Consider the following 114,099-nt stretch of genomic DNA (forward strand, 5'->3'; position numbering starts at 1 on the left):
AGCAGGCGCTGCAGCGAGCGCAGCATGGCGAGCTTGTTCTCGAGCAGGTGGTTGACGCCGGCGACGGCGGCGCAGGGGTCGGTGCGCGCCGAGTCCTCGAGCTGGTCGAGCAGGCCGTGGATGGCCTGCTCGATGGCCGGATCGACGACGGGCCCGCCGCCGGCGCGCAGATGGCCGGCGATCACCTGCAGCGCCTCGGCGATCTGCTCGACGACGCGGCCCGTCAGTTCGGCCTGGCGGCGCGTCGCGAACTGCGTGGGCGAGGGGCCGACCTCCAGCCGGCTCGCCAGCGCCAGGTCGCGCAGGTCGATCAGGTGCAGCAGGATCGCCGTCTCGCGCCGGGCCTGCGGGCCCTCGTCGTTGGCGAAGACGAGGTCGCGTGCGGCCTGCAGGCGATCGGCGAAGGCGGCCTCCGCGTCGAGGACGCCGGATTGCCAGGCCATGTCCTCGGGATGGCCGATCTGGCGCGCGATGGCCGTCAGCAGCGCGCCCAGGTCCTGCGCGCTGGCCGCGAGCGCGACGTGGCGCCAGGTCGGCTGCAGCAGGCGCGCCGTCGCGACCGCCCAGATCCAGTAGCCCACCGAGCCGGCCAGGCCCCAGGCAAAGCGCTCCCACGTCAGGGGCTGCGAGGCGGGCAACGACATCGCGAACACCAGCGCCAGCCCGGCCGCGAACGAGACGGTGCCGGCCTTGGCGCCCCACGACTGGATCAGCATCGCGCCGAAGACGACCAGCGCCACCGCGGGAATCAGCCAAGCCTCGTGCGGCCGCACCAGGAGGAACAGCGTGCCCGAGGCCGTGCTCGCGATGACGGCCGCCAGCACGCGGCGCGCGACGCGGTCGGTGGTCGCCACGACATCGGCCAGGCTGGCGCACACCGCCGTGGCGATCGCGGCCTGCGCGCCGGCCGCCAGGCCGATCGAGCACTGCACCAGCGCGAGCCCGAGCGTCACGGCGATGCCGTTGACGACCCAGCCCGGCAGATGGCGGACGGCGATGGACGATGTCACGGGGCGCGGGCCGGAAGCGGACGAGCAGGCAATGTACGGCGCCCGCGGCGACGCTGGCAAGCGCGGCGGGAATGGCCGTTGCCGCGTTTGCCGACGGGCGACGGGCGCCCGCGTTCGCCGACCGGCGAGCCCATTCAACCGAAGGAGCCATCATGAACACGAAGCAGCAAGGCCAGGGCGGCGACAAGTCGCCGTCCACCGGCAAGGATGCGGGACAGCAGAGCCAGTCCGGCAGGCAGGACCAGCACGGCGGCCGCGAGGCCGAGCAGCGCAAGGACTTCGACAAGCTGATGTCGGAATCCGACCAGAAACTGCGCGACTCGACGATGCAGCAGGGCGGCGGCGACGCGAAGGGCAGCGGCAAGCAGAGCCGCTGAACGTTCTCGCGGCGAGTGAAGGTGGCGGGCGGTCGGCCTGCCACCCACCCCGATCTCGTTCCTCGCCCGCGCGATGTCGTCAGTAGACGAAGGGCACGAGGCGCTTCGTCCGCCCCGCATAGTCGGCGTAGCGACTGCCCAGCGCCGCCGTGAGCGCCGCCTCCTCGACCGCGATGCGATGCAGGAAGGCCAGCGCGATCGGCGTGACGAGCACGACCAGCGAAAGCAGGTTGCCGCTGCACAGGCCCAGGCCCGCATACGCCATCAGCGCGCCCGTGTACGACGGATGCCGGATCCGCCGGTAAGGCCCGCTGTCGATGACGCGGTGGTCGTCGGCGACGGCGACGTCGAACGTGAACAGGCGCCCGAGATAGCGAATCGAGTACCAGCGCAGGCAGAGGCCGGCGACGAACAGCACCAGGCCTGCCCAATGGAGGGCGGCCACCGCCCCCGGGCCCACGCCCAGCAGCGCTTCGAAGCCGGCCTGCGGCACGCGGCGCTTCGCCGCCCAGGCCAGTCCGGCGCTGACGAGGATGATGGCGATGAGCAGCCGCAGCGAGCCGCGGTCGGCCTGGCGCGACACGTCGCCCGACAGCCGGCTGCGCATCAGCCAGATCTCGCCCGCCAGCATGAAGGCGAACAGCATCGGCGGGGTCGGAAGAGGCAGGGTCATGGGACAGGGAACTCCAGGTTCGGCTACAGGCGATAGAACCAGTCGGCCTCGTCGTGCCTGGCGTCCTGGGCGATGCGGGTGGGCGTGCGGCCGCTGATCTCCTTGCAGTCGCGCACGAGATGCGACTGGTCGGCATAGCCGGCCTCGACCGCGTGCGCGGCCCAGTCGATGGTTTCGCCGCGGGCCAGCGACTCGCGCGCCTGGCGCAGGCTGCGCTCGCTGCGCCACAGCCGCGACAGCGTCGGCACGCTCATGCCGCCTTCGCGTTGCGCCCGGCGCTGCACCTGCCTCGGGCCGACGCCCAGCAGGCGGCTCGCGACGCGCAGGCCGACGTTGACCCCCATGCGCCGCAGCCGCATCCACGGCGTCGTGCCCAGCGCCGTCGCATGCGTGGCCAGGAAGGCCTCGACGAGGCGGCAGCGCTCGTCGTGGTCGCCCGCCTCGGCCACGGCCTGCACCAGGCGCAGCGCGTGATCCGGCAGGACCCGCGAGGCGTCGACGAGCGCATCCTGGATCGTCGCGAGGTCGACCCCGAACAGCGCATGGAACGCGTCCGGATGGAACGCGGCGCAGAAGCTGTGGCGCTCGCCCAGGTTGCGCGACACGCAGGGCCGGCTCTGGCAGCCGTGCACGTAGTGCCGCGGCAGCAGTTGGCTGCGCGCGTCGTTGCCGTGCTCGATCAGCTCGACTTCGCCTTCCAGCATCCAGGTGATGCAGCAATAGGGGTTGGCCGGGAAGCGATTGAGCTGCTCGTGCGCGGCGAGCGCGCAGCCGCGCGTGTCGCGCACGATGAACATGCACAGGTGCTCGCTCCAGCGCGCCGCGGGCGGCCACATGCGGGAGATCGGTCGACGAGCCTGTTGAGTTGCCATGGGCCGATTCTGCCGAATCGCGCGCAGCGGCTCTTGAACGATCACGACATCGTCGCGGCGTGCCGACTCAAGAGCAGCCGCCGATCGACCGATATCCACCGGTCGCCCCGACCTTCGCCGAGGCGGCGGACCTCAACCATTCATCGCCCCGAACATGAGCCCGTCGTTCTTCCGCAACCTGCCCATCCAACGCAAGCTGATCGCCAGCATGGCGCTGTGCCTGGTGGCCTTCGTCGCCATCTCCAGCGTGCTGAGCACCTGGCTCATCGGCGCGTCCGTGCGCGAACGCACCGCCGGCGAGGAGCTGCCCGCCATCGTCGGCCAGGTCGCCGCCGACGTGCAGCGCCGCATCGAGGTGCCGCTGGACGCCGCGCGCTCGATCGCGCTCGACCCGTACGTGCAGGCCTGGGAGGACCAGGCACTGGCCGACACCGGCACCGACGCGTGGAAGACGCTGGCCCAGCACCAGAAGACGCTGCAGCACGCGGCCTCGGTGTTCTGGGTCTCCAAGGAAACCGGCCACTACTTCACCGACGCCGGCCTCGAGCGCGAGATCGGCCCCAACGACGGCTGGTTCAGGGACTTCCTCGCCAGCGGCAAGCCCGAGACGATGCAGATCGACCGCGACGGCGCGAGCGGACGCTACATGCTGTTCATCGACGTGCGCGCGCAGACGCCGGCCGGCAAGCTGGCCGTGGCCGGCATCGGCCTCGGCGTCGACGCGCTGGCGAAGTCGGTCGGCGCCTACCGCATCGGCCAGACGGGCCACGTGTTCCTGGTGCGCGGCAACGGCGCGATCATGATGCATGGCGACGCCTCTCTGGTCGACGGCCGCCACTTCTTCAAGGACATGCCCGGCATCGGCGACGCGCTGTCGCAGCAGCTGCTGGGCGGCAAGGACTTCGCGCAGGCGCGCGTGGAAGCCGGCGGCGATGCGCGCTTCGTCGCGTCGGCCTACATTCCCCAGCTCGACGCCTACGTCATCGCCGAGGTGCCCGAGTCCGAGCTGCTGGGCCCGGTCAACCGCGCGATCCGCATCGCGACGCTGATCGCGGTGGTCGTCGGCGGCCTGTTCGCGCTCGGGGTCATCGCCATCGTCAGCCGCGCCATCGCCAGCCCGGTGCGGCGCGCGGCGACGCTGCTGGGCGAGATCGCCGACGGCCAGGGCGACCTGACGCGGCGCATGACGGTGGAGTCGACCGACGAGATCGGCCAGCTCGCGCTCGCGTTCAATCGCTTCGTCGCCTCGCTGTCGGAGATCGTGCGCCAGGTTCGCGCCAGCGGCGAATCGATCGCGACCGGCTCGTCCGAGATCGCGCACGGCAACCACGACCTGAGCCAGCGCACCGAGGAACAGGCGAGCAACCTGCAGCAGACCGCGGCCTCGATGGAGGAGCTGACGCACACCGTGCGCCAGAACGCGGACAACGCGCGCTCGGCGGCGCAGATCGTCGCGGGCGCGTCCGACTCCGCGGCGCATGGCGGCGACGTCGTGCGCCAGGTCGTCGCCACGATGGCGCACATCACCGACAGCTCGCGCAAGATCGCCGACATCGTCGGCGTCGTCGACGGCATCGCGTTCCAGACCAACATCCTGGCGCTCAACGCCGCCGTCGAGGCCGCGCGTGCCAGCGAACAGGGGCGCGGCTTCGCGGTCGTCGCGGCCGAGGTGCGCTCGCTGGCCCAGCGCAGCGCGACCGCCGCGCGCGAGATCAAGGCCCTGATCGCGCGCAGCGTCGAGGACGTCGAGGGCGGCGCCGCGCAGGTCTCGCAGGCCGGCCAGGCGATGGACGACATCGTCGCGCAGGTCGGCCGCGTCAACACGCTGGTCGGCGAGATCGCGTCGGCGAGCCACGAGCAGTCGCAAGGCATCGGGCAGGTCGGCGACGCCGTCGCGCAGCTCGACCAGGTGACGCAGCAGAACGCGGCGCTGGTCGAGGAATCCGCCGCGGCGGCCGAGAGCCTGAAGGTGCAGGCCGCGCGGCTCGCCGAGCTGATGGGCGCGTTCACGATCGCCGACTGAGCGCCGTCAGGCGATCAGCACGGCGCGGAAGTCGTTGACGTTGGTGCGCGTCGGGCCGGTGACGATGGAGTCGCCCAGCGCCTCGAAGAAGGTGTGCGCGTCGTTGTCGTCCAGGCGCTCGCGCGCGCGCAGGCCCAGCGCGTGTGCGCGGGCCAGCGTGTCGGGCGTCACGATGGCGCCGGCGATGTCCTCCTGGCCGTCGACGCCGTCGGTGTCGCCGGCGAGCGCATAGACGCCGTCGCGGCGATCGAGCGCGAGCGCGAGCGACAGCAGGAACTCCACGTTGCGGCCGCCGCGGCCCTGGCCGCGCACGGTCACCGTGGTCTCGCCGCCCGAGACGAGCACGCAGGGCGCCGCGAACGGCTGGCCGCGCGCGGCCGCCTGCAGCGCGATGCCGCCCATCACCTTGGCGACGTCGCGCGCCTCGCCCTCGATGGCGTCGCCGAGGATGTGCGCGGCGACGCCGGCCTCGCGCGCGACGGCGGCGGCGGCCTCGAGCGCGGCCTGCGGCGTCGCGATCATGCGGACCTCCGCGCGCGCCAGCCGATGGTCGCCGGGCTTGACCGATTCGCCGCGGCCGCTCTCGAGCAAGGCCATCGCCGACGCGGGCAGCGCCATGCGATGGCGGCGCACGATGTCCAGCGCGTCCTGGCACGTCGTCGGATCGGCGACGGTCGGGCCCGAGGCGATGTCCAGCGGCTGGTCGCCGGGCACGTCGGACATCGCCAGCGCGATGACGCGCGCCGGATGGCACGCGGCCGCCAGCCGCCCGCCCTTGATCGCGGAGAGATGGCGCCGCACGCAGTTCATCTCGGAGATCGTCGCGCCGCTCGCGAGCATCGCGCGGTTGACGGCCTGCTTGTCCTCGAGCGTGAGGCCCGGCAGCGGCAACGGCAGCAGCGCGGAGCCGCCGCCCGAGATCAGGCACAGCACGATGTCCTCGGGACGCAGGTGCTGCACGGTCTCGAGCATGCGCTGCGCTGCATGCAGGCCGGCCTCGTCGGGCACGGGATGCGCGGCCTCGACGATCTCGATGCGCTCGCACGGCGCGCCGTAGCCGTAGCGCGTCACCACGAGGCCGGACAGCGGCCCGTCCCAGTTCTGTTCGACCGCCTGCGCCATCGCGGCCGAGGCCTTGCCGGCGCCGATCACGACGAGCCGGCCCGTGCCGAGCTCCTCGCGCGTGGGCAGGTGCGGCGGCACGCAGCGCGCGGGCTGCGCGCTGGCGACGGCGGCGTCGAACATGCGCCGCAGCAGCGCGGTCTCGCCCGTCATCACGCCGCCTGGCCGATCTCGAAGTTGGCGAGCTTCTCCAGCGCGCGCACCATGGCCGAGTGATCCCAAGACTCGCCGCCGTGCGCGACGCAGGCGTTGAACAGCTCCTGCGCCGTCGCGGTGTTGGGCAGCGACACGCCCAGCGCGCGCGCGCTCGCCAGCGCGAGGTTCAGGTCCTTCTGGTGCAGCCCGATGCGGAAGCCCGGATCGAACGTGCGCTTGATCATGCGCTCGCCATGCACCTCGAGGATGCGGCTGGCCGCGAAGCCGCCCATCAGCGCCTGCCGCACCTTGGCCGGGTCCGCGCCCGCGCGCGCCGCGAACAGCAGCGCTTCGCCGACGGCCTCGATGTTGAGCGCGACGATGATCTGGTTGGCGACCTTGGCGGTCTGGCCGTCGCCGTTGCCGCCGACCCGCGTGATGTTCCTGCCCATGCACTCGAACAGCGGCTTGACGCGTTCGAACGTCGCCTCGGGGCCGCCGACCATGATGGACAGCGTCGCGTTCCTTGCGCCCAACTCGCCGCCGGATACGGGCGCGTCGAGGTAGTCGCAGCCGATCTCGTTGATGCGTCTGGCGAACAGCTTGGTCGCGATCGGCGAGATCGAGCTCATGTCGACGACGACCTTGCCCTTGCTCAGTCCGGCCGCGACGCCGGTCTCGTCGAACAGCACCTTCTCGACGTCCGGCGTGTCCGGCACCATGACGAAGATGATGTCCGCGCGTTCGGCCACGCCGCGCGCGGTGACGCACTGCGTCGCGCGCGTCGAGGCGATGGCCTCGGGCACGTGGCGCAGCGTGTGCACGAACAGCTGGTAGCCGGCGTCGATGAGGTGCACGCACATGGGCGTGCCCATGATGCCGAGGCCGATGAAGCCGATCTTGGGAAGGGGTTGGGTCATGGGTGTTGTCTCTCGTTCGTGAAAGGGTGCCGGCTCACTTGGCCAGCTGTTCGATCCAGCCCAGGCCGAGCTCGGTCGAGACCGCGGGCTTGTACTCGCAGCCGATCCAGCCGGCATAGCCGCTGCGGGCGAGGTGTCCGAACAGGAAGGGGAAGTTGATCTCGCCGCTGCCCGGCTCGTTGCGGCCGGGGTTGTCGGCGATCTGCACGTGGGCGATGCGCTTGACGTGCCGGCGCAGCGTCTCGGCCAGCTCGCCCTCGGTGCGTTGGGCGTGGTAGATGTCGTACTGCAGGAACAGGTTGTCGCCGCCGACTTCCTCGATCAGCGCCAGCGCCTGGTCGGTGCGGCTCAGGTAGAAGCCGGGGATATCGTATTGATTGATCGGCTCGACCAGCAGGCGGATGTCCTCGGCCTTGAGGCGCTGCGCGGCGTGGTGCAGGTTCTCGACCAGCGTCGCCCGCAATACGTCGTCGGGTATGCCGGACGGCCGCTTGCCGACCAGGCAGTTGAGCTGCGGCACGCCCAGGGCCTTCGCGTATTCGACGGCAAGCTCGACGCCCTCGCGGAATTCGCTCGCGCGATCCGGGTGGCAGGCGATGCCGCGCTCGCCGGCGTCCCAGTCGCCCGCGGGCAGGTTGTGCAGCACGAGCTGCAGGTCGAACTGCTCCAGGCGTGCGCGGATGTCCCTGGCCTGGAACGCGTACGGGAACAGGAACTCGACGCCGCGAAAGCCCGCGCGGGCGGCGCGTTCGAAGCGGTCGAGGAACGGGAACTCCGTGAAGAGCATCGTGAGGTTGGCGGCGAAGCGGGGCATGGTGTGTCCGTGTGTCGTTGATGTTGTTGCGATCAATCCAGCAGTCCGGCGGCGACGAGCCCTTCCTTGCCTTGCGGGTGGCGGCAGTCGACCTCCTCGAATTCGTTGATCTTGTCGATCTCCGTGCCCATCGCGATGTTGGTGACCTTCTCGAGGATGACCTCCACCACCACCGGCACGCGGTACTCGCGCGCCATCTGCTGCGCCTGCGCGAGCGCGTCGCGGATCTGCTCGGGGTCGGTCACGCGCAGCGACTTGCAGCCCAGGCCCGAGATGACCTGCTGGTGGTCGACGCCGTAGCCGCGCAGCTCGCCGTCGGACTCGGGCATGTTCTGGTTCTCGAACGCGAGCTGCACGCAGAAGTCCATGTCGAAGTTGCGCTGCGCCTGGCGGATCAGGCCGAGGTAGCTGTTGTTCACGAGCACCTGCACGTAGGGCAGGCGGAACTGCGCGCCGACCGCGAGTTCCTCGACGAGGAACTGGAAGTCGTAGTCGCCGGACAGGCCGACCACCGTGCGCGTCGGATCCGCCGCGACCACGCCCAGCGCCGCGGGAATCGTCCAGCCCAGCGGCCCGGCTTGCCCGCAGTTGATCCATTGCCGCGGCCCGAACACGTTGATGAACTGGGCGCCGGCGATCTGGCTCAGGCCGATCGTCGAGACGTAGATCGTGTCGCGCGGAAAGACGGCGTTCATCTCCTCGTAGACGCGCATCGGCTTGATGGGCACCTGCGTGTAGTGGCTCTTGCGAAGCATCAGCCGTTTGCGCTCGGCGCAGCGGAAGGCCCAGTCGCTGCGATCCTTCAGCCGGCCGGCGGCCGCGCGCTCCTTCGCGACCTCCACGAACAGCTCGAGCGCGGCCTTGGCGTCGCTGACGATGCCGAAGTCCGGGTCGAACACGCGGCCGATCTGCGTCGGCTCGATGTCCACGTGCACGAACTTGCGGCCCTGGGTGTAGACGTCGACCGAACCCGTGTGGCGATTGGCCCAGCGGTTGCCGATGCCCAGCACGAAGTCGCTCGCGAGCATCGTGGCGTTGCCGTAGCGGTGGCTGGTCTGAAGGCCGCACATGCCGGCCATCAGCGGGTGGTCGTCGGGGATCGTGCCCCAGCCCATCAGCGTCGGGATCACGGGCACGCCGGTGATCTCCGCGAACTCCTGCAGCAGCGCGCTGGCGTCCGCGTTGATGATGCCGCCGCCGGCGACGATCAGCGGCTTGTCGGCGGCGTCCAGCATGTCCAGCGCCTTCTCGACCTGCCTGCGCGTGGCCGCGGGCTTGTAGACGGGCAGCGGCTCGTAGGTGTCGATGTCGAACTCGATCTCGGCCATCTGCACGTCGAAGGGCAGGTCGATCAGCACCGGTCCGGGGCGACCGGAACGCATCAGGTGGAAGGCCTGCTGGAACACGCGCGGCACCAGCGCAGGCTCGCGCACGGTGACGGCCCACTTGGTGACGGGCTTGGCGATGGACTCGATGTCGACGGCCTGGAAGTCCTCCTTGTAGAGCCGCGCGCGCGGCGCCTGGCCGGTGATGCACAGGATGGGGATCGAGTCCGCGCTGGCCGAATAGAGGCCGGTGATCATGTCGGTGCCGGCCGGGCCGCTGGTGCCGATGCACACGCCGATGTTGCCGGCGCGGGCGCGCGTGTAGCCCTCGGCCATGTGCGATGCGCCTTCCACGTGGCGCGCCAGGATGTGCGCGATCGACTGCCGTTCGCGCATCTGCGCATACAGCGGGTTGATCGCCGCGCCCGGCACGCCGAACGCCTGCGTCACGCCCTCGCGCTCCATCACGAGCACTGCCGCCATCGCGGCCTTCATCTTCGCCATCGTCGTCTCCGTCGCCATTGGTGTTGGACGAATGGTCGGCGACGACGCGCTTGCACTGAAGACCGTTGACAAGCATGACGCTTATTCCACAATGGAATGCATGGATCGTCTCCAGGCCGTCAGGCTCTTTGTCCGCGTCGTCGAGCTCGGCTCCTTCAGCAAGGCCGCGGCGGAGCTGGGCATCGGCCAGCCGGCCGTCACCAAGCAGGTGGCGCGCATGGAGGCGCAGCTCGGCGCGCGCCTGCTGCATCGGTCGACGCACGGCGTGACGGCCACCGAGATCGGCGCGCTGTATTACGAGAAGTGCCGCGTGATCGCGCACCACGTCGACGAGGCCGACTCCGTCGCCGCGCTGATGCAGTCGCAGATGCGCGGCGCGATGCGCATCAGCACCTCGGTCGCGTTCGGGCGCCGCGTGCTGGGGCCGCTGCTGATGCAGTTCATGCGCGCCAATCCCGACCTGCAGGTCGATCTCGGCGTCGACGACCGCTACGTCGACATGATCGAGCAGGGCGTGGACGTCGCGATCCGCATGGGCCGCCTCGCGGACTCGTCGCTGGGTGCGCGCTACCTCGGCCTCAACCCGTGGGTGCTGGTGGCCTCGCCGGCCTTCCTGCGCGGGCGCGCGATGCCTTTGCGGCCGCAGGATCTCGCGTCGCGCGACTGCCTGATCTACAGCACGGTGCAGGGCGACGCGCGCTGGCACTTCGCGGGCGCGAGCGGGCAGCCGGAGTCGGTGGCCGTGCGCGGGCCGTTGCGGTCGAACAGCCTGTCGATCCTGCTGGAGGCGGCGATCGATGGCATGGGCGTGACCGCGCTGCCGCGCTACGTGGCGCATGGCGCGCTCTCGCAAGGCAGCGTCGTGCCGCTGCTCGAGGCGTGGTCGCTGCCCGTCCAGGAGATCCACGCCGTCTATCCATCACCCCGCATGCTGCCGCTGAAGGTCTCCGGCCTCGTCGCGTGGCTGCAGGCGCGCTTCGAGGGCGAGTGGTGGACTCGCCTCGACGCGCCCGCTCAGTCCGGGGACTTGAGCAGGTCGTAGAGCGTGCGCGCGACGACCTTGGTCGCCTTGCGCAGGTCGTCCAGCACGATGTGCTCGTCGGCCCGCTTCGCGTTCGACTCCAGCACCGTGCGCGGCCCCGCGCCGTAGATCACCGCGGGGATGCCGCGTTCGCTGAACAGTCGCGCGTCGGTGTAGAGCGGCGTGCCGCAGGCCTCGACCGGTTCGCCGAACAACTCGGTCGCGTGCGTGCACAACGCGTCGACCAGCGGCGCGTTGCCCGGCAGCGGCTGCATCGCGTGCGCGAGCAGCAGGCGCTTGATGTCGACGCTGATGCCGGCTTGTCCGGATGCGGCGCGCTCGATCAGCGCGCGCAACGCGGCCTCGACGGCCACCGGATCCTCTTCGGGAATCATGCGCCGGTCGACCTTGAGCACCACCTTGCCCGGCACGACGTTGGTGTTGGTGCCACCCGCGATCTGGCCGACGTTGATGTAGCCGTGGTTGATGCCGCGCACCGCGCTGCGGCGCGTCCTCAGCACGGTGTTCTCCTCGTACAGCGCGGTGAGGATGCGGTTGGCGGCCTGCAGCGCGTCGACCGCGGTCTCGGGCACGGCGGCGTGGCCCATCTTGCCGTGCACGGTGATCTCCAGCTGCAGGCAGCCGTTGTGCGCGGTCACGACCTGGTAGCTGAAGCCGGCGGCGATCTCGAGGTCGGGCTTCGTGATGCCGCGTTCGAGCAGCCAGCCCGGGCCCAACTCGCCGCCGAATTCCTCGTCGTAGGTGAACAGCAGGTCGACGCCGCCGGCCAGCGGCAGGCCCAGCGACTCGAGCGCGCGTACGGCGAACGTGAAGGTCGTGAAGTCGCACTTGCTGACGGCGGCGGCACGTCCATAGAGGCGGCCGTCGACGATCTCGCCGCCGTACGGGTCATGCGTCCAGCCCTCGCCGGGCGGCACGACGTCGCCGTGCGCGTTCAACGCGACGACGCGGCCGGCGCCATATCGGCGCTGCACGACGAGGTTGATGATGGACTGCAGGCCGTGCTCCTGCGCGGCCGGCGTCGGGATCTCGTACGCATCGGCCTCGAAGCCGAAGGCCTGGAGCAATTCCTGAGTGCGCAAGGCGTGCGGCGCGTTGTTGCCGGGTGGGGTATCGGTCGGAACGCGGACGAGTTCCTGCAGCAGGCGCGTCTGTTCGTCGAAGTGGGCATCGACCCACTGGTCGAGGCGGTCGTAGGGGCGGGCGGTCATCGGATCTCCGAGGCGAGTTGTTCGAGGAGGGTCTGGAAGGCGCGCACGGCGAGGTCGATGTCGTGCGCGGTGCTGGATTCCAGCGGGTTGTGGCTGATGCCGGCGTTCTCGCCGCGCACGAAGAGCATGGCCTGCGGCAGCAGCGCATGCATCTTCATGGCGTCGTGGCCGGCGCCGCTGGGCATGCGATGGACGGGCAGGCCCAGCGATTCGACGGCGCGCTCCCAGCGCTGCTGCCACGCGGGCGCGCTCGGGGCGGCGGACGCCCGCATGGTCTCCTGCAGGCGATACGAGACGCCGCGGCGTTCGCACAGCGCCTTCAGTTGCGCGAGGACGTCCGACGAGCAGGCGTCGCGCACCGCATCGGTGGGCGCGCGCACGTCGAGGCTGAACTTGCAGCGTCCCGGCACGACGTTGATCGAGCCGTTGGGCACCTCCAGCATGCCGACGGTGCCGACCAGGTGAGGCTGCGACTGGGCGCGCTTCTCGACGAGCAGCGCGAGCTCGGCGACGGCGGTGGCCGCGTCGCGACGGCGATCCATCGGCGTGGTGCCCGCATGGCTCGCGAGTCCGACGACCTCGCCGACGTGGCGCACGCTGCCGTTGATGGATGTGACGACGCCCAGCGGCAGGTCGAGCTCGTTGAGCACCGGACCCTGCTCGATGTGCACCTCGATGAAGCCGAGATAGCGCGAGATCTCGCGCTTCAGCGACGGGATGTCCTCGGCGCGCAGGCCGGCCGCCACCATGGCGTCGCGCATGCGCACGCCGTTGGCGTCGGCCTGGTCGAGCCAGCGTTCGTCGAAGTGGCCGGTGAGCGCGCCCGAGCCGAGGAACACGGCCTCGTAGCGCTGGCCCTCCTCCTCGGCGAAGCCGATCACCTCGATGCCGAACGGCAGGCGCTCGCCGCGTCGCTTCAGCTCGCGCACGCAGGCCATCGGCACGAGGATGCCCAGGCGGCCGTCGTACTTGCCGCCGTTGCGCACGGTGTCGTAGTGGCTGCCGGTGATCAGGCGCTTCGCGGACGCGTCGCTGCCGCCGTAGACGCCGACGACGTTGCCGACCGCGTCGATCGTCACGTCGTCGAAGCCGCACTCGCCGCGCATCCAGTCCGCCAGTTGCGCGGCGGTCGCGCGGTGCGCGTCGGTGAGGTAGGTGACCGTGAGCTCGCCGCGTGCCGCGTACTCGGGCTCGCTGAAGCGCGCGAGCGATTCGGCCCAGTCCCACACGAGGTTGCCCTGCGTCGGCTCGACGCCGAACTTGTCGTCGAGGCGGATCTCGGCGATGCGGTGGATGTTGCGCAGCGCCTCGTCGAACTCGAAGTCGGGATGGTGGGACGCGCGTCGCTCGAAGGCCGCGATGATCTGCTGCTTCGAGAGCCCGACGCCGCGCGGACCGCGCACCGCCAGGATGAACGGGAAGCCGAACTTCCTGTTGTAGGCGGCGTTGAGTTCGTTGATGCGCGCGAACTCCTCGGGCGTGCAGGCGGTGAGGCCGGCCTTGCCCTGCTCGTTCGTGCTCTCGGCGGTGAGCGTCTTTGCCACCATCGCCTTGCCCGCGAGTTCCGGGTGGGCGCGGATCAGCCCGAGCTGCGCCTCGCGCCCGCCCGCGCGTGTCGCGCGCACGAGCGCGTGCTTCAGCGTCGCGAGGCTGGCGAAGGGACGCGCGTCCCACGCCGCCTCGGCGATCCAGGGCGAGTGCTCGTAGGTGCCGTCGAGCAGCGTGGTGAATCCGGCGCGCGTGGCGGCGTTCAGTCGTTCGAGCGTGAGGGGGAAATTCGAGGACACGGTCACTCCCAGACGAAGGCGGTGTTGGCATCGAAGGGATGCACCTGCTTCCAGTGCCGCGCGATGTCGATGCGGCGCGCGATCCACACGCGCTCGTGGCGCTGCACGTGATCGAGGAAGCGCTGCAGCGCGCGCATGCGGCCGGGTCGGCCGAGCAGGCGGCAGTGCATGCCGATGCTCATCATCGACGGGCGCTCGTCGCCCTCGGCGTAGTGCACGTCGAAGGCGTCGCGCAGGTATTCGAAGAATTCGTTGCCGTGGCTGAAGCCCTGCGGCAGCGCGAAGCGCATGTCGTTGGCGTCCAGCGTGTAGGGCACGACCAGGTGCGGCGCGAGCGCGCCGTCGGTACGCCGCACCTGCAGCCAGAAGGGCAGGTCGTCGCCGTAGTAGTCGCTGTCGTACTCGAAGCCGCCGGCGTCGGCCACCAGGCGGCGCGTGTTGGGGCTGTCGCGGCCGGTGTACCAACCGAGCGGCGGCTGGCCGGTCAGCTGGCGGATCGCCTCGATGCCCGCGGCCATGTGCGCGCGCTCGGTCTCCTCGTCGACCTGCTGGTAGTTGATCCAGCGCCAGCCGTGGCAGGCGATCTCGTGGCCCAGCTCGACGAACGCGGCGGCGACCTCCGGGCTGCGTTGCAGCGCCATGCCCACGCCGAAGATCGTCAGCGGCAGGCCGCGCTTCTCGAACTCGCGCAGGAGGCGCCAGACGCCCGCGCGCGAGCCGTATTCGTAGATGGACTCCATGCTGAGATGGCGCGCGGCGAACGCCGGCGGATTGGCCATCTCGGACAGGAACTGCTCGCTGCCCGCGTCCCCGTGCAGCACGCTGTTCTCGCCGCCCTCCTCGTAGTTGAGGACGAACTGCACCGCGACGCGCGCGTTGCCGGGCCACCGCGCAGGCGGCGGATTGCGGCCGTGGCCGCGCAGGTCGCGCGGATACGGGGTGGGGGATGTCGTGTTCGTCATGGCTCAGTGTTTCGGTCGAAGCACGCTGGCGAGGTCGGGCGTGCGCGGGTCGAGTCGAAGGTTGCGTTCGACGGCCTCGATGTGCTGCTCCATCAGGCGCGCGGCGGTGCGGGCGTCGCGCTTGGCGAGCGCGTCGACGATGCCGACGTGTTCGTCCTGCGAATGCTCCGCCGAGTGGCTGGACTGGTACATCAGCGCGATCAGCTGCGAGCGCGAGAGCAGGTCGGCGATCAGCTCGGCCAGCACCTCGTTGCCCAGCTGGCGCGCGAGCACCACGTGGAAGTCGGCCAGCAGGCGCGTGCGGCCCGAGACGTCGCTGCGCACCACCGCCTGGCGCTCGTCGCGCAGGTGCAGGCGCAGCTGGTCGACCTGCTTGTCGGTGATCTGCGCGGCGAGCTGGCGGATCATGCCGGCCTCGACCAGCCGGCGCACCTGGAACACCTGGCGCGCCTCGTCGATGCTGGGCGTGGCGACGAACGCGCCGCGCGCCGGCTCCAGCGTGACGAGGCGATCGCGGCTCAACTGGTTCAGCGCCTGGCGCACGACGGTGCGAGAGACCTCGAAGATGTCGGCGATCTGCTGCTCCACGAGCTTGGTGCCCGGCATCAGCCTGCGCTCGACGATCGCGGTGGTGATGGCGTCGACGATGTCGTCGGTGACGCCGGCCGCGCCACGCTGGGTGTGGGCGGCGGCGACCAGCTGCAACTGCGCCGCGGGCTTCTTGGCCATGGATGCGATCGATTCGGTGGTTGGATTCAAAAAGTGTATACAGTCTGCGCAGCCACTGCAAGACCTCGTCGAGCCGGTATACGGTTGAAAAGATCAGGACAAGCGCGCAACAGCTGGATGAAAAGGGTTATCCCGCGTTTGCATTGGTGCCGATAACTGTATACAGTTGATCCAGGTCGCAGCGGGTGCGGCCGCATCCTGCGGGGGCGGTCGTCGAACACGTGACCTCCCAGCCTCACAGAACCCGCCGTGGTGAGGGGATCCTGCAGCGCCCGCCTTGGTCGGACGCTCGCACCCCTCACTGGATACTCGGATGGGTACGTACCTCCTGGACTGGGCCAACCTGCTGCTGCGTTGCGCCCACGTCGTCACCGCGATCGCCTGGATCGGCGCCTCGTTCTACTTCGTCCTGCTGGACAACAGCCTGGCCAAGCCCGACAGCGACGAACTGCAAGGCAAGGGCGTCGACGGCGAGATGTGGGCCGTGCACGGCGGCGGCTTCTATCACTCCAACAAGTACATGGTGGCGCCGCGCTGGCGTCCGCTGCCCGAGAACCTGCACTGGTCGTACTGGGAGAGCTATTCGACCTGGCTGACCGGCTTCGGGCTGTTGACGGTGCTCTACCTGTTCAACGCCGGCAGCTTCCTGATCGACCGCAACGTGCACGCGTGGGAGCCGAGCGCGGCCATCGCGGCGGTGCTCACGTTCCTGTTCGTGTTCTGGGTGCTCTACGACACGATCTGCCGCACGCTGGGCCGCGGCAAGCACGGTGACCTGCAGGTCGGCGTGCTCGTCTTCTCGCTGGTGGTGTTCGCGGCGTGGGCCGCCTGCCACCTGTTCGCGGGCCGCGCGGCCTTCCTGCTGGTGGGCGCGATGATGGCCACGGCCATGACGGCCAACGTGTTCTTCTGGATCATCCCCGGACAGCGCAAGGTGGTCGCGCAGCTGCGCGCCGGCCAGGAGCCCGACCGCATCCACGGCATCCGCGGCAAGCAGCGCAGCGTCCACAACACCTACTTCACGCTGCCGGTGATCTTCGCGATGCTGTCCAACCATTACGGCTGGCTGTATCAAGGCGCGAACAACTGGCTGGTGCTGGTGTCGGTGATGCTCGCCGCCGCGCTGATCCGCCACAGCTTCGTGTCGCGCCACAAGGCACACGTGCTGGGGCAGCGCACGCCGTGGGAGCACGCGATCGTCGGCGTCGCGCTGGTGCTGAGCGTGGTGGCGTGGCGCATGCCGGGCCCGCCGTCCGTCGCGCCCATCGTCGCGACGGCGAGCGCGCCGGCGCCCGCCGCGTCGTCGGCCTCGGCCGCGGTGGACTCCGGCCCGAAGCCGGGCACGTTTGCGAGCGTCAAGTCCGTGCTCGACCAGCGCTGCGTGCTGTGCCACAACGCGCAGGTGCAGAACAAGGGCATCGAGCTCGATCGCCCCGAACTGATCAAGCAGCACTCGCAGGAGGTCTTCCAGCAGGCCGTGCTGCTCAAGCAGATGCCGCTGAACAACGCGACCAGCATCACCGATCCCGAGCGCGAGCTGATCCGCCGCTGGTACGACGCGGGCGCGCCCGTGCAGTGACGCGCGCGCCACCCTTTTCCTCAACGACGCCTGGAATCCACGATGACCACTCTTCACCGCCTGTGTGCGCTCGCGACCGCCTGCGCCTGCCTGCCCGCCGCCGCGCAATGGAGCGACACCTCCATCGGCGTTCGTTACGGCGCGAAGTTCCGCGAGCCCTATGAAGCCAGCGACATCAAGAAGACGATCGTCGACCTGCAGCACGCGAGCGGCTACGCGTACGGCGCGAACTTCTTCAACGTCGACATGTTGATGTCCGACCGCAACGACCCCGCGAGCCCGGGATCGAACACGGGCGCGCAGGAGGCCTACGTCGTCTACCGCAACTTCCTCGACGCCGGCAAGGTGCTGCACAAGGATTTTGCCGCCGGCCCGATCCGCGGCTGGGGACTGACCGGCGGCTTCGACTGGAACACCAAGAACGACGCGGGCTACAACTCGCGCAAGCGCATGTGGGTGCTGGGCCCGACGCTGTCGTTCGACGTGCCGGGCTTCCTCGATGTGGGCATCCACGAGCTGTGGGAGAGCAACGCGCCGTACAGCGACTACACGCAGACGGGCGTGGCGCGCTACCACTACAAGGCGCACCCGATGCTGGCGACGTCGTGGAGCATTCCGATCGCCTCGCTGCCCCTCGCGTTCGAAGGCTACGCGAACTTCATCGCCTCCAAGGGCAAGGACGAATTCGGCGCACAGACCGCGCCCGAGACGCACTTCGACGCGCAGCTGATGTGGAGCGCCGGCGCGCTCGTCGGCGCCAAGCCGCAGACCTGGCGCTTCGGCGTCGAGTACGAATACTGGAAGAACAAGTTCGGCAACAGCTGGCACGGCCCCGCGGGCCATGGCGCATTCGCCGAGACGCCGATGGTGCGCGCCGAGTACCACTTCTGAGGAGCACGCGATGGGACATCTCAGCACGCACGTCCTCGACACCGCGCATGGCCGCCCCGCCGCCGGCATGCAGGTGACCCTGCAGCGCGTGGACGTCGACGGTCGCGCGCAGACCGTCAAGTCGGTCACGCTCAACGCCGACGGCCGCAACGACGGCGGCCCGCTGCTCGATGCGGCCGCGATGGCTGTGGGCCGTTGGCGTCTCCTGTTCGAGGTCGCGCCGTATTTCCGCGCGCTCGGCGTCCTGTTGCCCGAGCCGGCTTTCGTCGATACGGTGCAGCTGGACTTCGGCATCGCCGACGCCGCCGGCCACTACCACGTGCCGCTGCTGGTGAGCCCGTTCAGCTACAGCACGTACCGCGGCTCTTGAGCCGGGATTCGCGATGCATCGGCGCCAGCATCGCTGCCGCCGGCTCGACCGGCGGCCGCTGCAATTGCAGCAGCTGCGCCACCACCGCGATCGCGATGACCTCGGGCTCCTTGCCTTCGATGCCGGGAACGCCGATCGGGCAAGTCATGCGCGCCAGGGTTTCGGTGCGAATGCCGCGCTCCTCGTAGCGATGGAAGAAGCGCGCGCGCTTGGTCTTCGAGCCGATCATGCCGAGGTAGCCGAAGTCGCCGCGCCGCAGGATCGCCTCGGCGATGCGCATGTCGAGGTCGTGGCGGTGCGTCAGCACGAGGTAGCAGGCGCCGGCCGGCGCGACATCCACCTCGCCCTCCACCTGGTCGACGCAGACGCGCTCGATGTGCGCCGGCAGCGGCTCGTCGACGGGGAACTCGCTCTCGCGCTCGTCGATCCACTGCACCTCGCACGGAATGCCGGCGAGCAGCCGCACGATGGCGCGGCCGACGTGGCCCGCGCCGTACAACTGCAGGAAGAAGCGGGGCGTCGGCCGCGGCCAGGCTTGCGCGGTGCGTGCGTCCAGCCGCAGGAAACGCAGCGTGACCGCGCCGCCGCAGCACTGGCCCAGCGCGGGCCCGAGCGGGTAGTGGCGGTCGACGGGTTCGAAGCCCGGCACGTTGGCGAGCAGCGTGCGCGCATTCTCGATGGCCATCAACTCGAGGTGTCCTCCGCCGATGGTGCCCACCGCCTGCTTGGCCGACACCAGCATGCGCGTGCCCGCCTCGCGCGGCACCGAGCCCGCGGTCTTCAGTACCTCGATGACGACGCCCGGGTCACCGGCGCCGAGCCAGCGTGCCGCGGTGTCGTGCAGATCGGCGCTCATGACGCGTCCTTCTCCGCGACGCCACTCAGCACCGCGTCGACGGCGTCGAGGATGGCCTCGCTGGTGGCCGGCGCACGCAGCGGAGGATCGACGCGATGATCGCCCGCCGCCGATACAGCATCCCGTATCGCCAGGAACACGGAGAACGGCAGCAGCAGCGGCGGCTCGCCGACCGCCTTGCTGCGGTGGATCGAGTCCTCGGCGTTCTCGTTGTCGAACAGGTTGACGTTGAACACCGGCGGGCAGTCGTTGGCCGTCGGGATCTTGTACGTGCTCGGCGCGTGCGTCATCAGCAGGCCCGTCTTCGGGTGCCAGACCAGTTCCTCCATCGTCAGCCAGCCCATGCCCTGGATGAACGCGCCCTCGACCTGGCCGATGTCGACCGCCGGGTTCAGCGAGCGGCCGGCGTCGTGCAGCACGTCGGCGCGCAGCAGCTTCCATTCGCCGGTCAGCGTGTCGATCACGACCTCGCTCAGCGCGGCGCCGTACGCGTAGTAGAAGAACGGCCGGCCCTGCAGCTTGACGCGATCCCAGTGCAGGCCGGGCGTCGCGTAGAAGCCGTCCGACCACAGCTGCACGCGGTCCTCGTAGGCCGCGCGCGTCAGCTCGGGAAACGGGATCTGCTGCCCGTTGACGTGCACCAGGTCGTTGGCGAAGCGCACGTCCGCGGCCTCCCCGCCGTGGCGTTGCGCGGCGAACGCGGCGAGGCGCTCCTTGATCTGGCGCGCTGCGTCCTGCGCGGCCTTGCCGTTCAGGTCGGCACCGGTCGAGGCGGCAGTGGCGGACGTGTTGGCGACCTTGGTCGTGTCGGTGGCGGTGGCGCGCACGGTCTCGAAACTCACGCCGAGTTCGTGCGCGACCACCTGCGCCACCTTGGTGTTGAGGCCCTGGCCCATCTCGGTGCCGCCGTGGTTGGCCAGCATCGTGCCGTCCGCGTACACGTGCACCAGCGCGCCGGCCTGGTTGAAGTGCTTGACGTTGAACGAGATGCCGAACTTGACCGGCGTCAGCGCCATGCCTTTCTTCAGCACCGGGCTGGTCGCGTTGAAGGCGTCGATCGCGACGCGGCGCGCCTCGTAGTCGCCGCGCGTGGCCAGTTCGTCGGTCAGCTTGCGGATGACGTTGTCGGTCACGCGCTGCAGGTAGGGCGTGACGTCGCGCTCGCCGATGCCGTAGAAGTTGGCGCGCCGCACCTCGAGCGCATCCTTGCCGAGCGCGCGGGCGATCGAGTCCATCAGGACCTCGCTGGCGAACGCGCCCTGTGGGCCGCCGAAGCCGCGGAACGCGGTGTTGCTCTGCGTGTTGGTCTTGGCCGAGTAGCCGTGGATGGCCACGTCCGGCATCCAGTAGGCGTTGTCGAAGTGGCACAGCGCACGCGTCATCACCGGGCCCGACAGGTCCGTGGAGAAGCCGGCGTTGGAGACCATGTCGATGTCGCAGCCCAGCACGCGGCCCTCGTCGTCGAAGCCGACCTCGTAGCGGTAGTCGAAGCCGTGCCGGCGGCCGGTGATCATGAAGTCGTCGTCGCGATCGGGCCGCAGCTTGACCGGGCGATCGAGCTTGCGCGCGGCTACCGCGGCGATGCACGCGAAGATGCCGGATTGCGACTCCTTGCCGCCGAAGCCGCCGCCCATGCGCCGGCATTCGACGTGCACGTGGTGCGAATGCACATGCAGCGCATGCGCGACGAGATGCTGCATTTCGCTGGGATGCTGCGTCGAGCAGTAGACGTGCATGCCGTCGTTCTCGGTGGGGATCGCGTACGAGATCTGGCCCTCGAGATAGAACTGTTCCTGCCCGCCGAGCTGGATCGTGCCCTCGAGCCGATGCGGCGCGCGCGCGATGCCGGCCTGCGCATCGCCGCGCACCAGGTGCATCGGCGGCAGCACGTAGCTCTGCGCGGCATGCGCCTCGGCCGCCGTGACGTGCGCGGGCAGCGGTTCGATCTCCAGCACGTGCCTCGCCTGCGCGGCCGCGCGGCGCGCGAGGTCGCGATCGGTCGCGATCACCGCGAACACCGGCTGGCCGAGGAACTGCACCTTGCCGTCGGCCAGGATCGGGTCGTCGTGCACGATGGCGCCGCAGTCGTTGGTGCCGGGGATGTCCGCGGCGACGATGACGTCGACCACGCCGGGCAGCGCGCGGATCTTCTCGATCGCGAAGGACTTGATGAGCCCGTGCGCCGCCGGCGACAGGCCGAGTGCCGCATGCAGCGTGCCCGCGAGTTCGGGCATGTCGTCGATGTAGGTGGCCTGTCCGGCCACGTGCAGGTGCGCCGACTCGTGCTTGCGGCTGATGCCCACGCGCGCGCCGTCGCGCAGGCGCTCGGCCTCGGCGATCTCGTCGACGCGGGCGCGCGCGTTGCGCCGGTAGTCGGCCCATGCGAGGCCGGGTTCGAGCAGGAAGGCTTCCGCTTGCTTGTTCATGCGCGCTCCTCAGGCCGCCGGCGCCGCGTGCGGCAGGATGTTGAAGACGCTCAGGTGGCGCGCGGGCAGCGGCTCGTCGGGTCGCGTTTCCAGCCAGAAGCGGCGCAGCAGGTTGCGCGAGACGCGTTGGCGATAGGACGTCGTCGCGCGCAGGTCGGTCAGCGGCGCGAAGTCCTTCTCGATCGCGCGCATCGCGACGTCGAGCGTGGCCTCGTTCCAGGGCTGGCCGATGACCGCGGCTTCCGCGTTGGCAGCGCGCTTGACGATCGCCGCCATGCCGCCGAACGCGAAGCGCGCGGCGCGCACGATGCCGTCCTCCAGCTCGACGGCCAGGCCCGTGGCGACGGCCGAGATGTCGCAGTCGAAGCGCTTGGACAGCTTGTACGCACGCACGCGCGTCGCCGCGCCCGGCAGCGTCACGTCCAGCGCCTCGATGAATTCGCCGGGCTGCATCGCGTTCTTCATGTAGTCGAGGTAGAAGTCCTCGAGCCGCAGCGTGCGCTGCGTCGCGCCGCGTCGCAGGACGACGTCGGTGCCGAGGGCCATCAGCACCGGCGCGCTGTCGCCGATGGGCGAGCCGTTGGCGATGCTGCCGCCGAGCGTGCCGGCGTTGCGCACCGGCAGCGACGAGAAGCGCAGCCACATGTCGTGCAGCGCGGGCACGTGCGCGGTGAGCGTGGCCCAGGCGTCTTCCAGGGTGGCCGCGGCGCCGATGCGCAGCACGTCTCCGCGGCGTTCGATGCGGCGCAGCGCGTCGACGTTGCCGATGTAGAGGATGTCGCCGAGGTCGCGGAACTGCTTGTTGACCCACAGGCCGATGTCGGTGGAGCCGGCGAGCAGGCGCGCCTTCGGGTGCTGCTCGCGCAGCGCGGCGAACTCGTCGAGGCCGCGCGGGCCCCAGAAGCGGTCGCGGCGCTCGACACCGTCGACGCGCACGGCCGGGTTCGCGCCCTCGTAGGCCAGGCCGTGGCCGTCGTCGAGCGAACGCAGCGCGGCGACGACGGGCTGCGTGTCCAGGCGCGCAGGGGGCAGGTCGAACATGCGCTGGCCGGCGTCGAGGATGGGTCTGTAGCCGGTGCAGCGGCACAGGTTGCCGGACAGGTCGTCGGCAAGCTGCTGGCGCGTCGGCCGCGTGCCGGCCTCGCAGTGGCGCTCGTAGGTCGTGGCCAGCGACATCGCGAAGCCCGGCGTGCAGAAGCCGCATTGCGAACCGTGGCAGTCGACCAGCGCCTGCTGCACCGGATGCAGTTCGCCGCCGCCGATTCGACGCAGGTCTTCCACCGTCAGCAGCGCCTTGCCGTCGAGCGTGGGCAGGAACTGGATGCAGGCGTTGACGGTGCGCAGCGACAGCCCGCCGACGATCGTCGCGTCCGCCGACGCCGTGCCGACCTCCTGCGCGCGTTCGGCCAGCTCGGCCACGATGACGGTGCAGGCGCCGCAGTCGCCCTCGTTGCAGCCTTCCTTCGTGCCGCTGCAGTGCGCGTCCTCGCGCAGCCAGTTGAGCACCGTGCGCGTGGGCGCCGCATCGGTGACCTCGACGACCGCGCCGACGCGGTGGTGATAGAAGCGGATGGGCCGGGTCTGCATGGCGGTCGAGCGTTTGTGCTGATGGGAACGGCCCAGAAGTTAACCCCGCGCGGGCCAGGGTCGTATGCCTGCGCAGACATTCCATCCATTGGAGGCCAGATATGACCGAACGCGCCGCTTTCGACAAGATCGAGCTCTACCTGGTGAGGGTGTTCCATACCGTGATCACGGAAAGAAGTATTTCCCGGGCCGCCATGCGGCTGCAGACGACGCAACCGACGGTGAGCGTGCAGCTGAAGCGTCTGCGCGCGCTGACGGGCGATGCGCTGCTCGTGCGGGCGGGCCACGAGATGGTGCCCACGCCGGCCGCGCTCGCGCTGATGGCGCCGGCCGCCGACATCCTGCGCAGCGCTCAGTTGATGTTCGGTGCGCAGTCCCGCGGCCTCGATTTCGACCCCGCGACCTCGAAGCTCACCTTCCGCGTCGCCGCCAGCGACTGGCTCGACCCGCTGGTGCTGCCCGAGCTCGTCGGCCGCATCAAGTCGCAGGCGCCCGGCGTCAGCCTGGAGATCCTGCCGCTGACGGGCGACTACGACTACCGCGCCCGCCTGGCGCACGCCGATGTCGACCTGGTGCTGGGCAACTGGCTCAAGCCGCCGGAGGAGCTGCACATCGGCCAGCTGTTCTCGGACGAGGCCGTCTGCCTCGTCGCCGCCGATCATTCCGCCGTGCGCAACCCGCGCTGGTGGACGGCCGAGCGCTACCTCGAGAGCGAGCACGTCGCGCCGATGCCGCTGCACGCCGGCGCCCGCGGCATCATCGACGACCACCTCGCCGCCGAGGGCCTCGCGCGCAACGTCTCGGTGCGCACGCCGCACTTCGCGCTCGCGCCGATGATGGTGGCGCGCTCGCGGCTGGTGCTGACGACGGGCCGCCAGTTCTGCAGCCGCTGGGTCGACACGCTGCCCGTGCGCATCGTGCGCAGCCCGATCCGATTCCCGACGCTCAACTACTACCAGCTGTGGCACGAGCTGAGCCACCACTCCAGCGCCGGACGCTGGTTGCGCGAGCAGGTGCGCGACGTCGCGCGCACGCTTGCCCGAACCCGATGACCTCGACCCCCATGACGACCGATACCCCCTCCCGCATCGCCCTGCGCGGCGACCTGCTCGACTTCACCGCCGACCCCGGCTTCGCCGCGCCCGCCGGCGCGCCGGGCGTGCGCTTCCGCCCCGGCCACTGGCTGCTCGTCGCCGACGGCCGCATCGCCGGCGTGCAGGCGGACGCGCCCGACGCCAGCTGGCAGCGCGTCGACCACGCCGGCAAGCTGCTGCTGCCCGGCTTCATCGACACGCACGTGCACAGCCCGCAGCTGGACGTGATCGCCTCCTACGGCACCGAGCTGCTGGAATGGCTCAACACGTACACGTTCCCCGCCGAGCGCCGCTTCGCCGATCCCGAGGTCGCCGTCGCCGGCGCCGAGCGCTTCCTCGACGGGCTGCTGGCCCACGGCACGACGTCGGCCGTCGTCTTCCCGACCGTGCACAAGCACTCGGCCGATGCCTTGTTCGCAGGCGCCGAGCGCCGCGGCATGCGAATCATCGCCGGCAAGATCCTGATGGACCGCCACGCGCCCGACGGCCTGCGCGACGACGTGCGCCAGGCCGAGCGCGACTGCGTCGACCTGATCCAGCGCTGGCACGGCCGCGCGCGTCTCGCGTACGCGCTGACGGTGCGCTTCGCCCCGACGAGCACGTCCGCGCAGATGCAGATGGCCGCGGCGCTGATCGAGGCGCATCCCGGCACCTACATGCAGACGCACGTCGCCGAGAACAAGGACGAAGTGCGCTGGGTCGCCGAGCTGTTTCCCGAGGCGCGCAGCTACCTCGACGTCTACCATCGCCACCGACTGCTCAACGAGCGCTCGGTGCTGGCGCACGGCGTGTGGCTGGACGACACCGACCGCGTGCTGCTGCGCGAGACCGGCGCGCAGATCGCGCACAGCCCCAGCTCCAACCTGTTCCTGGGCAGCGGCCTGTTCGACTGGCTCGGCGCCGAAGGGCAGGGCGCGCACGTGTCGATGGCCAGCGACGTCGGCGGCGGCACCAGCCTGTCGATGATCCGAACGCTGGCCGACGCCTACAAGATCCAGGCCCTGCGCGGCGTCAAGCTGACGGCCTGGAAGGCGCTCTACAGCGCCACGCGGGGAGCGGCGCGCGCGCTGCACCTCGACGACGAGATCGGCAGCTTCGACGTCGGCCGGCACGCCGACGTCGCGGTCTGGGATTGGGCGCACACGCCCGTGATGCAGCATCGCGTCGACCTGGCGCAGGACCTGCACGAGAAACTGTTCGCCTGGATGACCCTGGGCGACGAACGATTGCTGGAGGCGGCCTACGTGGCCGGTGTGCCGAGGTACCACCGCCGGCCCTGACGCACGCCCGGCAAGACGCGACTTTTCGAACCCGCAGGCCAGCGCGCGCCAGACGCGCCCCCGCGCATCCAACCACAGCGATGCAGGAGACAACATGCACACCGCAACCCAGAACGCGGCCGCCGCGCGCGAGCCCGCGCTCACGGCAGCCAATACACCCTCGAACGCAAGGTCGTCCTTGCTGGATCGCATCTTCCAGCTGCGAAGGCACGGCACCACCGTCAACACCGAGCTGCTGGCCGGCCTCACGACCTTCCTGACGATGGCCTACATCATCTTCGTCAACCCGACCATCCTCGGGGACGCGGGGATGCCCAAGGGCGCGGTCTTCGTCGCCACCTGCCTGATCGCGGCGCTCGGCACGCTGATCATGGCGCTCTACGCGAACTACCCGATCGCGCTGGCGCCCGGCATGGGCCTGAACGCGTACTTCGCGTATGTCGTCGTGCTGGGCATGGGGCTGAAGTGGCAGGTCGCGCTCGGCGCGGTCTTCATCTCGGGCTGCCTGTTCCTGCTGGTGACGCTGTTCAAGCTGCGCAAGCTGATCATCCACGGCATCCCGCAGTCGCTGCGCATCGGCATCACGGTGGGCATCGGCATGTTCCTGGCGATCATCGCGCTCAAGAGCGCGGGCATCGTCGCGCCGTCCAAGGCCACGTACGTCACGTTGGGCGACCTGCACCAGCCGTCGGTGCTGCTGTCGGTGCTGGGCTTCTTCACGATCGTCGTGCTGGACCGGCTGGGCGTGCGCGGCGCGATCCTGATCGGCATCCTCGCGGTCACGGTGCTGTCGTTCTTCTTCGCGGGCAACCGCTTCGAAGGCGTCGTCGCCATGCCGCCGTCGATCCTGCCGACCTTCCTGCAGCTCGACATCAAGGGCGCGCTGGGCGTGGGCGTGTTCAACGTGATCCTCGTGTTCTTCCTGGTGGAACTGTTCGACGCCACCGGCACGCTGCTGGCGGTGGTGCGGCGCGCGGGACTGCTCAGCGACGACCGCATGGATCGCATGAACAAGGCGCTGCTGGCCGACAGCTGCGCCATCTTCGCGGGCTCGCTGCTCGGGACGTCCAGCACCACGGCCTACGTCGAGAGCGCGTCGGGCGTGCAGGCCGGCGGCCGCACCGGGCTGACCGCGGTCGCGGTGGCGTTGCTGTTCCTCGCCTGCCTGTTCATCTCGCCGCTGGCCGGCGCGGTGCCGGCCTACGCGACCGCCCCGGCGCTGCTCTACGTCGCCAGCCTGATGCTGCGCGACCTCGTGGAACTGGACTGGGACGAGACCACCGACGCCGTCCCCGCCGTCGTGACCGCGCTCGCGATGCCGCTGACGTACTCGATCGCCAACGGCCTGGCCTTCGGCTTCATCACCTACGCGGTGCTGAAGCTGTTCACGGGGCAGTGGCGCGCGGTGCACCCGATGTCGTGGCTCATCGGGGCCGTGTTCCTGTTCAAGTTCGTCTACGTCGGCGGGCACTAGTCAGTGCGCGGCGACCTGGGGCAGCACGGCCCCGCCGTCGCCGCTCTCGGGCTCGACCCAGTGCTTGACCAGCAGCGCCGCGGCCGCGACCAGCCCGGGAATCGCGACGATGCTGAAGATGCCGACGAAGCCGACGTCGCGGCGCGAGAGTTCGGCGACGAGGAACGAGCCCGCGATGCCGCCGAAGCGGCCGAAGCCCAGCATCCACGACACGCCGGTGGCGCGGCCGGCGGTCGGATAGAACGCGGCGGCCAGCGCCGGCAACGACGACTGCGCCGTGTTCATGAAGGCGCCCGCGAGAAACACCAGCACCACGAGCGCGCCCACGTTGCCGGCAGCCTGCCCGACGGCGTAGACGAGCGCCGCCGTCGCCGCGAAGCCCAGCGCGATGATCTTGTTGGCGTTGAAGCGATCCATCAGCCAGCCGAACAGGATCGCGCCGCAGCCGCCCAGCGGGAACAGCGCGGAGATCAGCGTGGCCGAGCGCGGCTCGACGCCCGCGTCCTTGAACAGGATGGGCATCCAGTTGATCAACGCGTAGAAGATGACCAGGCCCATGAAGTACGCGATCCACAGCATCACCGAGCCGACGAGGTAGCGCGACGACAGCACGATCCCGATGCCGCCCTGGCCCGCGGCCGACGGCCGCGACTCGCTGAGGACGAAGCCCGTGGCGCGCATGGCGGTCTCAGAGATGCGCGCGAGCGCCGCGCGGATCCGCTCGACCGGCTGCGCGCGCGCGACCATGTAGCGAACCGACTCCGGCAGCAGCGCCAGCATCGCGACGCCCAGCACCAGCGGCGCGACGCCGCCCAGCAGCAGCACGCTGCGCCAGCCGAACTGCGGGATCATCCACGCCGCGAGGAAGCCACCGAACGCGGCGCCGAGCGGGAAGCCGCAGAACATCGCGTTGGTGAGCGTGGCGCGCATCCGGTCGGGGCAATACTCGCTCATCAGCGTGACGGCGTTGGGCATCGCCGCGCCGAGCCCGAGGCCGGTGACGAAGCGCAGCACGACCAGTTGCGACAGCGAACCGGCGAACGACGATGCCGCGCAGGCCAGGCCGAACAGCAGCACCGCCGCCACCAGCACGCGCTTGCGGCCGACGCGGTCGGCCAGCGGGCCCGACGACAGCGCGCCGGCCGCGAGCCCGAACAGCGCCGCGCTCAACACCGGCCCCAGCGCGGGCCGCGCCAGTCCCCACTCCTTCAGCAGCGACGGCGCGATGAAGCCGATCGCGGCGGTGTCGAAGCCGTCGAGCAGCACGATCAGGAAGCACAGCCAGAAGATCGCCCACTGGAAGCCCGAGAAGCGGTGCTCGTTGAGGAAGGTCTGGACGTTGACGGTCTGCGTGTCGGGCATGGTTGTCTCCTCGCCTCGTTTCGGAAACGCGGGGTCGTTCGTGCGACCTCTCGCGCCGCGGTCGTTCAGGACTGCTTCTGCAGGAAGGCCGCGACGACGCGGCGGAACTCGTCGGGCGTCTCGAGCACGCTCAGGTGCGACGCGTCCTCGATGACGTGCAGCGTCGCGCCGGGAATGCGGGCGGCGATCGCCTCGCCCATCGCGGGCGGGGCGCCGGCGTCGCGGGCGCCGGCGATCACCAGCGTCGGGCAGCGCACCTGCGCGAGGCGATCGAGCCAGTCGACGCCGGCCACCGCGTGGCAGCTCGCCGCGTAGCCGGCGGCGTCGTCGCGCAGCAGCCGCTGGCGGATGGCGTCGGTGGCGGCGGGCTCGGCCGCGCGGAAGTCGGCGTGCAGGTAGCGCTCGACGACCATCTCGGCGACCGCCGCCATGCCGCGCTCGTTCACCGTGGCGATGCGCTGCGCCCAGTTCGCCGCGGCGGCCTCGGGATATTGCGACGTCGTGTTCGCCAGCACCAGCCGGCCCACCAGCTCCGGATGGTGGATCGCCAGGCCCTGGCCCACCATCGCGCCCATCGACAGCCCGACCCACGTGACCGGCCCGCGGCCCCATTCGCGGATGACGCGCGCGGCGTCGTCGACGAGGTCGTCCATCGCGTACGGTCCGGCCGGACTCCCGGAGCCGCCGTGGCCGCGGTGGTCGTAGCGCAGTACCTGGTGGGGTACGCCGGCGCCGCCGGCCGCGAGGTGCGCGGCGTAGTCGTCCCACATCGCCGAGTCCAGGCCCAGCGCGTGGCTCAGCACGATGGGCGCGCCGTCGCCCTGCAGCGTGACGCGCAGCTGCGGCGCGCTGAACGTGTGGTGCGTGGCGACGCGCACGCCGGCGGACAGCCGCTCGGGCGGCGGCAGCAGGCCTTCGTGGCGCAGGATGTCCTGCGTCAGCTTGAACGCCGTGTTGGCCGCGGGCACGCCGCAGTAGATCGCGCCCTGCATCAGCGTCTCCTGGATCTTGGCGAGCGGCACGCCCGCGCGGATCGCCGCGCCGCAGTGCAGCTCGAACTCCTCCCAGCGCGCGAGGCCCATCGTCATGCCCAGCACCAGCAGCCGGCGCGTGGTGTGGTCGAGGCCGGGGCGGCCCCAGATGTCGTTCCAGGCATAGCGCGTGATCAGCGCCTGGAAGTCGGCGTTGAACGCGTTGGCGTTGTCCAGCGACTTGTCGACCCAGGCGTCGCCGAGCACGGCGCGCCGGTTCTTCACGCCGCGGTCGAAGTCGTCTTCGCGATCCATGGGGTCGTCCTCAAAGATGGGTTTGCCACGGCGGATCGCGGCGGAGTTCTTCGGCATGCGCGGCGAGCGCGGCCAGTTGTGGCGCCGCGAGCGCGCTCGCGTGGCGCGCGGGCGCGTCGGCGTCGAACAGCGCGGCCAGCTCCGCGGCGGGGAGGCGGGCGCGCAGCCGCTCGTCGCGGGCGAGCGCCATCAGCGCGGTGTCGCGCAGGTGTCCGCCGGAGGACACCGCCTCCTTCGACAGGCCCTCGACCCAGTGATGTGCGTCGGACTTGCCGATCTCGCGCGCCGCCCGCATCGCCAGCGCCTCGGCGAAGACCAGCCCCTGCAGCGCGTCGATGTTGCGGCGCATGCGATCGGGAAAGACCTGCAGGCCGTCGGCGGCCAGCGTCAGCGCGGCGAGCGCGCCATGCACGCTGGCCAGCAGGCCGCCGAACTCGGCGAGCTCCGCCTGCCAGTTGCCCAGCCCGCGCTCGTGTTCCTGCGGCATCGCGGCGAGCAGCGCGGCCACGCGCTGCGGCGTGCGCACCGCGGCGGCCAGCGCCGTCATCGCGGCGACGGGATTGCGCTTGTGCGGCATCGCCGACGAGCCGCCGCGCCCGCCGCCCGAGGGCTCCGCCAGCTCGCCGACCTCGCCCTGCGCCATCAGCGAGATGTCCCTGGCGATCTTGCCCAGCGACCCCGCGAGCACGCCCAGCTCGCAGCCGAGCGAGACGAGCTCGTCGCGCTGCGTGTGCCAGGCCGCGGGCGGCAGGCGCAGATCGAGCGACGCGGCCATCGTGGCCGCGACCGCATCGCCGTGCTCGCCCATCGCCGCGCGCGTGCCGACGGCGCCGCCCAGTTGCAACTGCAGCGCCGCGGCGCCGGCTTGGCGGATGCGTGACTGTGCACGCACCAGCGGCGCGATCCAGCCGGCCAGCTTGAAGCCGAGGCTGATGACCTGCGCCGGCTGCATCAGCGTGCGGCCCAGCATCGGCGCGTCGCCGTGCGCGTCGGCGAGCTTCAACAGCGCTGGAATCAGCACGGACAGGTCGCGATCGACGAGCGCCAGCGCGCGGCGCGCCACCAGCACCTGCGCGGTGTCCAGCACGTCCTGCGTCGTGCCGCCCCAGTGCACGACCAGCGCCGCCTCCGCATCGATCTTCGCGACCGCCGCCGTCAAGGCCTTGACCAGCGGGATCGCGATCGTGCCGACACGCCCGCCCTCGACGACGATCGCGTCGACGTCGAAGCGGCTCGCGTCGCACGCGGCGGCGATGGCCTCGGCCGCGCCGGCGGGGATCGCGCCCGCGCCCGCCTGCGCCCGCGCGAGGGCCGCCTCGAAGTCCAGCATCGCCTGCACGAACGCGCGTTCGTCCAGCACCCGCACGACCTCGGGCGAGGCCAGGAAGCGATCGAAGATCATCGGTCGATTGTGCCGCGCATCAGACGTCGAAGAACACGGTCTCGGCATCGCCCTGCAGGTGGATGTCGAACTTGTAGACCGTGGCGCCGCCGCGCTGCTCGCGCTTGCCGACCAGCGTCTTGCGGCGCACCTCCCACTCCACCAGGTTCAGCACCGGATCGGCCGCGTTGGCCTTGGCCTCGTCGTCGAAATACATGCGCGTGTGCAGGCCGATGTTGATGCCGCGCGCGACGATCCACAGGTTGACGTGCGGCGCCATGAGCACGCCATGGCGCCCGACGACGGGGCCGGGCTTGATCGTCTCGAACGACCAGGTGCCGGTGTCGAAGTCGCTGCACGCGCGTCCCCAGCCACGGAACGCCGGATCGACGGACTTGCCGGCCTGCCTGTCGCCGGGATGCGCGTAGCGGCCCTGCGCGTTGGCCTGCCAGAGTTCGAGCAGCACGTCGCGCACCGGCGTGCCGGAACCGTCGAACACGCGGCCCTCGATCGTGATGCGCTCGCCCTGGGTCTCGGGCGTGGTCAGCACGGGGCCGAAGTTGTTCTCGAAGATGTCGAAGCCGGCGGCCTTGGGCGCGAGGCCGATGTGCACGTACGGGCCGGCGGTCTGCGAGGCGGTCTCGCGCAGCAGCGGGGTCATCACTGTTCTCCTTGCAGGACGTTCTCGAACCAGGTGGCGCGCTGGCCGCGCAGCACGATGTCGAAGCGGAAGGCGCGGCTGTCCAGCGGCACCGTGGCGCCCATGTCCAGCTGCGCGATCAGGCCGCGGATCTGCTCCTCGTCGGGAATCGTGCGGATGATGGGGCAGGTCGCGATCAGCGGGTCGCCCTCGAAGTACATCTGCGTGATCAGCCGCTGCGCCCAGCCGTTGCCGGACAGGCCGAAGTGGATGTGCGCCGGCCGCCAGTCGTTGATGCGGTTGCGCCACGGATACGGCCCCGGCTTGATGGTGCGGAAGACGTAGTGGCCGTGCTCGTCGGTCAGCACGCGGCCGCAGCCGCCGAAGTTCGGGTCGAGCGCGCCGAGGTACTGGTCCTTCTTGTGGCGATAGCGTCCGCTGGCGTTGGCCTGCCAGACCTCGACCAGCGCGTTCTTCACCGGACGCCCCAGCTGGTCGCGCACGTAGCCGTGCACGATGGTGCGCTCGCCGACGGGCAGGCCGGACTTGGCGTAGTTGCGGATCAGGTCGCCGTCCAGCGGGCCCAGCTCGTCGGCCGAGAAGCTGGGCGCGGTGACCTCGGACAGCGTCTGCCCCAGCGAGATCAGCGAATTGCGCGGGCTGCGCAGCGCGCTCGTCTTGTAGCCTGGCGCGTAGGCCGGCGGATGCGCGGTCGGGTCGCGCATCAGGTATTCGTCGTCCGGGCGCGCGGGCGGGACCTGCAGCGGGGTCGTGTCGGTCATCGCGTGTCCTTCAGGCGTGGGCGGCGAATTCCGCCTGCAGTTGCGTGGCGGTGCGGCTCTCGGGCTGCGGCGCGAGGTGCAGCAGCGCGCGCGCTTCCTGCGGCGTGGCGACACGGCGGCCGTGCTCCTCGCACATCTGGGCGATGCGCGCGACCAGCGCCGCGTTCGACGGCGCGAGCGTGTCGCGGTCGAGGCGCACGTTGTCCTCGAGGCCCGTGCGGCAATTCCCGCCCAGCTCGAGCGACCACTTCGCCAGCGTGAACTGGTCGCGGCCGATGCCGGCGCCGGTCCAGGTCGCGTCGGGCGCGAGGCGGTTGAGCGTCTTCACGTAGAACTCGAACACCTCGCGGTCGACCGGCATCGCATTCTTGATGCCCATCACGAACTGGATGTGCAGCGGCCCGGCGATCTTGCCGGCCTTCTGCATCGCGACCGCCTGGAAGATCATCGACAGGTCGAAGGCCTCGATCTCGGGCTTGATGTCGTAGGCCAGCATCTCGCTGGCCAGCCAGTCGACCAGGTCGGGCGAATTGTCGTAGACGCGGGTCGGGAAGTTGACCGAGCCCGACGCCAGCGAGGCCATGTCGGGCCGCAGGTGCAGCATGCCGCCGCGCTCGCGCCCGGCGCCGGAGCGGCCGCCGGTCGACACCTGCGTGATGATCAGCGGGCAGTGCTTGCGGATGCCGTCCAGCACCGTCGCGAAGCGCTCGGGCGCCGAGGTCGGCGTCTCGTCGTCGTTGCGCACGTGCAGGTGCACCAGCGTCGCGCCGGCCTCGTAGGCGGCGTGCGTCGACTCGACCTGTTCGGAGACGGTCACGGGTACCGCAGGGTTGTCCTTCTTGCGCGGCAGGGAGCCGGTGATCGCGACGGAGATGATGCAGGGGGTCGTCATGTCGAAAGTCTCCTTCAGTGAATCAGTGCGGCCGCCGTGGCGCGCGTGGGCAGGTCCATGGGCAGCCCGACGTAGTTCTCGGCGAGCGCGGTGGATGCGGCGGGCGAGCCCACCAGGTAGTCGAGCTCGGCGTGCTGCATGCGGTGGTCGAACTCGCCCGTGCCCGGGAACTGGTGCATCAGCGAGGTGAACCACCACGAGAAGCGCTCGGCCTTCCAGATGCGGCGCAGGCAGCGTTCCGAATAGGCGTCGATGCCGTCGTCGCTGCGTTCGAGGTAGTGGTCGCGCATCGCGTCCGCGAGGAAGCCGACGTCCGAGGCCGCGAGGTTGAGCCCCTTCGCGCCGGTGGGCGGCACGATGTGGGCCGCGTCGCCGGCGAGGAACAGGCGGCCGAAGCGCATCGGCTCGGCGACGAAGCTGCGCAGCGGCGCGATGCTCTTCTCGATCGAGGCGCCCGTCGTCACGCGGTCGGCGACGTCGGCCGGCAGGCGGCGCCGCAGCTCGTTCCAGAATGCCGTGTCCGACCAGCGCTCGATGCGGTCGTCAGCCGGAACCTGCAGGTAGTAACGGCTCAGCGTGCGGCTGCGCTGGCTGCACAGGGCGAAGCCGCGCGCGTGGTTGGCGTAGACGAGCTCGTGGCGCGCCGGCGGCACCTGGGCCAGCAGGCCGAGCCAGCCGAACGGGTAGACCTTTTCGTGCGTGGCGATCGCCCCCGCGGGCACGCTCGCGCGCGAGACGCCGTGGAAGCCGTCGCAGCCGGCGATGAAGTCGCAGCGCAGTTCGTGCTGGACGCCGCCGTGGCGCCAGCGCACCAGCGGCGCGTCGCTGTCGAAGCCGTGCAGCGACACGTCCTGCGCCTCGTAGACCGTCGTGCGGCCGACCGCGGCGCGCCGTTCCATCAGGTCGCGCGTGACCTCGGTCTGGCCGTAGACGGTGACGCTGCGGCCCGTCAGGCGGGCGAAGTCGATGCGATGCAGGCGGCCGTCGAACGCGAGCTCGGTGCCGTCGTGGCGCAGACCCTCGCGGCGCAGCCGCTCGCCGACGCCGGCCTGTTCCAGCAGCTGGACGGTGGTCTGCTCGAGCACGCCGGCGCGGATGCGCGACAGCACGTAGTCGGCGCTGCGCTGCTCGAGGATCACGTTGTCGATGCCGGCTTCGTGCAGCAGCTGGCCGAGCAGCAGGCCGGCCGGGCCGGCGCCGATGATCGCGACCTGCGTCCGGCTCGATGGCGGCGATGTCGAAGGCGAGCTTCCCATCGTTGTCTCCGTTCTTGAATTCCTGCTTCGCAGCGTAGGGGCGGCGGGCGATCTCCTCAATGGACAGAACGGGCGAACGATTGAACAATCGGAACATTGCCCGGCGGCTCGCATGCGGCCTGCCGAGGCGAAGGCGCCCTCGATTTACAAATCCGAACTCTACTCCCGTGGCCCAGAACCTGCCAACCTACCTGCTCTACGCCGAGGACGCCGGGCTGCCGCCGTCCGACGTGATGCACGCGGAGTCGATCGCCGAGCGCAGCAGCCTGCACTCGTGGGAGATCCGGCCGCATCGCCACGAGGCGCTGTTCCAGGTCTTCCACGTCCAGAGCGGCACCGCCGAGATCGTGCTCGACGGCCGCCAGCACCGGTTGCGCGGCCCCGGCGTCATCACGATCACCGCGCTGGCCGTCCACGGCTTTCGCTGGACCAGCGACGTGCGCGGCACCGTGTTCACGATCCTCGAGTCGCACATCCGCCAGCTGCTCGCGCACGAGGACGGCCTGCGCGACGCCGTCCTGCAGACGCGCTGCGAGCCGATCCCGGCGGCGCACCGGCGCGGCGTGCTGCAGGCGGTCGCCTCGCTGGCCACCGAACATGCGCAGCATGCGCCCTGGCGCACGAGCGCCGTCGATGCCGCGATGACGCAGCTGTTCGTGACGCTGGGCCGAGCGCTGCCGTCGGCGCTGGCCAGGGAGGCGGGCGTCGGCGACCGCGCCGTCGGCCATGTGCAGCGGCTGCGCACGCTGGTCGACGAGCGGTTCCGCGAGCAGCCCACGCTGGGCCAGTTCGCGGCCGAGCTCGGCATCACGACGACGCAGCTCAATCGCGCCTGCCGCGCGGTGCTGGGCCATCCCGCGCTGGCCGTGCTGCACGCGCGCATCTGCCTCGAGGCCCAGCGCGAACTGGCCTACACGACGCTGAGCGTCAAGCACATCGCCTACAAGCTGGGCTTCACCGACGCCGGCTACTTCACGCGCTTCTTCGAGCGCGAGACGGGCGCGACGCCGTCGGCCTGGCGCGCCCAGGCGGTGGCGCGCCAGTAGCGCCTAGTGCTCCATCGACGCGTCTTCGAGCGCGGCGAGGCCGCGCGCCTGCTCGCGCTCGCGTGCCGACAGCCAGGTGCAGGCCGCCCCCGCGAGCGTGATGACGGCGATGCCCGCCAGCGCGAGCGCGTCCGGCACGTGCGCGAAGACGAGCCATCCCAGCAGCGTGCTGAACGCGACCTGCGCGTACAGCAGCGGCGTCAGCGTGGCGATGCCCGCCTTCGCGTAGCCGACGATCAGCATCCAGTGGCCGGCGGTGCTGAACACGCACACCAGCGCGAGCAGCGCCCAGGTCGTCCACGAGCCCAGCGACGTCCAGAAGAACGGCAGCACCAGCGTGGCCGCCAGCGCGCCGGTGCAGCCGGTCAGGAACTGCATGGTGCCGACGTCCTCTGTGCGCGACAGCCGGCTCGTCACGAGGTGGAAGCCGGTGTTGAGCGCCAGTGCGAGCAGCGCCATCAGCAGGCCCCACGACAGCATCGTCGCGCCCGGCCTGGCCACCAGCAGCGCGCCGCAGAAAGCCGCGGCGATCAGGCCCCAGCGCGCGGGCGACACGCGCTCGTGCAGGAACGTCGCGCCGACCAGCGTCATCAGCAGTGGCGTCAGCATGACGATGGCGGTGAGCTCGCCCACGGGCATCGCGCGCAGCGCGAGGTTGGTGCACACGCTGGTCGACAGGATCAGCAGCCCGCGCAGCGCGTGCAGCCAGGGGTGGCGCGTGCGCAGCAGCGCGCGGCCGCGGCTGGGCCATTGGGTCAGCGCGGTGGCCGAGGCCTGCGTCGCGTAGCGGAACCACACCAGCATCATCACCGGCATCGCGCCGATCGCCTTGGAGGCGGTGTCCAGGCCGGAAAAGCAGGCGACCGCGCCGAGCACAAACAGCACGCCCAGCCAGCGGGCGTCGACGGCGGGGCGGGCAGGGGGCTTGGGCGGCAGGCGCAGGGCGTGGGTCGGAGTCATGCGGGATGGAGGAGCGCAGTCCGCAAGATAGGCGAATCGATCCATGTCGTCTACGATGCAAGGCCAATGGTCGACATGTCGAAACGCAATGGAGGTCGGATGGCCGTCGAAGACGATGCCCGCGTCGGCGAGCTCGACGTCAAGTGGCTGCGCCTGTTCGAGCAGATCCTCGAGACCCGCAGCGTCACCCGCTCGGCCGAGGCGCTGGGCCAGAGCCAGCCGACGGTCAGCATCTGGCTGGGCAAGCTGCGCCAGCGGCTGGGCGATCCGCTGTTCGTGCGCACCGCCGGCGGCATGCTGCCCACGCCGCGCGCCCAGGCGCTCGCCGCGCCGGTGCGCGAGGCCCTGCGCGCGCTGCGCGAGATCGCCGAGCCGCCCGCCGCGTTCGACCCGGGGACCAGCACGCGGCCCTGGCGCATCTGCATGACCGACGCGAGCCACGCGACGCTGTTGCCGCGCCTGCTCGCGACGCTGCGCGCGCACGCGCCGCGCGCGCCCGTGACCGCGGTGCGCATCGACGACGAGACCGCGGCGGCGCTCCAGTCCGGCGCGGCCGACATCGCCGTCGGCAATGTTCCCGGGCTGGACACCGGCTTCTACCAGCAGGCGTTGTTCAAGCAGGACTGGATCTGCCTGGCCCGTCCGGGCAACGCGCGCATCGGCGCGACGCTGACGCTGCGCACGTACCGCGAGGCCGAGCACGTGGTCACGGCGGCCGGCGCCGGCATCGCCGATCTCGAGGGCGCGCTGGCACGCGCGCGCGTCGAGCGCCGCGTGATGCTGACGCTGCCGGGCTTCCTCGGGCTGGCCGCGATCGTGTCCGCGTCCGATCTCGTCGCGACGCTGCCGCGCCAGATCGGCGAGCTGCTGGCGCGCAACGCCGGATTGCGCGTGCTCGCCTGCCCGGCGCCCTTGCCGTCGTTCACCGTCAAGCAGCATTGGCACGCGCGCTTCCACCAGGATCCGGCCAACCGCTGGCTGCGCGAGCAGGTGGCGGCGCTGCTGACGAGCGACGCGAAGCCGCGCGTCAGATCACCTCGCGCAACACCTTGACGACGTCCTGCAGCGCGGGCAGCAGCTGCGTCAGCGCGGCCTCCTCGGGATAGCGCTGCAGCTGGAAGGTCATGCTGACCGCGCCCACGCAATGGCCATGGCGGTCGAACAGCGCCGCGGCGATGCCGCCCAGGCCGACGTCGATGTACTGGTTGACGTACGAGTAGCCGAGCTGCCTGGCCGCGGAGACCTTGTCGCGGAACGCGGCCAGCTCGGTGATGGTGTCGGCGGTGAAGCGGCTGAAGTCGTGCGCGGCAATCCAGGCGTCGAGCTTCGGGCGATCGAGCGTCGCCAGGATCGCGAAGCCGGGCGAGACCACGTGCGCCGGGGTGCGCGCGCCCGGGTGGAAGCCGATCGACACGACGCGCGGCGAGTTGCTGCGCTCGAGGTAGACGATCTCGTGGCCGTCGAGCACGCTCAGGTTGGCCGTCTCGCCCGTCTGCATCGACAGCCGCTGCAGGAACGGACGCACCAGCCGCGGCAGGCGCGCGGCCTCCAGGTAGCTCTGGCCGAGACGCAGGATGGACGGCAGCAGCCAGTAGTGCTTGCCGTCGGTGTCGGCGTAGCCGTAGTGCACCAGGCTCACGAGGTAGCGGCGCGCGGCGGTGCGCGTCAGGCCGGACAGCACGCCGGCCTCGGTGGCCGTCAGGCGCGGGTGGTCGTCCGAGAACAGCTCGATGATGCGCAGGCCCTTGCCCAGGCCCTCGATCAACAGCGAGCGGTCGATGTCCTTGCTGGCCGGCATGCTCAGGTGAAACCCTAGGAATGAACCATCATCGATCAACTGCGATCGATGATCGATCGTCTGGCCGCGACTGCCTATGGGAAAAAACCCGCGCGCTGCCTACATTCGGATCCAGAGACGGAGAGCACGCTCATCCGCCCGAGGCCCACACGAATGGAGACAAGCATGACGACCCAGGATCAGCACAGCCGGGAACAGACGCGCAAGGCGACCGCCAGCGGATGGATCGGCTCGGCACTCGAGTACTACGACTTCTTCATCTACGCGACCGCGGCGTCGCTGATCTTCCCGCAGATATTCTTTCCCAAGGGCAACGCCACCGCGGCGATCGTCGCGTCGCTGGCGACGTACGGGGTGGGGTATGTGGCGCGGCCGATCGGCGCGTTCTTCCTGGGCCACCTGGGCGACACCCACGGCCGCAAGCGCGTGCTGCTGATCTGCATGTTCGTGATGGGCTTCTCGACGATCGCCGTCGGCCTGCTGCCCACCTACGAGCAGGTCGGCCTGCTGGCCCCGCTGCTGCTGGTGGTGCTGCGGCTGATCCAGGGCTTCGCGGTGGCGGGCGAGATCTCGGGCGCCAGCTCGATGATCCTGGAGCACGCGCCCTTCGGACGGCGCGGCTTCTTCGCGAGCTTCACGCTGCAGGGCGTGCAGGCCGGCCAGATCCTGGCGGCCGCGGTCTTCCTGCCGCTGGCGCACTACATGCCGGAGGAGCAGTTCAATGCCTGGGGCTGGCGCGTGCCGTTCATCCTCAGCTTCGCGGTGATCGCGGTGGCGTTCGTCATCCGTCGCGAGGTCGAGGAGACGCCCGCGTTCGCGGCCGAGGCCCAGCGCGGCGACGTGCCGCGCGCGCCGGTCATCGAGGCCGTCAAGTACCACTGGGCCGACATGCTGCGCGTGATCTGCTGCTCGCTGATGAACGTGATCGCCGTCGTGGCCACGGTGTTCGGCGCGGCGTATGCGGTGCAGCCGGCCTACGGCATCGGCTTCAGCAAGTCGGTCTACCTCTGGATCCCGGTGCTGGGCAACATCATCGCGGTGCTGGTGATCCCGTTCGTCGGCAACCTCTCGGACAGGATCGGCCGCCGTCCGCCCATCATCTTCGGCGCGCTCGGCGCGGGGCTGCTGTCGTTCGGCTACCTGTACGCGATCAGCATCCACAGCGTGCCGCTGGCCATCGGGATGTCGCTGCTGATGTGGGGCGTCGTCTACCAGGGCTACAACGCGGTGTTCCCGAGCTTCTACCCGGAGCTGTTCCCGACCCGGGCGCGCGTGTCCGCGATGGCGATCTCGCAGAACATCGGCACGATGATCACCGCGATGCTGCCGGCCCTGTTCGCCGCCGTGGCGCCTCCGGGATCGAGCAACATCCCGCTGACGATCGGCGGCTTGACGCTGGTCACCACGCTGATCGCCGCGATCTCCGCCTGGAGCGCCCGCGAGACCTACCGCATGCCGCTGAAGGCGCTCGGCGAGCGCGGCGCGTCGCCCACGCCGAAGAGCGAATACGACCAGCAGCGCGAGGTCGTGATCTCGCAGTCGCGCTGGCGCAAGGCGGCCTGAACGCGTCCGTCCACTTCCGGAGCCATCCATGATCAGCGGCAAGACCACCCTCATCGCCCACATCGGCTTTCCCACCGAGAGCTTCAAGGCGCCGATGATCTACAACCCGTGGTTCGACAAGCACGGCATCGATGCGGCCGTCATCCCGATGGGCGTGCGCCCCGAGGACTTCGCGACGAGCCTGAAGGCGATCTTCCGCATGTCCAACGTGCGCGGCGCGCTCGTGACGATGCCGCACAAGGTGGTGGCCAACTCGCTGGTCGACGAGATCACGCCGACCGCGCGCATCGCCGGCGCCTCCAACGCGATCCTGCTGCGCCCGGACGGCACGCTGCTGGGCGACCAGTTCGACGGCGCCGGCTTCGTGCGCGGCATCGAGCGCAAGGGCCTGCGGCTCGCGGGCAAGCGGGTGCTGGTGTCGGGCAACGGCGGCGTGGGCTCGGCCATCGCGGCGTCGCTCGCGGCGGCGGGCGTCGCGCAGATGGCGCTCTACGACGGCCACGTGGCCTCGTCGCAGGCGCTCGCCGCGCGCCTGCGCGAGCACTACCCGCAGCTCGAGATCGGCACCGGTTCCAACGATCCGGCCGGCTTCGACCTGATCGTCAACGCCACGCCGCTGGGCATGAAGGAGGGCGACCCGCTGCCCTTCGACATGTCCCGCGTCGCGCCCACGACCTTCGTCGGCGAGGTCGTGATGAAGCAGGAGATGACGCCGCTGCTGCTGGCCGCGCAGGCCCGCGGCTGCCCGTTCCAGCTCGGCACCGACATGCTGTTCGAGATGATCCCGGCCTACCTCGAGTTCTTCGGCTTCGGCACCGCCACGCCGGAGGAACTGCGCGAGGTCGCGCAACTGCGCTACTGAACACAAGACAAGACCATCGGCCTTCGAGGTGCGAGGAGACAAGCCATGACGAGAATCCTGGTGCTGCATGGCATCAACCTGGACATGTTCGGCAAGCGCGACCCGGCGACGTACGGCAGCGCCACGCTGGCCGAGATCGACGAGCGCCTGCGCGCGCTCGGCCGCGAGCTGGACGTGGACGTGACCTGCTTCCACAGCAACATCGAAGGCGTGCTGTGCGAGCGCATCCACCAGGCGTTCAGGGACGCGGTCGACGCCGTCGTCATCAACGCCGGCGCGTGGACCCACTACAGCATCGGCATCCGCGACGCGCTGGCGATCCTGAAGGCGCCGGTCGTCGAGGTGCACATGTCCAACGTGCATGCGCGCGAGGAATTCCGCCACAGGTCGGTGTTCGCCGAGATCGTGCGCGGACAGATCTGCGGCTTCGGCATCGACAGCTATTTGTTGGGACTGCGCGCGGCGGCCTCCGCGGCGCGCCAGGCCTAGGTTTCCGGATTCAAGCAACACGCGCCGGGCGCGAAAGTGCCCCGGACAAGCCGCTGCATGGCGGCCTCGATTTCCCGTCCCACTAAAACCACCACCAGGAGACATTCGATGACCCCCAGCACCACGTCGTTCCGCTTGAACCAGGTCGCGGCCGCGCTCGTCGCGGCGGGCCTGTTCGCCGCCGCAGGCAGCGCGCGCGCCGACCAGCTCGCCGACCTGCAGGCCGCGCTCGCGAAGCTGCAGGCGCAGGTCGCCGAACTCCAGGCGCAGCGCGACGCCGACCAGCAGAAGGCCGCGGCGGCCGCGGCGGCGGCGCCCCCGCCGGCGCCGGCCGTGGTCGTCAACCCGCCGCCGGCCATCCCCTCGGCCACCGACATCGGCAACGCCTCGGCGCTGGTGCCCGTGCCGCGCCTGCTGCAGATCAAGACCAACGGCGGCAGCTTCATGGTCTACGGCGACGTCGACGAGTACGTCAACCACATGCACAGCAGCAGCGGCGCCAAGATCAACGCGCTGCAGGACGGCGCGCTGCTGCGCAGCCGGCTGGGCTTCACCGGCTCGAAGGACTTCGGCTCCGGCTACGGCGCCGCCTTCACGCTGGAGACGGGCCTGAACGCCACCAACGGCACCCAGGCCGACCAGCCCAACGCCGGCACGACCGGCCTGACCACCAGCGGCCGCCTGTTCGACCGCCAGGCCTGGGCCGGCCTGACCAACACGTCCTTGGGCGAGTTCCGCGTGGGCCGCCAGAACACCGACATCCAGGCCACCGGCAACTACATCGACTACACCGAGCGCAACCTGGGCTCGGTGGTCAACTCGTTCGGCGTGCCCTCGCGCTACGACGGCGACTTCGCGTATCTCTCGCCGCGCATCGCCGGGGTGCAGGTGGTGGCGCACTACGCCATCGGCGGCGGCGGCCAGCAGAACACGAGCACGTTCAACCAAGGCGTGATGCAGCTGCGCGCCGACTACGTCAACGGCCCGATCCGCGTCGCCTACTCGGGGCTGCTGGCCAAGGAGCCCAAGGGCACGGTCAACGGCGCCGAGGTCTACTACCACAGCGCGTATGCGAACTACGACTACGGCATGGGCACGATCTACGCGGTGTTCATCCGCTCGAACAACGGCGGCGGCGCGCTCAACAACACCGGCGGCAACGAGGTGGGCAACATCCCCAGCGTGGTCAACGGCAGCAATGCCACGGTGCACACGCCCTACGACATCTACCAGGTCTCGGCCGACTACCGGGTGAGCTCGACGCTGCGCGTGGGCGGCCTGTACGGCAAGATCCGCGACACGGTCAACTCCAGCGGCAGCGCCACGGGCTGGTCGGTGGGTGCGTACTGGCAGGCGTTCTCCAACTTCACGCTCTACGGCCTGATCGACGAGATGGACAACGACACGACCGGCTCGTTCGGGCTGGCGGGATCGGCCGGCCTGACCAAGAACTTCTCGGGCGCCAACCTCACCGGCCAGCGCATCACGGGCGTGCAGCTGGGCGGCCTGCTGCGCTTCTGATCGGTGGCCATGGCTGAAACTGTCCTACCATCGACCTCATCCCGACCCGAGGAGCTATCGATGACGTCTCCCGCACTCGACCGCGAACTCGCCACCGAGGCCAGCGACCCGATCGGACTCGATGGCATCGAGTTCATCGAATACACCACCCCGCGCCCGCAGGCGCTGGGCCAGGTGCTGGAGATGATGGGCTTCCGGCCGATCGCGCGCCACCGCTCGCGCGAGGTGACGCTGTATCGCCAGGGCGAGATGAACATCGTCGTCAACGCGAGCTCGCCGGCGCCGGTGGACAGCGAGGGCGAACTCGACGAGGCGCCGAAGATCGCCGCCATCGCGCTGCGCGTGCGCGACGCCGCGGCGGCCTATCGCCACGTGCTCGATCTCGGCGCGTGGGGCGTGCCGACGAAGGTGGAGGTGATGGAGCTCAACATCCCGGCGATCCACGGCGTCGGCGGCTCGCGCATCTACTTCGTCGACCGCTACCGCGAGTTCTCGATCTACGACGTCGACTTCACCGCCATCCCGACCGTCGACCAGAAGCCGCCGGCGCTCGCCGACATGCACTGGTTCGGCATCGTCCAGTACATCGGCAACGACCGCATGCAGGACTGGACGGCGTTCTACTCGATGCTGTTCGGCTTCGCCGTGCTGCCCGACGACCAGCGCTTCGGCGTGATGCCCAAGGGCCGCGTGCTCGTCGGACCGGGCAGCGCGCGCAGCCGCTTCTACGTGCAGCTGATCGAGCCCGAGCCGGGCATCCTCGACGCCAAGGGCACCGAGTGGATCGCGCGCATCGGGCTCGGCACGCCCGACCCGCGCGCCTGCGTGGCGGCGCTGCGCGAGCGCGGCATGGCCTTCGCGGAGACGCCGCACGTGCACTCGGACGAGCGCGGCGCGCTGACGCGCACGCAGCTGGGCAGCGTCGTCTTCGAGCTGGTGCGCGACGCGGCGCGCTGATCTTCACGGAGCCCTCTCATGACGCAAACCACCGGCCGCATCGACGACTTCGGCATGGACACGATCTCGCTGGCCGGCCCGCTGCCGCAGAAGCTGCAGGCCATCCGCGAGGCCGGCTTCACGCAGGTGATGCTGTCGGCGCGCGATCTCGTCGGCCACGAGGGCGGGCTGGACGCGGCGATCGCCGCCGTGCGCGCGAGCGGCCTGCGCGTCACCGGCTTCCAGGTGCTGCGCGACTTCGAAGGGCTCAGCGGCCAGATGCACGACTACAAGGTCGACATCGCCAAGTCCATGCTCGATCTGTGCGCGGCGGTCGGGGCCAAGGTGCTGCTCGTTTGTTCGTCGACGTCGGCGCACGCGAGCGGCGACCGCGACCTCATCGCGCGCGACCTGCGCAAGCTCGCGATGCTGGCGCTGCCGTACGGCATCCGCATCGCGTTCGAGGCCTTGTCGTGGGGCCGCTCGATCGAGCAGTTCCCGGACGCGTGGGACGTCATCTGCCGCGCCGACATGCCCAACCTCGGCCTGGGCCTGGACTCGTTCCACCTGCTCGCGACGCGCACGCCGCTGACCGAGCTGCAGTGGCTGGATCCGCAGCGCATCTTCCTCGTGCAGCTGGCGGACTTCATGTGGCAGGAGATCCGCTCCGTCGAGGAACGCATCTCGACCGCGCGCCACTTCCGCGTGTTCCCGGGCGAGGGCGCGCACAGCGCGGATGTCGCCACGCTGGTGGCGACGCTGCATGCGCAGGGCTACCGGGGCGACTTCAGCTTCGAGGTCTTCAACGACGATTACCAGCAGATCGCGCCGGCCGTCGTCGCGCGGCGCGCGCGCCAGGCGGCGAACTGGCTGGGCGAGGACATCCTGCGCCGCTCGGTGCCGCTGCCGGGCCTGATGCGGCTGCGCGAGGCGTCCGCGCGAGGCTGATCGCGCGCACGCCCCTGTCGTCGATCAGGCGACGTTGAGGCTGTCGAAGCCCAGCGTCGACGAGTTGGACGCGGTCTCGTCGAACGTGCCGTGGATGGACGCCATCATCGCGCTGTCCAGCGACAGCTCCATGTAGCGGTAGCTCGTCCTGATCGCCTGGCGGACATGGGCGATCTCGCGCGCGCTCGGGGCGTGGCCCAGCAGCGTCGCGACGATGTCGAGCGCCTCCCACGGATGCGTGTCGTCGTACTCGGCGTGCACCTTCAGCCAGCGCATCGCCGGCACGCGCACGTCGTCGGGCAGCGACCTGGCGTAGGTGTCCTGCGAGCACACGACGCACGACCATTCGCCGGTGGCGCCTTCGACGGCGTAGTTGGTGGCCGCGACGGCGACCGCGAGGTCGGCGCGGTCGCACACGTACCAGCACCAGTGCGCGAGGGCCTCGAGCTCCTCGATGTCCGAGCCCGTGCGCAGGTCGTTCAGCGTCAGGCCGGCCGCGCTGGACCAGGTCGCCCAGTGCTCCGCGTGCTTCTGCTCGACGCGGATGTTCTGGATCAGGTAGCGGCGCGCCATGTCCACGCCGGGGCCGTCGCCGTAGCCGGCCTTCTTGAGGTTCATGGCCATGAAGCGCGGGAACTGCTCGATCGTGGGCCAGATGCCTACCAGGAAGCGCTGCAGCGTCGGCAGCGGCAGCTTGGCGTCGCGCATCAGCGCGAACAATTCGTGATCGACCACGCGGCGCTTGTGCGGCGTCGTCTCGTGGACGACGCGTTGCAGCCAGACCGGATAGCTGCCGATGCTCTTGAGGTCACCGGTGCGGCGAAATGCGTTTGACATGGATCTCCTAGCGTGCACGTTGATGGACAGGCTCGCTCGAGTCCGCCGTCCCTGTCGGCGGCGCGAGCCTCGGGCCGGGTCGTCGCGTCCCCTGTGATCGCGACGGTCCGGATTTCAGGCGAAGGCGTCCTGGCAGTGCGCGTCCAGCACCGCCAGCACCTCCTCGAAATTGATCGGCTTGGTCAGGTAGCTCTCGAAGCCGCTGGCCATGGCCGCGCGGATCTGCTCGGGCAACGCGTCGGCCGACAGCGCGACGAGCCGCACTTCCCGCGTCGCGCGATCGCGGCGCAGCTCGCGCGCGAGCTCGATGCCGGTCATGTCGCCGAGGTTCATGTCGACCAGCATCAGGTCCGGCGGATCCAGGCGGGCGCTCGCCAGCGCGCTCGCGCCGCTGCTCGCCACGCGCAGAGATACCCCCTGGCGCATGCCAACGAGCTGGCGCACCAGCTCCGCGTTGACCTCGTCGTCTTCCGCATACAGCACGGAGAGCGCCGCAGTCTGCCGCGCCGTCGACCGCCCCGCGCACGCCGTGTCGCAGGGTGCGGCGGGCGCATTCGCGATGCCCAGCTTCAGGCTCGCGCACGTCCCGACGCCGAAGGTGCTGCTGACGCTCAGCGTGCCGCCCATCATCTCCGCGAGCTGGCGCGACAGCACGAGGCCGATGCCGGTGCCCTCGACCGCCGACGTCTCGGCGCCGAGCCGGTTGAACGGCTGGAACAGGCTGGCCAGGCGATCCGAGGGGATACCAATGCCGGTATCGGTGATCAGGATCTCGCACTCGAAGCGGCTGCGCTTCCACGTCAGTGCGACGCGGCCGCCCGGCCGGTTGTATTTCACGGCATTGCTCAGCAGGTTGACCAGCACCTGCCGCAGCCGCACCGGATCCGCCTTGACCCAGACCTCGCCCGGCGGCATGGCGCGGACATCGCCGCGCGGGCCCGGTTCGGACTCGGGCAGTTCGGTCGCCAGGAAGACCTCGATGCCCGCCTTCGTGACCAGCGGCGACACCATCGTCGCGGCCTCCTCGATGGCACGCGGCAGGTGCACCGCCTCCGACGAGACGGACATCTCGCCGGACTCGATGCGCGACAGGTCGAGCACGTCGTTGACGAGCGCGAGCAGGTGGCCGCCGGCGTTCTCGATGTGCTGGACGCGCTCGAGCTGCTGCGTCGACAGCGGCTTGACGGTGTCCAGCCGCAGCAGCGTCGAGAAGCCGATGACGGCGTTGAGCGGCGTGCGCAGCTCGTGGCTCATGCGCGAGAGGAAATCCGTCTTCGCCTTGTCCGAGGCCTCGAGCGCCTCGTGGGCACGCCGCTCGGCGTCGGCCACGATGCGCACGGTGATGTCGCGCAGCACGATGGTCGTCAATACCCCCTGGGCCATCTGCAGCCGCGACAACGAGGCCTCGATCGGGAAGGCGCGGCCGTCGCGCTTGCGGCCCGTCAGGGCGTGGAGCGACCCCGTCCCCGGCGCGGCCTTGGGCGCGTCGCCCGCCAGAGGCAGTTGCTCGATGAAGCGATCGATGGAGCTGCCCATCGCCTCGCCCGCCGCGACGCCGAACATCGCCTCGGCGGCCTCGTTGAACAGGATGATCCGGCGATGCTCGTCGACGCTGACCACGCCCTCGGTGACCGCGTGCATCAGGCGCTCCATCCGCAGCTCGGACGCGGCCTGCAGGCGGATGCTCCGGCGCACGAAGACGAGTCCCGAGATCATCAGCAGCACGGCGATGCAGGTGTTGAGCGCGAGCAGCAGCTCCTGCGTGGTGCGCGACGCCTCGCCGAGCTGGGCCGAGAACGCGCTGGTGAGGAGGGTCAGGCGATCGTTCAGGACGGGCGACTGCGCCAGCATGGCCTCGACCGCCGGCGCCTGCGAATCGCCGGCCTGTATGCGCTCATGGGCCTTGCCGACGAGCGTGCGCAACTGCGCGATCGTGCGGTCGCCTTCCGTCCAGGTCGCGATCGTCCTCGACATGAACGGGACGTGCTGGAACCAGCGGAACATCCGGATCAGGCCGTCGATGTCGTCGGGGTGGTTGCCGCCGGCCAGGAATCCTTGCCGGGCGGCCGCGATGTCGGGCTCGTCGCGTTGAAGGGCCTCGCGCGCGGCGCGGTCGCCCAGCGGAATGGCCAGCGCCGACATGAAGCGCTGGTAGTCGAGCTCCTGGCGCTTGCCGGCGTATTCCAGCAGGAAGATCTGCGCGTCCTTCTGCGACTTCGAGTACAGGCTCTCGCCGGCCACGTAGGCCCGCACGGTCGACAGCAACTGGATGCTGATCGCGGCCACCGAGGCCTGCAGCACCGTCATCGCGACGAACACGGCGACGATCGGCCAGTACCGGGGCAGGCTGGGTATCGAACGGATCTTGTTGACGCTCATCAGGAGGAGGACACACACCGTCGACGCGTCACTTGACAGCTCGTTCAGGAGACGCGTCGTATCGGCTCACGACTGGGGGATTGCCGCCTCTTGGACGACCGAATCGAGCTGTCGGAATCGTGACGGAGTCCACGTGACTTGGGAAGTCGTGAACGGCCTCGCAGACTGTGGGGAAATCTGGACGTGTGCTCGACGGGCCGCGTCGGCATGGTCGCGCTCGCATCGTCGTGTGCGATCAGCGCGCGCACGAGGGGCCGCAGCAGGGGATGCTTTCCCGCTGCCGATCGGACATGGACAGAACAATGGATTACTTGTCCGTCATCGTACAACGAACGTCGGTCTGCTCTCGGCCATCCGCCCCGCTGGGCGCTCAGCGAGGCTCGGTCTGCGAGCGGCGGCGGCGTTCGCGGCTGTTGGCCAGGTGGGTGCGCATGGCCGCGCGCGCGCCCTCGGCGTCCTGGCTGGCGATCGCGTCGAAGATGCTCTCGTGCTCGCCGTTGACGCGGCGCAGGTATTCGCGGCGCTCGTCGGTCATCGCCTGCGCCGGCTCGAGGCGGGCGCGGGGGATGATGCGGCTGCCGAGCGTGGTCATCAGGTCGGCGAAGTGGTCGTTCTGCGTGGCACGCGCCACTTCCTGGTGGAACAGGAAGTCGGCGGCGACCGCATCGCTGCCATGCTCCAACGCAAGAGCGAGCGCGTCGAGCGCCTTGCGCATGGCCGCCAGGTTGGCCTCCGTGCGGCGTTGCGCGGCCAGCGCGGCCGCCTCGGTCTCGAGGCCGATGCGCAACTCGAGCACGGCCACGACGTCCTGCAGCGTCGCGTACTGTTCGCGGCTGATCTTGAAGCCGGCGTCGTCGCCGAGCCCGAGCACGAAGGTGCCGATGCCGTGGCGGGTCTCGACCAGGCCCGAGGCCTGGAGCTTGGACAGGGCTTCGCGCACCACGGTGCGGCTGACCTCGAACTCCGCCATGATCGCGGCCTCGGTCGGCATCTTGATGCCGACGGGCAGGCGGCCATCCCGGATACGTTCGCTGAGCGAGGACACGAGCTCGAGCGCCAGCGAGCGGGGTCGGCGGCGTGCTTCTGCTGTACTCATGACTTGGGATTTACACCGATCATCCGCCGCGCGGAAAGCAGAGAGTTCATAATCTCGTTGTACGACAACCGACGACAGACTGCAAGCAAATTACGTGGGAACTGTACCAACATTGCGCCCGCCGAGCCGCGGACGCGAGAGGTGCGCCGGCCCGCGAACGGTTCCGACAGGACAGCGATGACAGACACCCCCGGCCGACCGCCGCTCACCATCCGCATGCACGCCGCCGACAACGTGGCCATCGTCGCCAACGACGGCGGACTGTCCCCGGGCACCGTGTTGCCCGCGGGCGTGCCCGGCGCCGGCGTCACGCTGCGCGACAAGGTGCCGCAAGGCCACAAGGTCGCGCTGGTCGACCTCGCCGAGGGCGCGGCCATCCTGCGCTACAACGTGCCCATCGGCTACGCGTTGAAGCCGATCCCTGCCGGAAGCTGGGTGCACGAGCGGCTGATCCGGATGCCCGCCGCGCGCGAGCTCGAAGGCCTGCCGATGGCCTCCGTCGAGGCGGCGCCCGTCGAAGCGCTGGCGGGCTACACGTTCGAGGGCTATCGCAACGCCGATGGTTCGGTCGGCACGCGCAACATCCTGGCGATCACGACGACCGTGCAGTGCGTGGCCGGCGTCGTCGCGGTGGCCGTCGCGCGCATCAAGGCGGAGCTGCTGCCGCTGTATCCGCACGTCGACGACGTCGTCGGCCTCGAGCACACGTACGGCTGCGGCGTGGCCATTGACGCGCCCGGTGCCGAGATCCCGATCCGCACGCTGCGCAACATCTCGCTGAACCCGAACTTCGGCGGCGAGGTGATGGTGGTGAGCCTGGGTTGCGAGAAGCTGCAGCCGGATCGCCTGCTGCCGCCCGGCAGCTTCCCGATCGCCGACGAGCGCGATGCCGCGCTGGGGCCCGAGACGGTATGCCTGCAGGCCGACAGCCATGTGGGCTTCATGTCCATGATCGAGGACATCGTCGCCAGCGCCGGGCCGCACCTCGCGCGCCTGGACGCGCGCCGGCGCGAGACCGTGCCGGCCAGCGAGCTGGTCGTCGGCGTCCAGTGCGGCGGCAGCGATGCGTTCTCGGGCGTCACCGCGAATCCGGCCGTCGGCTTCTGCGCGGACCTGCTGGTGCGCGCGGGCGCGACCATCATGTTCAGCGAGAACACGGAGGTGCGCGACGCCGTCGACCAGCTCACCAGCCGCGCGGCGACGCCGGCCGTCGCCGAGGCGATCGTGCGCGAGCTCGGTTGGTACGACCGCTACCTGGATCGCGGCCGCGTCGACCGCGCCGCCAACACGACGCCCGGCAACAAGGCCGGCGGGCTGTCCAACATCGCGGAAAAGGCGATGGGCTCCATCGTCAAGAGCGGCTCGTCGGCGATCTCGCACGTGCTGTCGCCGGGCGAGAAGCTGCGCCGCGACCAGCGCGGGCTCGTCTATGCGGCCACGCCGGCCAGCGACTTCATCTGCGGCACGCTGCAGCTGGCCGCGGGCATGAACCTGCATGTGTTCACGACGGGGCGCGGCACGCCCTACGGCCTCGCGCAATGCCCGGTGGTCAAGGTGGCGACGCGCAGCGACCTGGCGCGGCGCTGGAACGACCTGATGGACGTCAACGCGGGCCGCATCGCCGACGGCGAGGCGACGATCGCCGACATGGGCTGGGAGCTGTTCCACCTGCTGCTGTCGGTGGCCAGCGGAAAGAAGACCTGGGCCGAGCACTGGAAGCTGCACAACGCGCTGGTGCTGTTCAATCCGGCGCCGGTGACCTGAACCGGGCCGGCTCAGAACACCGGATGGCCCGTGATGGCGGCCGGCAGCCAGGTGGAGAACGACGGCACGTAGGTCACGAGGTTGATCGCCACCCAGATCGCCAGGTAGTACGGCCAGGCGGTGCGCGTGGCCTGGCCCATCGAGATCTCGCCGATCGCGCAGCCGACGAACTGCACGGTGCCCACCGGCGGGTGCACGAGGCCCAGTGCGCAGTTGAGCAGCAGCATCATCCCGAACTGCACCGGGCCGACGCCCATCTGGATGGCCAGCGGCAGGAACAGCGGCGTCGTGATCAGGATGTGCGCGGCCATGTCGAGGAACATGCCGAGGATGATCTGGATGATGTTGATGTACAGCAGCATCAGCCACGGATGGTGCGTGGCGCCCAGCAACAGGTCGTTGATGCTCTCGGGGATCTCGAGGTAGGCCATCTGCCAGCGCAGCATGTTGGACACGCCGATCAGCAGCAGGATCACGCCGGTCGTGCGCGCCGCCTTGCCGAGCGCGTGCCACAGCTTCTGGCGCGTCAGCGAGCGGTAGACGACGGTGGTGAGCAGCAGCGACCACGTCACCGCGATCGCCGCGGCCTCGGTGGCGGTGGTGACGCCGCCCATCACGCAGGCCAGGATGATGACGATGATGGCCAGGCCCGGCAGCGACGCGATGCCGGTGCGCGCGACCGTGCCCCAGCCCGGGAACATGCGGATCATCGAGCTGCCGTCCTCGCGCTTCGGATAGCCGCAGCGCACCGCCTGCCAGTACGCGGCCACCAGCATGCACACCATGATCCAGAACACCGGCACCAGGCCGGCGAACATCAGGTCGCCGATCGACACGCCCTTGATCGTGTTGCCCGCGATCTCGCCCGCGGCGGCCTGCGCCGCGAACGCGTAGATGATCATGTTGTGCGAGGTGGGCATCAGCGCGCCGGCCAGCGACGCGTGCGTGGTGACGTTGACGGCGTAGTCGGCGCCGTAGCCCTCGCGCTTCATCAGCGGGATCATCACGCCGCCCATCGCGGAGGTGTCGGCCACCGGCGAGCCCGAGACGCCGCCGAACAGCGTCGACGCGAGCACGTTGGCGAGGCCGAGCCCGCCGCGCACGTGGCCCGTGAGGCTGCGCGCGAAGTTCATGATGCGGTCGGCCACGCCGCCATGCAGCATCAGCTCGCCCGAGAAGATGAAGAACGGGATCGCGAGGAACGAGAACACGTTCATGCCCGAGACCATCATCTGCACGGCCGTGGCGATGGGCAGGCCTTCGGAGAAGAACGCGGCGAGGCAGGCGAGGCCGATGGCGAAGGCCACCGGCACGCCCAGCAGCAGCAGGACGACGAACGTGGAGCAGAGCAGGGTCAGGGCCATGGCGTTCGGGTCACTCTTCGTCTTCGGGCTCGGGCATGCGCCGCAGCATGCGATCGATCGAGAACAGCGCGATGAGCGCGCCGGCGACGATCAGCGGCAGGTAGCGCCACGCCTCGGAGATCCCCAGCGTGGGGATCTGGTTGTCGTGCGTGGACTTCGCCATCTCCCAGGCGCCGTACAGGATCACCAGCGAGAACGTCAGCGTCGACAGCGCCACCAGCCGCGCGATCCAGTGCCGAACGACCGGCGGGAAGCGGTTGACGACGGAGTCCAGGCCGATGTGGCCGGCGTCGTGCGCCACCGCGGCGGCGCCGAACATCGACACCGAGATCACCAGCAGCAGCGCCAGCTGCTCGACGTAGGGCGGCGCGTCGTTGAACACGTAGCGCATCACCACGCCGTACAGCACGACCATGCCCAGGCCCGCCAGGCACAGGCGCGCGATCACGAGCACGACGGCGGTGAGGCGGGCGTTGAGGTGGGCGAGCCAGGTCATGTCGGTTCCGGTGCGGCGCGGGCCCTGCGGCCTACTTGGCGTTGACGATCTCGGTGACCACGCTGCGGATCTCCGGCGTGGACATGTACTTGTCCCACACCGGCTTCTCGGCGTCCATGAAACCCTTGCGGTCGATCTCCGAGGCCGGGATGATCTTCGCGCCGGCCTTGAGCACCGAGGCGCGGGCCGCGGTCTCCTTGGCCACCCACAGCGTCTGGTAGTAGGGCACCGATTCCTTGGCCGACTTGCGGATCGCGGCCTGCTCGTCGGGGCTCAGCGTGTCCCACACCTTCTTGGAGAAAACCAGCACCTCGGGCGACATCACGTGCTGCGTCTCGGAGAACACCGGCGCCGACTCGTAGTGCTTCATCTCGTCGTAGGACGGGATGTTGTTCTCGGCGGCGTCGAGCAGGCCCGTCTTCAAGCCCGTGTAGACCTCCGCGAACGGCATCGGCGTGGGCGACGCGCCGACCGCGGTGATCAGGTTGACCCACAGGTCGGACGGCTGCACGCGCACCTTCAGGCCCTTCATGTCGGCCACGCTGCGAATCGGCTTCTTGGCGTACATCGAGCGCGCGCCGCTCTCGTACAGCGCCAGGCCGATGAAGCCGGCCTTCTCGAACGCGGCCAGCACCTTGTCGCCCTGTGGGCCATACATGGTCTTGCGGAAGTGGTCCATGTCGCGGAACAGGAAGGGCAGCGACGGGATCATCGACTCGGGCACGATGCCGTGGAAGGCCGCGCTGTTGACGCGCACCATGTCGAGCGCGCCGATCTTGACCTGTTCGACCGTGTCCTTCTCGGAGCCGAGCGCGCCGTCGGCGAAGACCTTGATCTTGTCCTTGCCGCCGGTGTTCTTCGACAGCTGGTCGCCCATGTACTTCACGGCCAGCGTGGTGGGGTAGTCCTTGACGTGGATGTCGGCGGAGCGGAACTCGCGCGCGTGCGCGGCCGTGCCCGCGAGCGCGACGGCGGCGGCCAGCGCCAGCGAGCGGAACGAGAAGATCTTGCGTGAGGTCATCGTGGTCTCCGGTTGTCGTCTTGTGTGCTTGTCGTGGTCAGCGCGGTGGCTGGAAGGGCGTCTCGGCCAGGCCCTGCGTGCCGGGGCGCAGCGCGAACACCTCGCCGGCCAGCGCGATGTCGTCGCCCTGCGGATTCGCCGGCTGGATGGAGGTGACGTAGAGCGTGTCGAGTGCGTCGCCGCCGAAGCTGCACATCGAGGGCTTGCTGACCGGCACCTCGAGGACGCGGTCGACGCGGCCGTCTGGCGTGAAGCGCAGCACGCGGCCGCCGTCGTTGGCGCAGATCCAGTAGCCGCCGTCGACGTCGATCGCCGCGCCGTCGGGGCGGCCGGGCTGGTCGTGCAGGTCGGCGACGAGGCGATGCGGGCCCACCGTGCCGTCCTCGGCCAGCGGCGCGTGCCAGATGCATTGCGACAGCGGATGGCTGTCGCTCCACCAGACGCCGCGGCCGTCGGGGTCGAACGCGAGGCCGTTGGGCGTGTACATGCGGGCGATCGGCAGCTCGTGCAGCACCTCGGCGTCGAGCCTGTGCATGCGGCCGGCCGCGACGTTGGCCGCCATGTCGCGCACCATCGTGCCGACCCAGAAGCGGCCGGTGCGGTCGCAGCGGCCGTCGTTGAAGCGCATGTCGGGGCGCTCGTGGCGCGCGGTCGCGAGCGTGGCCAGCGTGAACGCGCCATCGAGGCCGAGCGCGGCATGCACGATGCGCGTCTCGAGCGCGGCGACGAGGCCGCCGTCGGCGTGCAGCGCGAGGCAGGCCACGCGTTCCGGCAGCGTCCACGACTGCAGCTCGCCGCCGATCAGGCGCCGGATGGCGCGAGCCTCGATGTCGACCCAGTAAAGCGCACGTTCCGCCGCGTGCCACAGCGGGCTCTCGCCGACGCGGTCGCGGTGGCCCGGGCGCACGCGTTCCGCGCGCGAGGAGGTCATCGCGCGGGCCCCTGCTTCACGAAGGCGCCGCCCTGGTAGATGACGGCGGGGTCGGCCGGATCGCCCGGCGGCGTGTCGCGCTCGATCTGCGCGGCGAACGGCGCGGAGCTGTCGCGCGGCACGTAGCCGATGTGGGCGGCGCTCGCGTTGTCCCACCAGACCTGCGGATTGGCGCTGACGCCGCAGATCGTGGTGTGGCCCACGTCCTTCGCAGTCAGCGCGGCCAGCACCAGGCGCTCCAGGTCGTCGAAGCTCATCCAGGTGTGCAGCATGCGGCGATCGCGCGGCGTGGCGAACGACGAGCCGATGCGCAGGCTCACCGTCTCGATGCCGTGGCGGTCGAAGTACAGCTGCGCGACGTCCTCGCCGAAGGCCTTGGACAGTCCGTAGAAGCCGTCAGGCTTCGGTGGCGCGTTGGCGGGGATCACCTCGTCCTGGCGGTAGAAGCCGGTGACGTGGTTGGAGCTGGCGAACACCACGCGCTTCACGCCTTGCTTGCGCGCGGCCTCGTACAGGTTGTAGGTGCCGACGATGTTGGCCGGCAGGATCGCCGCCCACGGTTGTTCGGTGGACACGCCGCCCAGGTGGACGACCGCGTCGACGCCGTGCAGCAGCGCCAGCATCGCATCCGCGTCGGCCAGGTCGGCGGGCCGCGTTTCCTCCCGCGGCGCGGCATCGCCGAGCGGCGCGACGTCCGACAGCCGCAGGATCTCGCAATGGGCCGGCAGGCGACGACGCAGCTCGCGCCCGAGCCCGCCGGCGGCGCCGGTCAGCAGCAGGCGGTGGAACTTGGCGGCGGGGGCGGTCGAGGCCATGGCAGTCGTCTTGTCTCGGTTGCAAGCTCTTTGGCCTGTCATATGTTGTCGTACAACTTGGATAACTGTAGGGGCGGATGTTCGGCCACGATACAGGGATTACACCGAGGCTCTGCGCTCGCGGGCGCGGCGCCCGGCGGCCTGGCGCGGGTGTGCGGGCTTTCCCGAGGTTTCCTGTCGCGTCATTGTTATACGATGACTGACAACAAAGGATCGCATATTGATCCGACAGCGGAGGCCTCGCGACGGCCCTCGACACCGCGGAGACAAACACGAATGACCCCAGAAGAGCTCAAGTCCGTGCTGCAGGCCGGCTTGCTGTCGTTCCCCCTGACCGACTTCGACGCCGACCTGCGCTTCGCACCGGGCTCCTATGCGGCGCGCCTGGAATGGCTGCAGCCCTATGGCGCCTCGGTGCTGTTCGCCGCCGGCGGCACCGGCGAATTCTTCTCGCTGGAGCCGCGCGAGTTCTCCGACGTGGTCCGCGTGGCGCTGGACACCTGCCGCGGCCGCACGCCCATCGTGGCGGGCGCCGGCGGCGGCACGACCCTGGCGATCCAGTACGCGCAGGAGGCCGAGCGCCTGGGCGCGCAAGGCGTCCTGCTGCTGCCGCACTACCTCACCGAGGCCAGCCAGGCCGGGCTCGTGGCGCATGTGGAGGCGGTCTGCCGCAGCGTGAGGATCGGCGTGATCGTCTACAACCGCGGCGCCTGCCGCCTCGCTCCGGCGTCGCTGCAGGTGCTCGCGCAGCGCTGCCCCAACCTCGTGGGCTTCAAGGACGGCGTGGGCGACATCGAGAAGTTCGTGGCCGTGCGCCAGACGCTGGGCGACCGCTTCGCCTACCTCGGCGGCCTGCCCACGGCGGAGGTGTTCGCCGGTGCGTACAAGGCGATGGGCTGCCCGGTCTACTCGTCGGCCGTCTTCAACTTCGCGCCGCGCATGGCCATGGATTTCTACCAGGCGCACGCGGCCGGCGACGTCGCCGCCTGCGACGCGCTGATCCGCAGCTTCTTCCTGCCCTACGTCGCGCTGCGCAATCGCGGCGAGGGCTACGCGGTGTCCATCGTGAAGGCGGGCGCGACGATCGTCGGGCATTCGGCCGGACCCGTGCGACCGCCGCTTTCCGACCTGCAGCCCGACGAGTTCGAACAGTTGCGCGCGTTGATCTCGACGCTCGGCCCCCAGTAGACGAACGACTTGCCAGAGTGCGCGGCCGAGGCGTCGCGCGGGGCGACCACGCCCGTTCCAACCGTGTTCGACAACCACCCACAGACCGCACCAGGTCACGAGGAGACATTCGATGAGTCACCAGAAACTTGCGTTCCGCATGAACCCGGTCGTTGCCTTGCTCATGTCGGCCGGCCTGCTGGTCGCGACGACGGGCGCGCGCGCCGACCAGCTCGCCGACCTGCAGGCCGCGCTCGCGAAGCTGCAGGCCCAGGTCGCCGAACTCCAGGCGCAGCGCGACGCTGACCAGCAGAAGGCCGCGGCGGCCGCGGCGGCGGCGCCCCCGCCGGCGCCGGCCGTGGTCGTCAACCCGCCGCCGGCCATCCCCGCGGCCACCGACATCGGCAACGCCTCCGCGCTCGTGCCCGTGCCGCGCCTGCTGCAGATCAAGACCAACGGCGGCAGTTTCATGGTCTACGGCGACGTCGACGAGTACGTCAACCACATGCACAGCAGCAGCGGCGCCAAGATCAACGCGCTGCAGGACGGCGCGCTGCTGCGCAGCCGGCTGGGCTTCACCGGCTCGAAGGACTTCGGCTCCGGCTACGGCGCCGCCTTCACGCTGGAGACGGGCCTGAACGCCACCAACGGCACCCAGGCCGACCAGCCCAACGCCGGCACGACCGGCCTGACCACCAGCGGCCGCCTGTTCGACCGCCAGGCCTGGGCCGGCCTGACCAACACGTCCTTGGGCGAGTTCCGCGTGGGCCGCCAGAACACCGACATCCAGGCCACCGGCAACTACATCGACTACACCGAGCGCAACCTGGGCTCGGTGGTCAACTCGTTCGGCGTGCCCTCGCGCTACGACGGCGACTTCGCGTATCTCTCGCCGCGCATCGCCGGGGTGCAGGTGGTGGCGCACTACGCCATCGGCGGCGGCGGCCAGCAGAACACGAGCACGTTCAACCAAGGCGTGATGCAGCTGCGCGCCGACTACGTCAACGGCCCGATCCGCGTCGCCTACTCGGGGCTGCTGGCCAAGGAGCCCAAGGGCACGGTCAACGGCGCCGAGGTCTACTACCACAGCGCGTATGCGAACTACGACTACGGCATGGGCACGATCTACGCGGTGTTCATCCGCTCGAACAACGGCGGCGGCGCGCTCAACAACACCGGCGGCAACGAGGTGGGCAACATCCCCAGCGTGGTCAACGGCAGCAATGCCACGGTGCACACGCCCTACGACATCTACCAGGTCTCGGCCGACTACCGGGTGAGCTCGACGCTGCGCGTGGGCGGCCTGTACGGCAAGATCCGCGACACGGTCAACTCCAGCGGCAGCGCCACGGGCTGGTCGGTGGGTGCGTACTGGCAGGCGTTCTCCAACTTCACGCTCTACGGCCTGATCGACGAGATGGACAACGACACGACCGGCTCGTTCGGGCTGGCGGGATCGGCCGGCCTGACCAAGAACTTCTCGGGCGCCAACCTCACCGGCCAGCGCATCACGGGCGTGCAGCTGGGCGGCCTGCTGCGCTTCTGATCGTCCCGGCGCCGCCCGCGCAAACGCCGACCCGGCCGGGTCGGCGTTTTTCATTGTGGGCGGCCCACAAGAAACACGGGCGCTGCCACGATGAGTGGGAGCGCCCGCGGGTCTGGTCGAGACCTGGCTACATCACGTAGGGAGGTCCCTCTCGGACCAAGAGAATGAAGACATATCACCTCCTTTCGCAGCTACCTGGGATGCCCAGCGTAACGCAAGATGTCGATCGGGGTGCGAACGCGGGTCTTGTGGGTCAACGGCCGCCGTCCGAAGGCGCCGCCTTCGCGCAGCCTCGGATGTTCATCGCCGCCAGGCAGACCTGCAGCACGACCAGCGCCCACGCGGCCGCGTGACACCCCCAGGCGATCCACAACGCATTGCTGGCGAGAAAGATCCAGAAGCCCAGCTTGCGTCGCCGTGCGTTCGTCGAGCCGACGAGCCACGACGCGGCGACGGTCACGACCATGGCCGGCCATTGCAGGGCGTCGAGGAGGGCGGGGTTGTCGACCATGGATGCGGTGGAGGGATGACGCGGCAAGGCAAGCCCCGTTCCCCGGCGCCCGGCTCGCGGGCGACAAGACGCTCGTTCGGGATTGCGCCTTGCCAGCGATGTCTCGTGCACAAGCGCCGCGTCCGCGCCCGCCTTGGCTCGCGCCTCCCTCCACTCTTCACTGGCCACCATGGACACCGACATCAACACCAACTCGCCGACCGCCGCCCAGCCGACGGCCGCACCCGTCACCCCGTTTCCGTCCGCGAAGCAGGACAGCCCCGAGCCGGCCACGGATGCCGCCAAGGAGGCGGCTGACACGCTGCTGGGCCGCGTGACCCAGAGCGCCCACGACGTGATCGACGGACTCTCGGCCAGGGTGTCGGGCGTCACCTCCGGTGCGCAGGACAAGGTCGACCAGGCCCTGCAGGCGCGCGACGAATGGACGACCGCCGCGCGCGACGCGGTCCGCGATCACCCGCTGCTCTTCATCGGTGGCGCGCTGCTCGTCGGCGCCGCGCTGAACGCGCTGATGTCGTCGCGACGCGACCGCTGACCCTTCCCGCCCATGCCCAGGCTGCAGATGCACGCGAGTGCAGGCGCAGCCTTTGACTCATCTGGAGGCCTCATGGCCAATTCGAAGAACACTTCGGCGCCCGTCTCGTCCGGCCTGGGCTCCGCCGCCAGCACGATCGGCGGCCCGGCGTCCGGCATCAGCGCCGACCCGGCCATGGCCGGCAACGGGCCGTCGATCGGCGCCCTGGCAGGCAAGGCCGCGGGCACGCAGGCGATCGCCGCCGCGATGCCGGCGAACGCGCTCAAGCAGCATGACCACGGGCTGGACGCCGGCCATGCGCCCGTCGAGGGCGAGTCCGTCAAGCCGCCCGTGGCCGCGCTCGGCGCGAGCACGCTCAGCGAGGTCGCCGACTCCGCCAAGGTCGGCGCGGGGGGTGCGGCTCCCGGCCTGAACGCGACCACCGATTCGCTCGACAGCGCGCGCGTCGACTCCACAGGCCAGGCGATGACGACCAACCAGGGCGTGCTGGTCGCCGACAACCAGAACTCGCTCAAGGCCGGGCTGCGCGGGCCCACGCTGCTGGAAGACTTCGTCCTGCGCGAGAAGATCAGCCACTTCGACCACGAGCGCATCCCGGAGCGCGTCGTGCACGCACGCGGATCGGCGGCCCACGGCTACTTCGAGTGCGACGTCGCGCTCGGCGACATCACCAAGGCGACGCCGTTCGCGCAGGCGGGCAAGCGCACGCCGGTGTTCGTGCGCTTCTCGACGGTGGCGGGCGAGCGCGGCTCGACCGACACCGCGCGCGACGTGCGCGGCTTCGCCGTCAAGTTCTACACCGACGAAGGCAACTGGGACCTTGTCGGCAACAACATCCCCGTCTTCTTCATCCAGGACGCGATGAAGTTCCCCGACCTCATCCACGCGGCCAAGCCCGAGCCGCACCACGGCATGCCGCAGGCGGGCACGGCGCACGACACCTTCTGGGACTTCGTCTCGCTGTCGCCCGAGACCGCGCACATGCTGATGTGGGCGATGTCGGATCGCGCGATCCCGCGCAGCTACCGCATGATGCAGGGATTCGGCGTGCACACCTTCCGCCTGGTCGACGCGAAGGGCGAGTCGCGCTTCTGCAAGTTCCACTGGACGCCGTCGGCCGGCACGCACTCGCTCGTGTGGGACGAGGCCGTCAAGATCTCCGGCTGCGATCCGGACTTCCACCGGCGCGACCTGTGGGAGGCCATCGAGTCCGGCAACTATCCGGAGTGGACGCTGGGCCTGCAGGTCTTCACCGAGGCGCAGGCCGCGGCGTTCAATTTCGACGTGCTCGACCCGACGAAGCTGGTTCCGGAGGAACTGGTGCCGGTGCGTCCCGTCGGCCGCATGGTGCTCGACCGCAACCCCGACAACTTCTTCGCCGAGACCGAGCAGGTCGCCTTCTGCACCGCGCACGTGGTGCCCGGCATCGACTTCACGAACGACCCGCTGCTGCAGGGCCGCATCCATTCCTACGTCGACACCCAGATCACCCGATTGGGCGGCATGAACTTCCACGAATTGCCGATCAACGCACCGCTGGTCGAGGTGCACAACAACCAGCGCGACGGCATCCACCGGCGCGCGATCCCGCGCGGGCGCGTCGCGTACGAGCCCAACTCGCTGGGCGGCGGCTGCCCGTTCCAGGCCGGCGCGCGCGGCTTCGTCCCGTTCCCCGAGCCCGTCGCCGAGGACAAGGTGCGCGGCAAGCCCGAGAAGTTCGCCGACCACTTCTCGCAGGCGACGCTGTTCTTCGACAGCCAGTCGGACGTCGAGAAGAACCACATCGTCGCGGCCTTCCGCTTCGAGCTCACCCGCGTGCAGACGCCGGCGATCCGCCAGCGCGTCGTGTCCCTGCTGCGCAATGTCGACGAGACGCTGGCCGCGCGCGTGGCCGACGGCCTCGGCATGCAGCTGCCGCCCGCGCAGGCGCGCGCGCTCGAGCCGCCGGTCAAGTCGGAGGTCGACGCCTCCGCGCCGCTGTCGCTGTTCAACTTCCCGGGGCTGGGCGACGTCACCGGCCGGCGCATCGCAATGCTCGTTGCGGACGGTGCCCGAGCCGACGCGATGCAGCAGGTCTACGACCGCCTCATCGACGCCGGCGCCGCGCCGCGCTACCTCGGAACGAAGCTGGGCCGCGTCGCGTCGTCGACGGGCGCGCCCATCGAGATCGAGGCGACGCTGGAGACGATGCCGTCGCCGCTGTGGGATGCGGTCGTGGTCGATGCCTCGGCGGACGCGCTGGTCAAGGTCGGGCCGGCCGTCGAGTTCATCAAGGAACAGTTCCGCCACTGCAAGACGATCTTCGTGCTGGGCGGGTCCATCGCGCTGCTGGCGGCTGCAGCGATCGAGCCGACGCCCGACGATGCCGGCTTCATCGACCTGGCGGCCGGCGAGGCCGTCACCGGCGCGGCCATCGATCGCTTCATCAAGGCCGTGGGGCGCCACAAGCACTACGAGCGCGAGCGCGACCCGTCGCCGGTCTGACGCGGGCCGGCGGCAGGGCGCGCGGGTCCTTCCAGCGCCCTGCCGCCAATGGTGCGCGTCAGATGAGGTCGTCGCCGTAGTACTCGCGGATCCCGCGCGTGTACTGGTCGTCGTAGGCGGGACGGGCGTCGCTCGAATAGCGCGGGGCCTCGCTCAGCTGCTCCTTCTCGAGCGGCACGACGTAGCCTTCCTTGTCGGCGTCGTACTTCAACATCGACCAGGGCAGCGGATAACGGTCGGCGCCCATGCCCAGGATGCCGCCGAACTCGAGCACGGCATAGCGGACCGCACCGGAGCGCTTGTCGATGACGAGGTGGTCGATCGATCCCAGGGAGTCGCCGGCGGGATTGAAGACGTCGGTGCCGGCGACGCGGTCGGACGTGATGACGGCGCTGGGGAGAGTCGTGGCTTGCTGCATGGCGGATCCTTGGGAGATGCGAGCGCGGCGGAGTGCCGCGCCCATCGACCGCCGTCCAGCATCCCGCGTTCCCAGCTCGAACGCTCACCCGCCGTCAGTCGAGGCTCGACGGCCCGGCCTCGCCCGGACGCTCCGCGGTCTTCCCGCGCAGCCTGAAGGTGCGGCTGCCGCTCAGCGTCTCGAATTCCCCATCGACGCCGGTGGGCCGCAGGCGCTCGCCGGTGGCCAGGCTGTACGCCGGCGCGGTCTGCCCGTTGGGCAGCGTGACGTTCCTGAGAACGATGATGCATGCCTCGCCGCGCTGGCCGATGGCTTCGTATTTCTCGATCTCCATGCCGCGCATTGTGCTGCGTCGATATTGTCGAGCACGGCATCGGAGCCTCGCCGCGGTATGTCGATTGCCGACCGCTGGCCTCCACCCCGTCCACCTCAAGGCCCGCCGTGACCAACCGCGCCCACCAGATCTTCAAGCCCAGGTTCCGGTTCGGCCTGGGCGGCGTGCCGCTCGGCAACGAGTTCGGCAAGCACACCGACGACGACGCCCAGGCGACGCTGGAGACCGCGTGGGCCGTGGGCGTGCGCTACTTCGACGTCGCCCCCTGGTACGGCCTCGGGCTGGCGGAGCGGCGCTTCGGCCACTTCCTCCACAACCAGCCGCGCGACGAGTACGTGCTCTCGTCCAAGGTCGGCAAGCTGTTCAAGGCCTCGAAGGACAACGGGCACGCGAAGATGTTCCCGTTCTCCGATTCGCCCAACGACCTGGTGATCGACTACACGGCCGACGGCGTGCGCCGTTCGATCGAGGACAGCCTGCAGCGCCTGGGCGTGTCGCACCTCGACGTCGCCTTCGTGCACGACCTGTCGCCCGACTTCGCCTGGTTTCCGGACGGCTGGGAGGCGCAGTACGCGATCGCGCGCAAGGGCGCGTTCCCGGCGCTGTCGAAGATGCGCGACGAGGGCATCATCCGCGCCTGGGGCGTGGGCGTGAATACGCCGATGGCCATCCTCCAGGTGATCGAGGATGCCGATCCCGATGTCTGCCTGTGCGCGCGCCAGTACTCGCTGGTCGACCACGCCAACGCGCTGCATGAGGTGTTTCCCGCGGTGCACGCGAAGAACGTGTCGCTGGTGATCGGCTCGTCGCTGAATGCGGGCTTCATCTCGGGCAGTCCGCGCTACAACTACGGCAAGGACAACTTCAGGATCCCGCCGGACGTGCTCCTGAAGCGCGAGCAGCTGCGCGCCGTCGCGGCGCACCACGGCGTCGACCTGCGCACCGCGGCGCTGCAATTCTCGGCCGCCGCGCCGGGAGCGGTGGCGCTCGTGGTCGGCGCCGGCAGCAGCCGGCAGATCCAGGAGAACTGGAATTCGATGCACGCGACGATTCCGGCCGGGTTCTGGGCCGAGCTCAAGCACGAGGAGCTCATCGACCGACAGGCGCCCACCCCGGCGGCCTGAGGGACCGGCTCGCCTGCCCGCCGCCGCGGGGGGCCCCCCGGATCGTCACTCGGGCGCGCCCACAAGCCGACCGGCGCTGAAAAGCCGCTGTTCGTCGCAATGGCAGCGCATACGGCACCCCGTGTTGCTAGATTTGCAATCATCAGGCCGCAAGGGCCGATGAGGCAGGCCGCTATCGCGCCGGTCGTCCCCATCGCCTGCGCGAATCATGACGGCGTGGGATCCCGCGCCGTGGAGCACCTTGGAGCCAACCACCCGCTGCCAGCGTCCAGTTCCGACCATCGAACCCTCGCTGCCAGGCAAATCGCGCGACCCTCGCTGTCTACATCGTCGACCAGATGCATCTGCAACTAGACAACCATGGCCCCAAGCACGAACAGCTTGCGCGATCCCTGCGGCAGGCGATTCGCAGCGGCCAGTTCCAGTCGGGCAGCAAGCTTCCGTCGACCCGAATGCTGTCCGAGAACCTCGGGCTGTCGCGCAACACGGTGCTGCGCGCGTACGAGCAGCTGCGCATCGAACGGCTGGGCGTGATGCGCGAGGGCTCGGGCACCTACGTCAGCGACGTCCCGTTGCCGCATGGCCCCGTCATGCAGCCCAGGCGCGTCGAGGCGCAGTCCGCGTACGCAGCGCGACTGCGCGACCTTCCGCCGTTGACTCTCGGGGGGGCCGGGCCGGCGCTGCGCTACGACCTCCAGTACGGCGCGCCGCTGGTCAACACGAAGCTCGTCAGCGCGTGGAGCTCGGCCCTGGCGACGGCGGCTGCGCGGACGAACACGGGCTATCCGCATCCTCAGGGGTTGCCGGAGCTGCGCGAATCCATCTCCCGATTCCTCGCGACCTGGCGAGGGGTCGCCGCGGATCCTCGCGACATCGTCATCGTCAGCGGAACGCAGCAGGCCCTCTCCCTGGTGTCGCGGATTCTGCTCGACCCGGGTGCGACGGCGGCCATGGAGGATCCGTACTACGAGCTGGCCTCGCATTGCCTGCGCGCCCACGGTGCCGACGTGGTGGGCGTGCGCACGGACGAGGACGGCCTGGTCGTCGACGAGCTGCCGTCCTGCGCCCGTTTGGTGCACGTGACGCCATCCCATCAGTTCCCATCCGGAAGAACGATGTCGCTGAGCCGCCGGCAGCAACTGCTGAGGTTCGCCGAGGAGCACTCGAGCTGGATCTTCGAGGACGACTACGACGGCGAACTGAGCTACAGCGCCCGGCCGATCCCGGCGCTTCGATCGCTGGACACCGGCGACCGGGTCGTCTATGTCGGCAGCTTCTCCAAGATGATGTTCCCCTCGCTGCGCCTGGCCTACGTCGTCTGCCCGGCCGGCCTGCGCAAGGATCTCGTCCGCGCAAAGATGCTGGAAGACATGGGCTGTCCGGCGATCGAGCAGGCCGCGATGCACCTGCTGTTCAGCCGCGGCTCCTTCGACCGGCATCTCCGCGCCACGGTCCTCGAGCTCAGGCGGCGGCGCTCCGCGCTGTTTGCCGGGCTGGAGCGCCACGCCGCGGGGCGGATCCAGGCGGACGACTCGCGGCTGGGCATGCATGTCATCGGCTGGCTCCCGGATTTCGACACGCCGCGGCTGGATCGCCTCATGGAGTCGGCACGACAGCAAGGCCTGGGGCTGCATCCCATCCATCCGTACTACCGGGAGCCGCCGCCCCGGCTCGGCCTGCTGCTCGGCTTCGCCGGCCTGTTTCCGAGGCAGATCGACGCGGCCACGAAGATCCTCGGCGACTGCCTGCAAGCTCTTCCGTGACTAGACATCCCTCGCACTGCCTAGACAAGCCTAGGGGAGACAGCAAGTGATACCTTCGACTTGGAAAAATGCGGTTCCTTTTGGTACCGGATCGCGCTCTAAAGTGACTGCAATGGCGCCACTCGGGACTGCGAGCGACGATTGCCGCGGCGGTGGGCCTGGAGCAAGCTTCGATGTTCGCCAACGTCATTCAGCGTGAGCCCCTTTCCGCGCGTCTCGCCGACGCTCGCGAGGCGCGCGAGGGCGTGCTGATACGCGTGCTCTCGGTGGGAGACGATCCCCTGGTCCATGAAGGCATTCGCGCGCTGCTCGGCGCCGAACGCGACATGGAGCTGGTGGGCGAAGTCGGCAGCGAGGAGTTCGACTCCATCCACTTCATGGGCCTGCTGCCCGCGGTGGTGCTGATGGGCACGGACGTCTCTTGCCATGGGGCAATCGCGCGGTTGCACGCCTTCGATCCGTCCGCACGCGTCATCGTCATCGCCTCGAGATGCGGGGACGTCCGTACCCGCCGCGCGATCGACGCCGGCGCGCATGGCTGCCTCCTGTCGTCCAACGTGCGGGGGGCACTGGCCCAGGCCATCCGCGCGGTGGCGTCGGGCCGACGCTTCATCGACGGCGACTCCGCCGTCCAGCTGATGCAGAGCCGGGCCGAGGAAGACCTGAAGGCGCGCGAGATCCAGGTGCTCGAACTGGTCGCCGCGGGCAAGGCGAACAAGGAGATCGCGTTCGAGCTCTCCACGACCGAGGGCACCGTGAAGAACTACGTCAAGAGGATCCTCGGCAAGCTGCACGCGTCCGATCGGACCCACGCCGTGGTCATCGGCATCGCGCGCGGGATCATCGAGATCCGCGCAACGTCGGCCTGACTCCGATCAGGGCGTGCAGGCCAGCGTGACGGCCTGCACCGGCGGGCCGTACGCGCCGTTCGTGGCGACGGCCACCCAGTGACGCGTCGCACCCGGCTCGGGCGTCGTGCGGGACGCGAACCGCAGCGTCGCCGGCTCCGCGCCGGCCAGGTTCCACGGCAGCAGCTCGCGAACGACGCTGTCCTGGCGCAAGGTCGCGCCGCGGTTCTCGCCGCCGTCCACGTGCGTCTGCATGCCGTCGTCGACCACGGCCACGTAGCCCTCGAGCTCCGCCGGCGCGCCCGCGCGGGGCGCCAGCGTCAGCGCGAGGCCGGTGGGGTCCTGGGCCAGCGTCATGTCGACCGTGGCGGGCGTCCTCGCCTGCAGCGTCGAGGCGGGGATCCGGCTCCAGCCGGGCTCGTCGCGGCCGTCCACCACGACTTGCGGCGTGTACGCGAAACGTGCGCCGCTGCTGCGCAGCGCCGCGTTCTGGCGGCGCGTGAACTTCGGTTGGGCGAAGCGGTCCTTCCAATCGCGGCTGTCCCAATAGTCCACGTGGAAGGCGAGGGGGACGACGTCGGTGCGCCCCTTCAGCGTGCCCAGCCAACGGTCGGCGGGCGGGCACGAGTCGCAGCCTTCGGAGGTGTAGAGCTCGACCACCACCGGCACGGTGGGGCCCGATCGCGCGCTGCAGGAAGGGGCCGCGGCGACGCCTGCTGGGGAGGGCAGCAAGGCGAGGGCGAACAGCGTCGAGGCGACGCCGCGGCGGGAGGATCGCGTCAGGACTCGCATGGTTTCACGGACGCTGGATCGAGAAAAAAAAGAGGCGGCTCACAGATGCCGCCTCTATCAAGATCAAGATTCCTCTCGATCAACCTTTGGGGTCAGAACTTGTAGGTCGCAGAGCCGTAGACGAAGCGGCCGTGCGGGTCGTAGTAGGTCGGGTCGTAGCCCGTCTGGAAGTAGGTGCCGTTGGTGGTGACGCGGGGCGGCTGGCGGTCGAACATGTTCTTCAGGCCGAGGCGGAAGCTCAGGTTCTTCAGGCCGCTGTACTCGCCTTGCAGGTCGTACGTCGCGAAGGCGCCGACGCGGCGGCCCGTGCTGCAGACCGAGGGCGGGGCATCGGGCGCCGTGTAGTCGCGCGGATCGCAATCGTCGATCGCGGGCGGCGCGTCCTTGTAGCTCGACTGGTAGTTCTGCGTCAGCGCCAGGCCGTAGCCGCCGTACTTCCAGTTCGCCGTCAGCGCGTGCTTCCAGCGGAAGATCATCCCGCCGTTGGTGACCGCGTTGATGGCGGAGTCCGCCGTGTCGGTCGTCCGCCCGACGCTGTGCTGCACCGTGCCGTCGATGGTCGTCAGGTCGTATTTCTGGATCCACGTGCCGGCCAGTTCGGCGCCGAACTGACCCACCGGCGTGCGGAAGCCGTTCCACTTCACGTCGATGTCGACCCCCGCCGTGACGACACCGCCGCTGTTGACGTTCTTGGTGACGATGTTGGTGATGTTGCCGGAGCTGTCGCGCGACACCAGCGGCACGTAGACCGGGTTGCCCGCGGCCGCCAGGTTCACGACCGTCTGGGCATCGAGGGCGATGATCGCGTGGTCGACGCGCACATGGTAGTAGTCGGCGCTGGCCGACAGGCCCTTGACCGGCTCCACGATCGTGCCCAGCGAGAACTGCTTCGACTTCTCCGGAACCAGCTGCGGGTTGCCGCCGACTTCCTGGTTGAACTGGCCCGGCACGCCGGTGACCGGATCGGTGAAGATGGACGTCGTGGCGGGCGCGAGCGGCGTGAACAGCTCGGGCAGCGAGGGCTCGCGGAAGCCCGTGCCGACGGAGCCGCGGAACGCGACCTGGTCGATCGGCAGGAACTTGAGGCTGAACTTCGGGTTGGTGGACGAGGCGTTCGGGTAGTGGTCGTTGCGAACCGACAGGTCGGCTTCCAGCATCTTCAGGAACGGCGCATCGAGTTCGCCATAGATCGAATGCGAGTTGCGCGACGCGGAGAACGGCAGCACCGCGGCGCCGTAGCCGGAGACGTCGCCGCTCTGGTAGGCCGCGCTTGGCCGCAGGTCGAGGGCTTCCTTGCGGAACGACACGCCGGCGGCGAACGCCAGCGCGCCGCCCGGCAGCTTCATCAGGTCGTGCGTGACCTTGAGGTCGATCGCGTCGGTCGTCAGCGACGACTTGATGATGTTGCCGTTGTAGTTGGTCGCCATGATCTGCGCGGCCAGCGCCGGCGACTGCTGCGCCGCGAACGGATCGAAGGCGTTGTTGCCGCTCAGCAGTTCGACCAGCTGCGTCTGGTTCTGGTAGCCGCGCTGGGTCGATTCCGACACCACGCTCTCGTTGCGGCTGTAAGAAGCGTCGTAGTCCCAGTCCTTGAGCGTGCCGTTCAGCCCGGTGGCGAAGTGGTACAGCGTCGAATTGTCCGTATGGATGCGGCCGCCGCCGTCCACCGCGCGGTAGCTGACCGCGACCGGATCACCCGGGGCAACAATGGGCTTTTGGGGCGACGTGGGATTCGCTGCGTTGTACGCGGCGTTCTGCGCATTGACCGCATTGATATAGGCCGTCGGATAGTACGGACTGTTGGCGTTGATCAGGATGTCCGGATTGATTCCGAGCTTGTGGAACAGCGGATCGGTCGCCAGGAAGGAGGCGCTGTACGGCGACGACTGCTCGCTGATGGTGGTCTTCGCATTCGATGCGAACACTTCCGCGAACCACTCGTTGTCGTCGTTGATGCGGCCACGCAAGGTGCCCGAGACGTTGACGCGCGTGACGTCCGGCGTCAGCGGCACCAGCGGCGACGGGTTGTAGCGGCAGGTGTTGAGGTTGACGTCGAACGACATGCCGTTCGCCGTGCAGTTGTTGGCCGTGCTGCTGGGACTGGTCGGGCCCAGGATGTTGCCGATGCCGCTGCCGTCCGCATAGAGCGCCTTGCCCTGGTTCAGGGTGGTCAGCATGTTCGGATCGAAGGTGCGGATCGCCCCCGTGGCCGTCGCGCTGATGTCGAACAGGCCGTCGTCGCTCCACGAACGCTTCGCGTAGTTGCGCTGGTAGCCCTGGATGGCCGAGTCGTGCGCGACGTCGAGCGAGAACAGCGCCGCGACATGATCCTTGTCGATGTCGCCGAAGCCCGCGACCATGCCGACCTTGCCGCTCTTGCCGCCGCCGGCGGTCGTCGGCTTGCCGTAGTAGGCGGTCATCTCGACGCCGTGGAAGTCCTTGCGCAGGATGAAGTTGATGACGCCGGCGACGGCATCGGAGCCGTACACGCCCGACGCGCCGTCCTTCAGCACTTCGACGCGATCGATGGCGGACAGCGGGATCGAGTTGATGTCGACGGCCGTCCCGTCCGTCGCGTAGTTCGCGATGCGCCGGCCGTTCACCAGCACCAGCGTGCGCTGCGAGCCGAGGCCGCGCAGGCTCGCGGTGGCTTCGCCGTAGGTCGACTGGCCGGCGTTCTGCTGGGAGGTCATGCCGCCGGCGGTGGAGTTCGCGGAGATGTTCTGCAGCAGTTGTTCGGTGTTCGTGACGCCAAGCGTCTCGATCTGTTCACGGGTCACGGTCTGCACCGGCAGGGCGGTCTCGGCGTCGACTCTCTTGATCGACGAGCCGGTGATTTCGACGCGCTGCACTGAGGTCGCCGTGTCCTGCGCCTGCGCCAGGGAAGGAGTCACCGAAGCAAGCGCACCGAACGCAGAGAGGATGCAATAGCAGAGAGTGGTTCTCTGAAAGGTAGTTGTCTTCATTGGATGATGGTGTGTGAGTGAGCTGGTTTCGGTGACTCGTGACGACCGTCTGCCAGCGAATGGCCTGGATCGGGCCGCTACCCGCGTCGATGTCGCCCGCCCAGCGAACGACGACCCTGTGACATGCACCTCGCGGTGCTGGCTCGTCCTTCGCTGCCGGCAAGCCGCGCAGCCCAGCATCCCGCCAGGAACGAGGCGCTGTGTTGCTTGGCGCTATCAGCGCAGCGAAACAAATTTATCGAGCCGACACGGCCGCGCAAAGTCTCGGAGGAGAGGGGCGTCGAGTCTCTTTAGGCATCGACGGCCGAACGCTCAGGGGCTTCGCGAAGGCCTGCTCGACAGCAACGGACAGCGAGTCGCGTGGTTTGAACCTGGCCATTCAGGTAAGGCACAGAAATGTCTTCCGTTGTCTCCCTAGCTTCGCTCTGTTACGCACTGTTGCGGCTCGTCACAATCCCGCCAGGGTTCGACGCGGGCAAACGATCCGGCGCCGGATAACAAAACGGAGCACGCACATGCCGATGACTCGCAACCCGTTCGCGCGGACGTCCCTGGCGCTGGCCGCCTTCCTGGTGATGTCGGCTGCGCCGACCCACTCGGCGTTCGCGGGCGCCAGTTGTACCTGGGTGCCGGCCTCCGGAGACTGGTCCAACGCCGGCAACTGGTCCTGCGGCCTGGTGCCGACCGGCCCCGCGCAGGACAACGCCTCCATCTCCGTGGGCAAGACCGTGACGGTGTCGAGCGCCCAGTCGATCTTCGGGCTGACGAATGCGGGTGGCATCGACGTCGACGCGTTCACGCTGACCTTGCAGAGCGGCGGCAGCACCACCAATTCGGGCACGATCAACGTGGGGACGGTGTCGGTGACCGCCTCGCTGCAGGCGTTCAACGACATCGCCAACACGGGCGGCGTCATCAAGCTCGCCAACGGCAGCTTCCTCAACCAGTTCTCGAGCGCGATCACCGGCGGCACCATCAACACGACGGGCACCGGCGCGCTCATGGTGTTCAGCAGCAACAACAACGCGCTCAGCGGCGTCACGGTCAACGGCCTGGTCGACATGAGCGCGAATGTGAATTCGCGCGAGCGGGTCTCGAACGGATTGACGCTCAACGGCACGATCAACATCGCCAATGGCGGCCTCCTGAGCCTGGACAGCACCGGCACGCCCAACCAGACCATCGCCGGCACCGGCACCGTCAACCTGAACGATGCTGGCGCGCATCTGTCCGTCGAGGGCAACGGCACGACGACGCTCGGCGCCGGCATCACGGTGCAGGGGCAGGGCAACATCGGCACCGCGACGTTCGTCGGCGGCACGAACACGCTCGTCAACAACGGCCACATCGTCGCCAACGTCAACGCCGGCACGCTGACGATCGCGCCGCCGGGCAACAGCGGCAGCGTCATCAACAACGGCACGCTGTCGGCAACCAGTGGCGGCACGCTGGCGCTGCAGGCGACCGTCGCCAACGGCGGCACGATCTCGGCGCTGAACGGCAGCGTCGTCGAGCAGGACGGCATCCGGGTCACGGGAGGCGCCATCACGACTTCGGGCTCGGGCGTGTTCCGCGCGGCCAGCAACGGCAACAACTACCTCGACGGCGTCGGCGTGACCGGCACGCTGGACATGGCCACGCTGGCCAACTCGCGCGAGCACATCGTCAACGGCCTGACCCTCAACGGCAACGTCAACATCGCCAACGGCGGCATCCTGAGCCTGGACAGCGTCGGCACCACCGGCGGCGCGCAGACGATCTCGGGCACCGCCAGCATCAACCTCAACGACGCGGCCGCGATACTGTCCGTCGAAGGCAACGGCAGCACGACGCTCGGCTCGGGCATCACGGTGCACGGCCAGGGCAACATCGGCCGCGCGGTGTTCGTCGGCGGCAACAACACCTTCACCAGCAACGGGCTGATCTCGTCGGACGTGAACGGCGGCACGCTGGAGATCACCGCGCCGGGCAACAGCGGCAGCTTCGTCAACAACGGCACGCTGCAGGCGATCAACGGCGGCACGCTCACGCTGTCGACCAACATCGTGGCCAATCCCGGCAGCCAGATCATCTCCGGCACGGGCAGCACCGTGCTGCAGAACGGCGTGACGATCAACGGCACGTTCACGTCGAGTGGCGGCGGCCTGTTCACGGCGTCGAGCAGCAACAACAACATCCTCAACGCCGTCACGTTCAGCGGCAACCTGGACGCGTCGTCGCTCACCAACGCGCGCGAGCGCATCGGCAACAACCTCACGCTCAACGGCGCGGTCAACATCGCCAACGGCGGCCTCGTCAGCCTCGACAGCACGATCGCCACCGACAACGCGATCAGCGGACATGCGACGTTCAACCTCAACGACCCCAGCGCCCTGCTGTCGGTCGAAGGCACCGGCACGACCACGCTGGGCGCCAACGTGATCGTTCGCGGCCAGGGCACGTTCGCCCAGGCCGTGTTCGTCGGCGGCAACAACACGCTGACCAACAACGGCCTGGTCTCGGCCGACGTGGCGGGCGGAACGCTCACCATCCGGCCGCCGGGCAACTCGGGCACCTTCATCAACAACGGGACGCTGCAGGCGGTCGGCGGCGGCATCCTGAACTTGTCGACCAGCGTCGATGCCAACGCCGGCAGCCAGATCCTGGCCGCCAACGGCAGCCAGGTCGTGCAGACCGGCGTGACGCTCAACGGCGCCATCAACACGATGGGCACGGGCGTGCTGACGGTCACCAGCAACGGCAACAACGTCCTCGACGCGGTGACCCTCAACGGGACGCTGGACGCCGCGTCGATGGTCAACTCACGCGAGCGCATCGTCAACGGCCTGACGATCAACGGCGTCGTCAACATCGCCAACGGCGGCATCGTGTCGCTGGACAGCGTCAACACCACCGGTGGCGCGCAGACCATCTCGGGCACGGCCTCCTTCAACCTGAACAGTCCCGACGCGCGCCTGTCCATCGAAGGCACCGGCAGCACGACGCTCGGCTCCGGCATCGTCGTCCACGGGCAGGGCAACGTCGGCACGGCCGTGTTCGTCGGCGGCGCCAATACCCTGATCAACCACGGGCGCATCTCGGCCGACGCGTCCGGCGGCACGCTGACCTTCGGGACGCCCGGCAACTCGGGCATCCTGCAGAACGAGGCGCTCGTCGACGCGCGCAACGGCGGCACGCTGATGCTGTCGACGAACGTCGCCAACGCGGGCGGCACCCTTGCCGCGCAGACGGGCAGCACCGTCGTCCAGAACGGCGTCACGATCACCGGCGGCACGCTGTCGACGGCCGGCACCGGCGCGATCGTCGTCACCAGCAGCAACGCCAACATCCTGGACGGCGTGACGATCGCCGGCCTGGTCGACATGTCGACCTCGGTCAACTCGCGCGAGCGCGTGATCGACGGCGCCACGCTCAACGGCGCGATCAACATCGCCAACGGCGGCATCCTGAGCCTGGACAGCACCAGCGTGCCCAACCAGACGATCAATGGCACGGGCAGCATCAACCTGAACGACCCCGGCGCCCGCCTCACGATCGAAGGCACCGGGACGACGACGATCGCCAGCGGCGTCACGCTGCGCGGCCAGGGCAACCTCGGGGCCGCTGTATCCGTCGGCGGCAACAACACGCTGACCAACAACGGCCTCATCCTCGCCGACGTCGCCGGCGGCACGCTGACCATCGCGCAGCCCGCCAACAGCGGCGCGCTCGTGGGCAGCGGCACGCTGCAGGCCAACGGCGGCACGCTGGCGCTGGCCACCAACGGCGACATCACGCAGGGCAAGCTGGTGATCGGCGCGGCGGGCTCGGCGGTGACGCTGGACGGCCACAACGTCATCATCACCAGCGACTACACCAACGCGCAGTCCGGCTCGGGCAACGCGTTCGACCGCCACGCGGCCGTGACGGGCGCCGGTTCGATCGTCGCGGGCGGCAACGCGGCGCAGGCGATCACGGGCGCCGGCATCACCAACGGCAGCACGACGAACGCCACGCTCACCCTCGGCAACGTGCGTGTCGGCGCCAACACCGTCGACTACCGGATCGCCAACACCGGCACGAGCGGCCCGACGCTGCGCGGCGCGATCCAGACCAGCGTCAACGGCGCCAACATCACCGATTCCCGCCTCAGCGGCGCGGGCGTGACGGCGGCCAACTACAACACCGGCGGCCCCGGCGCCAACACGGGCGACCTGGGCGTGACCTTCACGGTGACCAGCGCCGGCACGCTGGCGCCGCTCACCGGCCAGGCCATCAACCTGCGCAGCAACTTCGACAACATCGCCGACCAGAAGCTCAACATCGTGCTGGCCAGCGGCGCCGCCGCCTACCAGGCCGCGGCCGGCCAGATCCAGACGCCGTCGCTGAACTTCGGCACGGTCCAGGTCGGGCAGACGGTGAGCCAGGGCCTGGTCATCCGCAACACCGCCAGCGGCGCGGCCGGCTTCGTCGAGGACCTGAACGCCGCCTTCGGCGCCAGCAACGGCACCGGCGCGTCGCTGATCACGGGCACCGGCAGCCTCAACGGCATCCTCGCCGGCACCAGCAGCACCTCGGCCAACGGCGCGATGACCGTGACCGTCAACACCGCGGCGGCGGGCACCGTCAACGGCAGCATCACGGTCGACTACACGACGGCCGGCAAGGTCAACGGCGTCAGCAACGGGCTGGGAACGGCCTCCGTCGGCAGCGAGAACTACGGCGTCGCTGGCACGATCCAGGCGATCGCCACGGTCGTCAACGCGGCCAGCCCGGTCGTCAACACGCCCGCGATCGCGCTCGGCGCGCATCGCGTCGGCGACGCCGCACCGTCGGCCTTCGTCAGCATCACGAACCAGGCGACGACCGCGCCGCAGGCGGCGCTCGACGCCACCCTCACCAGCGGCGGCGCGCCCGTCACCGCCTCGGGCAGCGTCAACCTGCTGGCGCCCGGCGCGACGAGTGCCAGCCAGCTCGTGGTCGGCCTGAGCACGGCGAACGCGGGCGACTTCACGGGCGCGAACGCGAAGTCGGCGACGCTCAACCTGGTCTCGGACGCCGCCAACATCGGCGGCTGCGGCAACAGCTGCCAGATGACGCTGGCGAGCCAGCAGGTCGCGGTGACCGGCAAGGTCTATTCGCCGGCCGCGGCGCAGGTCAACACCACGACGGTCGACTTCGGCGTCGTGCACACGGGCGACGTCATCGCCGCACGCGGCATCTCCGTCACCAACTCGGGCCCGACCAGCGCGCTGAGCGACGTGCTGCGCGGCTCGCTGGGCAACGCAGGCGGGGCCTTCACGACGGGCGGGTCGTTCGCCTCGCTGGCCGCGCAATCCACCGACGCGACGAGCCTCACGGCCAGCCTGGATACGACGAGCTCGGGCGTGTTCCTCGGCAGCGCCACCGCGACGTTCGCCAGCCACGACGCCGACCTGGCCGACCTCCCGCTGGGATCGAGCGTGATCGCGCTGAAGGGCACGGTCGACAACTACGCGAAGGTGGCGCTCGAGCAGGCCGGCGGGCCCGTCACGCTGACGCAGGCGGGCAACGTCTACACGCTGGACTTCGGCACGCTCGCCCAGGGCAGCGCCGGCCTCGACGACACGCTGGCCGTCCTCAACAGCGCGACCGGTCTGGCCGATCTGCTGAGCGGCTCGTTCACGCCGTCCGGCAGCGCGCCGGGCTTCGACCTGAGCGGGTTCGGCGCGTTCTCGGGCCTGGGCGCGGGCGAAGCCAAGGGCGGTCTGACCGTGGACTTCGACACCGGCACGGTCGGCAGCTTCGAGGACACGATCACGCTGCACGCGACCGGCAGCAACGCCAGCGGCTACAGCGCGGCGCTCGACGACGTGACGCTGGTGCTCGAGGGCCAGGTCACCGGCCCGACGACGACCCCCGTGCCCGAGCCCGGCATGACGGCCTTGCTGCTCGCGGGCCTGGGCGTCCTGTTCGGCCTGCGCCGCCGGCGCGGCGCCGAGGCGGAGCGCTGAATGATCGACGACCTCGCGAACGCACCCGCAGCCACTAGAATCGCGCGAGCCGTGATGCCGGCTCCTCCCTCGACTTCCCACAGGACGGCGATGCTATCGAAGTGGCAACACAACTTGCTGGTCGGACTGGGGGCGCTGGCGCTGCTGCTGGTGATCGCGAATGGCGTGCTCTTCACGCAGAACCGCGCCGCGCAGGCCTCGCTGAATCGCCGCCAGGCGTTCGTGCAACAGACGGTGCCGCTCGAGGGCCTGTATAACGAGATCGTCAAGACGCTCGCGCAGATGGGCGTCAAGGACAACGACCGCCAGGTGCTCAACATGCTGGCCGCGCAGGGCCTGACCATCACCGTCAACGCGCCTGCCGCGGCGCCTGCGGCCGTGGCGCCGAGCGCACCCGCCGGAAAGGGCACGAAGTGATGGAACGCGACCAGCCGCGCGCGACCGCCCAACCTGCGCCGCGCCAGTACAGCTCGTTCTTGCCCCAATTGCTGACGGGGCTGACGCTGGTCGTCTGGCTGGGCCTGCAGGCCTTCCAGCAGGTCGGCGAACGCCAGCAACTCGCATCGCTCGACGCCGCGATCGCACCGCAGGAGCAGGGCGCGCAGAAGGTGCGCAACTCGCTCGAGGCCATCGCCACCGCGACGGCCAAGCTCGCGAGCGAGGGCAACGCGAACGCGCAGATCGTCGTCGACCAGCTGAAGAAGCGTGGCGTGACGATCAACACGCCGGCGCAATAGGCCGGCGCGGCCGGCATCGCAACGCGGCCGCCTGATCGGCGCCGCAATCGTCAGCGGTGATGGCAGCGCAGGGAAACCTGCATCCGACCTTCCCGCTCGTGGCGAGGCGGGCGTCCGTGATGCGTCTGCGGATGTCGGCGATCCGGCTGGCGTCCCGCTCCGCTGAGTCAGCGGCGGCGATCGTCGAACGGCGCGAACACGTCGGCCACCCAGTCGACGAAGAGCCGGATCTTGGCGCTGAGGTGTCGGTTGCTCGCGTAGACAACGTGAAAGGGCTGGCGCGGCCGACTCCAGTCGTCGAGCACGGTACGCAGATTCCCGCGCTCCACGTGAGGCGCGGCCATGAACTTGAACACCTGCCCGACGCCCACGCCGGCCAGGAGCGCGCTCAGGTGGCCGGTGCTCTCGTTGACCGCCACTTCCATCCGGCCGCGCACCTGCAGGCGCTCGTCGCCCTTCTGGAACTCGAGTGGGAACGCACGGCCGGTGAGCGACGAGAAGTATCCGACGATCGCATGCCCGGGTACGCGCTCGCCGGCCTTGCTCTCGGGAGCCGGCGTCTCGAGATCGGAGGGATGACGCGGGACGCCACGCGCCCGCAGGTAGCGCGGACTCGCGCACGTCACCCAGTCCATGTCCGCGATGCGCCGCGCCACGAGCGAGGATTCGGAGAGTTCGCCGCCACGGATCGCGCAGTCGACGCCTTCGCCGACCAGGTCGATGGGACGGTCGCTGACCCCGAGATCGACGTGCAGTTCGGGATGGCGGGCCCGGAATGCCGGGAGCGCGGGAATCAGGATCATGTTCGCCAGGACCGATCCGACGTCGACGCGGATGCGCCCGCGAGGCTGGGCCCGGGCGCGTGCCGCGCCTTCGTCCATCTCGTCGAGCTCGCCGATCAGGCGGGCCGCCTGCTCGTAGTAGGCCGCGCCTTCCGGAGTCACGTTGACGCGACGGGTCGTGCGGTGAAGCAACTTCGTGCCCAGGTGCTGCTCCAGGTCCTGCACGAGCTTGGTGACGGTCGGACGCGGGATGTTCATCGAATCGGCCGCTCTCGAGAAGGCGCCTGACTCGGCGATCCGAACGAAGACGCGCAAGGCGAGAAGTTGATCCATGGGCGCAGGCGAAAGAAGGTTCAGGACGACTGATTATTCATGTCCATGAAATAAGAAGTCAATGATTGCCGCTTTATTCACCATCGTGAATTCAATAAGCTTCGCTCACCCTTTCAACAACTGGAGCACGTCATGGGCAACAAACTCACCGGCAGGATCGCCGTCGTGACCGGCGGTACCACGGGCATCGGCCTCGCGGCCGCCAAGGCCTTCGCGCACGAAGGCGCGACGGTCTACATCACGGGCCGCCGCCAGGCCGAACTCGATGCGGCCGTCGCGGCCATCGGACCGAACGCCACCGGCGTGCAGGCCGACTCGACCCGACTCGCAGACCTGGATCGCCTGTACGAGCTCGTTCGCGCGCGGCACGGCCGCATCGACGTGCTCTACGCGAACGCCGGCGGGGGCGAGATGCTGCCCCTCGGCCAGATCACCGAGAAGCATGTCGACGAGACCTTCGCCCGCAACGTCAAGGGCGTCGTGTTCACGGTGCAGAAGGCCCTTCCGCTGCTCGAGGGCTCGCCGCGCGGCGCATCCGTGATCCTCGCCGGATCGACGGCCGGCGTGTCCGGCACGGCGAACTTCAGCATCTACAGCGCCAGCAAGGCCGCGGTTCGCAACCTCGCGCGCAGCTGGATGCTGGACCTGAAGGGGCGCGCGATCCGGGTCAACACGCTGTCCCCGGGGCCGATCCACACGCCGGGGCTGGTCGAGCTGGCCGGCTCCGACCCGGTGCAGCAACAGGGCCTCCTCGACGGCCTGACCTCGATGGTCCCGATCGGCCGCATCGGCCAGCCGGACGACGTCGCCAAGGCGGCCGTCTTCCTCGCCTCCGACGACTCGGCGTTCGTGACCGGCATCGAGCTGTTCGTCGACGGCGGCATGGCACAGGTCTGAATCACCGGCATCGCCGACATCATCCAACCAGGAACCTCATCATGAAGACCGCTCTTGAATTGCTGCAGTCCTATCAGGACAACATCCAGTCGCCGGGCGTTGCCGCGGCGCTCTTCGCCGAAGATGGCGATACGTCTCTCGCTGGCGTCGGTTCCATGTGTGCTCAGTCCCACGGATCAACAGGCCACGCTTCTCGATCTTGATCCGGCACGTGTGCAGCTGCACGATTGGTTCGGTTCGGCCATCGAGTGGCATCAGCAGGCAGACCATCGACGATTTGCCGTGTGGCTGGTCTTCGTACCGCAGCTCGCCGATCATTGGCACAGCTTCGCGCAGGACATCGCGGGGCAGCTTGTGGCCCATGTAGCGGAGACGGAGAGCTTTGACCAACATGGCGCGACCTGTATGGGCATACAGTGTAGCTCGTCCGGAACGCTAGAATGCGTTCATGACCGCTGACATCACCAGCTCCGACTGCATGTTTGATGACTTACAGCTCTTTCGACAGATCGCGAGGCAGTCGCGACCTGTTCAGTTCACCGTCTCAGACAACATCGTAAAGCTTGCAGTTCAGATGTTGCGAGGGATGCCGCCGATGCCGGTGGAGCCCCACATTCTGTTTGCGTGGAAGGGATTTGCGAAGGCCTTGCAGGCGTTTAAAGCATGCGTGCTGCTGTGTGAGGCGGGCGCAATCGGTGAGGCTTCGGCGATGGCTCGAATTACAGCTGAGTGCACGATCGTCGGTACTGCGCTGGCACGTGAAAAGCTGACGCTCGCAGCGTTTCTCGAGGCTAACGACAAGCATTGGAAGCCGCTGGCGGAGCAAGTCTCCGAATTGATCACTTCGCCACTGCTCTCCGAGAAGGGCAAGAAAGGCTTCAATCAAGCTCAGCTTGACGTGGACAAGTTCAAGCAAGCCTACCCGGACAAGGGCCCCAATTCTTTCAGGGTGGAACAGTTAGCTCGCGAGGTGGATTTATCTGACCTCTATCTCGTGGGGATTCGGTTTCCGTCTGGTGACGGGGCTCATGCGACGAAGGACTCGTTCAACGCCCACACTGATCCGCTAGGCATTGCTCAGCTCACACTCGGACCGACAACGGTTGGTCTGAAGCGAACCATGATGATCGCAAACCTAGTCGGTTCCTTCATGCTCCGCTTCGCGGCAGAAGACTTGGGAATGACAAATTTCAAAGAAGTTGCCGAACGGGCGATGGAGGCATCAACGGTTTCCGAACCGTGACCACTGACGCTCGTAAATGTCATCACGACATCGAGCGTTTCCCGACTGTCATCAAAAATGACATCAACGAAAAAACCGGCACTTGGCCGGTTTTCAAGAATCAACTAACTCGTTGACTTACTGCGTCTTTTTGGTGGAGACGAGGAGGATCGAACTCCTGACCTTCGCATTGCGAACGCGACGCTCTCCCAGCTGAGCTACGCCCCCATCAGCCCACAACTATAGCAGAGGTTTTCAGCTTCGAAACGTGTCGGAATTTGGGGCGCCCGTCAGGCGGTGGCCGGCGTCGGCCGGGCGGGCTCGCCGGGGCGGGCGCAATAGCGGGCGACGTAGTCGGCGTGCGGCGGCAACTGCGCCACGGTGCGTTCGACGCGGCCGCGGATTTCCTCGAGGAAGCGGTTGAGCTCCACGTCGTCCATCAGGTCGGCGATGTGGTGGTGCTGCTGCGGCGTGATGCCCTGGCCGAGCATCACCTGGATCCACGAGTTCTCCGCGAACAGCTCGTTGGGCATGCGGAAGACGCGGCCGCTCTCGCGGAACATGTCGATGCGATGCTGCAGCGACGCGGGCACGTCCATCGTGCGGCAATCGTCCCAGAAGGGGCTGTCGGCGCGGTTGGTGACCTTGTAGTGCAGGATGATGAAGTCGCGGATGTGCTGCATCTCGTTGCGCGTCTGCTGGTTGTATTCGTCGATGTCGACCTGGCGCACGCCCTCGTTCGGGAAGCACTGCAGCAGGCGGATGACGCCGCGCTGGATCAGGTGGATGCTGGTCGACTCGAGCGGCTCGAGGAAGCCGCTGGACAGCCCGATCGCCACGCAGTTGCGCTCCCACACGGTCTCGCGCTGGCAGGGCTTGAACGGGATCACGCGCGGCCTGGTCAGCACCTCGCCCTGGATGTTGCCCATCAACGCGGCCAGCGCCTCGTCGTCGCCGACGTGCCGGCTGCTGTAGACGATGCCGTTGCCCACGCGGTGCTGCAGCGGGATCTGCCACTGCCAGCCGAACGGATGCGCGATCGAGCGCACGTACGGGATCGGGGGCTGGACGGACTGCGTCTGCAGCGCCACGGCGCGGTCGCAGGGCAGCCAGTGGCTCCAGTCCTGCAGCTCGATGCCCAGCGTGTCGCCGATGAGCAGGCCGCGCATGCCCGTGCAGTCGATGAAGAGGTCGCCTTCCAGCAGCGAGCCGTCGGCGAGCCGGAGCGCGGCGATGTCGCCGTCGGCGTGGCGCAGCACCTCGGCGATCTTGCCTTCGATGCGCTGCACGCCGTGGCGCTCGCTGTGCTTGCGCAGGAACTTCGCGTACAGCGAGGCGTCGAGGTGGAACGCGTAGTTGAGGCCGTTGCGCGGCAGGTGCGCGAAGCGGTTCTCCTCCGCGGCGCGCAGCTCCAGGCAGTACTCGCCGTAGCGGCGCGCGAGCTTGCGCTCGCGGCCCTTGAGCCAGAAGTGCTGGAAGCCGGCCGTCCAGTGATCGGTGCCCGTCATGCCGAAGCTGTGGATGTAGTCCTGGCCGACGTCGCGCCAGCCCTCGAACCTGATCCCGAGCTTGAACACCGCCTGCGTCTCGGCCATGAACTCCTGCTCGTTGATGCCGGCGAGTTCGTGGAAGGTCAGCAGCGTCGGGATCGTGGCCTCGCCCACGCCCACGGTGCCGATCTCGTCGGACTCCACCAGCCGGATGTCGAGGCCCTTGCCCAGCGTCTTGCCCAGGCAGGCGGCCGTCATCCAGCCTGCGGTCCCGCCGCCGGCGATGATGACGCGGCGCACGGGTTGGCGAGTACGGTCAGGGGTATCTGCGGTCATGGCGGCCTCAGCGTTTGAATCGGTTGATCAGCGCCTGGCGCAGGTGGCGCGCGCCGCTCTCGGTCAGCGGCGCCAGCGCGCTGCGCGCGTGCGGCGGGATGTGGGCGGCGGTGGATTCGTCGGCCCGGAACACGTAGTGGTCGAACACGCCGCGCCAGATCTCGCGCTGCACGGGCGGCAGGTCGCGCATCGTCAGCAGCGCGGCCATCAGCGCGCCGATGGGCGAGTCCATGTACTCGGGCGACTGGCGCCACCAGTAGTTGATCAGCACGTTGAACGGCGTCAGCGACTCGACGTGGTGCCACCACATGCTCGGAATGAAGACGGCGTCGCCCGGCTCGAGCTCGACGACCTGCGCGTGCGCCAGCGCCTGCGCGAAGCGCGGGAAGCGCTCGAGGTCGGGGTTGGCGAAATCCACGAGGCTGACTGCCTGCCCGGCGGGGGTGACGTCCAGCGGGCCGACATACAGGTTGGCGAGTTGCTCGGGCGGGAACAGCGTGAAGCGGCGCCGGCCCGCGACGACGCAGGCGAGGTTGTCGGGCAGGTCGAAGTGCGCGGCGATGCGGCTGCGGTTGCCGAACCAGATGCTGGCGAGCGGATCGCGATCGCCGAACGGCAGGTCGTTGGCCGCGCGGAACGTGGGCAGGCAGGTGTCGACGGTGGTCGAGCCCACGTAGACGGCCGGCGCCTTCGGGTCGTCGGCCATCTTCAGCAGGGCGTCCAGCACGACATCCAGCGGCGCCAGCTCGCGGCCGAAGTTCATGCCGGTGAGCGAATCGTTGTAGAAGAAGCGGCCCTGCGTCTCGGGCGGCGCGAGCAGCATGCCCACGCGTTCGCCGCGCCAGGTGCTCTTGAGGTAGGCCATCGCGTCGGCGGTCGAGCGACGCGCGGCCTGCACCATCGGCCAGCCGGCGACGAGGCCGCGCTGCACCCAGGGCTGCGTGTCGCGCAGGCGCGCGTCGGACATCGCGTCCGCCACGGGCCCGGTGAGTTCGCGGATCGGTGTCATGCCAGGGTCCGCTTCAGTCGCCTGTCATGGCGCTCGACCAGGTCGCGCAGGTGCGCGGTCGACGCGAGCACCATGTAGATCGCCTCGAGATGGCCCGCGGCGTGCAGCTCGGCCAGCGCCGGCGCGCCGAGCGCGGCCAGGCGCTCCTCGTGGATCGCGTGGAAGCCGGCGAGGCGGTTGTGCGAGCCGTCGGCGGCCTCGACGTCCATCACGAAGGATTCGAGCAGCTCGTGGCGCAGCAGGGCAGCGACGAAGGCCGGCATGGTCTCGACGCCGTGGTGGATCGCCGCGAGCACCGAGTTGACGCGCTCGAGGTAGTCGGTGGTGGCGCCGTGCGGCAGGTACGCCGCTTCGCCTTCGCCGTGGCCGATGCGCGGGCTGTCCATGTCGACGTGGATCATCAGCTGCTCGCCGGCGCGGCCGATCATGAACGGGCCGCGCTGGAACGCGAGCGGGATGTAGGCGGCGTCCCAGCCATGGGCCTCGAGGAACAGGTTCTCGCCCGAGCGCAGGCCCAGCAGCGCGACGGGTTGCATGCCGGGGCCGTTGTCGGCCGGCTGGAACACGATCGGGTAGTACGCCTGCGCGCTGCGGAACTCGGACACGAAGACCGGCGAGGTCATCTGGTCGTCGCCCCACGCCGCGCCGCGTGTGGTGACGATGCGCAGGTCACGATGGGTGATGTTGTCGAGCTGGACGGGGTTCATGAGGACTCTCTGGATCAAGCGCGCGGCATGCCGTGCGCGCGGATGTGGGCTATCAGCGAACGCTGCAGCGGCAGCGCGCCGAGCATGCGCCGCGCGAGGTGGGCGGTCTCGCGGAAGTAGGGTTCGGCGGCGTCGCCCACGCTCGCGTGGCGCGCGCGCGTGGAGGGCTCGGGCACGAAGCCCATGCCCAGCAACACGTACTGGTAGCTCGCGGCGGGAAAGACCTCCTCCACGCGGGCGAAGTCGTTTCGATAGGGCGCGCGATGGCGCCACAGCGCAAGCAGCTCGGCGAGGCGATCGGGCAACGATGCGCGGTCGCGGTGGTCGCGCCAGTAGCCGGTGTCGTCGCGCCGGCTCAGCACGTAGTGCAGCTTGAGGAAGTCGACGACGCGTTCCCATCGATAGGTGAATGCATCGTTGAAGCGGCGCTCGACCAACGCCATCTCGTCGCGCGTGGCCGGCATCTCGTTGCTGATCATCGCGGCCGACATCTCGACCAACGCCAGCGCCGACGCCTCCAGCGGTTCGACGAAGCCCGCCGACAGGCCGACCGCGACGCAGTTGCGATGCCAGAAGCGCTCACGCCAGCCCGGCTCGAACGCGATCCGGCGCGGCGCCGCCAGCTCGCCCTGGGCGCCCGTGCGCGACGCGTGCGCGCGCAGCTGGCGCTCGGCCTCGTCGTGCGACACGTGCGCGCTCGAATAGACCAGCCCGACGCCGCGCCGCGTCGGCAGGCCGATGTCCCAGGTCCAGCCGGCCGGCTGCGCGGTGGCGATCGTCTCGCACGCAATGGGCGCATCGGGCGTCGCGTAGGGCACCTGCAGCGCAAGCGCCGTGTCGTTGAACAGCAGGTGCCTGCACGAACGCATGCTGATGCCGAAGTGTTGGCCGATCAGCACCGACGCCATGCCCGAGCAGTCGATGAACAGGTCGCCCTCGATGTCGCCGTGGGCGCGCGTGCGCAGCGCGGCGATGTCGCCGTCGTCGTGCGACAGCACCTGCGTGACGTCGTCGGCAATGTGGCGCACGTGCAGGTTCGCGACCGCGTGCGAGCGCAGCTGCAGGCCGAACTTGACGGCGTCGAAGTGGTAGCCGTAGTTGGCGACTGCCGCGTACTCGGGCGTCGCGGCCTGCTTCGGCGCATGTCCCGCCGCGCACACGTGCGGCTGCGCGCTGACGACCTCGGCGAACGGCCGGTCGCCGTGGCGCTGCAGCCAGCCGGCCACGAGGTCGACGTCGCCGAAGCCCAGCGGCAGCGTGAACGGGTGGCGGTAGTGGTCGCCGTCGGACGCGCTCGCGCCGCGCATCCAGCCCTGGAAGTGCGAGCCCTGCTTGAAGGACGCATCGCATTCGCGGAACAGCACGGTCTCGCTGAGGCCGATACGGCGCAGCGTATCGCGCATCGACGGCCACGTGCCTTCGCCGACGCCGATGGCCGGCACGTTCGGGGACTCGATCAGCGTGACGGCCAGCCCGCCCGGCTCGCCCGCATGGTGCTCGCGCGCGAGCAGGGCGGCGGTCAGCCAGCCGGCGGAGCCGCCTCCGAGGATCACGACGTGTCGCACGTCATCATGGCTACGCATCATCATCTGCCGGTCATCATGCCGGTCTGAAGGAAAAACGCCACCCGGCGATTCCCAGGGGAAACGGCGGATGGCGCGGCAGCGCGCGGCGCTGGCCGCGCTCGCAGGGTCAGAACTTGTAGCGTGCGCCGAGCATGTAGCGGCGCCCCGTCTGCAGAACGGAGACGAGCTCCTCCTTCGTGCGCTCGTGCTGGCGGAGGACGCCGTCGGTGAGGTTGATGCCGTCCAGCGTGAGCGAGAAGTGGTCGTTGATGTTCCAGCCCAGCGTGGCGTCGATCTGGTGGTAGGCCTCGGTGTAGATCGGGTTGTTGAAGCCGCCGCCGTCGATCACGCCCGCGAGGAACTGGCCGCGCCAGTTGTAGGCGACCCGCGCGTTGTAGTGCGCGTCCTCGTAGTAGGCGACGACGTTGGCCGTGTTGCTCAGGCCCTGCAGGCCGTATTGCTGCGCGGTGCTGTTGTTGTCGTAGCGCAGGCCCGAGATGACGACCGTGTAGTTCGCCGCCACGCCGAAGCCGTAGGCGAGTTCGGACTGGACGTTGAACTCGAAGCCGTGCAGGCTGTCGAACGACGCGTTGACCGGCGTGTTGATCTTGAAGTTCGTGATCGGATCGCCGCTGACGCCCGCGATGGTGCCGTTGGGATTGCCCGGGCCCGGCACGGTGACGCCCGGCTTGCCCGCGTAGTTCGCGAAGATGTAGTTGCGGATGCAGGTCGTGTCGGTGGACGCGCAGCCGTTGGCGAGCGCCGCGTTCCAGTAAGCGCCGCCGACCGGCGTGTTCAGGTTGAACGGCGTCGTCGTGACCGTGGACTGGCCGACGAAGTTGCTGACGTTCTTGTGGAAGAAGCCGATCGAGGCGTAGCTCGCCTTGCTGTAATACCACTCGAGCGAGGCGTCCAGGTTGTGCGAGCGCATCGGCTTCAGGTTCGGGTTGCCCTGCGAACCGGTGCCGCCGTCCACGCGCACGAGCTGATCGATCGACTGCCCGCCCTGGATGTCGGTCCAGCTCGGACGCGCGAGGGTGTCGCCGTAGCTCAGGCGCAGCTTGACGTCCTTGCGCAGGTCGGCGTCGAAGTCGACGCTGGGCAGCAGGTAGTGGTAACTGCCCTTGAGCGACGTGAAGCCCTGGCCGCCGTAGGTGACGTCGAACTCGTTCTGCGACACCCAGTTGATGCCGGTGCCCGTCGGCACCGATGCCGTCGAGAGGACGTCGGTCTTCTCGTAGCGCAGGCCGGCCGACAGGTTCATCGGCATCCTCCAGAGCTCCCAGTCGCGGTTGTATTGACCGTAGAGGCTGGTCGTCGTTTCCTTCGTGCGGCGGTCGATGCTGCCCGGGCCGTCGAAGTTCGACGAGGCCAGGTAGTTCGCCGGGTTGCCGACGCTGGCGGCGATGTTGCGCACCTGGTCGAAGTTGAACGTGTACCAGTTGTTGAACAGCGCCGGGTCGTTGCTGCCGCTTATCTGGCTGAAGTAGTTGCGCAGCGTGTTGAGGTGCCAGACGCTGTCGGGGTAGTCGGCCGCGCTGGTCGCGCCGCCCCAGGTGTCCTGCTGCACGTTGGCGTAGGCGCTGCGGTTGGACACGCGCTGCAGGTTCAGGCCGAAGTCCACCGAGGACTGGTCGGTCGCCTCCCACGAGCTCTTGAGCTGCAGCTGGTTGACGGTCGACTTCATGTAGCCGTTGCGGAACGACGAGCCCGTCACGAGCTGCTTCGAGGCGTCGACGGAGGTGTCGGCCAGGCTCATCACCGGGAAGTCGTGCGAGAAGTCCACCGTCGTCGAGCCGCGGTTGAAGCTGGCGGTGCCGAGGTCGGAGTTCGTGCCGTAGGGGCTGTCGTTGCCGGAGACCGAGTTCGACGTGTGCGCGTCGGCCTCGAGCTTGAACTTCGGCGTGACCTTCCACAGCGCGTTCAGGCCGACCGAGCGCAGCGTCGTCTTGACGCCATACTTGCCGCCGCCCATCGCGACGTCCTGCAGGCCGGGGCTGGGCTTGCCGTCCGTGCCGAGGAAGCGGGGATCGTTGTAGAACTCGGTGTAGGTCAGCGGCGCGGAGATCGGGCCGCTGGTCCAGCTGCTGGCCGACGGGCCGAAGCTGAACCACGACGAGATGTCGCTGCGCTTGGTGTCGAGCGTGTTCTGGGCGAACGTGGTGTCCAGCGTGCCGGTGAACGTCGACACCGGTTGCCACTGCAGCGTCAACTGGCCGTTGACGCGCTCGCGGCGGATGCCGTTGACCGCGTAGTCGATGTTCTGCGGGGTCGAATAGATGCCGTTGCCGGTCGGACGGTTGGTGATCAGCGAACTCGATTGCGGAATGCCGCCCCAGCAGTTGGAGCCGTCCTGGCTGTCCTGGCAGGTGTGCCAGCCGCTGGTCACGCCGGCGGTGTTGTAGCCGCCGTCGCGCAGCTGGTAGCTGCCGGTGATCGCCACGCCGACGGTGTGGCCGGCGAAGGTGTCGCTGTAGATGCCGGAGACTTCCGGCGTCACGGGCGCGCGGCGATCGTCGTTGGGCAGGCGCTTGTCGGCCTCGTCGACATCCGCCTTGACGCCGATGCTGGCGATGCGCTGGTAGCTGTCCAGGGGGCGCGCCGTGCGGATGTTGATCGTGGCACCGATGCCGCCCGCGGGCTTGCTGGCCTGGCTGGTCTTCCACACTTCCAGCGACGAGATCGATTCCGAGGCCAGGTTGGCGAAGTCGAACGCGCGCGAGCCGGACGCCGCCGTGTCCAGGATCGTCGTCGCCGGCATCTGGCGCCCGTTCAACAGGATCATGTTGTAGTCGGGCCCGAAGCCGCGCACCGTGATCTTGGAACCTTCGCCGGCGACGCGGTCGATCGCGACGCCGCTGATGCGCTGCATCGCCTCGGCCAGGTTGGTGTCGGGGAACTTGCCCACGTCCTCCGCGGTGATGCCGTCGACGATGCCGTGCGCGTCGCGCTTCAGGGCGAGCGAGGTCTCGAGGCTGGCTCGGATGCCGGTGACGGTGACGCTCTGCACGTCGGAGCGATCGGCGGCGCTGGCGGCCGAGGCCGGCGCCGCGGCCGACGCGGCCCCCTGGGCGTGTGCCACCGTGACCCCGGCGAGCAACAGGCCGCAGGCCGAGGCGAGGCGGGTTCGCCGGAACGACGGCGCGTGGTTGATCTTCATTGACTTGTCTCCGATTGTTTTGGTGAGCCGAGTCGCCGTTGGGGAACGTGCGCCCAATTCCTGCCCGTCATTGACCGTGGGTATTGAAAGCGCTTTCAGAGGTTGGCATGCATCCCCCTGAAAGCGGTTTCAAATGTAAGGCGTTTGTCCCCGGCGTGATCTAGGGAACTCCCGCATATGGTCGCGCTTCGACTTGTCCGGGCAACGTTTCTTCAAGAATGCCGGGTTTGTCCCAGGGCAGCGACGTTGCGCGAAGGCGATTCGAGCGGAGCGCGCGCGGGATTCGTGGCATCGCGGTTGACACAAGCGTGCGGGAACGACGGCCTTGCCGATGCGGCCGATCTGCAAAAGGAAGAGTCGGTTCGGCGGTTGAGCGCGGCTAAAACAGAAAGCGCTTTCATAGTGAACTGGACATGACAGCGCTTGCCTCGGCAGCGAGCGCGCACTTGGTCTAGGATGAGCCCCCTTCGTCGCCAACCGCCGAGTGCAGGAGCCCGCCGTGACCCTCGCCACCCCGCCGCGCACCTCGCGCCTCGACCCGACCTGGCTGGACGCCGAGTACAACCAGCGCGCGCGCCACCCGGAGCACGTCGAGATCGGCGCGCGCTGGCAGACGGCGTCGGCGCTGGTGCAGCGCCTCGAGTCGTGGCGTGGCGACGTGCGCTACGGGCCCGGCGACAACGACACGCTGGACATCTACCCGACCCCGCGCGCCAACGCGCCGGTGCTCGTCTTCATCCACGGCGGCTTCTGGCGCACGTCCGACAAGTCGCTGCACGGTTTTCTCGCGCCCTCGTTCACGGTCGACGGGGCGATGGTGGTGGTGCCCAACTATGCGCTGTGTCCTGCGGTCAGCATCGAGCACATCGCGCTGCAGCTGGCCCGCTGCCTGGCCTGGGTGCACCGCCATGCGGCGCTGTACGGCGGCGACGCGTCGCGCATCGTCGTCGCGGGCCATTCGGCCGGCGGCCACCTCGCCTCGATGATGCTGAGCTGCCGCTGGAAGGACGTCGACGCGTCGCTGCCGGCGCAACTCGTGAGCGGCGCGCTGGCGATCTCGGGCCTGTTCGACCTCGAGCCGCTGCGCCACGCGCCGTTCCTGAAGGACGACATCCAGTTGACCGCCGCGAGCGTCAAGCGACTCAGCCCGGCGTTCTTCCCGCGTCCGCGCAAGCCGCTGGTGACGGCCGTGGGCGGCGACGAGACGGCGGAGCTCAAGCGCCAGACCGCGCTGATCCGCGACCAGTGGGGCCCGACGAGCGTGCCGGTGTGCGAGACGATCCCGAACACCAACCACTTCACGATCCTGCACAACCTGGCCGACCCGAACGGGCGGCTGCATCGCCACGCGCTGGCGCTGCTCGGGATCAGGAAGTAGGCGTCAGGCCTGCGCGGCCTCGTCGTCCTTGGCCTGCCCCGTCGCGCAGCCCTTGCACGGCCCGCAGCTGCCGCAGCCACCGGCGTTGGCGGCGGCGTCCAGCGCCTTGATCTCGATGCGCCGGGCCGTCTCCGGGGACGCGCCCGTCGCGCGCGCGAGCGTGCCCGACTGCGCGGCCAGCTTGTGGCGCAACGCGGCCGGCGCGAGCTTCCACACGCTGTAGCCGGCGGCGCCGAGCACGATCAGGAGGGCGATGAGCGTCTGGATCACGTTTCAGGCTCCGAAGAAGTAGCGCACGCCGTAAAACGTGAGTCCGGCCGCGACGTACGCAAGCGCGAACAGGTAGCTCGCCATGATGATGGGCTGGCGCCAGCCGCCGGTCTCGCGCTTCGTGACCGACAGCGTGGCCACGCACTGCGGCGCGAACACGTACCAGGCCAGCAGCGCGCAGGCGGTGGGCAGCGACCAGGTGTGCTGGATCAGCGGCGACAGCTGCTCGGCGACGGCGTCGCCCGACGCCGACAACGCATAGACGGTGCCGAGCGCGCCCACCGCGACCTCGCGCGCGGCCAGGCCCGGCACCAGCGCGATCGCGATCTGCCAGTTGAAGCCGATCGGCGCGAAGACGTACTCCAGCAGGTGGCCGAGGCGTCCGGCCAGGCTGTATTCGATCGCCGGCCCCGTGGCGCCCGCCGGTGGGCCCGGGAACGTGGACAGGAACCACAGCACGATCATCAGCGACAGGATGATGGTGCCCACGCGCGTGATGAAGATGCGCGCGCGCTCCCACAGGCCGATCGCCAGGTTGCGCGCGTTGGGCCAGCGGTAGGCCGGCAGCTCCATCATCAGCGTGTGGTGCGCCGGGCCCGAACGGCGGCCGAGGCGCTGCAGTACCCACGCCACGCCCATCGCGCTGACGATGCCGGCCAAGTAGAGCACGAACAGCACCAGGCCCTGCAGGTTGACACCCAGGGCGAGCGTGCGCGCCGGGATGAACGCGCCGATCAGCAGCGCGTAGACGGGCAGCCGCGCCGAGCACGTCATCAGCGGCGCGATGAGGATGGTCGACAGCCGGTCGCGCGGATCGGCGATGGTGCGCGTGGCCATGATGCCGGGGATCGCGCACGCGAAGCTCGAGAGCAGCGGGATGAAGCTGCGGCCGGTCAGGCCCACGCCGGCCATCACGCGATCGAGCAGGAAGGCCGCGCGCGGCAGGTAGCCGGAGTCTTCGAGCGCCAGGATGAACAGGAACAGGATCAGGATCTGCGGCAGGAACACGATCACGCTGCCGGCGCCGGCGATCACGCCGTCGACGATGAGGCTGCGCAACATGCCCTCCGGCATGAACCGGGCGACGAGCTGGCCGGTCTGGTCCATCAGCGCCTGGATGTGGTCCATCGGCCACTTGGCCCAGCTGAACACCGCCTGGAACATCAGGAACAGCACGACGGCGAGGATGGCCATGCCCCACACCGGGTGCAGCAGCACGCGGTCGAGGCGGTCGTCGACGTGCGTGCTGACGGCGGGCTCCGTGAGCGTTGCGTCCAGCAGGCGGTGCACCTCGTGGTGGTCGCGCATGACGGCGTCGATCGCGGCCTGGCCCACGTGGCCGTGCGGCGGCTCGGCGTCGCGGTGTACGCCCGGGCCCGACGCGGGCGCGTTCGCGGGCTCGTGCGCGCGCGCGAGCCACGCATCGATCGTGGCCATCAGCGATGCCGCGCCGCCGGTCCGGACGGCGACGGTCTCGACCACCGGCACGCCGAGTTCGGCCTCGAGCTTCTTCACGTCGACGTGGATGCCGCGCTTGCGGGCGACGTCGGCCAGGTTCAGCGCGACCAGCATCGGGCGGCCCAGGCGGCGCGCCTCGATCACGATGCGCAGCGTCAGGCGCAGGTTGGTGGCGTCGGTCACGCACACGAGCAGGTCGGGCGGCGCCTCGCCGGCGCGCTTGCCGTTGACGACGTCGCGCGTGACGGTCTCGTCGGCGCTGGTGGCGTTGAGGCTGTAGGCGCCGGGCAGGTCGAGCACGTGCACCTGCTTGCCCGAGGGCAGCGTCAACAGGCCTTCCTTGCGTTCGACGGTGACGCCCGCGTAGTTCGCGACCTTCTGGCGGCTGCCGGTCAGCAGGTTGAACAGCGCGGTCTTGCCGCAGTTCGGATTGCCCAGCAGCGCGATGCGCCGGTTGTCGAGGGCGGCCGCGGTCATGACAACCCCCGGATCGATAGGTACATCGATCCGCCCCCCGAGGGGGCCCGGGCTTGCTCCGGAGCGGCCGAGCGCAGCGCCCGGGGAAGAATGGCTGTCGCATTCATGATTGCTTGTCCACCCACACCCAGACGCACGACGCTTCGTTGCGCCGCAGTGCGAAGGTGCTGACGCCGCCGCGTCCGCCCACGCGCACGCCGATCGGGTCGTCGCCCGGCTGGCCGAAGGCGATGACGCGCAGCGTCGCGCCCTGAACGAAGCCGATCTCGATCAGGCGCAGCGCCATGCGCTCGTCCGCCGGATCGAGCGCGCCGTCCGCGCCCGGCGCGTGCACGCGCACGCCGGCGACGGTGCCCGTGGCGTTGCGCGACAGGGTGGTCAGCCGCACCATCGTCCGCGTCTCGGCGTCCGGCGTGACGATGCCGCGCTCGCGCGCCGGGGGCGCGACCTGAGCGGCGTCCAGCGACACCGGGTCGCCGAAGCGGGCTAGCACTTGACCGGGCATGGAGGCTGTTTCTCGGATCGAGGTCTAAAGGAGAACTATTCTCATTCATTGTAGGCGCCCCGACGACCCCTGTCATTCGGAGAGATGAATCCGCCCTGAATCGTTTGCGGCTATCGGCCCGATAGCTTCTATCGAAAACATGGGAAACATAGATTTGCCATAGTGCCTGCCCGGGTCGGGAGGCCGGTCACCCAGGGCCGGCCTCTCTATCGCGACGATAGCTATTGACGATGCATGTTTGATAGTCAATGACTTATCATTGATCCCATCGCAGCACTCACCAACCAACGAGGAAACAAGATGTTCCTGATCAATACCCAGATCCAGCCGTTCAAGACCGAAGCCTTCCACAACGGCAAGTTCGTCCCCGTCAGCGACGAGACGCTGAAGGGCAAGTGGTCCGTCCTGATCTTCATGCCGGCCGCCTTCACCTTCAACTGCCCGACGGAAGTGGAAGACGCCGCCGACAACTACGCCGAGTTCCAGAAGCTCGGCGCCGAGGTCTACATCGTCACGACCGACACGCACTTCTCGCACAAGGTGTGGCACGAGACCTCGCCGGCCGTCGGCAAGGCGAAGTTCCCGCTGGTCGGCGACCCGACGCACACGCTGACCAACGCCTTCGGCGTGCACATCCCGGAAGAAGGCCTGGCGCTGCGCGGCACCTTCATCATCAATCCGGAAGGCGTCATCAAGACGGCCGAGATCCACAGCAACGAGATCGCGCGCGACGTGAAGGAGACGCTGCGCAAGCTCAAGGCCGCGCAATACACCGCCGCGCACCCGGGCGAAGTCTGCCCGGCCAAGTGGAACGACGGCGCGTCGACGATCACCCCGTCGCTCGACCTCGTGGGCAAGATCTAACTTTTCATTGAGTCGGAAGGAGTTTCACATGCTCGACACCAACCTGAAGGCGCAGCTCAAGGCCTACCTCGAGCGCGTGAAGCTGCCTTTCGTGATCACCGCCTCGCTGGGCGACGGCAAGTCCTCGCAGGAGATGCACGAGTTCCTGCAGGACATCGTCGGCCTGACCGACAAGATCACGCTGAAGACCGACGGCACGGACGCGCGCCGGCCGTCGTTCACGCTGGCACGGCCCGGCGAGGAGGAGCGGATCCGCTTCGCCGCCATCCCGATGGGCCACGAATTCACGTCGCTGGTGCTCGCGCTGCTGCAGGTCGGCGGCCACCCGCCCAAGATCGAGCAGGAGCTGATCGACCAGATCAAGGGCCTCGAAGGCGAGCTGCGCTTCGAGACCTACATGAGCCTCACGTGCCACAACTGCCCGGACGTCGTCCAGGCGTTGAACCTGCTGGCCGTGCTCAACCCGCGCATCCAGAGCGTCGTCATCGACGGCGGCCTGTTCCAGCAGGAGGTCGAGGAGCGCCAGGTGCTGGCGGTGCCGATGGTCTATCTCAACGGCCAGCATTTCGGCCAGGGCCGGATGGAAGTCGACGAGATCGTCAAGAAGCTCGACTCCGGCTCGGCCGCGCGCGACGCCGCCAAGCTGGGCACGAAGGACGCGTTCGACGTGCTGATCGTCGGCGGCGGCCCCGCGGGCGCGGCCGCGGCCGTGTACGCGGCGCGCAAGGGCATCCGCACCGGCCTGCTGGCCGAGCGCATGGGCGGCCAGACCATGGACACCATGAGCATCGAGAACTTCATCTCGGTGCTCGAGACCGACGGCCCGAAGTTCGCGGCGGCGCTGGAGCAGCACGCCAAGCGCTACGAGGTCGACATCATGAACCTGCAGCGCGCCACGGCCCTGCAACCCGCGGGCGCCGACGGCCTCGTGGGCGTGACGCTGGACAACGGCGCGACGCTCCGGAGCAAGACCGTGATCGTGTCGACCGGTGCGCGCTGGCGCGAGGTCGACGTGCCGGGCGAGCAGGAATACAAGAACAAGGGCGTGGCCTATTGCCCGCACTGCGACGGCCCGCTGTTCAAGGGCAAGCGCGTCGCAGTGATCGGCGGCGGCAACTCCGGCGTCGAGGCCGCGATCGACCTGGCCGGCATCGTCGGCCACGTCACGCTGCTGGAATTCGGCGCGGAACTGCGTGCCGACGCGGTGCTGGTCAACAAGCTCAGGAGCCTGAAGAACGTCGTGATCCACACGCAGGCGCAGACCACCGAGATCACCGGCGCCGACGGCAAGGTCAACGGCCTGACCTACACCGACCGCTCGAACGGCGAGAGCCGGCATGTGGAGCTCGAGGGCGTGTTCGTGCAGATCGGCCTGGTGCCGAACTCCGAGTGGCTCAAGGGCACGATGGAGCTGACGAAGCACGGCGAGATCGTCGTCGACGCGAAGGGCCAGACGTCGGTGCCCGGCGTGTTCGCGGCCGGCGACGTGACGACGGTGCCGTTCAAGCAGATCATCATCGCCACCGGCGACGGCGCGAAGGCGGCCCTCGGCGCGTTCGACCACCTGATCCGCCAGGCCGTGCCGGCCTGAGATCGCCGCGACGGCGCCTCAGTGCGCCCGCGGGTGGCCGGTGTCCTCGTCGGGCAGGCCGGCGAGGTCGAAGGCGCGGCGGCCGACGATGCGGTCATGGGCCACTTCCATGAACCAGACGCCGTCGTCCTGCAGTCGCGCCCCCATGTCGGCCGTGGCTTCGTCTCCGATTCCTTCGGGGATGCCGGACTCGAACCACGCGCCGGTGTGGGTCGCATCGCGCACGCACAGCCGCTGCGGCCGATGCACCTGCGTCCACTCGTTGGCGACGATGAAGCGCTCGTTGGCGAACATGATGTCGATCGGGCGGTCGGCCTCGCGCTCGCCGAAGCGCTCGCGAATCCAATGGCGACCGCCGTCGTCGCTGCGGGAAACGCCGACGTCGAGGCCCGTGCCTTGGACCTCCTCGCGCCGCGGGATGTGTTCCTCGCCCTGGACGTAGACCTTGCCGCCGGGGCCTGCGCGCAGCAGCCCGTCCTTCATCGGCAGTGTGAACGCCGTCCAGTGGCGACCGCCGTCTTCGCTGCGGAAGAAGCGCTTGTCACGCAAGGCGACGTAGAGGGCCGATGGCGAGGCGACGACCAGGTAGTCCGCGTCGCCAGGCATCTTGCCGGGGGATTGCCAGGTCGATCCGCGGTCGGTGCTGACCAGCAGTTGGGCGTGCGCGCCATAGGCGTAGAGATGGGCGTGGCTGTTCGCCACCGGGATCTGCGCCTGTACGGCGTCCCAGTGCCGGCCGCCGTCCGTCGATCGCATCATGCGCCGGGATCGCCAGTCGCCGATCAGGATGAACCAGCCCTGATCGCCGCCATTGAAGGCCTGCACCTGCGTGTGTTGCGGCAGGTCGAGCGCCTTGGTCCAACGCCTGTCGCCGGGTCCGCGCCGATACAGGCCGTCGAACGCGCTGCTCACCAGTGCATCGCCGACGCGATCGCGCGCCAGCAAGGCGAACGGGAATGCCTTGGGCGGCGGCGGAGGCGGTGTCAAGGCCTGCACCGCCTGAGCGCCGGCGAGCAGGGCGGCCGCGATCAGGGCGGCAAGACGAGGTTGCAAGCGGAGTCGCATGGGACGGTCGGGCCGGGTGAGCATGGCCGTTGAACGGCCCTGCACGCGAAACGGGGTGAATGCGACTCGACGTCCGCGCGCGGTCAGGCGATGTAGTCGTTGACCAGGTTCTCCCACGCCTCCTGCCGCCCCGACACCGGCCGCTCGTCGACGTTGCGCTGCAGCGCGTGCGCCGCGACGTCGTCCAGCGACATCTGCGGCGACAGCAGCTTCTTGCCGACCTCGCCGTCCCAGCCCGCGTAGCGCGAGGCCAGCTCGCGCGCGGGGCGGCCGTCCGTGATCATGCGTTCGGCTACGAGCAGCGCGCGGGCGCACAGGTCCATCGCGCCGACGTGGCCGTGGAACAGGTCCTCGGCGTCGATGGACTGACGCCGCACCTTCGCGTCGAAGTTGAGGCCGCCGTGCGTCAGCCCGCCGCCCTGCAGCACGTGGAACAGCGCGAGCGCGGTGTCAGGCAGGCTGTTGGGGAACTGGTCGGTATCCCAGCCGCATTGCATGTCGCCGCGGTTCATGTCCAGCGAGCCGAAGAGGCCGAGTGCGACCGCGGTGGCGATCTCGTGCTCGAAGCTGTGGCCGGACAACGTCGCGTGGTTGGCCTCGATGTTGACCTTGACCTCGTTCTCCAGCCCGTACTGGCGCAGGAAGCCGTGCACGGTGGCGACGTCGTAGTCGTACTGGTGCTTGGTCGGCTCGCGCGGCTTGGGCTCGATGAGCACGTAGCCGGGCAGGCCGATCTTGTGCTTGTGCTCCACGGCCATCTGCAGGAAGCGGCCGTATTGCCTCGACTCGCGCGCGAGGTCGGTGTTGAGCAGCGTCTCGTAGCCTTCGCGGCCGCCCCACAGCACGTAGTTCTCGCCGCCCAGGCGCTTCGTCGCGTCCATCGCCTCCTTGACCTGCAGCGCCGCGAGCGCGTAGATCTCGGGGTTCGGATTCGTCGCCGCGCCGCTCATGAAGCGGCGATGGCTGAACAGGTTGGCCGTGCCCCACAGCAGCTTGATGCCCGTGGACGACTGCTTCTCGCCCATGAGGTCGACGATGCGGCGGAAGTTCTCCACGCTCTCGCGCGGCGTCGCGCCCTCGGGGGCGACGTCGCGGTCGTGGAAGCAGTAGAACGGCGCGCCGAGCTTGGCGAAGAACTCGAAGGCGGCGTCGAGCTTGGCCTTGGCCGCTTCCATCGGATCGGCGATGCGATGCCACGGCCGCTCGAAGGTGCCGTCGTAGCCGAACGGGTCGAACCCGTTCCAGCAGAAGCTGTGCCAGTAGCAGACGGCGAAGCGCAGGTGCTCCTCCATGCGCTTGCCCAGCACGAGGCGATCCTTGTCGTACCACTTGAAGGCGAGGGCCTCGGTCGCTTGCGGGCCGGCGTAGCGGATCTTGTCGATCCCGGCGAAGTAGTCGGTCATGTCGGTGTCTCCTGGAGGGAAGGAAATCAGGCGCGCGGCGCGAGCTCGCGGGTGGCGCGATAGAGCGCGCGGAAGCCTTCGAGGCGGGGCCTCAGCGCGGCGTGGCGGTCGGCGCGCGGCTGGAAGAGGGCGCGCGGCGTCGGCGCGCGGCAGACGTCGCGCTCGTCGCGACCGAGCGCGAGCCACGCGAGACGCGCCGCGCCCATCGCGCCGCCGGCCTCGGCGCCGGCGACGGTCTGCAACTCGATGCCGAGCGTGTTGGCCAGCAGCTGCGCCCAGTGCGCGCTGCGCGCGCCGCCGCCCACCAGCGTCAGGCGATGCACTTCGGTGCCCGCGTCGCGCAGGGCCTGCAGGCCGTCGGCCAGGCCGAAGCCGACGCCTTCGATGACGGCGTGGCCGAGGCGCGCGGCGTCGGTCTCGTTGTCCATGCCGAAGAACACGCCCGTCGCGTGCGGATCGTTGTGCGGCGTGCGTTCGCCGGACAGGTAGGGCAGGAACAGCGGCGCGCGATCGCGCTCGGCGTCGCTCAAGGCCTCGACGCGTTCGAGCAGCGCGGCCTCGCTGGAAAAGCCGGTGAGCCGCGTGACCCACTGCAGGCCGTTGGCGGCCGACAGCATCACGCTCATCTGGTGCCAGCGCCCGGGCAGCGCGTGGCAGAACGCGTGCACGGCCGAGTCCGGGTTGGGCCGATAGCGGTCGGTGACGACGAACAGCACGCCGCTCGTTCCCAGCGACAGGAAGCCCTCGCCCGGCTGCACCGCGCCGATGCCCACCGCGCTGGCCGCGTTGTCGCCGCCGCCGCCGGCCACCGGCAGGCCTTCGGGAAGGCCGAGCGCGAGCGCGGCGTCGCGCTGCAGCGTGCCCGAGACGGCCGAGCCCTCGATCACCGCCGGCATCTGCGCCAGCGTCATGCCGCTCGCCTGCAGCAGCTGCGGCGACCACGCGCGGCGGCCGACGTCCAGCCACAGCGTGCCGGCGGCGTCGGACATGTCGCTGACCGCCGTGGCCGTCAGGCGCCAGCGCAGCCAGTCCTTGGGCAGCAGCACCTGGCCGATGCGGCGGAAGAGTTCGGGCTCGTGCTCGGCGACCCACAGCAGCTTGGGCGCCGTGAAGCCCGGCATCGCGAGATTGCCGGCGATCTGCGGCAGCGACGGCAGCCGCCGCATCAGCTCGTCGCACTGCGCCGAACTGCGCGTGTCGTTCCACAGGATCGCGGGCCGCAGCACCCGGCGCTCCTCGTCGACCAGCACCGCGCCGTGCATCTGGCCCGACAGGCCGATCGCCTGCACGCGCGCCCACGCGTCCGCGTGACGCTCGCGCAGCTCGCGCGCCGCGAGCACGAGCGCGTCCCACCAGTCGTGCGGATCCTGCTCGGCCCAGTGCGGATGCGGCCGCGAGACCGTGAGCGGCGAGCCCGCGCTCGCCACCAGCGCGCCGGTCTCGTCGACCAGCGCGAGCTTCAACTCGGACGTGCCGAGGTCGATACCCAAGGCTGTATTCATGCCGCCGCCTTGTCCGGCTGCGAGCGGTGGCATTGCTCGACGCGCGTGACGGGCTTGCCACCGATGATCATGCCCAGCACCTCGTCCTCGGTGAGGTCGGCCGTGCGATAGGTGCCGATGACGCGGCCGTTCTTCATCACGGCCAGGCGGTCGGCCAGCGCGAAGACGTCGGGCATGTCGTGCGAGATCAGGAACACGCCGACGCCGCGCGCCTTCAGGCGCCGCACGAGGTCGTGCACCATGCGCGTCTCCTCCGGCCCGAGCGCGGCGCAGGGCTCGTCCATGATCAGGATGCGGGCCTTGAAGTACAACGCGCGCGAGATCGCCACCACCTGGCGCTGGCCGCCGGACAGCGAGCGCACCGGCTCGCGGATGTTGCGGAAGTTCGGATTGAGCTGCGCGAACACGTCGCGCGCCGCGGCTTCCATCGCGTAGTCGTCCATCGTGCGCCAGCGCGTCATCAGCTCGCGGCCGAGGAACAGGTTGGCGACGGCGTCGAGGTTGTCGGCCAGCGCCAGCGTCTGGTGGATGGTCTCGATGCCCAGCGCCTGCGAGTCGGCCGGGTTGGCGATGTGGACGACGCCGCCATCGATGCGGATCTCGCCGCGATCGATCGGATAGGCGCCTGCCAGCATCTTCATCAGCGTGGACTTGCCCGCGCCGTTGTGGCCCAGCACGGCGACGACCTCGCCGGCATCGAGCGCGAGGTTGACGTCCGAGACCGCGTGCACGCCGCCGAAGGCCTTGTGCATGCCGACGATGTCGACCAGGGGTGCATCGCTCATGCCATGCGCTCCCCGGTCCAGCGCCGATACAGCACGTCGAACGCCACCGCCACGATCAGCACCTGGCCGATGATGATCATGCGTTGGCCGATGCCCACGTCCATCAGCAGCAGGCCGCTGTCGAGGAACTGGATGATCAGCGCGCCGAGTACCGAACCCAGTACCGTACCGCTGCCGCCTGACAGGCTCACGCCGCCGATCACCGCCGCGGCGATCACGTACAGCTCCATGCCGGTGCCCATCGAGTTGGTGCCGGCGTTCAGGCGCGAGACCGCGACGACGGCGGCGATCGTGATCGTCACCGACAGCAGCAGGAACAGCTGCAGCGTGACGCGCCGCACCGGGATGCCGACCAGCCGCGCCGCCTCTGGGTTGCCGCCGATCGCGTAGACGTAGCGGCCGAAGCGCGTGCGCCGCACGATGAAGGCGACGACGATGACGACCGCGCCCCAGATCACCACCGGCGCCGGGATGCCCTGGCCGGCCGGCTTGCCGGGCAGCTGGTACGCGCACATCGCCGCGGTGAAGGCCGCGAGCAGCACGAGCAGGCCCGTGGTGAATGCGATGTCCGCCGCGAGCGGGCGCAGCGGAAAGCCGTGGCGCGCCTTCGCGCGGCGCGTCTGCACGGTGCCCCAGCAAAGCAGCACCGCGAGCACGGCGGCGAGCGTCCAGCTGCCGCCGATGCCCAGCGCGCCGTCGAGGCCGCCGCCGAACCACAGGAAGACCGGATCGGTGACCGGCTGGGTCTTGCCGTTGGCCACGATGAAGGCCGCGCCGCGGAACGACATCAGGCCGCCCAGCGTGACGACGAAGGACGGTACGCCGAGGTAGGCGGTGAGCCCGCCCTGGTAGGCGCCGACGAGCAGCGCGGCGGCGAGGCCGGCCAGGCAGGCGGTTGCCCAGTGCCAGCCGGCGGTGTATTGAAGATATGCGACGAGCACGCCGACGAAGCCGACCACCGAGCCGACCGACAGGTCGATGTGGCGCGCGACGATCACCAGCGAGATCGCGGTGGCGACGATGCCGACGACGGCCGTCTGCTGGGCGATGTTGTACAGGTTTTCCGGCGTGAGGAACTGGCCGGTGAGCACGTGGAAGGTCGCGGCCATGACCGCGAGCACGACGGCCATCAGGCCGAGGCGCAGGTCCAGCGCGCTGAGTTGGAGCGATTCCATGAGGGCAGGGGTGTGGCCGCCGCGCGCGCGTCACGCGCGCGCGACGGCGCGGGGCTTACTTGCAGGCGGCCGGTGCCTTGGCGGCGTCGACGCCGCGGCACAGGTTGTCCTTCGTGATCCAGCCGGCCTTGACGACGGTCTCGAGATTGGCGCGGCTGATGGGCACCGGCTTGAGGAACTTGGCGTCCATCTGCACCTTGTGCTCGCCGCCGCTCCACTTGGTCGTGCCCGGCACCGGCTTGCCGCTCGCCAGGTCGACCGCCGCGTCGGCCGCTTCGCGTCCGAGGTCGCGCGCGTCCTTCCACACCGACACCGTCTGCGTGCCCAGTGCCACGCGGTTCAGCGCGGCCTGGTCGCCGTCCTGGCCCGACACCGGCACGCCCGAGATGCCGCGCGCCGACAGCGCCGCGACGACGCCGCCGGCCGTGCCGTCGTTGGAGGCCACCACCGCGTCGACCTTGTTGCCGTTGCGCGTGAGGATCTGCTCCATGTTCTTCTGCGCCACCTCGGGCTTCCAGCCTTCGGTGTATTCCTCGCCGACGATCTTGATCGCGCCGCTCTTGATCGCGGCGTCCAGCACCTCCTGCTGGCCTTCGCGCAGGAAGTCCGCGTTCGGATCGGTGGGCGAGCCCTTGATCATCACGTAGTTGCCGCGCGGCTTGACCGAGAACACGCCGCGCGCCTGCATGCGGCCGACTTCCTTGTTGTCGAAGGTGATGTAGTAGACGCCGGGCTGCTCGATCAGGCGGTCGTAGGCGATCACCGGGATGTTGCGCTGCTTGGCCTTGGCCAGCGCGGGCACGATCGCATCCTTGTCCATCGCCAGCACGATCAGCGCCTTCGCGCCCTTGGCGATCAGGCCGTCGACGTCGGCCAGCTGCTTCTCGGGCGAGCCGCCGGCGTCGGCGCTGACGTAGGTGGCGCCGTGCTTGGCGAGTTCGGCCTTGATGGCGGCCTCATCGGTCTTCCAGCGCTCTTCCTGGAAGTTGGACCAGCTGACGCCGACCACCAGTTGAGCGTGCGCCGCGGCGCTCGCAAGGAGCCCGGCGGTCAAGAGAGCGTGCTTGAAATTCATGGCTTGTCTCCGGTTGTTGTGTGCATCGGCCCGCCCTTCGTGGAGAGCGCGGCGCAAGATTACTTCGTTCGAGCATCGAACTAATTACTTGTTTTCCCCAATGCGACGGCGCCCGCGCGCGCCTAGTCTCGGGACGCGCCGACGCCTGGACGTCTGGTCGGCGCACAGGCCGGACAATGCGCGCCTGCCAACCGGAGAACCCGCCGATGACCCGTCCCCCGATCACGGGCGACCAACGCTTCGTCAAGTCGATCAACCGCAACGTGCTGCTGCGCCTGCTGCTGGACGAGCCCGCGCAGTCGCGCGCGGGGCTGGCCGAGCGCAGCGGCCTGACGAAGTCCACCGTGAGCCTGCTGGTCAAGGAACTGATCGACGAGGGCTGGCTGGCCGAGGACGGCGTGGCGGTCACCGGTTCCCTGGGCCGGCGGCCGACGCCGCTGCACATCGACGGCCGCGGGCTGGCGCTGATCGGCGCGGACATCGGCATCGACTCGATCCGCGTCGTCAGCACCTCGCTGCAGGGCCAGGTGATCGAGTCGATGGCCGTGCCGCTGCGCGATCGCGCGCCGGACATTGCCTGCCATCAGATGGTCGAACTGGTGACGGCGGAGTCCGCGCGCGTGACGCGCGCGGGTGCGCGGCTGCTGGGCGTGGGCGTCGGGCTGCCGGGGGCGGTCGACACCGCGCACGGCGTCATCGAGTTCGCGCCCAACCTCGGCTGGCGCAACGTCGAGGTGGGCCAGCGCCTCGCGCGCGAGCTGCGCGCCGGCGGGCTCGCGCAGGTGCCGGTCTACTGCCAGAACGAGGCCGACCTGGCCGCCATCGGCGAGACGGCGTTCGGCAGCCGGCCGATCGACGACCCGCTGGTCTACGTCAGCTGCAGCGTGGGCGTCGGCGCGGGCATCGTCCTGAACGGGGCGCTGTTCACCGGCGCGACGGGCGCGGCCGGCGAGATCGGCCACACGATCCTGCATGTCGACGGGTTGCCGTGTTCGTGCGGCCGCCGCGGCTGCGCCGAGGCCTACGTCGGCCTGAAAGCGGTGGCGCAGGCCGCAGGGATGCTGCGCCACGGCGAGGTCGACCGCGCCGGACTGGCCGCCGAGCTCGCCAAGCCGCGCGCGCACCGCACACGCAACGCCTTCGTCGCCGCCGGCGATGCGCTGGGCGTGCTGCTGCAGAACGTGTGGACGACGTTCAACCCCAAGGCCATCGTGCTGGGCGGCGAGGCCGTCACCCTGGGCGGCGGCCACTTCCTCGACGCGGCCGTCGAGCGCCTGGCGCGCTTCGGCGGCGACGCGGGCATCGCGCCGCCGGCCATCCGCGTCGCGAAGTACGGCGACCTCGCGACCGCCGTCGGCGGCGCCGCGTTCGCGCTGCACGCGCTGCTGCGGCCCGTCGGGCACGACAGCGGCGCGCTGCGCATCAGGCCGGCCTGACTCGAGGACGCGCTACCTGGCCGTGGTGTTGGAGCACAGCAGGCTGGCGAACAGCGTGTCCTTGGCCGTCGGCACGTACGGCGCCGCGAGCACGTTCGATGCGGACGCGTTGGCGATCAGCGTCGGCGCCTCGGACGGCAGCAGGAAGCGCTGCTGCACGGCCACGTTGGCGGCGCGCGTCACGGCGCAGACGAAGCCGGCGTGCGTGCCGTAGCGCTCCTCGAGCGATGGACGCGGGTCGTCGGCCGCGACGCGGTTGGCGCGCGTGTCCCAGAACGGCCACCAGCCGCCGCTGTTGCCCGCGCCCGCGAAGACCTGGCCGACGCTGCCCGGGCCGTTGCTGGCGTTCGGGCCGTACCAGCCGGTGGTCGCGAGATTCCAGCCGACGTAGGTGCCCAGCGGCGCCTCGCCCAGCACCGTCTTCATGCTGGTGGTGCTCTCGTTGCCGTCAGAGTTCACCTTCACCGCGTAGCCGGGCAGCACCGCCTTGATGACGGGCGGCTGGATCGACGGGATGCCGCTTTCCTGGTCGTAGTTCTCGCCGGGTCCGAAATCGTAGACGAACGGACGCCAGGCCTGGTCGCCATGGAAGGTCAGGCGGGGCACCGTGGTGCTGAAGTTCGGGAACCCCTCGGCCGCGGCGTTGTTGGGGACGAGCTCGCCGCGCGCGACGGTCGGATAGGCGCTCGGCGGCATCGGCGTGCCGTGCAGGATCAGCTGGAGCAAGGCGTAGTTCAACGCGTTGTTCGTGTGCGCCGCAGGGATCGGGCTGGTGGGCAGCGACTGGCCCGTCGGCGTGGCGATGGCCGCCGGCGACGTCCACGTGAAGTCCGCCGAGCCGCCGCCGTGGGTACCCCCTGGGGTGTAGTAGCGATGGACGTTGGCGGGCAGCGGGATGTCCTCGACGCACGTGAAGCCGCACAGGCTCGCATGGAACTTCTCGGAATGCAGCTCGGCCGACGCGAAAGTCTCGAGGATCTCCGGACACGTGTTGTCCAGCGTGCAGCGATCCAGCATGCCGTCGGCCGGAAGGCCGCGGGCCAGGTTGGGGTAGTCGGCCCACCAGACCGGCGCCTCGTCGCCGCCCATGTACAGATACATCAGGTTGTTCGGCTGGCCCCAGCGGATGTTCATCACCATCATGCGGCCGTCGACCTGCGGCCACGCGCCGTCGAAGACCTTGCGGCCGTCCTCGTCCTTGTTGAAGCCCCAGAAGATGAAGCCGTGCAGGAACGCGGCCGACTGCGAGCCGCCGACGGTCGAGGCCTTGGTGATCGTGCCCGAGAGCGGGTTCGCGCCACCGCCCGGCGCGGCGGTGCCGTAGCGCAGGAACGATCCGAGGTCGCGGAACGCGGCGAAGCCGACGCCCAGCACCAGCGGATTCTTCGCGGTGTAGCTCATCTCGTAGAGGAGGCTCGGATCGAACGTGCCGCTCTTCAGGCAGATCCAGTTGGGGTTGGGCGTGCCGGGCCAGCCGCCGGGGCAATAGGCCCAGGCCCACTGGTCGCCCGCGATCGGCGTCTTCGGGCCGGTGACGCCGGTGAAGGTCTGCGAGGACACGGTCCAGAACTGGGCCTGGCGGGTGTCCGCGCTGGCAGGCTGGTAGGGCACGAAGGCCGGGCCCTGGATGACCAGCTGCGCGGTGCTCGTCGGCGTCGATCCGACGGCCAGGCCGCAGCCGTTCGTGCCGGTGCAGACGTGGCCGTAGACCGCGCCGGTGACCGGCGGCTCCCCCGCGCCGTTGGTGGCGACCGGCACCTGGACGACGAAGGCCGCCAGCGTCTTGAGGCCGCCCGCGGCCGCGACGTCGGGCACCTGCGCGCCCGTCAGGACACCCGTGGAGGTATTCAGGCTGCCGTACGGTCCGGAGTCGAGGTCGAAGCATGGATAGGCCTTGGCCGTCGCGGGCGAGCATTGCGCCAGCAGGTCGCCCTGCCAGCCGCTCTGCACATAGGTGACGCCTTGCAGCAGCGCCGTCGTCGTGATCGAGTTGCCGCCGCGGTTGGGCACCGACTGGATCATCAGGCCGTTGCGCTGCGCCGGATCGGTCGGCGTGACGATCTGGAAGTTGGCGACATAGCCCACCTTGCCGTCGGCGTTCTTCGGCGCGAGGTTGATGTCGGTGATGAGGCCGTTCGGGCCGCCGGGGTCGATCTCGCCGAACTGCCGGCCCACGTAGACCGTGTAGCTGGTCGAAGCGCCGGGCGTCGCGGTGCCCATGGTGATCGGCTTGAGGCTGATCGTGGCCGTCTGGTCGATGACGATCCGCTGGACGCCGGCGTGGCTCGGCGCACTCCATCCGATCGCGGCGACGAGGCCGAGCGCGGATGCGAGTCGGGCGAGCGGCCTGTGTGTTCTTGCGCGCATGTCCATGTCTCCTGGTGTGATGGACCGGGTCGAGGATGGGCGCCGCAACCGGGATGGCGTGCGGGGCCTCGCGTTCCGGTCCGGAAAGCGGGTTGGTTCGCAGGGGCGCCGGCGTCTCCTGACGCGCGACGAGACGCTCAGCGGGCCGGTCGCCTGCGACCGAACGCCAGGCCCAGCAGGCCCGCGCCCATCAGGACGAGGCTGGCGGGCTCGGGGACGGACGTCACCTGGACGGCGTCCACGGAAATGAAGCCGGTGTCGTCCTGGAACTGGAGCTGCAGGATCGTGTCGGCCGTGGTGGCGCTGGCGTCGAAGGTGAACGTCTGGTTGCCCGCGGCCGGCGGGTTCGCCAGGCTCAGCAGCGTCTGGCCGCCGAAGTCCACTTCGACGGCGCCCGGCGTGCCGCCGTCGCTGTTCAGGACGAAGCTGATCGCGTATTCGCCGCCCGCCGTCGTCGCGATGTGCTGCGCGATGCCGCCCAGCGATCCGACCGGCCCGAAGAAGGCCTGGCAATCGCCTTCGGGCGCGCCGCCGCAGCCCACGGCGCCGTAGCCGGTGTTGCCGACCTCCGTCCATTGGCTCAGGTCGCCGGTTTCGAAACCGCCGTTCTGGACGAGATTGGTGGCGAATGCGTGCGCGGGCAGGCCGGCGAGCCCGGCGAGCGCGAGCACGCTGGCCAGCCGCAGGAAAAGTGACTGTTTCATGAGGGACCTCGTTGTCGGACAGGACTGCAATGACCGAAGCGACGCGGCTTGCCGCCGCGCGACGTCATCGGGTCAACGTCGTCGACGAGGCCAGGGCTGCGGCAGGCGTCCGGTCGCGGCGCTGCTCGTCTCGAGTCGCCTGACGTCGGTGTTCATGTCGTCGCCTCCTGGCGGGATCCGAGCGTCAGCCAGATCTCGGGCAGGCCCTCGAACTTGCCGACCGCCGTGCCCGCCGTCTCGGGAAAGAACATGCCCGTGTACGAACCCGTCGTCACCCAGAGATCCTCGCCGAAGGTGCCTCCGTGCGACGTGACGTGGTTGACGAGCCAGGGCAGCAGTCGACGCGGATCGCCCGCCGGATTGCGGGGACTGGCGACGAGCACGCTGCGGCCGTTGAAGTCGAAGCGCGCCGCCGGCTGCTCGAACGGATACCCCGGGTCGTACGGGACGCCTTCGGCGACGCACAGCGCGCCGTGGTTCTGCAGATCCGCGAGCTGCAGCAGCGGCGCCACCCTGGGCCATCCGGCGAAGCGGCTCGAGACCGCCTCGATGGCGGTGGCCATCGTCGCGATGGCCTCGAGCACCTCGTCGTCCGGATAGGGCGTCGTCGCGGGCGCGAAGGAACGGCCCAGCCTGAAGGCGATCTCGAGCTCCAGGCCGAGCACGCCGTAGTTCGTGCGCTGGAGCGTGGCGGGACTCTGCTGGAACGCATCCGAGGGCAGCGCCGAGCCCTGGATCGGGCCGTCGGCGGACTTGGCGCCGACCTTCCACGCGACGACCCGGCTGCCGCGCAGCGCGATGCTGCGAAGCTGCACCGCGTAGGCGTCCGCGGCCGCGCGCGGCTCGAGCGCGCCGTCGGGGCTGGCGATGGCCCACCCGCCGCGCCGTGCCTCGAAGAGCAGGCGGGCGAGGGCGTCCGGGGACGAATCGGGGTTCATCGCGTCGCGTTCACGAGGCCTGCGGCCTGGCGTCGCCCAGCGGGGTCGGCGTCGTGTTGAACTTCGCCTCCGGATGCATGCGGAAGGCCAGCACCACGCCCGCGGCCATCAGCAGCATGCTGCCGACGAAAGGAAGCTCCCAGCTGCCGAACTTGTCGATCAGCATCCCCGACAGCACCGGGCTGATGATCGCGGCCAGCGCCGAGCCCGTGTTCATCATCCCGCTGGCGGTGCCGGAGAACTCGGGCGCGATGTCCATCGGAACGGCCCACATCGGTCCGATCGTCATCTCCGCGAAGAAGAAGCCGGACGACAGGCAGGCCAGCGAGACGTACAGGTTGTGCATCCACAGCAGGGGCAGCAGCGAGAGCAGCGTCAGCATCATGCAGACGGCCACCATCACGCTGCGCGCCTTGTGCAGGCTGCCGGTGCGCGTCAGGATGCGGTCGGTGACGAGGCCGCCCAGCGTGTCGCCGATCACGCCCGCGAAGAACACGCTGGAGGCGAACAGCGCCGACTTCTTCAGGTCCAGGCTGTAGCTGTGCAGGAAGTACTGCGGGATCCAGCTCAGGAACAGCCACAGCGTCCAGCCGTAGCAGAAGTAGACGATGGTGACCGGCGCCATGCGCCTGAACAGCAGGCCCCACGGCACCGCGGCGCCCTTGGGCTTGGGCGGCGGCAGGACGGTGGTTTCCTCGGCCGTGATGCGCGGATGGTCCTTGGGGAACTCCGTGAACGTCGCGGCCCAGAGGGCAACCCAGGCGAGGCTGATCGCGCCGCAGACGTAGAAGGATTCGCGCCAGCCGTAGCTGGCCATGATGGCCACGACGACCGCCGGCGCGACGGCGTTGCCGATGCGCGCCGCGGCGTGGGTGATGCCTTGCGCGAAGCCGCGTTTCTCGCGCGCGACCCAGCGCGACATCGCGGCCGTCGATGCCGGAAACGTCGCGCCCTCGCCGAGCCCCAGCAGCAATCGCGCGAGCAGCATCGACATCAGGCCGCCGGCCAGGCCGGTCAATATCGTCGCCACCGCCCACAGCGCGCCGCAGGCGATGAGCGTGCGCCTCGCGCCGAAGCGGTCGCTGACCCAGCCGCCGATGATCTGGAAGATCAGGTAGGGGTAGGCGAACGCCGAGAACACGAGGCCGATCTGCGTCTTCGTCAGGCCGAATTCCTTGCCGAAGCCGTCCGCGGCGGTGCTGACGTTGACGCGATCCAGGTACGTGATGAAGTACATCGCGCACAGCAGCAACAGGACGACGTTGCTGGCTCGAAAGAATCTTTTCACTGCGTTGTCTCCTGGGTCGTACACGGCTCTCTGGCCGATGTCTGGGACGCGTTCGATGTTCGATGGCGCGCGACGAATCGCGGTCAGGCGGCTTCTTTCTTCAACGTGTCGGGGGCGGCGTGGCTCGAGAAGAAATCCATCGCCTTCTGCACGCCGCTGCCAACGAGCTTGACGCCCGACAGCTTCAGTCCCATCTCGCAGCCGGCGATCGTCGCGAGCAAGGTCAGGTCGTTGCTGTCGCCCAGGTGGCCGATGCGGAACATCCGCCCCTTGAGCTTGCCCAGGCCGGTGCCCAGCGACATGTCGAAGCGCTGGTGGATCAGGCGGCGCACCGCGTCGGCGTCGACGCCCGGCGGCGTGATGACGCCGGTCAGCACCGGCGAGTAGACGGCCGGGTCCGCGCACTGGATGGGCAGCCCCCAGGCCGTCACCGCCGACCGCACGCCCTCGGCCCAGCGCGCGTGGCGCGCGAAGACGTTGTCCAGGCCTTCGCCCAGCAGCATGTCGAGCGACTCGCTCAGGCCGTACAGCAGGTTGGTGTTGGGCGTGTACGGCCAGTAGCCGTCCTTGTTCATGTCGACGATCTCGTCCCAGGCCCAGAACGACTTGGGCAATCCCGCGGTCTTCGAGGCTTCGAGCGCGCGCGGGGACAGCGCATTGAAGCTGATGCCCGGCGGCAGCATCAGGCCCTTCTGCGAGCCGCTCACCGTCACGTCGACGCCCCAGGCGTCGTGCTCGAACGGCGCGCTGGCCAGCCCGGAGATGGAATCGACGACGAGCAGCGCCGGATGGCGCGCCGCGTCGATGGCCTTGCGCACGGCGGCGATGTCGGACGTCACGCCGGTCGAGGTCTCGTTGTGGACGACGCAGACGGCCTTGATACGGTGCTGGGTATCCTGGCGCAGGCGCGCCTCGATCATGTCGGCCTGGATGCCGCGGCGCCAGCCGGGCGCGGCGGGCAGGTGCTCGTCGCTGCCTTCGTAGCTCAGCACCTCCGTCGACAGGCCCAGGCGGTCGGCCATCTTCTTCCACAGCGAGGCGAAGTGGCCGGTCTCGAACATCAGCACGTGGTCGCCCGCGCTCAGCGTGTTCGTCAAGGCCGCCTCCCACGCGCCGGTGCCCGAGGCGGGGTAGATGGCCACGGGATGTTTCGTCCTGAAGATCTGCCCGATGCCGGCCAGCACCTTGCGTCCCAGCGTGCCGAACTCGGGCCCGCGATGGTCGATCGTCGGCAGGCTCATCGCGCGCAGGATGCGATCGGGCACCGGGCTGGGCCCGGGGATCTGCAGGAAGTGGCGGCCGGTCGGATGGACGTCGAGGGTGAGCATGAAAAATCCTTTCGCCGCGATATTTGCATGCAAAACGCAAAATGACTTGATGGAAAACCCTAGTGCTTAGACTGTAAAGGCTGCGTCTCTTTGAATGCAGAATGCGATCACAGGATTGAGGATCCAATGGCCGAAATTATCGAGATCTCGCGAATCGCGCTGCATGACCAGGTGGTCGCGCGCCTGCGGACGATGCTGGTCGAAGGACGCATCGCGCCCGGCGCCAAGCTCAACGAACGCACGCTGAGCGAGCAGTTGCGCGTCTCGCGCACGCCGCTGCGCGAGGCCATCAAGCTGCTGGCGGCCGAAGGGCTGGTCGACCTGCTGCCCAATCGCGGCGCGATCGCCGTCAAGCTGACGGAGACGGATGTGCTCAACACCTTCGAGGTGCTCGCCGAGCTGGAAGGCATGTCCGGCGAGCTCGCGGCCAAGCGCATCTCCGATGAGAAGCTCAGCGAGTTCCGCGCGCTGCACTACGAGATGCTGGCATGCTTCGAGCGCCAGGACCTGTCGGGCTACTACCGGCTCAACGCGATGATCCACACGCTCATCAACGAGGCCGCCGGCAACCCCGTGCTGGTGAGCACCTACAAGTCGATCAACGCCCGCGTGCAGTCGCTGCGCTTCCGCACCAACCAGAACGCGGCCAAGTGGAAGCGCGCGATCAAGGAGCACGACGTGATGCTCGAGGCCATGACGGCGCGCGACTCGGCCGGGATGCGGCAGATCCTCGTGCAGCATCTCGACAACAAGCGTGACAGCGTGCTCGCGCTCATGCGCGCGGGCGACATCTACCCCCTGGCCAACCTCGGGGCGTAGCCGCGCATGCTGATCGACCCCGCCGAGAAGCTGGACGCACGCGCCGGCGCCCCGCTCGGCACGGTCCTGCCGCCCAACGACACCTGCGAGCTGCTCGCACGCCGCCTGGCGGCCGAGACGCAAGGCGGGGTGCTGTTCGATGCGCCGTCGCGCGGCCGCTATGCCACCGATGCGTCGATCTACCAGATCATGCCGGTGGGCGTGTTCGTGCCGCGAAGCGCGGACGACATCACGACCGCGCTGGCCGTCGCGCGCGAGCTGAAGGTGCCGGTGCTGGCGCGCGGCGGCGGCACCAGCCAGTGCGGCCAGACCACGGGTGCCGCGCTGGTCATCGACACCAGCAAGCACTTCCGCAACGTCGTCGACATCGACGCGGCGGCCCGCACGGCGACGGTCGAGCCGGGCATCGTGCTCGACCACCTCAACGCGCGCCTGAAGCCGCATGGGCTGTGGTTTCCGGTGGACGTGTCCACCAGCGCGCAGGCCACGCTGGGCGGCATGGCCGGCAACAACTCCTGCGGCTCGCGCTCCATCGCCTACGGCAACATGGTGCACAACGTGCTCGGCGCGCGCGCGTGGCTGTCCGACGGCGCGGAGCTGGACTTCGGCCCGGTCGGCACGGCCAGCGGGCGCGTCGCGCGCATCGGCGAGTTCGTGCACCGGCTCGCGCGCCGGCATCGCGACGCCATCGCCGAACGCTGGCCCAAGGTGATGCGCCGCGTCGGCGGCTACAACCTCGACATCTTCGACAACCAGAGCGAACGCCCCTACACCGCGGACGGCAGCGTCAACCTCGCGCACCTGCTGGTCGGCTCGGAGGGCACGCTCGCGTTCACGAAGACGCTGACGCTGCAACTCGCCGAGTTGCCGCGCGCCAAGGTGCTGGGCATCGTCAACTTCGCCAGCTTCCACGCGGCGATGGACGCCGCGCAGCACATCGTCACGCTGGGACCGTCGGCGGTCGAACTGGTCGATCGCACGATGATCGAGCTCGCGCTCGGCAACCCGGCGTTCCGCGCGACGATGGAGACGGCGCTCATCGGCCGGCCCGCGGCCATCCTGCTGGTCGAATTCTCCGGCGACGACAAGGCCGCGCTGCTGCCCTGGCTCGCGCGGCTGGACGAGCTGATGGGCGACCTCGGCCTGCCCGGCAGCGTCGTGCGCATGAGCGACGACCCGCCGCAGAAGAACCTGTGGGAGGTGCGCAAGGCCGGCCTCAACATCATGATGAGCCTCAAGGGCGACGGCAAGCCGGTGAGCTTCATCGAGGACTGCGCCGTCCCGCTCGATCGCCTGGCCGAATACACCGACGCGCTGACCGAGGTCTTCGCGCGCCACGGCAGCCGCGGCACCTGGTACGCGCACGCGTCGGTCGGCACGCTGCACGTGCGGCCGATCCTGGACATGCGCGTCGCCGGCCCGCAAGGCGGCGCTGCGAAGATGCGCGCGATCGCTGAAGAGGCTTCCGGGCTGGTGCGCAAGTTCAAGGGCGCCTTCAGCGGCGAGCATGGCGACGGCCTGTGCCGCGGCGAATGGATCGAATGGCAGTTCGGCCCGGCGCTCAACGACGCCTTCCGCGCGATCAAGGCCGAGCTCGATCCGCTGAACCTGTTCAATCCGGGCAAGATCGTCGACCCGCCGCGCATGGACGACGGCGCGCTGTTCCGCTTCGCGCCGCCCGATACCCCGTCACCGTATCGACGCATCCCGCTGGTGCCGGTGCTCGACTGGTCGGCGTGGAACGTGCAAGCCGATCCGGTCACCGAGGTCACGACGCCTCCGGGCACCGGCGGCGACGTCACCGGCGGCTTCGCCAAGGCCGTCGAGATGTGCAACAACAACGGCCACTGCCGCAAGTTCGACGCCGGCACGATGTGCCCGAGCTACCGCGTCACGCGCGACGAGCAGCACCTCACGCGCGGCCGCGCCAACACGCTGCGGCTGGCGATCTCGGGGCAGCTCGGCCCGGATGCCTTCACGAGCCAGGCGATGCGCGACACGATGGACCTGTGCGTGGGCTGCAAGGGCTGCCGCCGCGAATGTCCGACGGGCGTCGACATGGCGCGGATGAAGATCGAGTTCCTCGCGCACTACACGGCGCGGCATGGGCTGTCGCTGAAGGACCGGTTGATCGCGCGCCTGCCCGACTACGCGCACGCCGCGAGCCGCGTCCCCTGGCTGGCCAACCTGCGCAACACGCTGCCCGGCGCGGCCTGGCTGGGCGAGAAGCTGCTGGGGCTGTCCGCAAGGCGGTCGTTGCCGACCTGGCGCGCCGACACCTTCTGGCGCAGCCGCGATCCGGCGCTGTTCTCGTCGCGCGACGAGACGCTGGCCGCCGTGCAGGCGGGCGGCCGCGCCGCGGTGCTGTTCGTCGACACCTTCAACGGCATCTTCGAGAGCGAGAACGCCCACGCCGCGGCGCGCGTGCTCAAGGCCGCCGGCTACACGCTGCACACGGTCGACAAGGGCGGCGGCCACCACTGCTGCGGCCGCACGTTCCTCGCGAGCGGCCAGGTCGCGCAGGCCAGGCAGAAAGTGGAGGCGTTGATCGACGCCTTGCTGCCGTTCGCGCAACGCGGCGTCGCCATCGTCGGCCTCGAGCCGTCGTGCCTGCTCACGCTGCGCGACGAGGCGCTCGCGATGGGGCTCGGCGACAAGGCGGTGACGGTCTCGGGGCAAGCGCTGCTGTTCGAGGAGTTCGTGGCGCGCGAGGCGAAGGCGGGGCGCTTCGCGGTCAGGCTGAGGCCGGCCGGCCAACCGGTTCTTCTGCACGGTCATTGCCACCAGAAGGCCTTCGCCGCGGTCACGCCGATCCTGGACGTGTTGCGACTGATCCCGGACGCGAAGCCCGAGCTGATCGACAGCAGCTGCTGCGGCATGGCCGGCAGCTTCGGCTACGAGGCCGCGCATTTCGACGTCTCGATGGCGATGGCCGAGGGCAGCCTGCTGCCCAGGGTGCGGGCGACGCCGGACGCCATCGTCGTGGCCGACGGCACCAGCTGCCGCCACCAGATCGCCGACGGCGCGCGGCGCGAGGCGATCCACGTGGCCAGCCTGCTGGATCGGCTGCTGATTGGCTAGGCTGTCGCGGGCGCCGCCCGCTGTCGCCGCATCCACAGGAAGCCGTCCGCGCTGTAGATCGCCAGCGCCGCCCAGATCAGCACGAAGCCGACGAGCCGCGTGCCCTGCAGCGGCTCGCCGAAGAAGGTGACGCCCAGCAGGAACTGGATCGTCGGCGACAGGTACTGCAGCGTGCCGAGCGTGGCCAGCGTGATGCGGCGCGCGCCGGCGGCGAACAGCAGCAGCGGGATCGCGGTCAGCGGGCCGGCGAACAGCAGCCAGCCGATGGTGGCGCCGTCCATGCCCGCGAACAGGCCGGGCAGGCCGCCGTGCGGCGCCGACATCACCGCCAGCACGACGAGCGCCACCGGCGCGAGCACGGCGGTCTCGACGGCCAGGCCCTCGAGCGCGCCGAGCGCGGCCGT

The 114,099-nt window shown here is 69.5% G+C and carries 94 protein-coding genes and 1 tRNA gene (2 of these 95 running past the window's edge); 37 read left to right on the forward strand and 58 right to left on the reverse strand.

Annotated features, from left to right (window positions below):
• Positions 1–1,010: the 5' end (the start) of an FUSC family protein gene (locus LPC04_RS19395; RefSeq protein WP_275683924.1), read on the reverse strand. Its footprint begins 1,138 nt before the window's first position; 1,010 of the gene's 2,148 nt are visible here — the first part of the coding sequence; its start codon is at positions 1,008–1,010; its stop codon lies off the left edge, out of view.
• A 152-nt stretch (positions 1,011–1,162) separates the two neighbouring features.
• On the opposite strand from LPC04_RS19395, the gene LPC04_RS19400 reads away from it, so the two are divergent.
• Positions 1,163–1,387: a hypothetical protein gene (locus LPC04_RS19400; protein ID WP_275683925.1), complete on the forward strand. Its 225-nt coding sequence runs from the start codon at positions 1,163–1,165 to the stop codon at positions 1,385–1,387.
• 79 nt (positions 1,388–1,466) lie between these two features.
• Here the strand turns inward: LPC04_RS19400 and LPC04_RS19405 are convergent, their stop codons facing one another.
• Both LPC04_RS19405 and LPC04_RS19410 read right to left on the reverse strand, forming a co-directional pair.
• Positions 1,467–2,060 (reverse strand): methyltransferase family protein, encoded by a 594-nt coding sequence (locus LPC04_RS19405; RefSeq protein ID WP_275683926.1) that lies wholly within the window; start codon positions 2,058–2,060, stop codon positions 1,467–1,469.
• A 23-nt stretch (positions 2,061–2,083) separates the two neighbouring features.
• A complete protein-coding gene (locus tag LPC04_RS19410) occupies positions 2,084–2,932 on the reverse strand; it encodes a helix-turn-helix transcriptional regulator (protein WP_275683927.1) in 849 nt (282 codons plus the stop codon).
• A gap of 154 nt (positions 2,933–3,086) precedes the next feature.
• Here LPC04_RS19410 and LPC04_RS19415 point away from each other — a divergent pair, with 154 nt between their 5' ends.
• Positions 3,087–4,955: a methyl-accepting chemotaxis protein gene (locus LPC04_RS19415; protein ID WP_275683928.1), complete on the forward strand. Its 1,869-nt coding sequence runs from the start codon at positions 3,087–3,089 to the stop codon at positions 4,953–4,955.
• Positions 4,956–4,961: 6 nt separating this feature from the next.
• Here the strand turns inward: LPC04_RS19415 and LPC04_RS19420 are convergent, their stop codons facing one another.
• The 4 genes from LPC04_RS19420 to gcl are packed head-to-tail and all read right to left on the reverse strand — an operon-like array spanning position 4,962 to position 9,775.
• Positions 4,962–6,230: a glycerate kinase type-2 family protein gene (locus LPC04_RS19420; RefSeq protein ID WP_275683929.1), complete on the reverse strand. Its 1,269-nt coding sequence runs from the start codon at positions 6,228–6,230 to the stop codon at positions 4,962–4,964.
• Positions 6,230–7,132 (reverse strand): 2-hydroxy-3-oxopropionate reductase, encoded by a 903-nt coding sequence (gene glxR / locus LPC04_RS19425; protein ID WP_275683930.1) that lies wholly within the window; start codon positions 7,130–7,132, stop codon positions 6,230–6,232. Before glxR ends, LPC04_RS19420 begins: the two co-directional genes overlap by 1 nt.
• A 34-nt stretch (positions 7,133–7,166) precedes the next feature.
• Complete coding sequence (gene hyi, locus LPC04_RS19430; protein ID WP_275683931.1) at positions 7,167–7,946, reverse strand: hydroxypyruvate isomerase; 780 nt, start codon at positions 7,944–7,946, stop codon at positions 7,167–7,169.
• A gap of 32 nt (positions 7,947–7,978) precedes the next feature.
• Positions 7,979–9,775, reverse strand: a complete 1,797-nt coding sequence (gene gcl / locus LPC04_RS19435) for a glyoxylate carboligase (RefSeq protein WP_275683932.1) — start codon at positions 9,773–9,775, stop codon at positions 7,979–7,981.
• Positions 9,776–9,875: 100 nt separating this feature from the next.
• On the opposite strand from gcl, the gene LPC04_RS19440 reads away from it, so the two are divergent.
• The gene (locus LPC04_RS19440) at positions 9,876–10,817 is read left to right on the forward strand and encodes a LysR family transcriptional regulator (protein WP_275683933.1); all 942 of its coding nucleotides are present in this window, start codon (positions 9,876–9,878) and stop codon (positions 10,815–10,817) included.
• On the opposite strand, the gene LPC04_RS19445 is transcribed toward LPC04_RS19440, so the two are convergent.
• From LPC04_RS19445 to LPC04_RS19460, 4 genes are read right to left on the reverse strand one after another with little or no spacing between them, the layout of a single operon-like run.
• The gene (locus LPC04_RS19445) at positions 10,790–12,028 is read right to left on the reverse strand and encodes a M20/M25/M40 family metallo-hydrolase (protein ID WP_275683934.1); all 1,239 of its coding nucleotides are present in this window, start codon (positions 12,026–12,028) and stop codon (positions 10,790–10,792) included. The two genes, LPC04_RS19440 and LPC04_RS19445, sit on opposite strands and share 28 nt — an antisense overlap.
• Positions 12,025–13,821 carry a 2-oxo-4-hydroxy-4-carboxy-5-ureidoimidazoline decarboxylase gene (gene uraD / locus LPC04_RS19450; RefSeq protein ID WP_275683935.1) on the reverse strand — a complete coding sequence of 599 codons (1,797 nt, stop codon included), beginning with the start codon at positions 13,819–13,821 and terminating at the stop codon, positions 12,025–12,027. The genes LPC04_RS19445 and uraD overlap by 4 nt, the downstream gene beginning before the upstream one ends.
• Positions 13,818–14,777 carry an allantoinase PuuE gene (gene puuE / locus LPC04_RS19455; protein WP_275683936.1) on the reverse strand — a complete coding sequence of 320 codons (960 nt, stop codon included), beginning with the start codon at positions 14,775–14,777 and terminating at the stop codon, positions 13,818–13,820. Before puuE ends, uraD begins: the two co-directional genes overlap by 4 nt.
• A gap of 3 nt (positions 14,778–14,780) precedes the next feature.
• Positions 14,781–15,506: a GntR family transcriptional regulator gene (locus tag LPC04_RS19460; protein WP_275683937.1), complete on the reverse strand. Its 726-nt coding sequence runs from the start codon at positions 15,504–15,506 to the stop codon at positions 14,781–14,783.
• 313 nt (positions 15,507–15,819) lie between these two features.
• Here LPC04_RS19460 and LPC04_RS19465 point away from each other — a divergent pair, with 313 nt between their 5' ends.
• Genes LPC04_RS19465 through uraH form a run of 3 tightly spaced genes read left to right on the forward strand, consistent with a single transcriptional unit; the run spans position 15,820 to position 18,346 of the window.
• Positions 15,820–17,085: a urate hydroxylase PuuD gene (locus LPC04_RS19465; RefSeq protein ID WP_275683938.1), complete on the forward strand. Its 1,266-nt coding sequence runs from the start codon at positions 15,820–15,822 to the stop codon at positions 17,083–17,085.
• A gap of 42 nt (positions 17,086–17,127) precedes the next feature.
• Positions 17,128–17,976, forward strand: a complete 849-nt coding sequence (locus LPC04_RS19470; protein WP_275683939.1) for an outer envelope protein — start codon at positions 17,128–17,130, stop codon at positions 17,974–17,976.
• Positions 17,977–17,986: 10 nt separating this feature from the next.
• On the forward strand, positions 17,987–18,346 hold the full coding sequence (gene uraH, locus LPC04_RS19475; RefSeq protein WP_275683940.1) for a hydroxyisourate hydrolase: 360 nt from the start codon (positions 17,987–17,989) through the stop codon (positions 18,344–18,346).
• On the opposite strand, the gene xdhC is transcribed toward uraH, so the two are convergent.
• The 3 genes from xdhC to xdhA are packed head-to-tail and all read right to left on the reverse strand — an operon-like array spanning position 18,318 to position 23,215.
• Positions 18,318–19,202, reverse strand: a complete 885-nt coding sequence (xdhC, locus tag LPC04_RS19480; RefSeq protein WP_275683941.1) for a xanthine dehydrogenase accessory protein XdhC — start codon at positions 19,200–19,202, stop codon at positions 18,318–18,320. The genes uraH and xdhC overlap by 29 nt on opposite strands.
• The gene (xdhB, locus tag LPC04_RS19485; RefSeq protein ID WP_275683942.1) at positions 19,199–21,628 is read right to left on the reverse strand and encodes a xanthine dehydrogenase molybdopterin binding subunit; all 2,430 of its coding nucleotides are present in this window, start codon (positions 21,626–21,628) and stop codon (positions 19,199–19,201) included. Before xdhB ends, xdhC begins: the two co-directional genes overlap by 4 nt.
• A gap of 9 nt (positions 21,629–21,637) precedes the next feature.
• A complete protein-coding gene (xdhA, locus tag LPC04_RS19490) occupies positions 21,638–23,215 on the reverse strand; it encodes a xanthine dehydrogenase small subunit (protein ID WP_275683943.1) in 1,578 nt (525 codons plus the stop codon).
• 101 nt (positions 23,216–23,316) lie between these two features.
• Here xdhA and LPC04_RS19495 point away from each other — a divergent pair, with 101 nt between their 5' ends.
• The 3 genes from LPC04_RS19495 to LPC04_RS19505 all read left to right on the forward strand — a co-directional run bounded on the left by LPC04_RS19495 (position 23,317) and on the right by LPC04_RS19505 (position 27,063).
• Complete coding sequence (locus LPC04_RS19495) at positions 23,317–24,267, forward strand: LysR family transcriptional regulator (RefSeq protein WP_275683944.1); 951 nt, start codon at positions 23,317–23,319, stop codon at positions 24,265–24,267.
• A gap of 11 nt (positions 24,268–24,278) precedes the next feature.
• Positions 24,279–25,589 (forward strand): guanine deaminase, encoded by a 1,311-nt coding sequence (guaD, locus tag LPC04_RS19500; RefSeq protein WP_275683945.1) that lies wholly within the window; start codon positions 24,279–24,281, stop codon positions 25,587–25,589.
• A gap of 94 nt (positions 25,590–25,683) precedes the next feature.
• A complete protein-coding gene (locus LPC04_RS19505; RefSeq protein ID WP_275683946.1) occupies positions 25,684–27,063 on the forward strand; it encodes an NCS2 family permease in 1,380 nt (459 codons plus the stop codon).
• Here the strand turns inward: LPC04_RS19505 and LPC04_RS19510 are convergent, their stop codons facing one another.
• The 7 genes from LPC04_RS19510 to pobA form a co-directional block, all read right to left on the reverse strand.
• The gene (locus LPC04_RS19510; RefSeq protein ID WP_275683947.1) at positions 27,064–28,425 is read right to left on the reverse strand and encodes an MFS transporter; all 1,362 of its coding nucleotides are present in this window, start codon (positions 28,423–28,425) and stop codon (positions 27,064–27,066) included.
• Positions 28,426–28,490: 65 nt separating this feature from the next.
• Complete coding sequence (gene pcaCD, locus LPC04_RS19515) at positions 28,491–29,711, reverse strand: bifunctional 4-carboxymuconolactone decarboxylase/3-oxoadipate enol-lactonase PcaCD (RefSeq protein WP_275683948.1); 1,221 nt, start codon at positions 29,709–29,711, stop codon at positions 28,491–28,493.
• Positions 29,712–29,721: 10 nt separating this feature from the next.
• Positions 29,722–31,113, reverse strand: a complete 1,392-nt coding sequence (gene pcaB / locus LPC04_RS19520; protein WP_275683949.1) for a 3-carboxy-cis,cis-muconate cycloisomerase — start codon at positions 31,111–31,113, stop codon at positions 29,722–29,724.
• 19 nt (positions 31,114–31,132) lie between these two features.
• Positions 31,133–31,753, reverse strand: a complete 621-nt coding sequence (gene pcaG / locus LPC04_RS19525; protein ID WP_275683950.1) for a protocatechuate 3,4-dioxygenase subunit alpha — start codon at positions 31,751–31,753, stop codon at positions 31,133–31,135.
• On the reverse strand, positions 31,753–32,514 hold the full coding sequence (gene pcaH / locus LPC04_RS19530; protein ID WP_420854744.1) for a protocatechuate 3,4-dioxygenase subunit beta: 762 nt from the start codon (positions 32,512–32,514) through the stop codon (positions 31,753–31,755). Before pcaH ends, pcaG begins: the two co-directional genes overlap by 1 nt.
• Before the next feature lie 10 nt (positions 32,515–32,524).
• Positions 32,525–33,406 (reverse strand): 3-oxoadipate:acetyl-CoA acetyltransferase, encoded by an 882-nt coding sequence (locus LPC04_RS19535; protein WP_275683951.1) that lies wholly within the window; start codon positions 33,404–33,406, stop codon positions 32,525–32,527.
• Between the two features lie 14 nt (positions 33,407–33,420).
• Positions 33,421–34,662 (reverse strand): 4-hydroxybenzoate 3-monooxygenase, encoded by a 1,242-nt coding sequence (gene pobA, locus LPC04_RS19540; protein ID WP_275683952.1) that lies wholly within the window; start codon positions 34,660–34,662, stop codon positions 33,421–33,423.
• 167 nt (positions 34,663–34,829) lie between these two features.
• On the opposite strand from pobA, the gene LPC04_RS19545 reads away from it, so the two are divergent.
• Entirely contained in the window at positions 34,830–35,708 is an 879-nt protein-coding gene (locus LPC04_RS19545) for a helix-turn-helix domain-containing protein (RefSeq protein WP_275683953.1), read from the forward strand.
• Positions 35,709–35,711: 3 nt separating this feature from the next.
• On the opposite strand, the gene LPC04_RS19550 is transcribed toward LPC04_RS19545, so the two are convergent.
• The gene (locus tag LPC04_RS19550) at positions 35,712–36,668 is read right to left on the reverse strand and encodes a DMT family transporter (RefSeq protein WP_275683954.1); all 957 of its coding nucleotides are present in this window, start codon (positions 36,666–36,668) and stop codon (positions 35,712–35,714) included.
• A 99-nt stretch (positions 36,669–36,767) separates the two neighbouring features.
• Here LPC04_RS19550 and LPC04_RS19555 point away from each other — a divergent pair, with 99 nt between their 5' ends.
• Complete coding sequence (locus LPC04_RS19555) at positions 36,768–37,721, forward strand: LysR family transcriptional regulator (RefSeq protein WP_275683955.1); 954 nt, start codon at positions 36,768–36,770, stop codon at positions 37,719–37,721.
• Here the strand turns inward: LPC04_RS19555 and LPC04_RS19560 are convergent.
• On the reverse strand, positions 37,696–38,466 hold the full coding sequence (locus LPC04_RS19560; protein ID WP_275683956.1) for an IclR family transcriptional regulator domain-containing protein: 771 nt from the start codon (positions 38,464–38,466) through the stop codon (positions 37,696–37,698). The genes LPC04_RS19555 and LPC04_RS19560 overlap by 26 nt on opposite strands.
• A gap of 165 nt (positions 38,467–38,631) precedes the next feature.
• Here LPC04_RS19560 and LPC04_RS19565 point away from each other — a divergent pair, with 165 nt between their 5' ends.
• From LPC04_RS19565 to LPC04_RS19590, 6 genes are all read left to right on the forward strand, one after another.
• A complete protein-coding gene (locus tag LPC04_RS19565) occupies positions 38,632–40,029 on the forward strand; it encodes an MFS transporter (RefSeq protein WP_420854745.1) in 1,398 nt (465 codons plus the stop codon).
• A 28-nt stretch (positions 40,030–40,057) separates the two neighbouring features.
• Complete coding sequence (locus LPC04_RS19570) at positions 40,058–40,891, forward strand: shikimate dehydrogenase family protein (RefSeq protein ID WP_275683958.1); 834 nt, start codon at positions 40,058–40,060, stop codon at positions 40,889–40,891.
• Between the two features lie 45 nt (positions 40,892–40,936).
• A complete protein-coding gene (gene aroQ, locus LPC04_RS19575) occupies positions 40,937–41,380 on the forward strand; it encodes a type II 3-dehydroquinate dehydratase (RefSeq protein WP_275683959.1) in 444 nt (147 codons plus the stop codon).
• A gap of 108 nt (positions 41,381–41,488) precedes the next feature.
• On the forward strand, positions 41,489–42,901 hold the full coding sequence (locus LPC04_RS19580) for a porin (RefSeq protein ID WP_275683960.1): 1,413 nt from the start codon (positions 41,489–41,491) through the stop codon (positions 42,899–42,901).
• Positions 42,902–42,961: 60 nt separating this feature from the next.
• Entirely contained in the window at positions 42,962–43,858 is an 897-nt protein-coding gene (locus tag LPC04_RS19585) for a VOC family protein (protein WP_275683961.1), read from the forward strand.
• Positions 43,859–43,876: 18 nt separating this feature from the next.
• Positions 43,877–44,785, forward strand: coding sequence for a sugar phosphate isomerase/epimerase family protein (locus tag LPC04_RS19590; RefSeq protein ID WP_275683962.1), 909 nt, complete (start codon positions 43,877–43,879; stop codon positions 44,783–44,785).
• Between the two features lie 24 nt (positions 44,786–44,809).
• Here LPC04_RS19590 and LPC04_RS19595 read toward each other — a convergent pair whose 3' ends face one another.
• From LPC04_RS19595 to LPC04_RS19605, 3 genes are all read right to left on the reverse strand, one after another.
• Positions 44,810–45,622: an iron-containing redox enzyme family protein gene (locus tag LPC04_RS19595; RefSeq protein ID WP_275683963.1), complete on the reverse strand. Its 813-nt coding sequence runs from the start codon at positions 45,620–45,622 to the stop codon at positions 44,810–44,812.
• Positions 45,623–45,736: 114 nt separating this feature from the next.
• Positions 45,737–48,019 carry an ATP-binding protein gene (locus LPC04_RS19600; protein ID WP_275683964.1) on the reverse strand — a complete coding sequence of 761 codons (2,283 nt, stop codon included), beginning with the start codon at positions 48,017–48,019 and terminating at the stop codon, positions 45,737–45,739.
• 352 nt (positions 48,020–48,371) lie between these two features.
• Positions 48,372–49,097, reverse strand: coding sequence for a FadR/GntR family transcriptional regulator (locus LPC04_RS19605; RefSeq protein WP_275683965.1), 726 nt, complete (start codon positions 49,095–49,097; stop codon positions 48,372–48,374).
• 177 nt (positions 49,098–49,274) lie between these two features.
• Between LPC04_RS19605 and garD the strand changes: the two genes are divergently transcribed.
• The gene (gene garD, locus LPC04_RS19610; RefSeq protein ID WP_275683966.1) at positions 49,275–50,861 is read left to right on the forward strand and encodes a galactarate dehydratase; all 1,587 of its coding nucleotides are present in this window, start codon (positions 49,275–49,277) and stop codon (positions 50,859–50,861) included.
• Between the two features lie 11 nt (positions 50,862–50,872).
• Here the strand turns inward: garD and LPC04_RS19615 are convergent, their stop codons facing one another.
• The 5 genes from LPC04_RS19615 to LPC04_RS19635 are packed head-to-tail and all read right to left on the reverse strand — an operon-like array spanning position 50,873 to position 55,488.
• Positions 50,873–52,225, reverse strand: a complete 1,353-nt coding sequence (locus LPC04_RS19615) for a TRAP transporter large permease (RefSeq protein ID WP_275683967.1) — start codon at positions 52,223–52,225, stop codon at positions 50,873–50,875.
• A gap of 10 nt (positions 52,226–52,235) precedes the next feature.
• Positions 52,236–52,721 carry a TRAP transporter small permease gene (locus tag LPC04_RS19620; protein ID WP_275683968.1) on the reverse strand — a complete coding sequence of 162 codons (486 nt, stop codon included), beginning with the start codon at positions 52,719–52,721 and terminating at the stop codon, positions 52,236–52,238.
• Positions 52,722–52,752: 31 nt separating this feature from the next.
• The gene (locus LPC04_RS19625; protein ID WP_275683969.1) at positions 52,753–53,742 is read right to left on the reverse strand and encodes a TRAP transporter substrate-binding protein; all 990 of its coding nucleotides are present in this window, start codon (positions 53,740–53,742) and stop codon (positions 52,753–52,755) included.
• A 37-nt stretch (positions 53,743–53,779) separates the two neighbouring features.
• Entirely contained in the window at positions 53,780–54,673 is an 894-nt protein-coding gene (locus tag LPC04_RS19630; RefSeq protein ID WP_275683970.1) for an SMP-30/gluconolactonase/LRE family protein, read from the reverse strand.
• Positions 54,670–55,488 carry an NAD-dependent epimerase/dehydratase family protein gene (locus LPC04_RS19635; RefSeq protein WP_275683971.1) on the reverse strand — a complete coding sequence of 273 codons (819 nt, stop codon included), beginning with the start codon at positions 55,486–55,488 and terminating at the stop codon, positions 54,670–54,672. Before LPC04_RS19635 ends, LPC04_RS19630 begins: the two co-directional genes overlap by 4 nt.
• Positions 55,489–55,764: 276 nt before the next feature.
• Here LPC04_RS19635 and kdgD point away from each other — a divergent pair, with 276 nt between their 5' ends.
• Together kdgD and LPC04_RS19645 are read left to right on the forward strand one after the other, a co-directional pair.
• Positions 55,765–56,676 carry a 5-dehydro-4-deoxyglucarate dehydratase gene (gene kdgD / locus LPC04_RS19640; protein WP_275683972.1) on the forward strand — a complete coding sequence of 304 codons (912 nt, stop codon included), beginning with the start codon at positions 55,765–55,767 and terminating at the stop codon, positions 56,674–56,676.
• A gap of 112 nt (positions 56,677–56,788) precedes the next feature.
• Positions 56,789–58,201, forward strand: coding sequence for a porin (locus LPC04_RS19645; protein WP_275683973.1), 1,413 nt, complete (start codon positions 56,789–56,791; stop codon positions 58,199–58,201).
• A gap of 253 nt (positions 58,202–58,454) precedes the next feature.
• On the opposite strand, the gene LPC04_RS19650 is transcribed toward LPC04_RS19645, so the two are convergent.
• Positions 58,455–58,712 (reverse strand): hypothetical protein, encoded by a 258-nt coding sequence (locus tag LPC04_RS19650; RefSeq protein WP_275683974.1) that lies wholly within the window; start codon positions 58,710–58,712, stop codon positions 58,455–58,457.
• 169 nt (positions 58,713–58,881) lie between these two features.
• Between LPC04_RS19650 and LPC04_RS19655 the strand changes: the two genes are divergently transcribed.
• Together LPC04_RS19655 and LPC04_RS19660 are read left to right on the forward strand one after the other, a co-directional pair.
• Positions 58,882–59,247: a hypothetical protein gene (locus LPC04_RS19655; protein ID WP_275683975.1), complete on the forward strand. Its 366-nt coding sequence runs from the start codon at positions 58,882–58,884 to the stop codon at positions 59,245–59,247.
• 72 nt (positions 59,248–59,319) lie between these two features.
• Entirely contained in the window at positions 59,320–61,731 is a 2,412-nt protein-coding gene (locus LPC04_RS19660) for a catalase (protein ID WP_275683976.1), read from the forward strand.
• A 58-nt stretch (positions 61,732–61,789) separates the two neighbouring features.
• Here LPC04_RS19660 and LPC04_RS19665 read toward each other — a convergent pair whose 3' ends face one another.
• Positions 61,790–62,149, reverse strand: a complete 360-nt coding sequence (locus tag LPC04_RS19665) for a PRC-barrel domain-containing protein (RefSeq protein ID WP_275683977.1) — start codon at positions 62,147–62,149, stop codon at positions 61,790–61,792.
• Between the two features lie 94 nt (positions 62,150–62,243).
• The gene (locus LPC04_RS19670) at positions 62,244–62,483 is read right to left on the reverse strand and encodes a hypothetical protein (RefSeq protein ID WP_275683978.1); all 240 of its coding nucleotides are present in this window, start codon (positions 62,481–62,483) and stop codon (positions 62,244–62,246) included.
• 107 nt (positions 62,484–62,590) lie between these two features.
• Between LPC04_RS19670 and LPC04_RS19675 the strand changes: the two genes are divergently transcribed.
• The 3 genes from LPC04_RS19675 (at position 62,591) to LPC04_RS19685 (ending at position 66,239) form a co-directional block, all read left to right on the forward strand.
• The gene (locus LPC04_RS19675; RefSeq protein ID WP_275683979.1) at positions 62,591–63,607 is read left to right on the forward strand and encodes an aldo/keto reductase; all 1,017 of its coding nucleotides are present in this window, start codon (positions 62,591–62,593) and stop codon (positions 63,605–63,607) included.
• Between the two features lie 338 nt (positions 63,608–63,945).
• Positions 63,946–65,370, forward strand: coding sequence for a MocR-like pyridoxine biosynthesis transcription factor PdxR (gene pdxR, locus LPC04_RS19680; RefSeq protein ID WP_275683980.1), 1,425 nt, complete (start codon positions 63,946–63,948; stop codon positions 65,368–65,370).
• Positions 65,371–65,543: 173 nt separating this feature from the next.
• A complete protein-coding gene (locus LPC04_RS19685) occupies positions 65,544–66,239 on the forward strand; it encodes a LuxR C-terminal-related transcriptional regulator (protein ID WP_275683981.1) in 696 nt (231 codons plus the stop codon).
• 6 nt (positions 66,240–66,245) lie between these two features.
• Here LPC04_RS19685 and LPC04_RS19690 read toward each other — a convergent pair whose 3' ends face one another.
• Together LPC04_RS19690 and LPC04_RS19695 are read right to left on the reverse strand one after the other, a co-directional pair.
• Positions 66,246–67,010, reverse strand: a complete 765-nt coding sequence (locus LPC04_RS19690) for a DUF1223 domain-containing protein (protein ID WP_275683982.1) — start codon at positions 67,008–67,010, stop codon at positions 66,246–66,248.
• A 92-nt stretch (positions 67,011–67,102) separates the two neighbouring features.
• Positions 67,103–69,904 carry a TonB-dependent receptor domain-containing protein gene (locus LPC04_RS19695; protein WP_275683983.1) on the reverse strand — a complete coding sequence of 934 codons (2,802 nt, stop codon included), beginning with the start codon at positions 69,902–69,904 and terminating at the stop codon, positions 67,103–67,105.
• 587 nt (positions 69,905–70,491) lie between these two features.
• Between LPC04_RS19695 and LPC04_RS19700 the strand changes: the two genes are divergently transcribed.
• Genes LPC04_RS19700 through LPC04_RS19710 form a run of 3 tightly spaced genes read left to right on the forward strand, consistent with a single transcriptional unit; the run spans position 70,492 to position 76,685 of the window.
• Positions 70,492–75,948, forward strand: a complete 5,457-nt coding sequence (locus tag LPC04_RS19700) for a beta strand repeat-containing protein (protein ID WP_275683984.1) — start codon at positions 70,492–70,494, stop codon at positions 75,946–75,948.
• Positions 75,949–76,365, forward strand: coding sequence for a hypothetical protein (locus LPC04_RS19705; RefSeq protein WP_275683985.1), 417 nt, complete (start codon positions 75,949–75,951; stop codon positions 76,363–76,365).
• The gene (locus LPC04_RS19710) at positions 76,365–76,685 is read left to right on the forward strand and encodes a hypothetical protein (RefSeq protein WP_275683986.1); all 321 of its coding nucleotides are present in this window, start codon (positions 76,365–76,367) and stop codon (positions 76,683–76,685) included. Before LPC04_RS19705 ends, LPC04_RS19710 begins: the two co-directional genes overlap by 1 nt.
• A 167-nt stretch (positions 76,686–76,852) precedes the next feature.
• Here the strand turns inward: LPC04_RS19710 and LPC04_RS19715 are convergent, their stop codons facing one another.
• Complete coding sequence (locus tag LPC04_RS19715; protein WP_275683987.1) at positions 76,853–77,800, reverse strand: LysR substrate-binding domain-containing protein; 948 nt, start codon at positions 77,798–77,800, stop codon at positions 76,853–76,855.
• 132 nt (positions 77,801–77,932) lie between these two features.
• Here LPC04_RS19715 and LPC04_RS19720 point away from each other — a divergent pair, with 132 nt between their 5' ends.
• The 3 genes from LPC04_RS19720 to LPC04_RS19730 all read left to right on the forward strand — a co-directional run bounded on the left by LPC04_RS19720 (position 77,933) and on the right by LPC04_RS19730 (position 79,940).
• Positions 77,933–78,697 (forward strand): SDR family NAD(P)-dependent oxidoreductase, encoded by a 765-nt coding sequence (locus LPC04_RS19720; RefSeq protein ID WP_275683988.1) that lies wholly within the window; start codon positions 77,933–77,935, stop codon positions 78,695–78,697.
• 41 nt (positions 78,698–78,738) lie between these two features.
• A complete protein-coding gene (locus LPC04_RS19725) occupies positions 78,739–78,900 on the forward strand; it encodes a hypothetical protein (protein WP_275683989.1) in 162 nt (53 codons plus the stop codon).
• A gap of 245 nt (positions 78,901–79,145) precedes the next feature.
• Positions 79,146–79,940 (forward strand): DUF5677 domain-containing protein, encoded by a 795-nt coding sequence (locus tag LPC04_RS19730; protein WP_275683990.1) that lies wholly within the window; start codon positions 79,146–79,148, stop codon positions 79,938–79,940.
• Positions 79,941–80,071: 131 nt separating this feature from the next.
• Here LPC04_RS19730 and LPC04_RS19735 read toward each other — a convergent pair.
• The 6 genes from LPC04_RS19735 to LPC04_RS19760 form a co-directional block, all read right to left on the reverse strand.
• A tRNA-Ala gene (locus LPC04_RS19735) sits at positions 80,072–80,147 on the reverse strand.
• Positions 80,148–80,209: 62 nt separating this feature from the next.
• Positions 80,210–81,745, reverse strand: a complete 1,536-nt coding sequence (locus LPC04_RS19740; RefSeq protein ID WP_275683991.1) for a tryptophan halogenase family protein — start codon at positions 81,743–81,745, stop codon at positions 80,210–80,212.
• A gap of 7 nt (positions 81,746–81,752) precedes the next feature.
• A complete protein-coding gene (locus tag LPC04_RS19745; protein ID WP_275683992.1) occupies positions 81,753–82,754 on the reverse strand; it encodes a cupin-like domain-containing protein in 1,002 nt (333 codons plus the stop codon).
• Complete coding sequence (locus tag LPC04_RS19750; RefSeq protein WP_275683993.1) at positions 82,751–83,461, reverse strand: SapC family protein; 711 nt, start codon at positions 83,459–83,461, stop codon at positions 82,751–82,753. The genes LPC04_RS19745 and LPC04_RS19750 overlap by 4 nt, the downstream gene beginning before the upstream one ends.
• Before the next feature lie 14 nt (positions 83,462–83,475).
• A complete protein-coding gene (locus LPC04_RS19755; protein ID WP_275683994.1) occupies positions 83,476–85,044 on the reverse strand; it encodes a tryptophan halogenase family protein in 1,569 nt (522 codons plus the stop codon).
• Between the two features lie 109 nt (positions 85,045–85,153).
• Positions 85,154–88,186, reverse strand: a complete 3,033-nt coding sequence (locus LPC04_RS19760; protein ID WP_275683995.1) for a TonB-dependent receptor — start codon at positions 88,184–88,186, stop codon at positions 85,154–85,156.
• Between the two features lie 499 nt (positions 88,187–88,685).
• Between LPC04_RS19760 and LPC04_RS19765 the strand changes: the two genes are divergently transcribed.
• Positions 88,686–89,564: an alpha/beta hydrolase gene (locus LPC04_RS19765; RefSeq protein ID WP_275683996.1), complete on the forward strand. Its 879-nt coding sequence runs from the start codon at positions 88,686–88,688 to the stop codon at positions 89,562–89,564.
• Between the two features lie 3 nt (positions 89,565–89,567).
• Here LPC04_RS19765 and LPC04_RS19770 read toward each other — a convergent pair whose 3' ends face one another.
• The 3 genes from LPC04_RS19770 to LPC04_RS19780 form a co-directional block, all read right to left on the reverse strand.
• Positions 89,568–89,834: a DUF6587 family protein gene (locus LPC04_RS19770; RefSeq protein ID WP_275683997.1), complete on the reverse strand. Its 267-nt coding sequence runs from the start codon at positions 89,832–89,834 to the stop codon at positions 89,568–89,570.
• Positions 89,835–89,837: 3 nt separating this feature from the next.
• Positions 89,838–91,769 (reverse strand): ferrous iron transport protein B, encoded by a 1,932-nt coding sequence (gene feoB, locus LPC04_RS19775; protein WP_275683998.1) that lies wholly within the window; start codon positions 91,767–91,769, stop codon positions 89,838–89,840.
• 103 nt (positions 91,770–91,872) lie between these two features.
• A complete protein-coding gene (locus tag LPC04_RS19780; protein WP_275683999.1) occupies positions 91,873–92,274 on the reverse strand; it encodes a FeoA family protein in 402 nt (133 codons plus the stop codon).
• Positions 92,275–92,574: 300 nt separating this feature from the next.
• Here LPC04_RS19780 and ahpC point away from each other — a divergent pair, with 300 nt between their 5' ends.
• Both ahpC and ahpF read left to right on the forward strand, forming a co-directional pair.
• On the forward strand, positions 92,575–93,138 hold the full coding sequence (gene ahpC, locus LPC04_RS19785) for an alkyl hydroperoxide reductase subunit C (protein ID WP_275684000.1): 564 nt from the start codon (positions 92,575–92,577) through the stop codon (positions 93,136–93,138).
• Between the two features lie 28 nt (positions 93,139–93,166).
• The gene (gene ahpF / locus LPC04_RS19790; RefSeq protein WP_275684001.1) at positions 93,167–94,729 is read left to right on the forward strand and encodes an alkyl hydroperoxide reductase subunit F; all 1,563 of its coding nucleotides are present in this window, start codon (positions 93,167–93,169) and stop codon (positions 94,727–94,729) included.
• Positions 94,730–94,747: 18 nt separating this feature from the next.
• On the opposite strand, the gene LPC04_RS19795 is transcribed toward ahpF, so the two are convergent.
• The 6 genes from LPC04_RS19795 to xylF all read right to left on the reverse strand — a co-directional run bounded on the left by LPC04_RS19795 (position 94,748) and on the right by xylF (position 101,734).
• Complete coding sequence (locus tag LPC04_RS19795; protein ID WP_275684002.1) at positions 94,748–95,782, reverse strand: WD40/YVTN/BNR-like repeat-containing protein; 1,035 nt, start codon at positions 95,780–95,782, stop codon at positions 94,748–94,750.
• A 95-nt stretch (positions 95,783–95,877) separates the two neighbouring features.
• On the reverse strand, positions 95,878–97,197 hold the full coding sequence (gene xylA / locus LPC04_RS19800; protein WP_275684003.1) for a xylose isomerase: 1,320 nt from the start codon (positions 97,195–97,197) through the stop codon (positions 95,878–95,880).
• 26 nt (positions 97,198–97,223) lie between these two features.
• Positions 97,224–98,699, reverse strand: coding sequence for a xylulokinase (gene xylB, locus LPC04_RS19805; RefSeq protein WP_275684004.1), 1,476 nt, complete (start codon positions 98,697–98,699; stop codon positions 97,224–97,226).
• Positions 98,696–99,484, reverse strand: coding sequence for an ATP-binding cassette domain-containing protein (locus LPC04_RS19810; RefSeq protein ID WP_275684005.1), 789 nt, complete (start codon positions 99,482–99,484; stop codon positions 98,696–98,698). Before LPC04_RS19810 ends, xylB begins: the two co-directional genes overlap by 4 nt.
• Positions 99,481–100,659, reverse strand: coding sequence for a sugar ABC transporter permease (locus tag LPC04_RS19815; RefSeq protein WP_275684006.1), 1,179 nt, complete (start codon positions 100,657–100,659; stop codon positions 99,481–99,483). The genes LPC04_RS19810 and LPC04_RS19815 overlap by 4 nt, the downstream gene beginning before the upstream one ends.
• 55 nt (positions 100,660–100,714) lie before the next feature.
• Positions 100,715–101,734: a D-xylose ABC transporter substrate-binding protein gene (gene xylF / locus LPC04_RS19820; protein WP_275684007.1), complete on the reverse strand. Its 1,020-nt coding sequence runs from the start codon at positions 101,732–101,734 to the stop codon at positions 100,715–100,717.
• Between the two features lie 206 nt (positions 101,735–101,940).
• On the opposite strand from xylF, the gene LPC04_RS19825 reads away from it, so the two are divergent.
• Entirely contained in the window at positions 101,941–103,170 is a 1,230-nt protein-coding gene (locus LPC04_RS19825) for an ROK family transcriptional regulator (RefSeq protein WP_275684008.1), read from the forward strand.
• Between the two features lie 12 nt (positions 103,171–103,182).
• Here LPC04_RS19825 and LPC04_RS19830 read toward each other — a convergent pair whose 3' ends face one another.
• The 5 genes from LPC04_RS19830 to LPC04_RS19850 all read right to left on the reverse strand — a co-directional run bounded on the left by LPC04_RS19830 (position 103,183) and on the right by LPC04_RS19850 (position 109,795).
• The gene (locus LPC04_RS19830) at positions 103,183–105,537 is read right to left on the reverse strand and encodes an alpha/beta hydrolase domain-containing protein (RefSeq protein ID WP_275684009.1); all 2,355 of its coding nucleotides are present in this window, start codon (positions 105,535–105,537) and stop codon (positions 103,183–103,185) included.
• A 137-nt stretch (positions 105,538–105,674) separates the two neighbouring features.
• Positions 105,675–106,241: a PEP-CTERM sorting domain-containing protein gene (locus LPC04_RS19835; RefSeq protein ID WP_275684010.1), complete on the reverse strand. Its 567-nt coding sequence runs from the start codon at positions 106,239–106,241 to the stop codon at positions 105,675–105,677.
• Positions 106,242–106,393: 152 nt separating this feature from the next.
• On the reverse strand, positions 106,394–107,179 hold the full coding sequence (locus LPC04_RS19840; RefSeq protein WP_275684011.1) for a 2-keto-4-pentenoate hydratase: 786 nt from the start codon (positions 107,177–107,179) through the stop codon (positions 106,394–106,396).
• Positions 107,180–107,189: 10 nt separating this feature from the next.
• Positions 107,190–108,416: an MFS transporter gene (locus LPC04_RS19845; protein WP_420854749.1), complete on the reverse strand. Its 1,227-nt coding sequence runs from the start codon at positions 108,414–108,416 to the stop codon at positions 107,190–107,192.
• Positions 108,417–108,550: 134 nt separating this feature from the next.
• Positions 108,551–109,795, reverse strand: a complete 1,245-nt coding sequence (locus LPC04_RS19850) for a pyridoxal-phosphate-dependent aminotransferase family protein (RefSeq protein ID WP_275684013.1) — start codon at positions 109,793–109,795, stop codon at positions 108,551–108,553.
• Positions 109,796–109,921: 126 nt separating this feature from the next.
• Between LPC04_RS19850 and LPC04_RS19855 the strand changes: the two genes are divergently transcribed.
• A complete protein-coding gene (locus tag LPC04_RS19855) occupies positions 109,922–110,614 on the forward strand; it encodes a GntR family transcriptional regulator (RefSeq protein WP_275684014.1) in 693 nt (230 codons plus the stop codon).
• A gap of 6 nt (positions 110,615–110,620) precedes the next feature.
• A complete protein-coding gene (locus LPC04_RS19860; RefSeq protein WP_275684015.1) occupies positions 110,621–113,695 on the forward strand; it encodes an FAD-binding and (Fe-S)-binding domain-containing protein in 3,075 nt (1,024 codons plus the stop codon).
• Here LPC04_RS19860 and rarD read toward each other — a convergent pair.
• Positions 113,692–114,099, reverse strand: the 3' portion of a protein-coding gene (gene rarD / locus LPC04_RS19865; RefSeq protein ID WP_275684016.1) for an EamA family transporter RarD. It continues 489 nt past the right edge of the window; 408 of the gene's 897 nt are visible here — the last part of the coding sequence; its start codon lies off the right edge, out of view; its stop codon occupies positions 113,692–113,694. The genes LPC04_RS19860 and rarD overlap by 4 nt on opposite strands.

This window comes from Scleromatobacter humisilvae, assembly GCF_023231945.1.
In the GTDB taxonomy this organism is placed as follows: Bacteria; Pseudomonadota; Gammaproteobacteria; order Burkholderiales; family Burkholderiaceae_C; genus Scleromatobacter; species Scleromatobacter humisilvae.

Excerpts from the sequence above, each read along its gene's own strand:
- pcaG (WP_275683950.1), bottom strand. The coding sequence starts at position 31,753 with ATGACCCCGCTGCTGCGCGAGACCGCCTCGCAGACCGCCGGCCCGTAC.
- guaD (WP_275683945.1), top strand. The coding sequence starts at position 24,279 with ATGACGACCGATACCCCCTCCCGCATCGCCCTGCGCGGCGACCTGCTC.
- xdhC (WP_275683941.1), bottom strand. The coding sequence starts at position 19,202 with ATGAGCGCCGATCTGCACGACACCGCGGCACGCTGGCTCGGCGCCGGT.
- LPC04_RS19750 (WP_275683993.1), bottom strand. The coding sequence starts at position 83,461 with ATGAACCCCGTCCAGCTCGACAACATCACCCATCGTGACCTGCGCATC.
- aroQ (WP_275683959.1), top strand. The coding sequence starts at position 40,937 with ATGACGAGAATCCTGGTGCTGCATGGCATCAACCTGGACATGTTCGGC.
- pcaCD (WP_275683948.1), bottom strand. The coding sequence starts at position 29,711 with ATGGATCGCGAAGACGACTTCGACCGCGGCGTGAAGAACCGGCGCGCC.
- LPC04_RS19630 (WP_275683970.1), bottom strand. The coding sequence starts at position 54,673 with ATGACCTCCTCGCGCGCGGAACGCGTGCGCCCGGGCCACCGCGACCGC.
- LPC04_RS19725 (WP_275683989.1), top strand. The coding sequence starts at position 78,739 with ATGAAGACCGCTCTTGAATTGCTGCAGTCCTATCAGGACAACATCCAG.
- LPC04_RS19740 (WP_275683991.1), bottom strand. The coding sequence starts at position 81,745 with ATGACCGCAGATACCCCTGACCGTACTCGCCAACCCGTGCGCCGCGTC.
- LPC04_RS19855 (WP_275684014.1), top strand. The coding sequence starts at position 109,922 with ATGGCCGAAATTATCGAGATCTCGCGAATCGCGCTGCATGACCAGGTG.
- LPC04_RS19730 (WP_275683990.1), top strand. The coding sequence starts at position 79,146 with ATGACCGCTGACATCACCAGCTCCGACTGCATGTTTGATGACTTACAG.
- LPC04_RS19830 (WP_275684009.1), bottom strand. The coding sequence starts at position 105,537 with ATGCGCGCAAGAACACACAGGCCGCTCGCCCGACTCGCATCCGCGCTC.
- LPC04_RS19510 (WP_275683947.1), bottom strand. The coding sequence starts at position 28,425 with ATGCCCGACACGCAGACCGTCAACGTCCAGACCTTCCTCAACGAGCAC.
- LPC04_RS19400 (WP_275683925.1), top strand. The coding sequence starts at position 1,163 with ATGAACACGAAGCAGCAAGGCCAGGGCGGCGACAAGTCGCCGTCCACC.
- pdxR (WP_275683980.1), top strand. The coding sequence starts at position 63,946 with ATGCATCTGCAACTAGACAACCATGGCCCCAAGCACGAACAGCTTGCG.
- LPC04_RS19845 (WP_420854749.1), bottom strand. The coding sequence starts at position 108,416 with ATGTACTTCATCACGTACCTGGATCGCGTCAACGTCAGCACCGCCGCG.
- gcl (WP_275683932.1), bottom strand. The coding sequence starts at position 9,775 with ATGGCGAAGATGAAGGCCGCGATGGCGGCAGTGCTCGTGATGGAGCGC.
- pcaH (WP_420854744.1), bottom strand. The coding sequence starts at position 32,514 with ATGACCGACACGACCCCGCTGCAGGTCCCGCCCGCGCGCCCGGACGAC.
- LPC04_RS19850 (WP_275684013.1), bottom strand. The coding sequence starts at position 109,795 with ATGCTCACCCTCGACGTCCATCCGACCGGCCGCCACTTCCTGCAGATC.
- LPC04_RS19465 (WP_275683938.1), top strand. The coding sequence starts at position 15,820 with ATGGGTACGTACCTCCTGGACTGGGCCAACCTGCTGCTGCGTTGCGCC.
- glxR (WP_275683930.1), bottom strand. The coding sequence starts at position 7,132 with ATGACCCAACCCCTTCCCAAGATCGGCTTCATCGGCCTCGGCATCATG.
- LPC04_RS19560 (WP_275683956.1), bottom strand. The coding sequence starts at position 38,466 with ATGCCGGCCAGCAAGGACATCGACCGCTCGCTGTTGATCGAGGGCCTG.
- LPC04_RS19745 (WP_275683992.1), bottom strand. The coding sequence starts at position 82,754 with ATGACACCGATCCGCGAACTCACCGGGCCCGTGGCGGACGCGATGTCC.
- puuE (WP_275683936.1), bottom strand. The coding sequence starts at position 14,777 with ATGACGAACACGACATCCCCCACCCCGTATCCGCGCGACCTGCGCGGC.
- LPC04_RS19445 (WP_275683934.1), bottom strand. The coding sequence starts at position 12,028 with ATGACCGCCCGCCCCTACGACCGCCTCGACCAGTGGGTCGATGCCCAC.
- LPC04_RS19720 (WP_275683988.1), top strand. The coding sequence starts at position 77,933 with ATGGGCAACAAACTCACCGGCAGGATCGCCGTCGTGACCGGCGGTACC.
- xdhA (WP_275683943.1), bottom strand. The coding sequence starts at position 23,215 with ATGCAGACCCGGCCCATCCGCTTCTATCACCACCGCGTCGGCGCGGTC.
- LPC04_RS19705 (WP_275683985.1), top strand. The coding sequence starts at position 75,949 with ATGATCGACGACCTCGCGAACGCACCCGCAGCCACTAGAATCGCGCGA.
- LPC04_RS19655 (WP_275683975.1), top strand. The coding sequence starts at position 58,882 with ATGGACACCGACATCAACACCAACTCGCCGACCGCCGCCCAGCCGACG.
- LPC04_RS19710 (WP_275683986.1), top strand. The coding sequence starts at position 76,365 with ATGGAACGCGACCAGCCGCGCGCGACCGCCCAACCTGCGCCGCGCCAG.
- LPC04_RS19665 (WP_275683977.1), bottom strand. The coding sequence starts at position 62,149 with ATGCAGCAAGCCACGACTCTCCCCAGCGCCGTCATCACGTCCGACCGC.
- LPC04_RS19595 (WP_275683963.1), bottom strand. The coding sequence starts at position 45,622 with ATGTCAAACGCATTTCGCCGCACCGGTGACCTCAAGAGCATCGGCAGC.
- LPC04_RS19495 (WP_275683944.1), top strand. The coding sequence starts at position 23,317 with ATGACCGAACGCGCCGCTTTCGACAAGATCGAGCTCTACCTGGTGAGG.
- garD (WP_275683966.1), top strand. The coding sequence starts at position 49,275 with ATGACAGACACCCCCGGCCGACCGCCGCTCACCATCCGCATGCACGCC.
- LPC04_RS19715 (WP_275683987.1), bottom strand. The coding sequence starts at position 77,800 with ATGGATCAACTTCTCGCCTTGCGCGTCTTCGTTCGGATCGCCGAGTCA.
- hyi (WP_275683931.1), bottom strand. The coding sequence starts at position 7,946 with ATGCCCCGCTTCGCCGCCAACCTCACGATGCTCTTCACGGAGTTCCCG.
- LPC04_RS19685 (WP_275683981.1), top strand. The coding sequence starts at position 65,544 with ATGTTCGCCAACGTCATTCAGCGTGAGCCCCTTTCCGCGCGTCTCGCC.
- pobA (WP_275683952.1), bottom strand. The coding sequence starts at position 34,662 with ATGGGAAGCTCGCCTTCGACATCGCCGCCATCGAGCCGGACGCAGGTC.
- LPC04_RS19580 (WP_275683960.1), top strand. The coding sequence starts at position 41,489 with ATGACCCCCAGCACCACGTCGTTCCGCTTGAACCAGGTCGCGGCCGCG.
- LPC04_RS19505 (WP_275683946.1), top strand. The coding sequence starts at position 25,684 with ATGCACACCGCAACCCAGAACGCGGCCGCCGCGCGCGAGCCCGCGCTC.
- LPC04_RS19415 (WP_275683928.1), top strand. The coding sequence starts at position 3,087 with ATGAGCCCGTCGTTCTTCCGCAACCTGCCCATCCAACGCAAGCTGATC.
- xylF (WP_275684007.1), bottom strand. The coding sequence starts at position 101,734 with ATGAATTTCAAGCACGCTCTCTTGACCGCCGGGCTCCTTGCGAGCGCC.
- LPC04_RS19650 (WP_275683974.1), bottom strand. The coding sequence starts at position 58,712 with ATGGTCGACAACCCCGCCCTCCTCGACGCCCTGCAATGGCCGGCCATG.
- LPC04_RS19585 (WP_275683961.1), top strand. The coding sequence starts at position 42,962 with ATGACGTCTCCCGCACTCGACCGCGAACTCGCCACCGAGGCCAGCGAC.
- xdhB (WP_275683942.1), bottom strand. The coding sequence starts at position 21,628 with ATGAACAAGCAAGCGGAAGCCTTCCTGCTCGAACCCGGCCTCGCATGG.
- LPC04_RS19825 (WP_275684008.1), top strand. The coding sequence starts at position 101,941 with ATGACCCGTCCCCCGATCACGGGCGACCAACGCTTCGTCAAGTCGATC.
- LPC04_RS19620 (WP_275683968.1), bottom strand. The coding sequence starts at position 52,721 with ATGACCTGGCTCGCCCACCTCAACGCCCGCCTCACCGCCGTCGTGCTC.
- LPC04_RS19660 (WP_275683976.1), top strand. The coding sequence starts at position 59,320 with ATGGCCAATTCGAAGAACACTTCGGCGCCCGTCTCGTCCGGCCTGGGC.
- LPC04_RS19835 (WP_275684010.1), bottom strand. The coding sequence starts at position 106,241 with ATGAAACAGTCACTTTTCCTGCGGCTGGCCAGCGTGCTCGCGCTCGCC.
- kdgD (WP_275683972.1), top strand. The coding sequence starts at position 55,765 with ATGACCCCAGAAGAGCTCAAGTCCGTGCTGCAGGCCGGCTTGCTGTCG.
- LPC04_RS19810 (WP_275684005.1), bottom strand. The coding sequence starts at position 99,484 with ATGAGCGATGCACCCCTGGTCGACATCGTCGGCATGCACAAGGCCTTC.
- LPC04_RS19700 (WP_275683984.1), top strand. The coding sequence starts at position 70,492 with ATGCCGATGACTCGCAACCCGTTCGCGCGGACGTCCCTGGCGCTGGCC.
- xylA (WP_275684003.1), bottom strand. The coding sequence starts at position 97,197 with ATGACCGACTACTTCGCCGGGATCGACAAGATCCGCTACGCCGGCCCG.
- LPC04_RS19460 (WP_275683937.1), bottom strand. The coding sequence starts at position 15,506 with ATGGCCAAGAAGCCCGCGGCGCAGTTGCAGCTGGTCGCCGCCGCCCAC.
- LPC04_RS19410 (WP_275683927.1), bottom strand. The coding sequence starts at position 2,932 with ATGGCAACTCAACAGGCTCGTCGACCGATCTCCCGCATGTGGCCGCCC.
- LPC04_RS19590 (WP_275683962.1), top strand. The coding sequence starts at position 43,877 with ATGACGCAAACCACCGGCCGCATCGACGACTTCGGCATGGACACGATC.
- ahpF (WP_275684001.1), top strand. The coding sequence starts at position 93,167 with ATGCTCGACACCAACCTGAAGGCGCAGCTCAAGGCCTACCTCGAGCGC.
- LPC04_RS19625 (WP_275683969.1), bottom strand. The coding sequence starts at position 53,742 with ATGACCTCACGCAAGATCTTCTCGTTCCGCTCGCTGGCGCTGGCCGCC.
- LPC04_RS19550 (WP_275683954.1), bottom strand. The coding sequence starts at position 36,668 with ATGACTCCGACCCACGCCCTGCGCCTGCCGCCCAAGCCCCCTGCCCGC.
- ahpC (WP_275684000.1), top strand. The coding sequence starts at position 92,575 with ATGTTCCTGATCAATACCCAGATCCAGCCGTTCAAGACCGAAGCCTTC.
- LPC04_RS19535 (WP_275683951.1), bottom strand. The coding sequence starts at position 33,406 with ATGACGACCCCCTGCATCATCTCCGTCGCGATCACCGGCTCCCTGCCG.
- LPC04_RS19440 (WP_275683933.1), top strand. The coding sequence starts at position 9,876 with ATGGATCGTCTCCAGGCCGTCAGGCTCTTTGTCCGCGTCGTCGAGCTC.
- LPC04_RS19635 (WP_275683971.1), bottom strand. The coding sequence starts at position 55,488 with ATGGCCTCGACCGCCCCCGCCGCCAAGTTCCACCGCCTGCTGCTGACC.
- LPC04_RS19420 (WP_275683929.1), bottom strand. The coding sequence starts at position 6,230 with ATGACGGGCGAGACCGCGCTGCTGCGGCGCATGTTCGACGCCGCCGTC.
- feoB (WP_275683998.1), bottom strand. The coding sequence starts at position 91,769 with ATGACCGCGGCCGCCCTCGACAACCGGCGCATCGCGCTGCTGGGCAAT.
- LPC04_RS19470 (WP_275683939.1), top strand. The coding sequence starts at position 17,128 with ATGACCACTCTTCACCGCCTGTGTGCGCTCGCGACCGCCTGCGCCTGC.
- LPC04_RS19565 (WP_420854745.1), top strand. The coding sequence starts at position 38,632 with ATGACGACCCAGGATCAGCACAGCCGGGAACAGACGCGCAAGGCGACC.
- LPC04_RS19570 (WP_275683958.1), top strand. The coding sequence starts at position 40,058 with ATGATCAGCGGCAAGACCACCCTCATCGCCCACATCGGCTTTCCCACC.
- LPC04_RS19815 (WP_275684006.1), bottom strand. The coding sequence starts at position 100,659 with ATGGAATCGCTCCAACTCAGCGCGCTGGACCTGCGCCTCGGCCTGATG.
- LPC04_RS19605 (WP_275683965.1), bottom strand. The coding sequence starts at position 49,097 with ATGAGTACAGCAGAAGCACGCCGCCGACCCCGCTCGCTGGCGCTCGAG.
- uraH (WP_275683940.1), top strand. The coding sequence starts at position 17,987 with ATGGGACATCTCAGCACGCACGTCCTCGACACCGCGCATGGCCGCCCC.
- LPC04_RS19555 (WP_275683955.1), top strand. The coding sequence starts at position 36,768 with ATGGCCGTCGAAGACGATGCCCGCGTCGGCGAGCTCGACGTCAAGTGG.
- LPC04_RS19760 (WP_275683995.1), bottom strand. The coding sequence starts at position 88,186 with ATGAAGATCAACCACGCGCCGTCGTTCCGGCGAACCCGCCTCGCCTCG.
- LPC04_RS19615 (WP_275683967.1), bottom strand. The coding sequence starts at position 52,225 with ATGGCCCTGACCCTGCTCTGCTCCACGTTCGTCGTCCTGCTGCTGCTG.
- LPC04_RS19670 (WP_275683978.1), bottom strand. The coding sequence starts at position 62,483 with ATGGAGATCGAGAAATACGAAGCCATCGGCCAGCGCGGCGAGGCATGC.
- LPC04_RS19780 (WP_275683999.1), bottom strand. The coding sequence starts at position 92,274 with ATGCCCGGTCAAGTGCTAGCCCGCTTCGGCGACCCGGTGTCGCTGGAC.
- LPC04_RS19690 (WP_275683982.1), bottom strand. The coding sequence starts at position 67,010 with ATGCGAGTCCTGACGCGATCCTCCCGCCGCGGCGTCGCCTCGACGCTG.
- pcaB (WP_275683949.1), bottom strand. The coding sequence starts at position 31,113 with ATGATCTTCGATCGCTTCCTGGCCTCGCCCGAGGTCGTGCGGGTGCTG.
- LPC04_RS19860 (WP_275684015.1), top strand. The coding sequence starts at position 110,621 with ATGCTGATCGACCCCGCCGAGAAGCTGGACGCACGCGCCGGCGCCCCG.
- xylB (WP_275684004.1), bottom strand. The coding sequence starts at position 98,699 with ATGAATACAGCCTTGGGTATCGACCTCGGCACGTCCGAGTTGAAGCTC.
- LPC04_RS19645 (WP_275683973.1), top strand. The coding sequence starts at position 56,789 with ATGAGTCACCAGAAACTTGCGTTCCGCATGAACCCGGTCGTTGCCTTG.
- LPC04_RS19755 (WP_275683994.1), bottom strand. The coding sequence starts at position 85,044 with ATGCGTAGCCATGATGACGTGCGACACGTCGTGATCCTCGGAGGCGGC.
- LPC04_RS19840 (WP_275684011.1), bottom strand. The coding sequence starts at position 107,179 with ATGAACCCCGATTCGTCCCCGGACGCCCTCGCCCGCCTGCTCTTCGAG.
- LPC04_RS19405 (WP_275683926.1), bottom strand. The coding sequence starts at position 2,060 with ATGACCCTGCCTCTTCCGACCCCGCCGATGCTGTTCGCCTTCATGCTG.